The 115,343-nt window shown below is 51.4% G+C and carries 117 protein-coding genes and 2 riboswitches; of the genes, 13 read left to right on the top strand and 104 right to left on the bottom strand.

The features are described 5' to 3' along the window. The first annotated feature begins 42 nt into the window (after window positions 1-42). Window positions 43-1,215 (top strand): DNA polymerase IV, encoded by a 1,173-nt coding sequence (dinB, locus tag PHH49_02235; GenBank protein ID MDD5487765.1) that lies wholly within the window; start codon window positions 43-45, stop codon window positions 1,213-1,215. A 10-nt stretch (window positions 1,216-1,225) separates the two neighbouring features. Here the strand turns inward: dinB and PHH49_02240 are convergent, their stop codons facing one another. The 9 genes from PHH49_02240 to PHH49_02280 form a co-directional block, all read right to left on the bottom strand. Further along, window positions 1,226-1,774 (bottom strand): DJ-1/PfpI family protein, encoded by a 549-nt coding sequence (locus PHH49_02240; GenBank protein MDD5487766.1) that lies wholly within the window; start codon window positions 1,772-1,774, stop codon window positions 1,226-1,228. Between the two features lie 12 nt (window positions 1,775-1,786). After that, complete coding sequence (locus PHH49_02245) at window positions 1,787-2,539, bottom strand: hypothetical protein (protein ID MDD5487767.1); 753 nt, start codon at window positions 2,537-2,539, stop codon at window positions 1,787-1,789. Between the two features lie 35 nt (window positions 2,540-2,574). Then, a complete protein-coding gene (locus tag PHH49_02250) occupies window positions 2,575-3,282 on the bottom strand; it encodes a hypothetical protein (GenBank protein ID MDD5487768.1) in 708 nt (235 codons plus the stop codon). Window positions 3,283-3,400: 118 nt separating this feature from the next. Beyond that, complete coding sequence (locus PHH49_02255; GenBank protein MDD5487769.1) at window positions 3,401-3,787, bottom strand: response regulator; 387 nt, start codon at window positions 3,785-3,787, stop codon at window positions 3,401-3,403. 83 nt (window positions 3,788-3,870) lie between these two features. Then, complete coding sequence (locus PHH49_02260; protein MDD5487770.1) at window positions 3,871-4,716, bottom strand: hypothetical protein; 846 nt, start codon at window positions 4,714-4,716, stop codon at window positions 3,871-3,873. A 15-nt stretch (window positions 4,717-4,731) separates the two neighbouring features. Beyond that, on the bottom strand, window positions 4,732-5,418 hold the full coding sequence (ispD, locus tag PHH49_02265; protein MDD5487771.1) for a 2-C-methyl-D-erythritol 4-phosphate cytidylyltransferase: 687 nt from the start codon (window positions 5,416-5,418) through the stop codon (window positions 4,732-4,734). 15 nt (window positions 5,419-5,433) lie between these two features. Beyond that, complete coding sequence (locus PHH49_02270) at window positions 5,434-6,378, bottom strand: aminopeptidase (GenBank protein ID MDD5487772.1); 945 nt, start codon at window positions 6,376-6,378, stop codon at window positions 5,434-5,436. Between the two features lie 17 nt (window positions 6,379-6,395). After that, the gene (locus PHH49_02275) at window positions 6,396-6,839 is read right to left on the bottom strand and encodes an EamA family transporter (protein MDD5487773.1); all 444 of its coding nucleotides are present in this window, start codon (window positions 6,837-6,839) and stop codon (window positions 6,396-6,398) included. Window positions 6,840-6,858: 19 nt separating this feature from the next. Further along, the gene (locus tag PHH49_02280; protein MDD5487774.1) at window positions 6,859-7,293 is read right to left on the bottom strand and encodes a hypothetical protein; all 435 of its coding nucleotides are present in this window, start codon (window positions 7,291-7,293) and stop codon (window positions 6,859-6,861) included. Between the two features lie 186 nt (window positions 7,294-7,479). Here PHH49_02280 and PHH49_02285 point away from each other — a divergent pair, with 186 nt between their 5' ends. The 4 genes from PHH49_02285 to PHH49_02300 all read left to right on the top strand — a co-directional run bounded on the left by PHH49_02285 (window position 7,480) and on the right by PHH49_02300 (window position 12,198). Continuing rightward, complete coding sequence (locus PHH49_02285) at window positions 7,480-9,105, top strand: transporter substrate-binding domain-containing protein (GenBank protein ID MDD5487775.1); 1,626 nt, start codon at window positions 7,480-7,482, stop codon at window positions 9,103-9,105. Continuing rightward, complete coding sequence (locus tag PHH49_02290) at window positions 9,102-9,476, top strand: response regulator (protein ID MDD5487776.1); 375 nt, start codon at window positions 9,102-9,104, stop codon at window positions 9,474-9,476. Before PHH49_02285 ends, PHH49_02290 begins: the two co-directional genes overlap by 4 nt. A gap of 137 nt (window positions 9,477-9,613) precedes the next feature. Beyond that, the gene (locus PHH49_02295; GenBank protein MDD5487777.1) at window positions 9,614-11,596 is read left to right on the top strand and encodes a sodium-translocating pyrophosphatase; all 1,983 of its coding nucleotides are present in this window, start codon (window positions 9,614-9,616) and stop codon (window positions 11,594-11,596) included. Window positions 11,597-11,676: 80 nt separating this feature from the next. Beyond that, window positions 11,677-12,198: an adenine phosphoribosyltransferase gene (locus PHH49_02300; protein MDD5487778.1), complete on the top strand. Its 522-nt coding sequence runs from the start codon at window positions 11,677-11,679 to the stop codon at window positions 12,196-12,198. Between the two features lie 74 nt (window positions 12,199-12,272). Here PHH49_02300 and thyX read toward each other — a convergent pair whose 3' ends face one another. After that, entirely contained in the window at window positions 12,273-13,001 is a 729-nt protein-coding gene (gene thyX, locus PHH49_02305; GenBank protein ID MDD5487779.1) for an FAD-dependent thymidylate synthase, read from the bottom strand. A gap of 157 nt (window positions 13,002-13,158) precedes the next feature. On the opposite strand from thyX, the gene PHH49_02310 reads away from it, so the two are divergent. Continuing rightward, window positions 13,159-14,355 carry a family 10 glycosylhydrolase gene (locus PHH49_02310; GenBank protein MDD5487780.1) on the top strand — a complete coding sequence of 399 codons (1,197 nt, stop codon included), beginning with the start codon at window positions 13,159-13,161 and terminating at the stop codon, window positions 14,353-14,355. 3 nt (window positions 14,356-14,358) lie between these two features. On the opposite strand, the gene PHH49_02315 is transcribed toward PHH49_02310, so the two are convergent. Genes PHH49_02315 through PHH49_02325 form a run of 3 tightly spaced genes read right to left on the bottom strand, consistent with a single transcriptional unit; the run spans window position 14,359 to window position 18,253 of the window. After that, window positions 14,359-15,411: an L-threonylcarbamoyladenylate synthase gene (locus PHH49_02315; GenBank protein ID MDD5487781.1), complete on the bottom strand. Its 1,053-nt coding sequence runs from the start codon at window positions 15,409-15,411 to the stop codon at window positions 14,359-14,361. A gap of 35 nt (window positions 15,412-15,446) precedes the next feature. Beyond that, window positions 15,447-16,349 (bottom strand): phosphoribosylaminoimidazolesuccinocarboxamide synthase, encoded by a 903-nt coding sequence (locus PHH49_02320; protein ID MDD5487782.1) that lies wholly within the window; start codon window positions 16,347-16,349, stop codon window positions 15,447-15,449. A 20-nt stretch (window positions 16,350-16,369) separates the two neighbouring features. Next, window positions 16,370-18,253, bottom strand: a complete 1,884-nt coding sequence (locus PHH49_02325) for a phosphoenolpyruvate carboxykinase (GTP) (protein ID MDD5487783.1) — start codon at window positions 18,251-18,253, stop codon at window positions 16,370-16,372. A gap of 101 nt (window positions 18,254-18,354) precedes the next feature. On the opposite strand from PHH49_02325, the gene PHH49_02330 reads away from it, so the two are divergent. Both PHH49_02330 and PHH49_02335 read left to right on the top strand, forming a co-directional pair. Continuing rightward, the gene (locus PHH49_02330) at window positions 18,355-19,023 is read left to right on the top strand and encodes an endonuclease V (protein MDD5487784.1); all 669 of its coding nucleotides are present in this window, start codon (window positions 18,355-18,357) and stop codon (window positions 19,021-19,023) included. A gap of 89 nt (window positions 19,024-19,112) precedes the next feature. Beyond that, window positions 19,113-19,535 carry a hypothetical protein gene (locus tag PHH49_02335; GenBank protein ID MDD5487785.1) on the top strand — a complete coding sequence of 141 codons (423 nt, stop codon included), beginning with the start codon at window positions 19,113-19,115 and terminating at the stop codon, window positions 19,533-19,535. Here the strand turns inward: PHH49_02335 and PHH49_02340 are convergent. The 15 genes from PHH49_02340 to PHH49_02410 form a co-directional block, all read right to left on the bottom strand. After that, window positions 19,523-20,248: a lipoate--protein ligase family protein gene (locus PHH49_02340; GenBank protein MDD5487786.1), complete on the bottom strand. Its 726-nt coding sequence runs from the start codon at window positions 20,246-20,248 to the stop codon at window positions 19,523-19,525. The two genes, PHH49_02335 and PHH49_02340, sit on opposite strands and share 13 nt — an antisense overlap. Window position 20,249: 1 nt before the next feature. After that, window positions 20,250-21,725 carry an aminomethyl-transferring glycine dehydrogenase subunit GcvPB gene (gene gcvPB, locus PHH49_02345; protein MDD5487787.1) on the bottom strand — a complete coding sequence of 492 codons (1,476 nt, stop codon included), beginning with the start codon at window positions 21,723-21,725 and terminating at the stop codon, window positions 20,250-20,252. After that, window positions 21,716-23,059 carry an aminomethyl-transferring glycine dehydrogenase subunit GcvPA gene (gcvPA, locus tag PHH49_02350; GenBank protein ID MDD5487788.1) on the bottom strand — a complete coding sequence of 448 codons (1,344 nt, stop codon included), beginning with the start codon at window positions 23,057-23,059 and terminating at the stop codon, window positions 21,716-21,718. The genes gcvPB and gcvPA overlap by 10 nt, the downstream gene beginning before the upstream one ends. Then, the gene (gcvH, locus tag PHH49_02355; protein ID MDD5487789.1) at window positions 23,056-23,448 is read right to left on the bottom strand and encodes a glycine cleavage system protein GcvH; all 393 of its coding nucleotides are present in this window, start codon (window positions 23,446-23,448) and stop codon (window positions 23,056-23,058) included. Before gcvH ends, gcvPA begins: the two co-directional genes overlap by 4 nt. 21 nt (window positions 23,449-23,469) lie before the next feature. Beyond that, window positions 23,470-24,576: a glycine cleavage system aminomethyltransferase GcvT gene (gene gcvT / locus PHH49_02360; protein MDD5487790.1), complete on the bottom strand. Its 1,107-nt coding sequence runs from the start codon at window positions 24,574-24,576 to the stop codon at window positions 23,470-23,472. A gap of 110 nt (window positions 24,577-24,686) precedes the next feature. Then, window positions 24,687-25,574, bottom strand: coding sequence for a lipoyl synthase (locus tag PHH49_02365; GenBank protein ID MDD5487791.1), 888 nt, complete (start codon window positions 25,572-25,574; stop codon window positions 24,687-24,689). Window positions 25,575-25,662: 88 nt separating this feature from the next. Continuing rightward, window positions 25,663-29,244 (bottom strand): pyruvate:ferredoxin (flavodoxin) oxidoreductase, encoded by a 3,582-nt coding sequence (nifJ, locus tag PHH49_02370; GenBank protein ID MDD5487792.1) that lies wholly within the window; start codon window positions 29,242-29,244, stop codon window positions 25,663-25,665. 284 nt (window positions 29,245-29,528) lie between these two features. Further along, entirely contained in the window at window positions 29,529-30,314 is a 786-nt protein-coding gene (locus PHH49_02375; protein MDD5487793.1) for a hypothetical protein, read from the bottom strand. Window positions 30,315-30,485: 171 nt separating this feature from the next. Beyond that, window positions 30,486-31,088: a recombination mediator RecR gene (gene recR / locus PHH49_02380; GenBank protein ID MDD5487794.1), complete on the bottom strand. Its 603-nt coding sequence runs from the start codon at window positions 31,086-31,088 to the stop codon at window positions 30,486-30,488. A gap of 1 nt (window position 31,089) precedes the next feature. Next, window positions 31,090-32,790, bottom strand: a complete 1,701-nt coding sequence (gene dnaX / locus PHH49_02385) for a DNA polymerase III subunit gamma/tau (GenBank protein ID MDD5487795.1) — start codon at window positions 32,788-32,790, stop codon at window positions 31,090-31,092. A gap of 110 nt (window positions 32,791-32,900) precedes the next feature. Further along, window positions 32,901-33,689 (bottom strand): hypothetical protein, encoded by a 789-nt coding sequence (locus PHH49_02390; GenBank protein MDD5487796.1) that lies wholly within the window; start codon window positions 33,687-33,689, stop codon window positions 32,901-32,903. Then, on the bottom strand, window positions 33,676-34,533 hold the full coding sequence (locus PHH49_02395) for a glycosyltransferase (protein MDD5487797.1): 858 nt from the start codon (window positions 34,531-34,533) through the stop codon (window positions 33,676-33,678). The genes PHH49_02390 and PHH49_02395 overlap by 14 nt, the downstream gene beginning before the upstream one ends. Window positions 34,534-34,600: 67 nt before the next feature. Further along, entirely contained in the window at window positions 34,601-35,572 is a 972-nt protein-coding gene (locus PHH49_02400) for an ROK family protein (GenBank protein MDD5487798.1), read from the bottom strand. Between the two features lie 103 nt (window positions 35,573-35,675). After that, a complete protein-coding gene (locus PHH49_02405) occupies window positions 35,676-36,719 on the bottom strand; it encodes an ABC transporter substrate-binding protein (protein ID MDD5487799.1) in 1,044 nt (347 codons plus the stop codon). 19 nt (window positions 36,720-36,738) lie between these two features. Further along, window positions 36,739-38,109 carry a hypothetical protein gene (locus tag PHH49_02410; protein MDD5487800.1) on the bottom strand — a complete coding sequence of 457 codons (1,371 nt, stop codon included), beginning with the start codon at window positions 38,107-38,109 and terminating at the stop codon, window positions 36,739-36,741. A 170-nt stretch (window positions 38,110-38,279) separates the two neighbouring features. On the opposite strand from PHH49_02410, the gene PHH49_02415 reads away from it, so the two are divergent. After that, window positions 38,280-38,627, top strand: coding sequence for a hypothetical protein (locus tag PHH49_02415; protein MDD5487801.1), 348 nt, complete (start codon window positions 38,280-38,282; stop codon window positions 38,625-38,627). On the opposite strand, the gene crcB is transcribed toward PHH49_02415, so the two are convergent. From crcB to otsB, 9 genes are read right to left on the bottom strand one after another with little or no spacing between them, the layout of a single operon-like run. Next, window positions 38,624-38,992 carry a fluoride efflux transporter CrcB gene (gene crcB / locus PHH49_02420; protein ID MDD5487802.1) on the bottom strand — a complete coding sequence of 123 codons (369 nt, stop codon included), beginning with the start codon at window positions 38,990-38,992 and terminating at the stop codon, window positions 38,624-38,626. The two genes, PHH49_02415 and crcB, sit on opposite strands and share 4 nt — an antisense overlap. Window positions 38,993-39,033: 41 nt before the next feature. Continuing rightward, on the bottom strand, window positions 39,034-39,387 hold the full coding sequence (locus PHH49_02425) for a hypothetical protein (protein ID MDD5487803.1): 354 nt from the start codon (window positions 39,385-39,387) through the stop codon (window positions 39,034-39,036). A gap of 9 nt (window positions 39,388-39,396) precedes the next feature. Further along, window positions 39,397-39,756, bottom strand: coding sequence for a hypothetical protein (locus PHH49_02430; protein MDD5487804.1), 360 nt, complete (start codon window positions 39,754-39,756; stop codon window positions 39,397-39,399). A 12-nt stretch (window positions 39,757-39,768) separates the two neighbouring features. Next, window positions 39,769-40,482 carry a TonB family protein gene (locus PHH49_02435; GenBank protein MDD5487805.1) on the bottom strand — a complete coding sequence of 238 codons (714 nt, stop codon included), beginning with the start codon at window positions 40,480-40,482 and terminating at the stop codon, window positions 39,769-39,771. Next, the gene (locus PHH49_02440) at window positions 40,479-40,889 is read right to left on the bottom strand and encodes a biopolymer transporter ExbD (GenBank protein MDD5487806.1); all 411 of its coding nucleotides are present in this window, start codon (window positions 40,887-40,889) and stop codon (window positions 40,479-40,481) included. Before PHH49_02440 ends, PHH49_02435 begins: the two co-directional genes overlap by 4 nt. A 21-nt stretch (window positions 40,890-40,910) precedes the next feature. Next, a complete protein-coding gene (locus PHH49_02445; GenBank protein MDD5487807.1) occupies window positions 40,911-41,495 on the bottom strand; it encodes a MotA/TolQ/ExbB proton channel family protein in 585 nt (194 codons plus the stop codon). A gap of 51 nt (window positions 41,496-41,546) precedes the next feature. Beyond that, complete coding sequence (locus PHH49_02450; protein ID MDD5487808.1) at window positions 41,547-42,311, bottom strand: response regulator; 765 nt, start codon at window positions 42,309-42,311, stop codon at window positions 41,547-41,549. A gap of 28 nt (window positions 42,312-42,339) precedes the next feature. After that, entirely contained in the window at window positions 42,340-44,772 is a 2,433-nt protein-coding gene (locus PHH49_02455; GenBank protein MDD5487809.1) for a glycosyl hydrolase family 65 protein, read from the bottom strand. Next, a complete protein-coding gene (gene otsB, locus PHH49_02460) occupies window positions 44,765-46,387 on the bottom strand; it encodes a trehalose-phosphatase (protein ID MDD5487810.1) in 1,623 nt (540 codons plus the stop codon). The genes PHH49_02455 and otsB overlap by 8 nt, the downstream gene beginning before the upstream one ends. A gap of 197 nt (window positions 46,388-46,584) precedes the next feature. Between otsB and PHH49_02465 the strand changes: the two genes are divergently transcribed. Further along, window positions 46,585-47,421: a GGDEF domain-containing protein gene (locus PHH49_02465; GenBank protein ID MDD5487811.1), complete on the top strand. Its 837-nt coding sequence runs from the start codon at window positions 46,585-46,587 to the stop codon at window positions 47,419-47,421. A gap of 7 nt (window positions 47,422-47,428) precedes the next feature. Here the strand turns inward: PHH49_02465 and thiF are convergent, their stop codons facing one another. The 31 genes from thiF to nikR form a co-directional block, all read right to left on the bottom strand. Beyond that, the gene (thiF, locus tag PHH49_02470; protein ID MDD5487812.1) at window positions 47,429-48,058 is read right to left on the bottom strand and encodes a sulfur carrier protein ThiS adenylyltransferase ThiF; all 630 of its coding nucleotides are present in this window, start codon (window positions 48,056-48,058) and stop codon (window positions 47,429-47,431) included. 1 nt (window position 48,059) lies between these two features. Next, window positions 48,060-49,160 carry a 2-iminoacetate synthase ThiH gene (gene thiH / locus PHH49_02475; GenBank protein ID MDD5487813.1) on the bottom strand — a complete coding sequence of 367 codons (1,101 nt, stop codon included), beginning with the start codon at window positions 49,158-49,160 and terminating at the stop codon, window positions 48,060-48,062. Beyond that, a complete protein-coding gene (locus tag PHH49_02480; protein ID MDD5487814.1) occupies window positions 49,150-49,935 on the bottom strand; it encodes a thiazole synthase in 786 nt (261 codons plus the stop codon). Before PHH49_02480 ends, thiH begins: the two co-directional genes overlap by 11 nt. Beyond that, window positions 49,935-50,135 (bottom strand): sulfur carrier protein ThiS, encoded by a 201-nt coding sequence (gene thiS / locus PHH49_02485; protein MDD5487815.1) that lies wholly within the window; start codon window positions 50,133-50,135, stop codon window positions 49,935-49,937. The genes PHH49_02480 and thiS overlap by 1 nt, the downstream gene beginning before the upstream one ends. Window position 50,136: 1 nt before the next feature. Continuing rightward, complete coding sequence (thiE, locus tag PHH49_02490) at window positions 50,137-50,778, bottom strand: thiamine phosphate synthase (GenBank protein MDD5487816.1); 642 nt, start codon at window positions 50,776-50,778, stop codon at window positions 50,137-50,139. A gap of 59 nt (window positions 50,779-50,837) precedes the next feature. Then, window positions 50,838-50,947: riboswitch (TPP riboswitch) on the bottom strand. Between the two features lie 4 nt (window positions 50,948-50,951). Continuing rightward, on the bottom strand, window positions 50,952-52,355 hold the full coding sequence (locus PHH49_02495) for a citrate/2-methylcitrate synthase (GenBank protein ID MDD5487817.1): 1,404 nt from the start codon (window positions 52,353-52,355) through the stop codon (window positions 50,952-50,954). A gap of 91 nt (window positions 52,356-52,446) precedes the next feature. Beyond that, a complete protein-coding gene (locus PHH49_02500) occupies window positions 52,447-53,394 on the bottom strand; it encodes a mechanosensitive ion channel (protein MDD5487818.1) in 948 nt (315 codons plus the stop codon). A 42-nt stretch (window positions 53,395-53,436) separates the two neighbouring features. Then, on the bottom strand, window positions 53,437-53,625 hold the full coding sequence (locus PHH49_02505) for a DUF2892 domain-containing protein (protein ID MDD5487819.1): 189 nt from the start codon (window positions 53,623-53,625) through the stop codon (window positions 53,437-53,439). A gap of 20 nt (window positions 53,626-53,645) precedes the next feature. After that, entirely contained in the window at window positions 53,646-54,938 is a 1,293-nt protein-coding gene (locus tag PHH49_02510) for a hypothetical protein (protein MDD5487820.1), read from the bottom strand. Between the two features lie 10 nt (window positions 54,939-54,948). Further along, window positions 54,949-55,740: an outer membrane lipoprotein-sorting protein gene (locus PHH49_02515; GenBank protein ID MDD5487821.1), complete on the bottom strand. Its 792-nt coding sequence runs from the start codon at window positions 55,738-55,740 to the stop codon at window positions 54,949-54,951. A gap of 22 nt (window positions 55,741-55,762) precedes the next feature. Then, entirely contained in the window at window positions 55,763-58,279 is a 2,517-nt protein-coding gene (locus PHH49_02520) for an MMPL family transporter (GenBank protein MDD5487822.1), read from the bottom strand. Window positions 58,280-58,336: 57 nt separating this feature from the next. Continuing rightward, on the bottom strand, window positions 58,337-58,606 hold the full coding sequence (locus PHH49_02525; protein MDD5487823.1) for a metalloregulator ArsR/SmtB family transcription factor: 270 nt from the start codon (window positions 58,604-58,606) through the stop codon (window positions 58,337-58,339). Window positions 58,607-58,666: 60 nt separating this feature from the next. Continuing rightward, window positions 58,667-60,181, bottom strand: a complete 1,515-nt coding sequence (locus tag PHH49_02530; GenBank protein ID MDD5487824.1) for a 4Fe-4S binding protein — start codon at window positions 60,179-60,181, stop codon at window positions 58,667-58,669. Further along, a complete protein-coding gene (locus PHH49_02535; GenBank protein MDD5487825.1) occupies window positions 60,178-61,158 on the bottom strand; it encodes a DUF362 domain-containing protein in 981 nt (326 codons plus the stop codon). The genes PHH49_02530 and PHH49_02535 overlap by 4 nt, the downstream gene beginning before the upstream one ends. Window positions 61,159-61,174: 16 nt before the next feature. After that, window positions 61,175-61,588, bottom strand: coding sequence for a phosphoribosyltransferase (locus PHH49_02540; protein MDD5487826.1), 414 nt, complete (start codon window positions 61,586-61,588; stop codon window positions 61,175-61,177). After that, a complete protein-coding gene (locus tag PHH49_02545; protein ID MDD5487827.1) occupies window positions 61,585-62,118 on the bottom strand; it encodes a hypothetical protein in 534 nt (177 codons plus the stop codon). Before PHH49_02545 ends, PHH49_02540 begins: the two co-directional genes overlap by 4 nt. Before the next feature lie 10 nt (window positions 62,119-62,128). Continuing rightward, entirely contained in the window at window positions 62,129-62,965 is an 837-nt protein-coding gene (locus PHH49_02550; protein MDD5487828.1) for a hypothetical protein, read from the bottom strand. Between the two features lie 126 nt (window positions 62,966-63,091). Then, on the bottom strand, window positions 63,092-64,156 hold the full coding sequence (corA, locus tag PHH49_02555; GenBank protein ID MDD5487829.1) for a magnesium/cobalt transporter CorA: 1,065 nt from the start codon (window positions 64,154-64,156) through the stop codon (window positions 63,092-63,094). An 87-nt stretch (window positions 64,157-64,243) separates the two neighbouring features. Beyond that, window positions 64,244-64,633, bottom strand: coding sequence for a response regulator (locus PHH49_02560; protein ID MDD5487830.1), 390 nt, complete (start codon window positions 64,631-64,633; stop codon window positions 64,244-64,246). Window positions 64,634-64,707: 74 nt separating this feature from the next. Then, entirely contained in the window at window positions 64,708-65,514 is an 807-nt protein-coding gene (locus PHH49_02565; GenBank protein MDD5487831.1) for a response regulator, read from the bottom strand. A 37-nt stretch (window positions 65,515-65,551) separates the two neighbouring features. Next, on the bottom strand, window positions 65,552-66,718 hold the full coding sequence (locus tag PHH49_02570; protein MDD5487832.1) for a hybrid sensor histidine kinase/response regulator: 1,167 nt from the start codon (window positions 66,716-66,718) through the stop codon (window positions 65,552-65,554). Continuing rightward, window positions 66,711-67,235 (bottom strand): response regulator, encoded by a 525-nt coding sequence (locus tag PHH49_02575; protein ID MDD5487833.1) that lies wholly within the window; start codon window positions 67,233-67,235, stop codon window positions 66,711-66,713. The genes PHH49_02570 and PHH49_02575 overlap by 8 nt, the downstream gene beginning before the upstream one ends. 11 nt (window positions 67,236-67,246) lie before the next feature. Further along, entirely contained in the window at window positions 67,247-70,930 is a 3,684-nt protein-coding gene (locus tag PHH49_02580; GenBank protein MDD5487834.1) for a PAS domain S-box protein, read from the bottom strand. Between the two features lie 101 nt (window positions 70,931-71,031). Beyond that, window positions 71,032-72,174, bottom strand: a complete 1,143-nt coding sequence (locus PHH49_02585) for an ATP-binding protein (protein ID MDD5487835.1) — start codon at window positions 72,172-72,174, stop codon at window positions 71,032-71,034. A gap of 170 nt (window positions 72,175-72,344) precedes the next feature. After that, the gene (locus PHH49_02590) at window positions 72,345-74,219 is read right to left on the bottom strand and encodes a tetratricopeptide repeat protein (GenBank protein MDD5487836.1); all 1,875 of its coding nucleotides are present in this window, start codon (window positions 74,217-74,219) and stop codon (window positions 72,345-72,347) included. 162 nt (window positions 74,220-74,381) lie between these two features. Beyond that, a complete protein-coding gene (locus tag PHH49_02595) occupies window positions 74,382-75,677 on the bottom strand; it encodes an ArsB/NhaD family transporter (protein MDD5487837.1) in 1,296 nt (431 codons plus the stop codon). Window positions 75,678-75,696: 19 nt separating this feature from the next. Next, a complete protein-coding gene (locus tag PHH49_02600; protein MDD5487838.1) occupies window positions 75,697-76,623 on the bottom strand; it encodes a PTS sugar transporter subunit IIA in 927 nt (308 codons plus the stop codon). Between the two features lie 242 nt (window positions 76,624-76,865). Beyond that, entirely contained in the window at window positions 76,866-77,471 is a 606-nt protein-coding gene (locus tag PHH49_02605) for a hypothetical protein (GenBank protein ID MDD5487839.1), read from the bottom strand. Window positions 77,472-77,502: 31 nt separating this feature from the next. Then, entirely contained in the window at window positions 77,503-78,426 is a 924-nt protein-coding gene (locus tag PHH49_02610; GenBank protein ID MDD5487840.1) for an energy-coupling factor ABC transporter permease, read from the bottom strand. 33 nt (window positions 78,427-78,459) lie between these two features. After that, window positions 78,460-79,833, bottom strand: a complete 1,374-nt coding sequence (locus PHH49_02615) for a carbohydrate porin (protein ID MDD5487841.1) — start codon at window positions 79,831-79,833, stop codon at window positions 78,460-78,462. 28 nt (window positions 79,834-79,861) lie between these two features. Further along, complete coding sequence (nikR, locus tag PHH49_02620; protein MDD5487842.1) at window positions 79,862-80,281, bottom strand: nickel-responsive transcriptional regulator NikR; 420 nt, start codon at window positions 80,279-80,281, stop codon at window positions 79,862-79,864. Window positions 80,282-80,433: 152 nt separating this feature from the next. Here nikR and PHH49_02625 point away from each other — a divergent pair, with 152 nt between their 5' ends. Further along, window positions 80,434-82,368: a DEAD/DEAH box helicase gene (locus PHH49_02625; protein MDD5487843.1), complete on the top strand. Its 1,935-nt coding sequence runs from the start codon at window positions 80,434-80,436 to the stop codon at window positions 82,366-82,368. A gap of 36 nt (window positions 82,369-82,404) precedes the next feature. Here the strand turns inward: PHH49_02625 and PHH49_02630 are convergent, their stop codons facing one another. From PHH49_02630 to PHH49_02745, 24 genes are all read right to left on the bottom strand, one after another. Further along, window positions 82,405-83,007 (bottom strand): YkgJ family cysteine cluster protein, encoded by a 603-nt coding sequence (locus PHH49_02630; protein ID MDD5487844.1) that lies wholly within the window; start codon window positions 83,005-83,007, stop codon window positions 82,405-82,407. 40 nt (window positions 83,008-83,047) lie between these two features. Continuing rightward, window positions 83,048-83,320, bottom strand: coding sequence for a TMEM165/GDT1 family protein (locus PHH49_02635; protein MDD5487845.1), 273 nt, complete (start codon window positions 83,318-83,320; stop codon window positions 83,048-83,050). A gap of 58 nt (window positions 83,321-83,378) precedes the next feature. After that, window positions 83,379-84,671 carry a translocation/assembly module TamB domain-containing protein gene (locus PHH49_02640; protein ID MDD5487846.1) on the bottom strand — a complete coding sequence of 431 codons (1,293 nt, stop codon included), beginning with the start codon at window positions 84,669-84,671 and terminating at the stop codon, window positions 83,379-83,381. Between the two features lie 70 nt (window positions 84,672-84,741). Further along, window positions 84,742-85,518, bottom strand: coding sequence for an ATP-binding cassette domain-containing protein (locus PHH49_02645; GenBank protein MDD5487847.1), 777 nt, complete (start codon window positions 85,516-85,518; stop codon window positions 84,742-84,744). Beyond that, complete coding sequence (locus PHH49_02650) at window positions 85,511-86,785, bottom strand: NAD(P)/FAD-dependent oxidoreductase (protein MDD5487848.1); 1,275 nt, start codon at window positions 86,783-86,785, stop codon at window positions 85,511-85,513. The genes PHH49_02645 and PHH49_02650 overlap by 8 nt, the downstream gene beginning before the upstream one ends. 19 nt (window positions 86,786-86,804) lie before the next feature. Beyond that, window positions 86,805-87,173 carry a response regulator gene (locus PHH49_02655; GenBank protein ID MDD5487849.1) on the bottom strand — a complete coding sequence of 123 codons (369 nt, stop codon included), beginning with the start codon at window positions 87,171-87,173 and terminating at the stop codon, window positions 86,805-86,807. 1 nt (window position 87,174) lies between these two features. Then, window positions 87,175-89,637 (bottom strand): PAS domain S-box protein, encoded by a 2,463-nt coding sequence (locus PHH49_02660; protein MDD5487850.1) that lies wholly within the window; start codon window positions 89,635-89,637, stop codon window positions 87,175-87,177. A 56-nt stretch (window positions 89,638-89,693) separates the two neighbouring features. Then, complete coding sequence (locus PHH49_02665; protein MDD5487851.1) at window positions 89,694-90,449, bottom strand: response regulator; 756 nt, start codon at window positions 90,447-90,449, stop codon at window positions 89,694-89,696. Between the two features lie 19 nt (window positions 90,450-90,468). Further along, a complete protein-coding gene (locus tag PHH49_02670; protein ID MDD5487852.1) occupies window positions 90,469-91,221 on the bottom strand; it encodes a response regulator in 753 nt (250 codons plus the stop codon). Window positions 91,222-91,246: 25 nt separating this feature from the next. Further along, on the bottom strand, window positions 91,247-92,611 hold the full coding sequence (locus PHH49_02675; protein ID MDD5487853.1) for an AsmA family protein: 1,365 nt from the start codon (window positions 92,609-92,611) through the stop codon (window positions 91,247-91,249). After that, window positions 92,608-93,150, bottom strand: coding sequence for a TIGR03546 family protein (locus tag PHH49_02680; protein MDD5487854.1), 543 nt, complete (start codon window positions 93,148-93,150; stop codon window positions 92,608-92,610). The genes PHH49_02675 and PHH49_02680 overlap by 4 nt, the downstream gene beginning before the upstream one ends. 195 nt (window positions 93,151-93,345) lie before the next feature. Continuing rightward, the gene (locus PHH49_02685) at window positions 93,346-94,026 is read right to left on the bottom strand and encodes a peroxiredoxin (protein MDD5487855.1); all 681 of its coding nucleotides are present in this window, start codon (window positions 94,024-94,026) and stop codon (window positions 93,346-93,348) included. Window positions 94,027-94,190: 164 nt separating this feature from the next. After that, entirely contained in the window at window positions 94,191-94,457 is a 267-nt protein-coding gene (locus tag PHH49_02690) for a hypothetical protein (GenBank protein ID MDD5487856.1), read from the bottom strand. A 415-nt stretch (window positions 94,458-94,872) separates the two neighbouring features. Further along, window positions 94,873-95,451 carry a Spy/CpxP family protein refolding chaperone gene (locus PHH49_02695; GenBank protein ID MDD5487857.1) on the bottom strand — a complete coding sequence of 193 codons (579 nt, stop codon included), beginning with the start codon at window positions 95,449-95,451 and terminating at the stop codon, window positions 94,873-94,875. 86 nt (window positions 95,452-95,537) lie between these two features. Continuing rightward, a complete protein-coding gene (locus PHH49_02700) occupies window positions 95,538-96,014 on the bottom strand; it encodes a zf-HC2 domain-containing protein (protein MDD5487858.1) in 477 nt (158 codons plus the stop codon). Beyond that, window positions 96,001-96,564 (bottom strand): RNA polymerase sigma factor, encoded by a 564-nt coding sequence (locus PHH49_02705; GenBank protein ID MDD5487859.1) that lies wholly within the window; start codon window positions 96,562-96,564, stop codon window positions 96,001-96,003. Before PHH49_02705 ends, PHH49_02700 begins: the two co-directional genes overlap by 14 nt. Before the next feature lie 47 nt (window positions 96,565-96,611). After that, window positions 96,612-96,917, bottom strand: coding sequence for an antibiotic biosynthesis monooxygenase (locus tag PHH49_02710; protein ID MDD5487860.1), 306 nt, complete (start codon window positions 96,915-96,917; stop codon window positions 96,612-96,614). A 33-nt stretch (window positions 96,918-96,950) separates the two neighbouring features. Continuing rightward, on the bottom strand, window positions 96,951-97,595 hold the full coding sequence (locus tag PHH49_02715; protein MDD5487861.1) for a TMEM175 family protein: 645 nt from the start codon (window positions 97,593-97,595) through the stop codon (window positions 96,951-96,953). A 30-nt stretch (window positions 97,596-97,625) separates the two neighbouring features. Beyond that, window positions 97,626-97,910, bottom strand: coding sequence for a peptidylprolyl isomerase (locus tag PHH49_02720; GenBank protein MDD5487862.1), 285 nt, complete (start codon window positions 97,908-97,910; stop codon window positions 97,626-97,628). A gap of 89 nt (window positions 97,911-97,999) precedes the next feature. Beyond that, entirely contained in the window at window positions 98,000-98,464 is a 465-nt protein-coding gene (locus tag PHH49_02725; protein ID MDD5487863.1) for a Spy/CpxP family protein refolding chaperone, read from the bottom strand. 76 nt (window positions 98,465-98,540) lie between these two features. Continuing rightward, window positions 98,541-99,248: a hypothetical protein gene (locus PHH49_02730; protein ID MDD5487864.1), complete on the bottom strand. Its 708-nt coding sequence runs from the start codon at window positions 99,246-99,248 to the stop codon at window positions 98,541-98,543. Window positions 99,249-99,270: 22 nt separating this feature from the next. Then, window positions 99,271-99,498, bottom strand: a complete 228-nt coding sequence (locus PHH49_02735; GenBank protein ID MDD5487865.1) for a hypothetical protein — start codon at window positions 99,496-99,498, stop codon at window positions 99,271-99,273. Then, window positions 99,491-100,147 (bottom strand): hypothetical protein, encoded by a 657-nt coding sequence (locus PHH49_02740; protein MDD5487866.1) that lies wholly within the window; start codon window positions 100,145-100,147, stop codon window positions 99,491-99,493. The genes PHH49_02735 and PHH49_02740 overlap by 8 nt, the downstream gene beginning before the upstream one ends. Before the next feature lie 104 nt (window positions 100,148-100,251). Beyond that, the gene (locus PHH49_02745; GenBank protein ID MDD5487867.1) at window positions 100,252-105,384 is read right to left on the bottom strand and encodes a (d)CMP kinase; all 5,133 of its coding nucleotides are present in this window, start codon (window positions 105,382-105,384) and stop codon (window positions 100,252-100,254) included. 47 nt (window positions 105,385-105,431) lie between these two features. Beyond that, window positions 105,432-105,525, bottom strand: a riboswitch (cyclic di-GMP riboswitch). 183 nt (window positions 105,526-105,708) lie between these two features. Between PHH49_02745 and PHH49_02750 the strand changes: the two genes are divergently transcribed. After that, the gene (locus tag PHH49_02750; GenBank protein MDD5487868.1) at window positions 105,709-106,830 is read left to right on the top strand and encodes a GGDEF domain-containing protein; all 1,122 of its coding nucleotides are present in this window, start codon (window positions 105,709-105,711) and stop codon (window positions 106,828-106,830) included. Window positions 106,831-106,897: 67 nt separating this feature from the next. On the opposite strand, the gene PHH49_02755 is transcribed toward PHH49_02750, so the two are convergent. After that, window positions 106,898-107,500 (bottom strand): hypothetical protein, encoded by a 603-nt coding sequence (locus PHH49_02755; protein MDD5487869.1) that lies wholly within the window; start codon window positions 107,498-107,500, stop codon window positions 106,898-106,900. A 173-nt stretch (window positions 107,501-107,673) separates the two neighbouring features. Here PHH49_02755 and PHH49_02760 point away from each other — a divergent pair, with 173 nt between their 5' ends. Then, window positions 107,674-108,606 (top strand): hypothetical protein, encoded by a 933-nt coding sequence (locus tag PHH49_02760; GenBank protein MDD5487870.1) that lies wholly within the window; start codon window positions 107,674-107,676, stop codon window positions 108,604-108,606. A gap of 21 nt (window positions 108,607-108,627) precedes the next feature. Here PHH49_02760 and PHH49_02765 read toward each other — a convergent pair whose 3' ends face one another. From PHH49_02765 to PHH49_02815, 11 genes are all read right to left on the bottom strand, one after another. Next, complete coding sequence (locus PHH49_02765) at window positions 108,628-108,987, bottom strand: tetratricopeptide repeat protein (protein MDD5487871.1); 360 nt, start codon at window positions 108,985-108,987, stop codon at window positions 108,628-108,630. Between the two features lie 7 nt (window positions 108,988-108,994). Further along, on the bottom strand, window positions 108,995-109,351 hold the full coding sequence (locus PHH49_02770; protein ID MDD5487872.1) for a tetratricopeptide repeat protein: 357 nt from the start codon (window positions 109,349-109,351) through the stop codon (window positions 108,995-108,997). Between the two features lie 304 nt (window positions 109,352-109,655). Continuing rightward, window positions 109,656-109,844: a 4Fe-4S dicluster domain-containing protein gene (locus PHH49_02775; protein ID MDD5487873.1), complete on the bottom strand. Its 189-nt coding sequence runs from the start codon at window positions 109,842-109,844 to the stop codon at window positions 109,656-109,658. A 63-nt stretch (window positions 109,845-109,907) separates the two neighbouring features. Then, on the bottom strand, window positions 109,908-110,534 hold the full coding sequence (locus PHH49_02780; protein ID MDD5487874.1) for a class I SAM-dependent methyltransferase: 627 nt from the start codon (window positions 110,532-110,534) through the stop codon (window positions 109,908-109,910). 27 nt (window positions 110,535-110,561) lie between these two features. Beyond that, window positions 110,562-111,425 carry an ATP-binding protein gene (locus PHH49_02785; protein MDD5487875.1) on the bottom strand — a complete coding sequence of 288 codons (864 nt, stop codon included), beginning with the start codon at window positions 111,423-111,425 and terminating at the stop codon, window positions 110,562-110,564. Next, window positions 111,422-112,279 (bottom strand): ATP-binding protein, encoded by an 858-nt coding sequence (locus PHH49_02790; GenBank protein MDD5487876.1) that lies wholly within the window; start codon window positions 112,277-112,279, stop codon window positions 111,422-111,424. Before PHH49_02790 ends, PHH49_02785 begins: the two co-directional genes overlap by 4 nt. Continuing rightward, entirely contained in the window at window positions 112,276-112,656 is a 381-nt protein-coding gene (locus PHH49_02795; protein MDD5487877.1) for a NifB/NifX family molybdenum-iron cluster-binding protein, read from the bottom strand. The genes PHH49_02790 and PHH49_02795 overlap by 4 nt, the downstream gene beginning before the upstream one ends. Window positions 112,657-112,671: 15 nt before the next feature. Next, window positions 112,672-113,070 (bottom strand): NifB/NifX family molybdenum-iron cluster-binding protein, encoded by a 399-nt coding sequence (locus PHH49_02800; GenBank protein ID MDD5487878.1) that lies wholly within the window; start codon window positions 113,068-113,070, stop codon window positions 112,672-112,674. Window positions 113,071-113,081: 11 nt separating this feature from the next. Further along, the gene (locus PHH49_02805; protein ID MDD5487879.1) at window positions 113,082-113,408 is read right to left on the bottom strand and encodes a DUF5320 domain-containing protein; all 327 of its coding nucleotides are present in this window, start codon (window positions 113,406-113,408) and stop codon (window positions 113,082-113,084) included. A gap of 5 nt (window positions 113,409-113,413) precedes the next feature. Further along, window positions 113,414-113,905: a Fur family transcriptional regulator gene (locus tag PHH49_02810; GenBank protein ID MDD5487880.1), complete on the bottom strand. Its 492-nt coding sequence runs from the start codon at window positions 113,903-113,905 to the stop codon at window positions 113,414-113,416. Between the two features lie 207 nt (window positions 113,906-114,112). Next, window positions 114,113-115,249: a radical SAM protein gene (locus PHH49_02815; GenBank protein ID MDD5487881.1), complete on the bottom strand. Its 1,137-nt coding sequence runs from the start codon at window positions 115,247-115,249 to the stop codon at window positions 114,113-114,115. Window positions 115,250-115,343: the final 94 nt, after the last annotated feature.

Genomic DNA, 115,343 nt, shown 5'->3' on the forward strand with positions numbered 1-115,343 from the left:
AGTTCCTTATACTCTTCCACCCGGCTGTGGTAGAATTTAACCATGATGAGAAAGCCCAGATACATAGTACATGTGGACATGGACGCCTTTTTCGCGTCCGTCGAGCAACTTGACCATCCTGAACACATGGGCAAACCCGTGATAGTGGGCGCCGACCCGGCCGGTGGAAAAGGACGCGGCGTGGTGGCGGCTTGCTCATATGAAGCCCGTAAATTCGGCATACACTCCGCGATGCCGATATCCCATGCCTACAACAGGTGTCCGGCCGGGATATTCCTGCGGCCCCGCATGGAAAGATACGCGGAGATCTCCCACATGGTGTTCTGTATCTTTGAAAGGTTCACCCCGGACATCGAGCCGATAAGTGTCGACGAAGCCTTCCTCGACATATCCGGCAGCTTCCACCTTTTCGGTACCCCCGAAGATACCTGTCGCAAGATAAAAGAGACCGTGAAACAAGTGACCGGCCTTACCGCTTCCGTGGGCCTCGCCCCGAACATGATGACCGCCAAAATAGCGTCGGACCTGAAAAAACCGGATGGACTGGTAATAGTAACAAGCGAAGGGCTTACGGATTTCCTGGACCCCCTACCCGTCTCCAGGCTTTGGGGTGTCGGCGAAAGGACCCTGGAACATCTGCACAACATGGGCATAAGGACCATCGGCGCCCTCGCGCGTACAAGCGGTGACCTTCTCGAAGGGACTTTCGGCAAAAGCGGGAGGCATCTATGGCTCCTCGCAAGAGGCATAGACGAACGTCCTGTCGAAAGCGGATATTCCGCGAGGTCCGTCAGCAATGAATACACTTTCAACTCGGATTCACACGATGAGGACAAGATCAAGGATATTATCATGCAGCTCAGCGAAAAGGTCTCACATCGCATGCGCAAGGACGGCCTTAAAGGACGCACGATAACCCTGAAGATACGTTTCACTGGTTTCCATACATTCACCCGCGCGACAACGCTCGAGCGGGATACGAATTACGTGGACGATATATACAAAGGAGCGGCATCGAAACTCGTGGAATTCGACATAAAGGGCAAAGGAGTACGTCTTGTGGGCGTAAAAGTCTCCAATCTCGCGTCTTCCTCCGGGGACATATTGCTTTTCGACATGGATACGGCCACGACAAGGAAAAAAGAGCGCCTCCACGCGGCCATCGACCGTCTTATCGACAAATTCGGCGAAGGCTCCCTGCGTAGACGCGCTTGAACTTACATTCTCACACCAGCATATGCTCGCCTATCATGTCAGCTTTGGCCTTACCGACAAGATTCTCCGCTATCTTAAGCCCGAAGGCTATGGCCGTAGCCGGGCCGCGACTGGTAATAACGTTCCTGTCCTGCACGACATTTTCTTTTGTGAACTTCACAAGCGGTGAAAAGCTTTTTTCCATACCGGGATAACATGTGGCTTTTTTACCTTCCAGAACTCCTGTGGGCTCTAATACAAGCGCCGGAGCGGCGCATATCGCGCATATGAGCTTTCCGGCCTTGTCGAGCTTAACAATAAGGTCTTTGAGCCGTGTTGACCTCGCCAGGTTCTCAGCCCCGGGCATGCCTCCCGGCAGGACTATGGCGTCCGGCATATCATCGGCTTTTTCCAGGAGAGTATCGGCCTTCACCACCACTCCTCTCGCGCCTTTCACGGTTTCCGATCCAAGACCGGCTACAGTAACTTCTATTTCAGCGCGGCGAAGGACATCTATCGCGGTCACGGCTTCGACATCCTCGAACCCTTCCGCGAGCACCACCAGGGCTTTTCTGGGCATTGCATTCCTCCTTTATCTCTTTCCGACGAACCCTACCGACAGCTTAACCGCCTCCTCGATACCCTCGCTGAAACGTTTATGGTCGTTAACATCCTTCTCTTGCCAGAACGGTCTTTCCGGCGGAGCGTCGCTTACCACCAGGAGCCCTATGGCCTTCATCCCCGTGAACGCGGCCGCGGCATATACCGCTGATACTTCCATGTCGATACCGGCGAACCCGGACCCGGCCAAGCCCGTTAAAAGTTCCGGGGTTTCCGCCAATATGGACCCTATCGTATAGACCCGGCCCTTACCTATGTGCATAGCCTTACCGCAATTCTCCTTTATGTAACGTTCGGCAAGAGCCACATATTCCGCCGATCCCCTAACGATCGTGCCTTCGTCCACCGCCAGGGCTCCCGTATGATACCTGGTGAACCCTTCCCCGTCATACGCCTCATCACACAGCAGGATATCCCCAACATGCAGATCGCCAAGAGAACCGCAGAACCCCGCGAACACCAGTTCCCTTACCCCACACTCCCCGAGAAGGCGCACCGCGTCACCCGTCATGGCCGAACCTATACCCGTCCTTATCACAGCTATTGCTTTACCGTTCGTTCCGCGTGAAACAAAACCACTGAAGAACCTGCCGGTGAACTCTGAAGCCACTCCGCAATTGGCGGCAAATCTCCTCAGCGGGATCACCGGGCTTATGACGACCTTCTCCGGAAAAACATCCGTTCCCGTCCCGAAAAAGAACCTGAAAAGTTTTTCCTTATCCAACCGACACTTCCCCTCTTATATACAAGTAAAAACGCTCATCGCGCATGCCTGCATTCTTTACATTCATTACTAAGCCCGGGGTTATATGTCCCGCACCTACGGCATGTCCAGAACCCTTCCGGCGGGAATTTCACCCTATACCACCTGCGGTACAAAGGCATTACCACCTTAGCTATAAGGACATAACATCCGCCAGCTAACGCGATCAGGATATAGGGCATGAATTCCCTCGGGAATACGCGCTCCGGTGAAACAGCGTCTATATCTATGCCTTTATCCAGCATCCTCTCCCTTATATTATCGTACGCTTCGCGGTCATCTTCAATATCAAAAGTCGTTATCGCGTATATTATCTCCCCCGACAGTCCATACCGGCCGTTATGGAAATCCCTGAGCTTTTCCAGGTAACTTTTGTAGTATCTCGCGGCCGTATCATAGGAGCTATTAGCTTCATAAATAAGGGCAATAAGAAAATCCGTGGCAAAGAACTCCGGCCAGAATGAACGCGCGGCCATGAAGAACACAAGCGCCTCGGTATAGTCCCCTGCGGAGAACGCGTAAAGTCCATCCGTGAAATTGGCGGCGAAAGACTTGATACTGCGATTAAGCTGACCGTCGTTCGAGATATCATCGACAAAACGCTGGTTAAGAAAGAATCTCTGGTAAGAGAAATAACGGTCGACGCTGCCGGAAAAAGCCGCCACGGTAAGCGATACCAGGATCACGAACATTATGGCCGCCACCCGGACGCAATGTCCATGACCATATCTTGTTTTATACAGCGGGGGAATTTTTGGCATGTTGAGTTCCCGGGCACTATTGTACAGAAGGGGTGTCGGGGCCTTCCCCGCACCACACGTATTACCCGACCACAGGACCACTGAGCATATTTATGATAGCCCCGATCTCGAACGGCTTATATACTACATCCACGTTCGCTTCATTTATCTCTCTCCGCATTTCGTCATCGACCGAATATCCGGTCATGAGTATGACCCTGGTCTCGGGGGAAAGTGTCTTTATCTCCCTCATAGCCTTGATACCGTTCATGCCCGGCATGAGCACATCCAGTAGCAGATAATCATACCGGTCTTCCTTGACCAGGCTTATCGCCTGCTCCCCGGCATAACAACTGGTGGCGTCGACCTCTTTCGATTTAAGTATGTCACACAGGACATCCGCGAACACCCTGTTGTCATCCACCACCAAAAGCCTGTTGTTCTTTATTGTTGTCATCTTTTTCTCCATAGTTTTGGATATGGTCTACGCGCATAGCACACTTTCAATTAAACTAAATTTTACATCAAACCAGTTCATTTGTCGACCCGATTCTACCTGTCACCGTCACCTGCCGGCACTACTATGCTTTTGGCCTTACCAAGGGTTTCCGCGACACCAGAAAGCAGACCACCAGCCGTGGAGATGAAGTCCTGCGCGTTCTTTCCAACGCTCTTCGCGGTATCCTCAGCCATACTGACCGGGGATGCTAAGGCGTGTTTCCCCACCCGGACAACACTCTTGACCCCTTCCGCCGGCAGGTTGAGCATCCCGGCCATACCGGCCCTATGGAAAGCCCTGTTAGCCAATTTGCCGAACGCATCACCCGGGTCGTCCACGTTATAGAATATCTGGTCTATATTCAACTCGTATTTTTTGATCGACGGCGCATTAGCTCCGGAAAGATCGATATAGCGCAGCGTGTCCGCCTTGACCCTGAACTTCTTTATTATTATGCCACGGTCTTTCCCCTGCGGTTTCCCGACCCGGTCATTTTTATTGCCGTCCCCGACCACCCTGGGCAAGGCGCTAAGGTTCAATTTTCCATCACGGCCCCTTACAATATCAAATTCGGCTATATACAGGAATATCTCGTCAAACCTCATCCGGCCATCCGATATGGGCAGGCCTCCCATATCCACGTATACTTCCGGCACACGTGCAAGGACATCATGCCCGAACCCCAAAGGCTGGTAAAATACGATATCCTTTATCCCCAAGGATAGCTTCGTAAGGGAAAGTTCCGCGGCGCCGGCATGAACCTCCACGTTGAGGGCCCTGGAGCATAACCCCTCAAAAACGGACAAGACCAGCGCGTCCTTCCGCCAGTAAAGCGCGCTTGCCGCTATCACGAGGACCATCGTTGTGATTAATATCTTTTTCGTTCTTCCATGCGGCATACGATCTCGTATCCCTTAATTTTTCGCCAGCAGACACCCGGCTAAAGCCAGGTCCACCGGTCCGGTTATTTTCAGGTTCCGTTCGTCCCCCCGGGCTATCCTGACCTTCGCGCCCATGGCCAGGACCAGACAGGAATCATCCGTAGCATCCTTGATCCCGCCCTTTTCGGCGGACATATGCGCTTCCTGTATGAGGTCCCTCCTGAACCCCTGCGGGGTTTGTACGGACATCATTCGCCCACGGTCCGGCACGTTACCGATATAGTCCCCGGAACTTTCGACCATAGTATCCTTTACGGCCACCGCCGGGATACAAGCCCCGTCCGATATCGCGCCACAGACGATATCATCTATAAGCCCCGGTCCGGCCAACGGCCTTACCGCGTCATGTATAAGTATGATATCAGTATCCTCCGGGCAATTCCTGACACCTATGCGCGATGATGCCTGACGGGTAGCCCCTCCCGGGACAATGTCACGTAACTTCGATACACCATACCGTTCGGCTTCTTCCGCGACACGGGTCACTATACCCGGGTTCGAGACCACTATGATATCCGATATTTTAGCGCTGTGCTCGAAATTAAGGAGCGTATGTATGATGACCGGTTTCCCGGCCAGGTCAAGAAGCTGTTTGGGCGTTCCCGACCCCATCCGCTCGCCCGTACCGCCCGCGAGTATAAGAGCGACTATCCTCCCCATGCCGGTCCCTTCCGTTTATCCGATAAATTTACCGTTGACCATAAGGCGGACACCATCGACCGTTATATCCGGTGTCCTTATCACCCCGTCAAGGTGCAGGGGAACATCATTGCTGCCACCGAACGACATATCGTTCCCCAGAGCGATATGCACCGTTCCTATGACTTTTTCATCCTCAAGCACCTGCCCGATCAAGGTCGCCTTTGGATTAAGCCCTATTCCCAGCTCTGCCACTTTATACGCCTTCTTCCCGACACGATCCAGCCGGTCACGTACCTCGTCGGCATATTTCCCGGAAATATCAGTAACATATCCGTCGGAAACAACGAACTTAATAGGTTCATCCAATATCCCTATTTCCGGCCACGTGGCGTCCACGATAAAAACACCATCACACTCTTCCGGGGCGAAAGCGACCTCTCCTTCCGGCAGGTTACCATAAGCTCCCGGCACGTCAAAGGACCCGCCACCGGCCCCGAAAAAACCGCTCCTACCGACCGTGAAACGCATGTCGGTGCCACGCTGTGTCGTAACCCTTATTTCCCCTGACGCCTTTAATATCCCGTATATCCTGCCGGATTCTTTCTTCAGCTCTTCATAATCTATATCAAGGCACCTGTTGGCGATATCCTCGGTTATCCCCGGCATGGTAGCGATACGGGCCCCACGCCTCGTAGCCTCTCTCCTGGCGCGCGTATGTGTAAGTGATTTTTCGGTCACCAATATCTCGACGTCGAATTCAAGCATTTCATCGGCAACGTCCCGGGGAGGTTCCGTGGCATGTTCCAGGGTAGGCTCGATCACCATCATACTGCTCCTGGCGGCCCTCTTCTTGGCGTACTCATGAAAAGCTTTCCCGATCGGCTCTTTTATCGTATCAGTTACGATAAGGCAGGATTCGTTATTCTTCAGTTTAAGCGAACCTTCAAATACCGCTTTTACAGCTTCATCCCTGATCATCAAATATCACCCTTTCCCTATTTCAAAAGCCATATACCGGATATCACAAGAAGAACCCCCACCGCTTTTGGTCCCGTAAGCGCCTCCCCCAGGAACAGTATCCCCAATATGAAGGACACCATAGGATAGCTGCCCGCGATAATAACTATCCGGGACACGTCCCCCTGCTTGAGAGCGTGGTAAAAAACTATCTGCGCGGCGAAACTCGCGAGAAAACCGCTCACCATAAGTATGAATATGGTCTTCGGCTCCACGGCCCTGAGTTGTGCAGGCCTTATCATCGTAGCGCCCAGGAATAGAAGCCCGACCATCACGCCGAGACAACGGAAGAAAAGCGCCGTGAACGGCTCCGCTTTGGTAAGCCCTATTTTCTCGAGTACCGGCACCACTCCCCATATGCAAGCGGCCAACACGGCGAACTGATACGCGTTCACTTTTCCTCCTTCCCCCCCAGAGATCATCCCCTCACGACCTCATCTGTCATATCATACCGGCACGTTCCGCCGAGAACCCGAGATACGCCCTGTAAAAAAGCGACAACGCCAGAGGGGTCCTGCGGTGACTGTACAAAAGATCTATCAGCATATGGCCGGTCATTCCCGCGGCCACCGGTATCATCAGATGGAAATGCGCCCCAAACACCCACAGGGCGATAAGCAGTTCATACGAGTGGAACACCAGGTAACACTTGCCCGATCCCAGGTACGCGTGGGAAAAGAACTTGCCCGGGCTGAACGTACCGCCGTAATACACGAAATAATCCAACAGATGGTCCAGGTCTATCAGCACACCGCCGGCAAAGCACAGAACTATCCACGACACGCGACCAGTGACCTTGTAAAGGTAAAAGGACACAAGTGCCGTGACCAGGACATGCGTAAGGATATCTATGGTGACAAAAATATATTTCTTCATATGCCAAATGTGCCGCGTCATGTATTTCCGCATATTTTACCATTTAAAACATATGGGTACAACCTCGTAATAGAAATAAGAATATTATGGTTTTCTGACGCGACCTTGCATATGTACCGTACGCAATATATAATTGTGTTATCAATACTGGCAGTTCATGATCTTAACTTGTTCCCGGACTTTATTATGTATTTCAAGAGAAAGACATCCGTGTTGCTCTGCCTGGGGGTATTCCTCGTTTGCCTCTATTCCTTTGGCGAGTCCCCTCCCGGCGTTTCGGAGGAAAATCCCGTCAAGCGTCGCCTGATATTCGGGGGCGACAGCTCCCTTGCGCCCTACTCTTTCCTGCAGAACGACAAACCCTCGGGGTACAACGTCGATCTTATGCGCATGATAGGCGCTAAGACGGGGCGCCACGTACAGATAAGGCTCATGGCATGGGACAAATGCCTGGAAAGCCTGAGGACCGGGACCATAGACGGGCTGATCGGCGCGCCTATTTCCGAGAACAACCTTGAGCATATGGATTTTACGGAACCTGTATCCGAATTCGATTACGTGATATTCGTTGACGCTGACAACCGTTATGTGCATTCCATAGATTCGTTGGAGGGAACGGTGGTCGCGGTCCCGGGAGGATCACAGGCCTGCAGGATACTCGAACGCAACCGCAACATCAAGCTCATCAAAACGTCTAACGCCCTTGAGGCCGTGATAAAGCTCAAGAACAATGAGGTCACGGCCGTGGTCGCCAACAAGAACGTCACGCTGTACTATATACAACAGGAAAACCTTCGCGGGATAAAGATAGTCGGCCAACGGGTCGGGAACCTTTACGGTTACGCCATAGCCGTAAAAAAAGGCAACACTCCCCTCCTTGAGGTCATCAACAAGGGACTTGATGAACTGTACAACGAAGGGGCGGTCGGGGAAATATGGAGGAAATGGTTCGGGTTGACGCTTACCGCGCCGTTCCCGCTTAAAATAGTATCCATGGTGATCGGTGGAGTGACCGGCGTGATACTTATCGTCCTGGCCGCGGCATGGATGATATCCATGGACGCCACCATAAAGGCCAAGACCCGCCAGATCCAGATGATGAGCGAAAAAATGGTGGAAAAAGACAAGTTGGCGGTACTTGGGAAACTGGCCGGCCAGATAGCACATGAGCTTAGAACGCCCCTGAGCATTATCCACAATTCCATATACCTTCTCCGGAAGCAGGACAAGAACGACGAAGAGCTTTTCGAGAAACGGTTCCGGGTCCTTGAGGAAAAGATCAAACTATGCAGCAACATCCTGGAAAGCATATTGAGCTACTCACGGGTCAAAGCCGATATCGCCAGCGTCATATCCATGGACGACTGCATGAAAGAGGTCCTGAGCGATATAGAACAACCCGAGGGCATTGATCTTTCGGTATCCAGGGAAGGCTCCACCGGCCAACTGGACGTGTTCATGGATTTTCACCAGCTCTACAGCGTACTCAAGAATCTTCTGCTTAACTCGATACAAGCTATGGGCCAGACCGGGAAACTCGAGATCAGGATGTTCCCTTCCGATGACGGTACAATGGTCAACGTCTCCATCAAGGATACCGGTGGCGGCATCGCCGAAAGCGCCCGGAATAAGATATTCAACCTTTTTTATAGTTCGAAGATAACGGGTACAGGACTTGGTCTGCCTATATCCAAATCAATAGTGGAAGCGCACGGTGGGAAACTCCTCCTTTCCGAGACCAATGATCTCGGCTCGACCTTTCTCGTACAGCTGCCGTCCGCGGAAATAAAACCGAAAAAGGAACCCTCATGAAAGAACAGGCACAGGTAAAGATACTTCTTGTAGATGACGACCAGGACATGTGTTCTTCCCTTTCCGACGTCCTTTCGTTCGAGACCGGATATAAGGTCCTTTACTCGACCGTCCCTATGGAAGCGCTGGAAATACTTAAAAAGGAAGAGTTCTCCCTTGTCATAATTGACTATAAAATGCCTGAAATGAACGGTTTAGAGCTGTTAAATAAAATAAAGTCAATTCGGCCGGGACAAAAAGTGTTCATGCTTACGGCTTTTATTTCCACGGAACTGATCGAACAGGCTAAAAAAGCGGGCGCGGACGAGGTGCTGTCAAAATTCATATGGCCCGATGAGATACTTAAACTCGTCTCAAAGACCATTTCCTGAAGTCCCCCTTCCTCTTTTTATCATTGAAAAAGACCGGTAATTATGTTATTTTGTTGTGATATTTACCCGCCCTTTTCCATGGGCTTATACCTGTATATATCGGATATTCACCAAAAAAACCAAAAAAGGAGCGATCTATGTACGAATTGATAATACCCATCACAGGATTGGTCGGGCTGGCTTTCGCCCTGGTCACATTCCTGGCCCAGCTGAAAAAGCCGGAAGGCAGCGAGAAAATGCGCGAAATAGCCCATGATGTGCACCACGGGGCTATGGTGTTCCTGAAGCGCGAATACCAGATCATACTGATATTCATGGTCATCATGTTCGTGGTCATCAGCCTGTTCCTCTCCCTGCCGACCGGTATAGCTTACGTGACCGGAGCGTTCTGTTCCATGCTGGCCGGGTTCATCGGCATGCAGGCTGCTACCAGATCGAGCGCCAGGACTTGTGAGGCGGCGCGCGCGCACGGAGCCCCAGAGGCCCTGGAAACCGCGTTCAGGGGTGGATCGGTAATGGGTATAACCGTGGCCGCGCTGGGTGTGGTCGGCGTAGGCGCTTGGTACATGGTCACAAAGGACACATCCATAATAACCGGCTTTGCCCTGGGGGCCAGTTCAATAGCCCTTTTCGCGCGCGTAGGTGGCGGTATATTCACTAAAGCGGCGGACATGGGTTCCGACCTTGTCGGCAAGATAGAAGCCGGTATACCTGAGGATGACCCGAGGAACCCCGGGGTCATAGCGGACAATGTCGGGGATAATGTCGGGGACACCGCGGGTATGGGCGCGGACCTTTTCGAATCCTACGTGGGTTCCGTGATAGCCACCATGGCGATAGGCGTCTCCATGGCGTCACCGCTCAAGGCTATGTCATTCCCGCTCATATTGATAACAATAGGCCTTGTAGCATCGATGGCAGGCGTACTTTCAATGGCATTCCTCAAGAAGATGAACCCCCAGACGGCCCTCAGGAACTCGACGCTTATATCGGCCGTACTTTTCCTGATCGGGGCGTTCTTTACCACGTCGAACATGTTCGGCACAATAGATTATTTCTGGGCCATCCTGGCGGGTATATTCGCCGGGAGCCTTATCGGGATCGAAAGCGAGTACTTCACTTCAGGTAAGCCCATAAAAGAGATCGCGCAGAGCTGCCAGTCAGGACCGGCTACGGCTATAGTATCCGGCCTGGCCGTAGGGTTCGAGAGCACTATACTTCCTATACTAACGATATGCGCTGCCACTCTTATTTCTTACCACTTCGGGCAGCTTTACGGTATAGGGCTCGCTGCCGTAGGCATGCTATGTACGATCGGTATCGTAATGTCGACTGATTCTTACGGCCCTATAGCCGATAACGCCGGCGGCATAGCCGAAATGTCAGGTCTCGACAAAAGCGTGCGCAAGATAACGGACAAACTGGATTCCCTCGGGAACACGACCGCGGCCATAGGGAAAGGGTTCGCGATAGGTTCCGCCGCTCTTACAGCGCTCGCGCTGTTCGCGGCTTTCCAGAAAGTCACCGGGGTAGAAGCCATAGACCTGATAAAGCCACTTTCCGTAGTTGGTCTTTTCATAGGCGCCCTTCTTCCCTTCGCGATAGCTTCTATGACACTGAAATCTGTAGGCAACGCGGCCGACAAACTGGTGCAGGAGATACGTCGCCAGTTCCGGGAAATTAAAGGCCTTATGGAGGGCACGGCTAAACCCGACACCCAGGTATGTATAGACATAGCCACCAAGGGCGCTCTCCACGAAATGGTACTGCCCGGACTTACGGCCGTTATCACTCCTCTCTTGGTCGGCGTTCTTCTTGGCGTTGAAGCACTCGGTGGTTTCCTTGCCGGCGCGACCACGAGCGGCGTACTTCTCGGCATAATGATGTCCAACGGAGGCGGTGCCTGGGATAACGCTAAAAAGTGGATAGAAGAAGGCAACCTCGGCGGCAAAGGCACGGAAGCCCATGCCGCGGCCGTTGTCGGTGATACCGTCGGTGACCCGTTCAAGGACACGACGGGCCCGGCCATGAACATCCTTATAAAGCTCATGAGCATAGTCTCTCTTGTGTTCGGCAGCCTTTTCGCGCCGCTCCACAAGTGGTTTATGGGGTTATTCTGATATTTGTGCTATAATATAAGGAGTATGGCGGACGAAAGACGGTGTCCGCTATACTCCTTTTTTATTGAAAGAGGTTGGCCATGGACCTGGACAAAGCGATAAGAAAGATACCTGACTTCCCTAAACCGGGCGTACTCTTCTATGACGTGACCAGCATATTCACCGAACCCGAAGCCTTCAAGTTCGTAATGAACAAAATGGACGAACTTTACGCGAATGATAAAATAGACGGCATTATAGCCATTGAGAGCCGCGGGTTCATCGTAGGCGCCCCTTTCGCCCTCAAGCATTCTCTGCCCCTCATACTCGCGAGAAAAAAGGGTAAATTACCGGGTAGAACGATAGCGCAGAGCTACTCCCTTGAATATGGCGAGGCTACGCTTGAGGCCCATGAGACGGACCTTGTCCCCGGCAAGAGATGGCTCATAGTGGATGACCTCATCGCCACCGGCGGCACGCTCGAAGCCGTGGCGAAAATAGTCGAAAGAAGCGGTTCCCAGGTGGCTGGCATATTTTCCATCATAGGCCTGCCCTTCCTGAACTACACCAGTAAGATACAAAAATACAGCCCCAAGACATTGATAAATTACAACAAGGAATAATGGCTTTCATACAAAGAAAAAGGTCGCTCCGTGTTATCGGAGCGGCCTTTTTCTTTAAAATGACCCGTTTTAATTCAACGCTTTTTAACGGGATATTTCCCACATGAGAACTTCTCCCCTTCCGGGCACAATTTGTTCTCTTCACATTTAGCACCCAAGCCATCGAATACTTCCGGTAGCTCCCGTCTGCATATATCCAGCATACCGGCGGCAAGCGCCCTTATCTCCCATTGCGCGCGGGCACAACACCTGTGTGAGAAAAAATGCTTGAGTTCCCGGCAGTTCATCGTTACCACTATTTTTGTCTCAGCGGCCTGCGGTAACACGAACCGGGCGTCCTGGTTGGCCTTTTCGCCTTCCGACCCTTTTTCCTTGAGCATAGCCAGGATATCGTCGTATCCGTCCTGTATATACTCCATCATGGAAACGAACCTTGAAAGGATCCTTTCGTCCTTCTTGAACACCGGAGGTATTATATAATCGAAATCCTTTTCCCTGACATACCTCTGGCTTTGCTGCGAATATGAAGCCACCCTGTGCCTCACAAGCTGGTGTGTAAGCGCCCTGGAAACCCCTTCTATGGCGAAAGTGAACTTGACGTGTTCCATGGGACTTTCGTGCCCGCTGGCTATCACGTTCTTAACAAATTCACGTATCTTAACAGGGTCTTCCTCCCTCGCTGCCTTATCAAAGATATCACCCGCGAAAGAATGCGAATAGCACTGCCTGCACGCGGCGTATATAAGGCCAAGAGCGTCCTGGGTCCTTTCAAGCAATTGAACTTTCAGTCTGGTCTCTGCCATATCTGCCTTTCTTTGTTCTTATTCCCCTGTCCTGGTGTGTTTATTATTATACATGTTGCCCGGGTTAAATCAACGTTTTAACCCGGATTTTGCCGACTGGGGATATAGCTCAAAAACTCGATTGCTTTTGAAGGGGTGAATACGTATACTAATAAACATGAAACGTTTTTTGCCCTTTATCCTCTCCGTAGCCGCGATCGTATGCTGCGTAACGGCCGGTGACACGCAAAACGCGGGAACGGACACACGCTTGGGCGTATGGGTCACGATATTCTCTCCGCAAAAGGTCCATTATTCCAGGGAAGGCGCGGACCGCCTCATTGATGACTGCGTTAAATGCGGTATCAACGATATCTATCTTCAGGTCTACAGGGCAGATAAGGCATACTACGACTCTTCCCTGACCGACAGGTCCGAATATGAAAAGATGCTCTCCTCCTCAGGCACTGACATGATACGTTACATCATAGAAAAAGCGTCCGAAAAAAGGATAAGCGTACACGCCTGGATAAACCTCCTGAGCCTGGCCCAGAACCAGAACGCCAATATAATCAGGAAATTCGGCGAGGATGTCCTGACGAGGGATCAGCATGGAAGGCTCTCAATGCCTTTGGGCAAAAAAGACGATCTGGACAAGTATTACACCCGTGAAGACCAGCTTTTCCTGGAACCCGGGGACTACCGTGTCAGGCAATACCTGTCGGATATCGCGTGCGAGATAGTCGACAAATACCCCGGCCTTAGCGGACTGCACCTTGATTATATACGATATCCTTTTACGGTGCCGTTCATTCCCGGAAGCAGGTTCTCTTCCCATGGCATAAGTTACGGTTACGCCCGCATGGACCTTGAGAGTTTCACCAAAAGTACCGGGCTGGACGCCATGAAAATGGAAAGATCACGTGATAATTTCACTCTCTGGGACGATTGGCGACGCGAACGAGTGACCACGCTCGTGAAGTACATTTCAGGGGCCGCGAGAAAAATATCTCCCTCCCTCATAATATCCTGCACTATAGTCCCATCACTAGAAAGGACCTATTACGCCACTTTCCAGGATTGGACCGAATGGCTCGATAAAGGATACGTCGACCGGGTAGTTACCATGAACTATACCGATGATGCTAAACTGGCCCGTCTCCGTTCCAGGTCGATCGCGGGATCATACGACAGGAAGAAACTGATGATAGGGCTTGGGGCTTATATGCTCAGGGAAAAACCCGGGATACTGGAGCGTGAGATACTTGACTCTAAAGACCTGGCTACAGGTGGCATCGTGTTCTTTTCTTATGATGAGATAGCCCAGGACACTTCACTCAGGGATTTTATCGCGGCGACCTTTGGTCAAAAATGACCTTTATATGGCCATGTCGGACATGTCTTCTTCGGCTTTCTCCTCGGACCCGGCCGCCTTCCTGATACGGTTCATCACAGCCCGTCCAAGCCCTTTTTCGGGTATACCTTCGGCGATTATATAATTCACTTTTTCTGAATCGAATTCGCGTAATATACTGAACAGGCGTGACGCGCATATGCGCCCGTCATTCGCGGGCCCAAGTACCTTGACGTTCCCCTGGTAAAGGTCCTCATGTTCCTTGCTGGCCATTATACCGACACTCGCACCCCTGGAGGCCAGTGTTTCCGCTGCCTGTGTGGCCTTTTCGAACTGGTCATATCCGTATTCCACGACCAGGACCTTCGCGTTCGGGGAATAATGCCTGGGGTACTTGCCCGGGGTCCTCTCCATGACAGCCCCTTCACTCAAGACCTCTACTGGTCCCACCAGCGATGTCAGTTCTTCCACGCTCACGCCGCCAGGCCTCAAGACCTTGACCGGACCGGAGCTTACGTCTATTACCGTCGATTCCACCCCGATATAAGTCGCGCCGCCGTCGAGTATCATGTCCACGTTCCCCTCCAGGTCCTGGAGTACATGCATAGCGGTAGTAGGTGACGGTTTACTGAAAAGATTGGCAGAAGGCGCGGCAAGCGGACAGGCGCACATATCTATGAACCTTGAAGCTATCGGATGGGACGGCATCCTTATCGCCACGGTATCAAGCCCGGTAGTCACTATATCAGGTACCCTATCCGATTTTTTGAGCACCATCGTAAGGGGGCCCGGCCAGAACCTGTCGGCCAGTTTGTACACGATATCCGGCACATCCGAAGCCAGGTCCTCCAGCTCTTTCATTGTTGATATATGTACGATAAGGGGATCATCCAACGGCCGTTTCTTGGCCTGGAAGATACCCGACACTGCCTTGCTGTCAAGCGCGTCGGCGCCCAGACCGTACACCGTTTCGGTGGGAAAAGCCACCAGGCCCCGGTTGTTTATGACCTCGGCGGCCTGCCTTAAAAGCGCCATGTCTATGTTCTGCGGGTCTATCTCTATCACACGTGTTTCCATGAAATTCCTTGTAAGAACAGGTGCCCGGACCGGCCCTATATTTCCTTACCGGTAAGCACCTTGTAGGCCTGCCTGTATTTCTCCGATGTCCTGTCCACTATCTCATCCGGCAGAACCGGCCCCGGAGGGGTCTTATCCCAATCCAGCGTTTCCAGATAATCACGCAGGAACTGTTTATCGAAACTCTTCTGCTGACGTCCGGGCTCGTAATCATCCTTGGGCCAGAACCTGGATGAATCCGGTGTTAAAGCCTCGTCCATAAGCACCACCCTGCCGTCCACGATACCGAACTCAAATTTGGTATCAGCCAGCACGATGCCCTTCTTTTCCGCGTAGTCCCGGGCTTTTTCATACACCTTCACGCTCTTATCCCTGATAAGTTCGAAAATATCATCCCCGACCAGTTCCCTGGTATCTTTCTGGGAGATGTTCATATCATGCCCTGTGTCCGCCTTTGTTGATGGGGTGAATATAGGCTCCTCCAGTTTATCGGAAAGCCTGAGACCTTTCGGGAGCTTTATTCCCGAGACCATGCCGGTAGACTGGTAATCCTTCCACCCTGACCCCGATATATATCCTCTTACTATACATTCGACCATTATAGGCTCCGCTTTTCTGACAAGCATTGAACGCCCATCAAGTATATCACGGTAAGGAGCGAGCTTTTTATCGGCCGCGATGATACCGTCTATATCCACGGTGAGCATATGGTTCTCCACGATATCGCGTGTGTACTCGAACCAGAAAGAGGATATCATGTTGAGGACTTTGCCTTTATAAGGTATGCCATTAGGCATTATTACGTCAAAAGCGGAGATCCTGTCCGTGACCACGAACAGCAGTTTGTCGCCAAGATCATAGACCTTGCGTACTTTTCCCTCTTTCAGCAAAGGCATGCCTTTAAGGTCGAGATCAGTAACGGGTCGTTCTTTTACCATATTATCGTCTCCTCTTGTCCTTATTTCTCGAACACCGAAGGCTGGACATAATCGCCATGCTCTTCGCTGCACTCTTTAAGACGCGCCTCCTGGTCCTCCAGGGCCTGCATGAGCATATGCGGGGTATCGAACACTTTTGTATGGTATATATTACGTATCCTCTCTATCTTGGCGATATTCTCCGGTATGCGTAACGTGAACTGTTCATCGTATGACTGCCTGGTATACTCCTTACCAAGCACTTCCTTGAAAAGTTTCTTAAGGTCGTCATATTTCGGGATATATCCTACCGGCGTCGTAAGCGCCTCGGCTTCGCCGTTCACGCGAAGTTCCATCCACTTTATCCAGACATGTTTGTCCTTTAGCCCGTTAAGGAACTTCCTGTCCTTGCCGCGCAGGAAGTAATTAACATGGAATACGAGCGGCGGCCGGCTGCAATGCCTGACTATCTCTATGTTGTTCTGTATATAACGGCCTATGGGTATGGAGAGAAAATCAAGATTGGCCATCAAATTGAATTTACGCACGCCTTCCTGTCCCAGCGTAGCCGCGGTGGTCTCCGACTCGATGGTCGCCGCCTGCGTCAGTATGCCGTGTTCCCAGTTAAATGACTGGGCCACGGGAAGGCTGGTATCGGAATCCCTACCGCCGTATATCACGCCACCTATTTCCACACCATCAGGGTTATCCAGGTTCTCATCAGAGTTATCCAGTTCTTTTATCCTTATGGTATACCGCGCGTTCTTATGCGCGTAAGGGACTTCCTTGTCATCCGGCCCCTTCTTGCCCGAGAACCATCCTCCAACGAAATTAGTACCTTCTTCGGGGGCCTGGCGCCCGTCACCCAGCCACCTGGGATTGTTGTCGTTGTCCACCAGGATATTGGAGAATATCACTTCACCAGGAGAGGTCAGCGCCTTGAAAATGGCCGGGTCATTGTCCTGGGAAACATCCTGTATGATCCCGAATATCCCGCGTTCCACGTTAACAGCTTTTATCTTTCCGTCGATATTCCTGAGATACGCTATGTCGTCGCCTATTATCTTCTCCCCCTCAAGCATGGCGGTCGCGGTCTTGCCGCACGCCGACGGGAAAGACCCGGTGAAATATGTGAGCCTTTTCCCTCCCTTGCCGTGTACCCCCATCACGAACATATGTTCGGTAAGCCATCCTTCTTCGGACGCGCGTCTTATGGCGAGCCGCATGGCCAGTTTTTTCAGCCCTACAGTGTTCCCGGCATACTGCGTGTTAGCGGACAGCACCATTTCCTCCGCGAGGTCGATATACACGCGGCGGCCGTACACATCCTTTGATACGCCTCCTTCAAGCTCGCCCGCGGTATGCGCGAAACGGAAGAACCTCCCTGAATCCCCCAGCTTCCTGAACTCCTCATAACCGCTACGGTAAAGTATATCCTCCGAATGGCATACATAAGTGGAATCCGTTATCTGTACGGCTGGTATCGAAAAGACCGACCCGGTCGGCCCCAGGCAGAAGAACCCTATGATCATCTCTTTCCCGACCATGGAATTCTTAAAGAGGCCGTGTACTTCCTTCAGCCCTTTTTCTCTGTCTATGGATTCGATATCCGACCCAAGGACCTCATCCGGACGCAACAAGTAGCGTGTGCTGAACTTGTCCCGGCCCTGGTCATAGTATCCGTCAAAATGCACCGTATGACCATTGATCGTAAGGGCTTTCTCCTCCCCGGTCTTTATGGCCCTTTTTCTTATGTACTCGGCGTCTTCCGCGGAATCCGTACGGATAAATATAGTATCCGGATCGCAAAGCTGCACGTATTTAGCCACGAATTCTATCAGCTTAGGATTATCAAGGCCTTCTATCTTCTTAAAGTTAGCGCTGTCGCATTTTTGCTTTATTATTTCCATGTACTTCTTTTTCATATTTCCCCGTTTCCGTCTTGATTTCCCTTAACATAGCTCAACTTAAAAGGATTTTTTAGACTCAATATGTTATAATAATCTAACTTTACTGTCAACCGTTTATGGATATCAGGTCCGAACATCTTCATGATTGGGATATTACGACCCGAGAGGCCGTTGCCCTGCAGAAAGAATTGAGGGAAAAGGTCCTCCTCCGGCCGTTCAAGGCATCCTCCATACGTACCATAGCCGGCGTGGATGTTTCCGTAAAAGACGGGTTTTCCAGGGCTGCCGTTTCCGTACTTTCTTTTCCGGATATGCAACTTATTGAAAACGTTACATTTAAGACAAAAACGCTTTTCCCTTATGTGCCCGGGCTTTTATCTTTCAGGGAAGGACCCGTGATCCTAGAATGCATGAAAGTTCTCGCCACCGAGGTCGACTTGTTCGTCTTCGATGGTCAGGGCCTGGCGCACCCACGCGGACTGGGCCTTGCCTCACATCTAGGCGTTATCCTGGGTAAACCGTCCATCGGAGCCGCGAAAACGCGTTTGTACGGCACATACGACAACCCCGGGGGTAAAAAAGGGGCTTTTTCCCCCCTTAAGGATGATACGGGCCGGGAAATAGGCGCCGCGCTGACCACGCGGGACAATACCCGGCCTATGTTCATATCCCCGGGACATATGTGTGACGTAAAGTCCGCTATAAACATCATCCTGGCGTGTTGCCCGAAATACAGGATACCGGAGCCCATACGGCACGCTCACGCGACGGCTTATATCAAATAAGCCGTCGCGTACATCGCGACGTGGTTTTGGATTTGTTAAAATATGTTTTCATGATATAATCGAATTGCATATCATTTGGAGGGATATTGATGAACAAAAACTATCTGCAATCTTTCATTGTCGCGGCGCTTGTATCCGTGTGCGTTCTTTCACCGGGATGTTCCAGCACAAAATATAATTTCAAGTCCGTACTGGGCATTAATGTGGCTGACCTTGAAGAGGCCAAGCGGACCGGGATGGAGAAAACAGTTCCCCTTTCCCGCGCGGACGCCTTTAATAAGGTCCGGGACATCCTTGTCTCTAATGACCTGGTAATATACCAGGCGGACGCCAGAAATGGTTATATAGTGGCAATGGGTTTCCCCGGACAGATAAACACTACGAGGGTCGGCATCTTTTTTGACAACGTATCCGGTTCAGAGACAAAGATCACCCTGAGTTCCCTGAGCTCTATGGCGCTGGCCACGGCCGGATCCATCATCTTCCCCGCTGTCACAGGTCAGGAACAATAGGTCCATTCATCCGAAGCGAACTTGTCCCGGGCAAGTTTTTCCACTTTGTCCATTACGTTCTTTCCCGGCAATATCGGTATTTTCTTCGCGTCGAAAGCATCCATTATAAGATCAACGATATCTTCGGCTGGAAGAGGCAGGTTTGACATGAAATTGTCGTGAGCGCGGCCTTTCCGGTATCCGGGTTCACGCGGGGGATGTTTCAGGTATTTTCCGACGAGGCCGATATCCATCCCGAAAAGGACGGTACCGTGATGCAGAAAATATCTCTTTTTTCTCGCCTGCGCGTTCCCCGATACCTTCTTCCCGTTATATGAAATATCCGATATCGGCGATATCTCCGCCCCTATACCCTTACCGGAAAAGGCTTCGCATAGATCACCAAGTATGGCCTCATATGAGCTCCTGATCCCCGCGTATCTTTTATCTCTTCCATATGAGAGCACAAGCGAGTAGTTCAGGCATCCCGTTCCCTGTAGCACGCTTCCGCCACCGGACACACGGCGCACCAACGCCACGCCATCGTTCGCGCAATTCTCAACATGGCAGTCTATCGGCACAGAACAGGAGCGCCCCAGGACCACGAAAGTCCGGTCCGGCTTCCAGAACCTGAGCGTTTCGCTCATATCTCCGGACTCTGCCAGCGAAAGCAACACCTCGTCGGCCGCCATCATTTCTTCAGGAGTTGTAAAAGGGATATCGATAAGGTCCATGTTATGCCTTGGCGCAGGAACATTGCTCGAGTGGAAGACACGCTATATCCATATCTCTGGCCGCCTTTACTTCATCAAGCCTGCCCACCGGAGTAGTGACCGGCATGGCATGGAAACGCTCGGGTTCCTTTTCCGCCAGGAGCGCCAGTTCCATCATCACGCCGATGAATTGGTCCAGTGTATCCCTGGACTCGGTCTCCGTGGGCTCGACCATCATGGCCTCTTTCACGATAAGCGGGAAATATACCGTCGGTGGATGGATACCTTTATCGATAAGGGCTTTAGCGATATCTATCGCCCTAACGCCGCGGGCCGCCTGGCGGGAAGCCGATATGACGAACTCATGCAGGCAGTTATCCGCGTACGGCACATCATATTTCTCCGACAGATGCCTCATCAGGTAGTTGGCGTTAAGCACGGCGTTCTCGCTCACATTTATAAGTCCCTGGCGTCCAAGAAGAAGTATATACGCGTACGCTTTGAGCATCACACCAAAATTACCATAAAAAGGAGAGATATACCCGATGGAAAGAGGCTTATCGTAATCAAGCGAATACGTGCCGTCCTTGTCCTTTACCACACGTGATATCGGCAGGAACGGCTCAAGCTCCTTCTTCACCCCGACAGGCCCGGACCCCGGACCTCCGCCCCCATGCGGTGTGGCGAACGATTTGTGCAGGTTAAGATGCACGACATCAAAACCAAGATCGCCCGGGCGCGCCTTCCCCATTATGGCGTTAAGATTAGCTCCATCATAATACATAAGCGCGCCGGCTTTATGTGTGAGATCAGCGATCTTTTTTATGTCCCGGTTGAAAACACCCAACGTATTCGGGCAGGTAAGCATGACCGCCGCCACCTCATCGTTAAGCTCGGCGGCAAACCTGGCCATATCCATGCTTCCCCTATTATCCGAAGGTATGCTCTTAACGGTATACCCCGCTATGGCCGCGGACGCGGGATTGGTCCCATGCCCCGAATCGGGTATCAGGACATATTTTTTTCTGCTGCCCTTATGCCTGTGATAAGCGGCAATAAGCATGACCCCCGTAAGTTCACCGTGCGCCCCGGCCATGGGATGCGTGGTAAAAGCGTCCATACCCGTTATCTCTGAAAGAAGACCTTCCAGCCGGCTTATCACTTCCAGCGCGCCCTGGGTGAGCCCAGCTCCTGTTACGAGCTGTGGCGCCAAAGGATGCAGTGAGGTGAACTTCTCGTATGACGCTATTTTTTCCGTGAACTTGGGGTTATATTTCATGGTACATGACCCAAGCGGGTAGAAATGCGAGTCCACACCGAAATTCATCTTTGAAAGCCCGGTAAAATGTCTTACGACCTCGGGTTCGGAAACAGACGGCAGCTCCGCGCCTTTTTCCCTTAAATACCGGGAAGGCAATCCGCTCTCAAGGCCCGTATCATTCGCCGGGAGGGTCACGCCTTTTCTTCCCGACCTTGATTTCTCGAAGATCAGCTCCATAAGGCCTCCTCAAGCGCGTCCGCGAACATATCTATCTCACGCGCGGTCCTTTTCTCTGTTACCGCTACCAGAAGATAATCTTTCATGTCACTATAATACCTGCCCAGCGGGAATCCGGCCGCTATCTTTTTCGCTATAAGCTTTTCAATTATGGCGTTGGGGTCGACAGGGAGTTTTATTATGAATTCATTGAACGTGGGGGCGCTTCTCTTTACTTCCACGCCCTTTATCTTTTCCAGCCGTTCTTTCGCGTATTCCGCTTTGGCGAAACAAAGTTCGGCGACCTTCTTTATGCCGACAGATCCCATGAGGCACATGTAAATAAGCGCCCTTAACGCGCATAAGGCCTCATTGGAACATATGTTGGATGTGGCTTTTTCCCGCCGGATATGCTGTTCCCTGGCCTGCAAAGTCAGGACAAATCCCCTTCGGCCCTGCGCGTCGACCGTTTGTCCAACTATGCGTCCCGGCATCTTCCGGACAAGTTCTTTCCTCACGCCCATGAACCCCAGATACGGTCCGCCGAAGGAAAGCGGTATGCCCAGGCTTTGGCCTTCGCCTACCGTTATGTCCGCGCCCATTTCCCGCGGCGTCTTCAATATGCCAAGCGATAGCGGATATACGCACTCCACCATGAGTATGCCTTTTTCGTGGCACATGTCCGATATATCCGAGTGGTCGTCAATGGCCCCGAAAAAATTCGGGTTCTGCAGTATTACCGCCGCGGTACGCTCATCAATATGTTTTTTTATCTCCGCACGGTCGCTGTTGCCGTGTACCACTTTGGTCTCAACGAACTCTATCGACAGGTTCGACGTATACGAGTACATCATTTTCCTGTATATGGGGCTGACCCCACCATCCATGATGATCTTATTCCGGCCGGTAACCCTTATGGCCATCATCGCCGCCTCATAAAGCGCGGTCCCGCCGTCGTACAATGACGCGTTAGAAGCGTCCATACCCGTAAGGCGGCATATACAGCTCTGGTATTCGTATATGGCCTGCAGGGTCCCTTGGGAGCATTCCGGCTGGTACGGCGTATAGGCGGTATAGAACTCCGATCTTGAGGCCATAGCGTCGACCGCCGCGGGGATAAAATGGTCATAGAACCCGCCGCCTAAAAAGGTGATCAGGTCCGTGGCATTCTTCCCGGCGAGTTTTTTCAGGTGCTCGTCCACTTCGAATTCCGATAGCCCTTGCGGGATATCGAACGATCTTGCCCTCAGCTCAGGGGGTATGCCCCTGAACAGGTCGTCCATATCCCCGGAGGTAATACCTATGCTTTCCAGCATATCCCTCTGGTCCTGTCGTGAGTGGGGTATGTAACTCAATGCGCGCTCTCCTTAAGGTATTCGGTGTAAGCCGCGGCGTCCATGAGTCCATCCAGCTCTGAACTATTGGACATCTTTATACGACACAGCCACCCTTCTTCGTAAGGGGAACTATTTATGATCTCGGGCGAATCCGCGAGCAACCCGTTCACCTTTACGATCTTTCCACTTACGGGCGCATAAACATCACTCGCCGCTTTTACCGATTCGACGGTCGCTATGCTTTCCGGAGCTTTTACTTCCACACCGACTTCCGGGAGCTCGACAAAGGTTATGTCCCCGAGTGCGGATTGGGCGTGGTCCGTTATCCCCATTATCGCCTCATCGCCCTCAGCCCTGACCCATTCGTGCTCTTTAGAATATCTGAGATCTTCCGGCACCATCTCCATCCCCCTTATTTTCCAGCGTTATCAAGATATCTTAGGGCGATATATCGGCAGGCCCGTTATCTTCCCCGGGATCTCCGTATTCCCGCCCTTAAATACCACAGAACGCCCGTTCTCCGCGAAACGTTCATCTACATAACACATGCCTATACCCTTTTTCATGCACGGGGAGAAGGCCCCGCTCGTGACCTCACCCAATTCTTCCCGTCCCTCGCTATCCCGCAACAAGAACCCTTTCCTCGCGCTTCTTCGTCCCTCGCAAATGAATCCCCTGAGGACTCGTACCGGCCCGTTACCGGACCCCCGTTCCAATAAGGCTTCTTTACCGATGAAATCCTTATCCTTTGATACGAACCTCATAAGACCGGCCTCATACGGGGAAACCCCTTCGTCAATATCATTACCATAAAGAGAGTAGCCCATTTCCAGGCGAAGCGTATCCCTGGCGCCCAGGCCTATCGGCCTGACCTCTTCCAGGGAAAGAAGTTTTTCCCATATATACCCCGCGTCCGCAGGTGATATGAATATCTCGTACCCGGGTTCCCCCGTATATCCCGTCATGCTCACAAGAGCGTCCCGAGATAGAACATTCATGCGCGCGGATCGGAAACGTTTAAGCCCCCCTGACGCTCCGTTCGTGAATTCGCTCATTATTCTCACGGAATCCGGTCCCTGGAGGTCCAGTTTTACGGTTTCGCCGGATATATCCTCGAATTCCGTACCGGCGGACAATCTGTCAGTGATCCAGTCCCGGTCCTTACCGGTCGTACCGGCGTTAACTACCAGCATGTATTCCTTTTCCGATATCCTGAAGACAATAAGATCATCGATGATACCGGCATCCTGCCGCAGGAGGAAGCCGTACCTGCACATACCATCGGAAAGACCGCCCACTCCACACGTAATAAGGCGTTCCAAGTCTCCCGCGGCGGTATCCCCACTTAGCATGAACTCTCCCATATGCGAAACATCGAAAAGGCCGGCATGCGTCCTTACCCACATATGTTCTTCTATTATCCCTGTATACTGCAAGGGCATGCTCCACCCGGCGAACGGCACCATTCTTGCGCCGGCCTTAAGATGGTCGTCGCCAAGCGCCGTTATCTTCAATCTTATTCCCTGTTCCAACATAAGAAGACCTCATTACGGTAAGTGAACTTTACGTGCAGCCGATGAACGAGCCGGCCAATGTCCTCATTATAGAATAAATGGCACTAATGTCAAGCGCGTGGAAAACCGTCTTATTGGATCACACTAAGCGCGAGATACGCGTCTTCCGCGCGAAAAGAACTCCTGACCATAGGCCCCGATGCGACATATCCAAAGCCCATATCCCGGGCCGTGTTCCCCAGTTCCTCGAACTCCTCCGGGCTATAGAACCTTGCTACCGGGCGATGATCCCTTGAGGGAGACAGGTACTGCCCGATGAACAATATATCCACTCCCGCGTTCCTGAGATCGCGGAAAGTCCTCACTATATCCGACTCTTCCTCTCCTAATCCGACCACTATCGATGATTTTACCAGTATATCCGCGCCCGCGTCCCTTTCATCCGCCAGGCAGGACAATGCCGTTATCGAACGGACATAACTTGAGCCCGGCCTTATCTCGGGGTATAGCACTTCGGGCATCTCTATATTGTGCCCTATCACGGCCGCCCCGGAACGGGCGATGTCCGCGATAAGGTCTTTCCTGGCGCGCATATCCGGGACCAGAAGCTCTACAATAGAGTCGGGGACCGTTCCTTTCACAGAGCGCACCGTGTTAATAAAATGTCCGGCTCCCATATCATCGAGATCGTCGCGCGTCACGGAAGTAATGACAACATATCTGGCGTCAGTATCTTTTACGAATCTCGCGACTTCCCGTGGCTCATCCGGATCAACGGCTTCCGGCTTGCCTTTTTCCACGTTGCAAAAATCACAGTTACGTGTACAGACACGCCCGAGTATCAGGAACGTAACATGACCGCGCGCCCAGCACTCCCCCCTGTTTGGGCATGCGGCTTCCACGCATACACTGTTAATAGACCTTTCCCTGGCGAGTTTTGCCATCAAGCACGAGGTTGCGTCCATCGTCAGTTTTCCCCTTATCCATGGGGGCCTGTTCACGTGATCATGTTGCGTCATATATCATCCTCTTGGCAAAAAGGGGATAAGCCGCGACAACGCCGCGACATACCCCCTTTGAACGTCCTAGGTCCGGGTCATACCGGTATTATTTCTCACATTTATCGGGCTGGCATTCACAGATGGTCCTCTCAGAGAGGTATTTATACAGCTCGTAATGGTCTTTTGCCTGTTTCTCGGCCTTATCAAGAAGCGTTTTTGCCCTTTCCGGGTCCACCTTCTTCAGTATGTTATACCGGTTCTCGTTATAAACATACTCTTCAAGTTTGATGCTCGGAGCTTTGCTGTCCACCGTAAGCGGGTTCTTGCCTTCCTTGCAAAGGTCCGGGTTGTACCTGAAAAGCGGCCAATGTCCCGAAGCTACCGCCCGTTTCTGCTCGTCATACCCCTTGGTCATGTTTATCCCATGCGCTATACAATGCGAATACGCGATTATAAGGGACGGGCCGTCATATGACTCCGCTTCGATAAATGCCTTCATGACCTGCATCGGGTCGGCACCCATCGACACCTTGGCGACGTACACATACCCATAGCTTATGGCCATAAGACCGAGGTCTTTTTTCCCAATGGGTTTTCCGCTGGCCGCGAATTTGGCTACCGCCCCCATTGGGGTCGATTTAGAAGCCTGGCCACCCGTATTCGAGTAAACTTCGGTATCAAGCACAAGCACGTTAACGTTCCTGCCCGAGGCGAGCACATGGTCAAGTCCGCCGTAGCCTATGTCATACGCCCATCCATCCCCGCCTACCGCCCATACGGACCTTTTGATGAAATAATCCGCGACGCTCAGGAGCTCTTTGCAATCAGGGCGATCGCATTTTGAAAGAAGCTCTTTTATCGAGTCGATCCTTTTTCTCTGTTGTTCTATCTTTTCCTGGGTGGACTGGTCGGCGTTCCTGGCATCCTTAAGCGCCTCTACCAGTTTCGCGTCACATGCCCCGGCTGATATTATCCTGTCGGCGAGCTCTCCGGCATAAGAAGCGTGCTTGTCAGCCGTAAGGCGCATGCCATAAGCGAGTTCCGCGTTATCCTCGAACAGGGAATTATTCCACGCGGGTCCCCTGCCGTCCTGACGTGAAGTATATGGAGTGGTCGGCAGGTTCCCTCCGTATATAGAGGAACAGCCCGTAGCGTTAGCGATAACGGCCCTGTCCCCGAACAGCTGCGTGAGCAGTTTCACGTATGATGTCTCTCCACACCCCGCGCACGCGCCGGAATATTCAAAGAGAGGCTTCACGAACTGCACGCCATTCATTACGTTCCTGTTATACATACCCGGGTCGGTCTCCGGAAGGTCCAGGAAGAACTTGTTGTTGGCCCGTTCATTTTCCCTCAAAGGCAGCTGAAGCTCCATCTTTATGGCTTCCTTCGCTTTCATCGGGCAATTCTCCACACACGCGCCGCAACCCGTACAATCTTCCGGCGCCACCTGGAGCGTATATACGTACCCTTCTTTGGGTTTAGGTTTTACCTGGGCATGCTTGAACGTTGCCGGCGCCCCTTTCAATAGCTCTTCTTTGTACATCTTGGCGCGTATAACAGCGTGGGGGCACACCATGGTACATTTACCGCACTGGATACATGTTTCCGGGTTCCACACCGGCACGTGTATAGCGATATTCCTCTTTTCGTACTGTGTGGTACCGGTCGGCCATGTACCGTCATCCGGCATTTCGGACACCTTGACCGTCTCTCCTTCCCCCCTCATTATCTTGGCTGTCGTGTTCTTCACGAAATCCGGGGCCTCATCCGACACAAGCGAGCAACAACCCGTGTCTTTCGTGACCTTCGCGGGCACTTTGACCTCCTGTATACTGGTGAGGGCCTGGTCTACCGCCCTTACGTTCATATCTACGATCTTTTCGCCTTTCTTGCCGTATGTCTTCTTTATAGCGCCCTTTATGGCCTTGACCGCGGCGTCACAATCTATAACATTGGATATCTTGAAGAAAGCCGTCTGCATTATCACGTTTATGCGTCCTCCAAGACCTATTTTCTCGGCTATATCAACGGCGTCTATGATGTAGAACTTCACTTTCTTGTCTATTATCTGTTTCTGCACCTTGCCGGGAAGGTTGTCCCATATCTCTTCCTTATTGAAGGACGACGTCAGGAGGAATATCCCGCCGTCGACCAGGTTCTTGAGCATATCGTACTTCTCGAGAAAAGAGAAATTATGACACGCTATGAAGTTAGCCTTGCTTATCAGGTAAGGGCTGCGGATCGTTCTTGTCCCGAACCTGAGGTGGGATATGGTTATCGCGCCCGCCTTCTTTGAGTCATAAACAAAGTATCCCTGCGCGTTGTTGTCGGTATTCTCGGCTATGATCTTTATTGAGTTCTTGTTGGCCCCTACGGTACCGTCCGATCCCAGGCCATAGAACATAGCGCGGTAGGTCTGGTCACTTTCCGTGCTGAACGCCGCGTCGAAGTCCAGGCTCGTTCCGGTCACGTCGTCCGTTATACCTACCGTAAAATGGTTCTTAGGCTTATTGGCGGAAAGGTTGTCAAATACCCCTTTTATCATCGCCGGAGTGAATTCCGCGGACCCTAGACCATATCTTCCTCCTACTATTACCGGGTATCCCTTGAATGGAGCGGACCCGTCCGACATGGCCTCTCCCACAGCCGTACGTACATCCTCATATAACGGCTCACCAAGCGCTCCGGGTTCTTTTGTCCGATCAAGGACAGCTATTTTCTTTACCGTTTTCGGCAGGGCATCGATGAAATCTTTTACGCTGAAAGGCCTGTACAGCCTTACTTTCAGTACTCCGAGCTTTTCCCCCTTGGCGTTGAGGTGCTCCACCGTCTCATGCACGGCTTCCCCTCCGCAGCCTATTATGATCACGACCTTTTCCGCGTCCGGAGCCCCCACATATTCGAACAGGCGATATTGCCTGCCTGTCAGGCCGGCGAACTTATCCATGGCTTTTTGCACTATGGCCGGGCACGCTTCGTAATATTTATTGACCGTCTCCCTGCCCTGGAAATACACATCCGGGTTCTGTGATGTCCCCCTCAAGACCGGGCGTTCCGGGTTCAGGCCCCTCATGCGATGGGGATGCACGAGTTCCGGCGGCAACATGGCCTTCATGTCATCGAATGTAAGTTCCTCTATCTTCTGTATCTCATGTGACACACGGAACCCTTCAAAAAAGTGGAGTATCGGTATCCTGGACTCCAGGGTCGCCGCCTGCGCAATAAGCGCGAAATCCATGGCTTCCTGGACACTCCCCGACGCCAGGAACGCCCACCCTGTGGCCCTGGCGGCCATCACATCGGAATGGTCCCCGAAAATAGAAAGCGCCTGGCAAGCTAGTGACCTCGCGGACACATGGAAGACCGTAGACGTCAGTTCTCCCGCGATCTTGTACATATTAGGTATCATGAGCAGCAGCCCCTGGGAAGCTGTGAACGTGGTGGTAAGAGCCCCCGTGGTCAACGCGCCATGGACGGCCCCGGAAGCGCCGCCTTCCGACTGGAGCTCCACGACCGTAGGTACTGATCCCCATATATTCTTTTCCCCCGCCGCCGACTTTGCGTCCGCGATCTCGCCCATCCCTGAAGACGGGGTTATCGGATAAATGGCAATAACTTCGTTGGTAGCATGGGCTACATGCGCTACTGCGCTCGTCCCATCATGCGGCATCATATCACGTTTCATTCTATTGTCCTCCTGGTCTTAAGTTTTGTCCAAAACACACGTACGCGGTCATATCTATCTTTTACATTAATATATTTAAATATAGGTGAAGGGATGAAACCCGCTCTACAACACTGAATATTAAGAGAAGAACTGTTATGGCGAATCTCAAGGCGCCTATTTTATCACAAGAAACGTTTTATGTTAAGGGGTTTTTTTACTTTCCACGATATCCCCGAAAAAAAAGAACGGGGCAGGGTGTATTCCCCCTGCCCCGTTCTCGTAAGACCATGTGTTATAAGCTATTAGTACTGTGACTGCTGCTGCGATAGACCTTTCACGTTCAGTGCCATATAGAAGCTCATGAACGATATCATCATGATTATCGGCATATATGACTGCACGGCCGCGTTGACCAGGGTTATAAGGATAGCGCCTACACCTTCCGGCATCGGAATGGTCACCAGTCCTATGACAAACCCTATCAAAAGCGATATCACCATGCTTATGATCAGCATAACGATGAAAAGGCCCAGCGTGTTCCAGAAATGGTCTTTCGCCACACCTATACCTTTTTTAAGTGCCGCGACCGCGCCTATATCGTCCACCACCACGGAATAAATGGGGTAGATAAGCATTGTTATTGCCACTATGGCTACGACCGTTATTATAGCCGCCAATATGGACCTTGTTATCCCGTTATCCCCAAGAAGCAGTACCCCGGCACTAACAAGACTGAGCAACAGGACAACGCATATCGCGAGCACTATGTATATAAGGAGAAGCGCGAGTATGCTCTTATAATACTTTTTGCCATATTCGACGAATTTGCCGATGTTGGTGAGTCCTGTCTTTATCTCATCCTTTACCAGGCCCAGGGCCCCACCCTGCAGGAAGATGAAGATAAGGAAAAATATCACGCTTGTGATTATGGATATCACCGCTATTCCCGGGTCATCCGCCTTATCCGGATTAGCAAGCGGCAAGCTGATAAGGCCTATGATAGCGTTAAACACAAAAAAGACCAATACCACGTTGAGCAGCTTCTGCGATAGAACGAACCCCTTCTTTACAGCCTCGAATATTCCCATACATACCCTCCTTACACAGGACATTTTAAATAAAGACAATTTTTGCCGATCGCCGGAACCGTCACCGGATATTGCACGCAAAATCACTCTTTAGTAGAGTATACTTATATTACAAGCCGTGTCAAGAACAAAGGTTTTAACCATATGATCGCTTTTGGTTGAACTAATTTTTTATTTTTCGTCCCGGCGCTCCTCAAAAGCGCGTTGAAGCGTGGTCACATCGGCATATTCAAGCATGGCGCCCGCTGGGACCCCCCTGGCAAGACGGGTGGTCTTGACCTTCAAAGGTTTCAATATCCCCGCGATATACATAGCGGTGGTCTCGCCTTCAGTAGTAAAATCCGTAGCTATTATGACCTCCTTAACAGCTTCTTTTTTTACCCTGTCCACAAGCTCCTGTATCTTAAGGTCCTCGGGGCCTACCCCGTCTATGGGAGAGAGCTCCCCAAGAAGGACATGGTAAAGCCCTTTATAATGACCGGTCCTCTCTATGGCCCAAATACCGCCGGGGCCTTCGACCACGCATATCCTGGATGGGTCCCGCGACACATCGGAACACAAAGAACACATATCCCCCTCGCTCAGGTTATTGCATTTACTGCAGAACCTTACGTTATCCCTGACATCCTTGATATCCTTGATAAGCGTTTCGACCTCGGGCTTAGGGGCCCTCAATATGTGGAACGTAAGCCTTCTTGCCGACCTTGACCCTATCCCGGGCATCTTGACCAGGTCTTCGATAAGTCTCATCATGGATGGAGGGAACCCGGGCATGTTATACATCCTCCATAAAATCCCTCACGATGTGTCCCCCGAAAATATCCATGGCTTTCTCGATAACAGGCTTTATCTCCTCCCGTGCTTTTTCCATACGTTCTTTTTTGGAATCTTTCCTGTCCGCTTCCGCGCCCAGGAATTCCAGGATGGTGAACTCCAGGGCCGGGGCCGTACCGGTCACCTTGTTCACGGCTTCCTGGACCAGCATTTTATTGCTCTCGGATTCCAGTACTTCCTTGTTGAAAGAATGTTCTTTGTCAAAACCTATCACGACCTTCCTGTCGGAGAACTCGATCGGTTTGCCGGGATTAAGGAACGTGTACAGGGATATTTTCTTCCCCTTAACATAATTCAATACCGTTTTCCAATGCCCCTTCGACCCGGCATCCGTAAGCTCTTCCACGACAGGCTCACCGTCGGGGACCCTTTCTTCCACCTTTTCGGCGACATCCATGGACGCGCCACGCGGGACCGACGGGGAAGCTTCCTCCGCTTTATCCGGTACCACGCTATTATCCCGCGTTATATGGGTGCTCCCGGCCGATGACATCACCCCCATACCGCTCTTGAGTTCCTCTATCTTCTCCACGATCGACGGAAGGGACATGACCGATGATCTGTTCGCTAACTTGATCAGAGCCACTTCAAGAGGTCCTCGCACGAAATCCGCGCTCTTCATAAGGGAAATGGCATGCGACAGGACCTGTATCATGTACAGGATCTCCTCAAGAGAGAGTTTACCCGCCTCGTCCCGTATCCTGGCAAGTTCGTCCTCGGCAAAGGCCATGTCGGAAGTAGGGGCCTTGACCACCTTGATGATCATCATGTCCCTGAAATGCGCAAGAAGTGTATTCGCTATATACACGGGATCCTTTCCCCCGCTTATCATATCGTCGGCAAGTTCCGCCGACTTTTTAGCGTCCCCTTCTATTAGGGCGTCAGCCATGCCGTACAGGCTATCGCGGTGCATCATCCCCATAAGCTCGGCGACATCTTCCGTCCTTATCGTGCCGCCGGAGAACGATACCATCTGGTCCAGCACGACAAGCGCGTCCCGGAGGCTCCCGTCCGCTACGCGCGCGATAAGTAAGGCCGCTTTTTCATCGAGCGTTATTTTTTCGGCACGCGCTATATCCCGGACCCTCCCGGCTATGACGGGGGAAGATATGCGCTTAAAATCGAACCTCTGGCATCGAGATATTATCGTGGGCAACACCTTGTGCGGCTCGGTGGTCGCGAAGATGAACTTGACGTGGGCAGGCGGCTCTTCAAGCGTTTTCAGGAGCGCGTTGAACGCCCCGGTCGAAAGCATATGGACCTCGTCTATTATGTAGATCTTATATTTGCCGCGTGAGGGGGAGAACTTGACGTTCTCTCTCAGGGCACGTATCTCGTCAACACCGTTGTTCGACGCGCCGTCTATCTCCAGCACGTCCATATCGTTCCCCTGGCTTATCTGATGGCATGACGCGCATTTGTTACAGGGCTTTTCGCCTTTATCCGCAAGGCAGTTCAGCGTCTTGGAAAGCAGACGCGCTACCGAGGTCTTGCCCACGCCGCGCGGGCCACAGAAAATGTAAGCGTTGGCGGAACGGCCTTTTTCCACAGCGTTCTTCAACGTCCGCGTAACCGTTTCCTGCCCCGCCACGTCCTCGAAACTCTGGGGCCTGTATTTTTGAGCTAGTACCTGATATGACATTGGGTCCTTTCAGAAAAACATGGATCATGCGGGGTTTCCCGGGATCCTGGTTATTTTATAACATATCGGTGTCAAAGTTCAAGGAATAGTCTGGACGCGTAAAGATATAACTATTTGTCTTCGTCAGATCGGTCGATCATATACCCGTACAAAACCTCAGCCTCCATAACCCCTCCGGATATTTTTCCTCCCGAGCCCCTGGCCCCCTGGACGGGACCCGGACCCGGACCCATCGGGGCCGGCGACGGAGCTATACCACCTGAAGCGGTTATGCCTACCAGATAAGAAGCTTTCTTCCATTTTTCGAAACCTATCGACACCGCTCTCGCCACGCCCTTGAGGACCTTCAGGGTCCCATCATCGGTCCTGGGCGTACGGTAGAGCATATAAGTATATAACGCGTCTTCCGTCATTTTTCTGTCACCTGACGAGCTCCCGCTGTTCACCGATACCGGCACATTATCGCACGGGGTAAGAGTGAACACGCATGAAGCGCCCTGCGGAAAGGGTATATCCATATGCGAGTACCCTCTCTGCCATGACGCTACGCCCTCTTCTATGGCTTTTGCCGCCAAACGCAGGTCATCCGAATACGATGCCCGGGACACACCTTCTTCCGGAACGTACTGAACCTCCATTATGTCCAGGCGTGGACCTCGCAATTTTCCGGAGCACAAAAATCCCTTCGCCCCCTCAACCTCGACATCGTCTACCACCAGCGATCCCTGCCAATCCTTCCACGCCATCTCTATCCTGCTGGAGATCTCCCTGGCGAACGCTTTTTTACCGTCGATATCCTGGAAAGCGCCTTCTCCATGGCACACACTCCCCCACAGCACGCCGCATACCATTGCCGTGAGCAATACCAGCGCGGGGACAAAGGGTCTAAGCGCCTTCATTGATCGCGTTCCCTTCCGTGAACAGGCCGCGCATTTTGTTCCTTACACGAACGGCCTTTTCCCGCATGTCGTTCTTCAGTATAGCGGGATACTCAAAAGCGGATATGTGTTCCCTGAATTCGGGATACCTTAACGACAAGGGATAATTCGCGTGCCACGGCTTTACAGCCGCAAGGTAATGTATGATGACCGGGTCCGTTCTCCCCTCGTCATATAAAGGGGAGAAATTATAACATTTCGGGAACTCGACGAGGTGTCCACTGAACAGGATATTCAAAAGCTGCTGGTCTTTGCTCTTCGAAAAAACGTCCGGCCCGAACCTGTCAACAAGTCCTGCCGCCATTTCCTTGAGCTCTTTCCATTCGCGCGGGTACAATGTGAAAAGACCTGCGTTGAACCCCGGTTTTTCCCAACCTATATCTATCCCATGCGAGAGCCTCTCCCTATCCCGCGGACGGAACATATCCCTTACACGGTTGACCTCGGGGACCACACCCACACGCCCGGGCGGAATATCGAACAACTGTTCTATCGGCCCCAGGACCACCATATCCGAATCCAGATAAAGGACTTTTTCGAACTCCATCTCCACCACCTCGAACTTAAGCATGGTGGCCCGCCCTATATAGCTGAACTTCCCTCTTCCTGCTATCTCCATAAAAGGCGCGCGTTCGACCACATCCGCGTACCTGGATATACATTTTTTCTGGCGTCGGGTCAACCCGAAGCCGAACACTACCACAGGTATCCCGGGATTGGTACGGGAAAGGCTCCTTACCAGCGAAATAGCGGCCGGGAAATATTTCCCGTCGCATCCGGTAGCTACACATCTTTCTCGGATCATGATACGACTCTCCTCCCGTCTACCACGGACACGCACACGGGATACGACATATTGGTATTAGTGTGGCTCATTTGCGGATCATTACCGCGGCGGCACCCAGAAGCCCGACGTCCTTTTTGAGCCATGCTTTCACTATAGGGGTTTTGGCGCACAACCTGTTTATGGTATGGCCGGGTATGGTCTTTTTTATTCCATCAAAAAGCATTTTACCGATATGGGAGACCCCGCCGCCTATCACGATTATCTCGGGATCCAACAGGCTTATCATACTGCCAAGCCATATGCCGAGAAAACGGGCCTGTTCCTCCACGGCCGCCATGGCGAACTTATCCCCCTTTTTCGCGGCCCTCGCGACGTCTTTCATCGTAAGTTCCGCGGATCTTTCACCGGTCAGCTTCAATAGCATGGAGGCGTATGTCCCGTTCTTCTTCAGTCTCGACACCAGGCGCCGGACCGTGTTCGGGCCTGACGCCAGGGCTTCTATGGACCCGGGGACCGACATCCCGTAGGACCCGCCTTTGTACTTGTAGTCTATCACCGCGTGGCCACCCTCGCCGGCGGTCCCGTTCTTGCCGGTATAGAGTTTGCCATCTATGATTATCGCCGTTCCTATGCCGGTAGACACCGTGACATAGAATATATGCTTGTATCCACGCGCCGCCCCCCATAGCATTTCCGCCACACCGGCGGCGTTCGCGTCATTTTCCAGAAGAACAGGTTTCCTGAATCTTTTCCGTACCAGCTCGACAAGGGGCACGTTATTCCAGCCCTTGAGGTTCGGGGGGTTATATACAATACCTTTTTTCTGGTTGAGTGGGCCTGGAGCGCAGAGACCTATGCCCTTTATGTCTGCCGCCGGGACTTCTCCCGACCCCACAAGTTCGTCTATTGAAAGATATACTTGCTCAAGAGAACGCTCTACACCCTTAGAGGCCATGGTCGGCAGTTCTATCTTCTTCCTGATCTTTCCGGATACATCGACTATACCCGACGCTATCTTAGTACCGCCTATATCGACACCTATAACGTATTTTTTCATACTCCCCCATCGATCGTTAATAATATCACTGCAGGATATTATCACATAAAATCCATGCCTGGACAAGCACAAGGTTCCATATGCGAAGAGAGGGACCGGGAACTTACCGTTCCCGGTGGTCATGTGGCGGATATTTGCCGAGCACGCTTACCGCGTACTCGCAAAAAGAGTCATCCACGATATCCGCGGGATCCGGTCTTTGGGTTATATATCCTCTTTCATGATACCAATCTATATCCTCGCCGATACTTGTCTTATCGAGGAACCCATCAGGGTTGACCCCACCGAACTGTATCTTCTGGAACGCCTCGTAGCTACCAAGGGCCGTGTATTTATCTATGATATCGAATACCCCGTGGTCATCCTTGATCGCTCCATCGAGAAAATCATTGAAGTATCTTACTCCCCTTAGGTATGCCACCATGAAGCGGCTGGCCACATCCGGACGTTCTTCCATCAGGTCCCTTGAGTACAAAAGCACCCCACCCTGGAAATTCGGGCGGAGTTCCGCGGCACGGATGACCTCGACCGCGTACCCTTCTTCCACGGCCTTCGAGGCATAGGGCTCAAGCTGCATCGCGCCAAAAATGCTGCCGCCCGCGAGCGCCGCGTTCATATTGGGATAGGACAGGTTCACAAGCTCAACATCCTCAAGCCCCAACCCGTACTGCTGGAGGAACCTCTCGGTTATTATTTCCTGTATCACGCCTCTTGTGGGAAGAGCGAACACTTTCCCCTCAAGGACATCCCGGTCCATCTTGTCCGGATACAACTGTTTGCTGATAAGCATCGCGAGGTGTGACCTGCCGGGGAAATGCCGTCCAAGGCACGCTACCATCTTTATCCCTGTATCTTCAGTGAACGCGTTCAAAAGCCCCGAAGAATAGCCGCAGGCCGCCACATCTATCTTGTTGGTAGCCAGGAGAGGAAGTATCTGGACCGTGGATTGTTTGAATATCTCGATAGTGACATCCAGGCCCTCTTCCTCGAAAAAACCCTTTTCTTTGGCCAGGAAAAGACCGGCTGCCGCCAGCGAAGGTGACGACCCTACGACCACTTTATCCGGTCCATCCGCGCTCGCCGATCCGGCGGGCAGTACCAGCGATACGAACACAGTAAGTATACACGCTATCATACGCAACAGCATTAAGCCCTCCCTTTCCCCGTCAGAAACTGTGATCTAAACATATCCTGAAATCCTTCTTTTCCAGGTCTTTCCTGGTGTCGACGTTCGTGCCTCTGCATCCATATACGAACGTCAGCTTGAGCGCGGTGTTCTTTGTGAGCGGAAGGCATATATCGGTCTCCAGCTGCTGGTCACGGGTACCTTTGTCGGTCGCTCCGTTCACCGCGTTCTTCGAGTGCTCTGTGTAATAATACGCCGTTATGACCTTCGCCTTACATACATTGAACCATGTACGTAATATGAATGTCCTGCTACCCGCGCTCATCTGGCGGGTATAATCGCCGCCCTTCTCGGAATCCGCCGAGAAAAGTGTATCAAACGGATGCAGGATATCGTTCACCTCTCCAGCCTTATTCGGGCTGATCCATAAAAAACCCGGTTCTATGCTGAACTTACCCTTTTTCAGTTCACCCGTCACCTCGATCGCGTAGGAAGACACCTTCCCCAGCCCGTCCTTTTTCATCCTGCCCATATCCCGCTCGGTAAGCACATGTGCCCCGGGAATAAAATGTATATCCTGGTAAAGCGGGACATCATATGACGCTCTCACTCCAAGCACGTTCATGAGATCGTACATTATCCAGTCATAAAAAGTGAGCGAAGCGTGTTCGATCCCGGAATACCTGGCGTTCATGAACGTCGCCCCCGCCGTCTCATACCTGACCCCCATCTGCCTGCCTATATTTATGAATTTCGTAGGATACGGCACGGCATTCAGCGAGGACCAGCTGGAGAAACCCGTCATATGCCCGACATCTAGAGCGAGCCCGTCAATATACCCCGTAGAAAGAACAACGGCCTCCATGGATTGCTCTTTCTGCCTGAGAGCGAATTTCTTGAAGAAGTCATAATGCCTTATCTGCCTCCCCACCCTTATGCTGCTCGAGTCGATCCCGACGTTCGAAAGATCATAATCAAGATACAGTTCGTTGATCATACGGTATTGACCGTTCTGGGTGAACTCCGGATCCGACTTGGACCCGGGATGTTCCCCATCGTATACCTGCCTTACGTCCACATACTGTAGCTTGCCGTACAAACCCGCGTATTCCGGCGTCTTGTAATCCAGAAAAAAACCTATCGTACTCGCGCTTTTCTTCTGCTTTTTGATCGATCCATCGGCATTATACGTATCCACGTCCTGCCATATCGTGAAGGAACGTACTTTCCCGCTCAACGTGCCCAGTATACCCAGCTCATTGAACGGCCCGGCCACCTCGTCCGACATCCTGTCCATATATTCCCCGAACGGGAGCATCACCCCACACGCTTCCGGCCCGGCCGAAGCGGCGTCCGCGAACACGACAAGCGCGAGCGCCAGCGCCAGACCATATAAACATCTTCTGCCCATTTTCCCCCTCAACGTCATATTTTATACATAATCAGGTGTGTAGTTACATACACATATATATTAAGATAATACATATTCTCTAGCTAAAGTCAAGTCTGACAACTTTATTGTAAAGGTGTACCGGTTTATGCTAACATAATGGTAGTTAACTGGCACATAAAAGGATGGTCATGCTGACAAGACAACAGATATTACTACCGGACTGGTTAGTGGAACACTATAAAACGGTCGCGGCCAAATATAACATGAGCTTCTCCGAGATGGTACGGCTTGCCATGTGTATGCACCTCGGCAATATCTTCCCGGAACTCCATCCCGGCTACAACTGCGACATAGACTCTAAAAAACTCGCTTCCGCCTTCAAGGAACTGGCCGCGAGCGAGGAAGGACGGGAACAATTCGATGCCATGGTATCCCACATATACCTTGAAGCCAAAAAAGCCGTGAACTTCCGTAAAGAAACCTTAAAGACCGGGTCGGGGAAAAAAGGTCCCGGCTCACGTAAAAAGAAGATCTAGACACATCTGGATATAAGTACACCCAGGAAAACAGCGGCTACACCAGCCACGTTGCTCAAGGCGAAATTCACGGCAGCGTATCCCATCTGCCCCGACCTGAAAAGATTATATGTCTCCAGGCTGTATGTGGAAAAAGTAGTGAAAGCGCTTATGAACCCCACGAAAACAAAAGAACGCGCTTCGGCCGACATATTATATCTCCCGGCCAACGCCCCCAGGAACCCTATAAGGAAACATCCGGTGATATTGACGAAAATAGTTCCCAGCGGCAATTTATCCCCGATATGATGTATTATGAACCCCGACATGAAATGCCTGGCGATAGCCCCTATGGCCCCTCCAAGCGCTATGTAAATAATGGTCATACCCTATCCCCTTTTCCACCAGTGCCGCGTTCGTTGAGGTCCTAAAGTTTGTCCAGAAGTTCCTTGCATTTCGCTATAGCGTACAGGCAGTTCTGTAAAGCCATGGCGCAGCCCTGCAGGTCCTCCTGGGTAACATATTCCTCACCCAGGGCCTTGAATACGTTCAGGGCCTCCTCGAACCCTTTCCCTGCCTGTATGTAAAGGTCCATCGCCGTGGTGATCCTTTCCCTGTTAGGATTGAATGAAAGTATCTTCTGCGCCTGTTCCATAAGCGAAGCGGAAACTTTTATCTTGGAGAAAGCGTCCGCTTTGGCTTCTTCCGGGGAGTTGTACGCTACGGCGATATTCGAGAACAGGAACATGATAGCGGTAATACAAGCACATATTTTCCTCATCGTATCTCCTTATTTTACGTATAACATCATCGCGCCCATAAGTATCATTAAAGCCGCCCATAACCTGAACAGGGCTATGGGTCTCGATCCAAGCCATTTAAAGAACATATCCGACGTCCTTGATGTTACCAGCGCTATGGCTTTTATCATAAGCACAAGGCCGGCCACCATGATCATTTTCGCGTATATCCCGTGGGCCTTGAAAGCACTGGCGACCATCATCAGTCCGAACGCTATCATGCCCCCCGTGACCGTCCTCCTTATCCCGCGGCTCACCTTGCGTTCAAGCCTGCTCTTCAATGACCGTGGTTTCAACAGCCATACGCTTCCCGTTATTATCCACAATGATCCCACTATCCTTGCCAGCATACGTTTTCCTCTTCACCTGCTCTTTATGCCGTTTTTCAGCGAAAAGACTATCGGCACTTCCATCGTCACTTTTTCCAGTTCAAGCTCCGCGGGTACGGGTGGCAAGGGAGAGGCTTTTTTCACTGTGGCGAGGGCTTCCCCGTCAAGGGTCCTGTACCCTGAAGAGCCGGTGATCCCCGCGTACGTTATCCTTCCGTCGGCAAGCACGGTGAACATCACCCGCACCACCCCTTCCATCTTTCTCTTGCGCGCCTTGTCCGGGTATCTGCGGTACTTCTCTATCCTCTGCCGTACACGGTCCTGGTATCTAAGCATCGTGCTATTGTCGTATTCTTCCTTCTTGAGCTGTTCCGCGCTGTTCTCCTCTTCCTTTTCGGTAGGGGCAACACTCCGTTCCTTTTTGGCTTCTTCCTCGCGAAAAGTGTCTTTTACCACACCTACGCTCACGTTTTCAGCGTCATCGCCGGATCTTTCCCCGGGATAGACGGAAGCCGGTTCCGGTCTGCTGATCTTCAAGCTCAGGGACGTGACATCCACTTCCGGAAGACGCACCGGTTCTTCCACCAGAAGTTCCAGCAGGACCTCATCATCATATTTGGGCGGTGCGCTGCTGTAGAAAGAAAAGCCCGGCGTCCCTATCACGGCGACATGCAGGCACACAGAGACCATCATGAAATACGCGAACTGATTCCTCTCCGGCACCTCACGCGTCATATGGGCCCTCATTTGCCCTTCTTTCCCGGATCGGTAGATATAACAAGCGCGCCGGCGCCGGCTTTCCTGGCTATGTCCATCACGCGTACGGCCAGACCAAGGTCGACCTTCTCGTCGGCCTTGAGGGCAACGTTCAGCCCGGGTTCATTGGCAAGCTTGAGAGACAACTCCTCGGCGAGTCCGGCCATTTCTACTTCTGTCCCGTTGAGGTATATCACGCTATCGGAGGATATGTATATGGTCATACTATCCTGTTTTTCCGGCCTGGCGCTTTCCGCGGCCGGCAGTTTCACCTTGATCCCGGGCTGCATTATGAAGTTTGCCGTGAGCATGAAGAATATTATGAGAAGGAACACAATATCAATGAGCGGAGCTATATCCAGGTGTGTCGATATTTTTTTCCTTTCCTCGAATTCCATATTACCGGCTTCGCCTCCCGCCTACTTACCCGCCTCATCGGCGTCGGTCCATTCAAAGACCTGTTGTATGGCTTCTTTCATCTCGGACGTGAATCTTTCTATCTCGCCCTCGAAATAATGATACGCCAGCATGGCCGGAATGGCTATGGCCAGACCTGTCGCGGTAGTTATAAGGGCTTCCCATATACCGCCGGCCAGCACGGAAGCGTCCACCTGCCCCCCGAGACCCTGTATCTCCCTGAACGCGCGTATCATGCCGGTGACCGTTCCCAGCAGGCCAAGAAGCGGGGAAACATGCGCTATGATGCCCAGGAGCCGCACTCGTCTTCCTATCCCGCGTATCTCCCTGGAACCGGCCAGCGACACTATTTTTTCCTTTTCGGCGACCTGCCTGCCCCGCACATGCAAAGTTACCGCTATTACGTTAGCCACCGGACCGCGCGTCTTTCTGCACATTCTTTCCGCTTTTTCGAAACTTTCCTCCGCGATCATCTTCTTTACACGCGTCAGCAGGTTACTCGTATTGACCTTAGCTCCCTGGAAAACAAAGAACCTTTCCATCGCTATCGCGACGGTCACAAGAGAACAAAAAAGAAGTGGCCACATCAAAGGGCCGCCTTTTAAAAAGAATTCAAGCATATGTGCTTACCCCCCGGATCACGCTTCTATCCCCAGATACCTGTTAACGTTCGAACTAAACTCCTTAAGAGCGAATTTCCCGCCCATCACCTCACACTGCCCCAGCATCATACACCTATCCGTAAGTGATTGCAGTTTGCGCCGGCCTTCCGGCCCCTTTCCCGAAAGCTTCCCGGACGCGTAAACTATTATGGGGGCTTCCCGGTTCTTGAAGCTGCGCCTGATCACCGTGAGCATCCTATCGGTCATGTTCGGTCTCGTATCGTATTCAACGATCACGATCTTATACCTGTAAGTTATGACATTGTAGTAAAATCCGCTTACCCGCGTCACTATATCCGTCTTGACGTCCAGACGTGCCAGGTCCTTCTCGATAGCGCTGCGGACCCTGCTCTTCTCTCCCAGGATCAACACCTTATCCGTAAGGATATCCTTTATCTCGTCCAGCATCACGTCTACGGCATAAGGCTTCATGAAAAATGACGTTACGCCCATAAGCTCGAAAGTCTTCCTGAAATGCACCTTGTCCGACTGAGCTATTATCGGCACATTCGCCAAGGCCTTCTTGCGCCTTATCTCCCTTAACAGGGATATCCCATTATCCCTGCCCTTGAGCTTACTGTCCAGAATTATCAGATCGAACCATTTTATCCTGAGAAGGTAAAGCGCGTCCTCGGCCGTACGGGCCTCCTCGGCAAGACACCCCATGGCCTCGATCCTTGTCTTGAGCAGCGTTGAGGCCCTCAAGTCGTTATCTATTATAAGTACCCGTTCATTTGTCATGTTATCCCTCCGGCGCCATGCACACGTCCTATGACCGTATCCTGCAGACCGCGCCTTTCGATATGATATGTTCTTTACCGTTCACAAAAACGGTAAGCTCCGTTCGCTTACCACCCAGTATGGACAGTTCAACATAGCGGGGCCGTATAGTTATCCCGATACGACTATCCCTGTACCTGAGGTTCATCCGAACTCGTGACCATTTTCTGGGAAGTTTCGGGTCTATCATTATCCTGTCCCGCATAAAATGTACACCGGCAAAACCTTTGACCGTGATATACACGGATCCACCCATTACCCCGGCGTGTATACCCTCCGGGGTCGTCCCGCCCTGGGTATCGTAAATGTCGGATTCCAGTACGGACTGGTACCACTCCCAGGCCTCTTTTTTCCTTCCCAGGATATGCGAGATATAGCAGTGGACCACTTTGCTGAGCGTAGACCCATGCGATGTGCGTTTCACATAATGATCATAATTATCCTTGAGCATGGTCCTGTCGAACCGGTATCCAAGTCTCGCGAATATGTTCTTTATCTCCGCCGGTTCAAAAATATAGAATAACATAAGCACATCGGCCTGTTTCGCCAGCTTGTACTTGTCGGGCGACTTCCCTTCCGCCTTGAGTATGCGGTCCATGCGCTTGATATTGTCGTATTTAGCGCGGTAGGCCTCAAGGTCAAGTTCTTTAAGGGAGAAGTATCCGTCGAACTGCGCGATTATACCCCGCTCATCAATAACAACGTTCATCTTCCTCGTTATATCGTCCCACCTGGCCGCATCCTTGCGGGTTATCCTCAATTTCCTCATTATCTCTTCACGCTTCGCATCTGATATCATACCCATTACTTCCAGTCCGCGCATAAGCGTCCACACGATAAGCACATTGGTGTACGCGTTATCCCTGAATCCCGTCTTCCTGGCCCCGGGCATCTTCTCGTGGAACTCGTCCGGACCCATTAATCCCGAAGTATGATACCTGCCATCGTCCTTACTGAACTTGGCCAGGCTCGCGCCGAACTGGGCGATCGCAATGATGGTCTCGGCGCCGTATCCTTCCAGGAAATCCATATCCCTGGTCCTTTCCCAGTGTTTCCAGAAATTATATGCTACGGCGAAAGAAACATGCCTCTGGCAATGACTGTGATCAGGCCCCCATTTTCCTGACAGCGGGTTAAGATGCAGCGTTTGCGTTTCCTCCCCACCGGTAGACCCGCTCTGCCATGGGAGCATCGCCCCGCGATATCCCTCGCGCCTGGCGGCGCGCCGGGCTTCTTCAAGCCGCCGGTACCGATAGGTTAAAAGCGCTTTTGAGATGTCCGGCAGCCTCAGGTCATACAAATGAAGCACGTACATCTCGTCCCAGAAAACATGCCCCCTGTACGCCTCCCCGTGCAACCCCCTCGCGGGCAATCCCGCGTCTATGTCCAATCTGTAATTGTTATCGGATGCCGTTTGCATAAGATGGAACACATGGAGCCTGAGCGCCTTCTGGGAGAAAATATCCCCATCTATCTCAATGTCGAACTCTTTCCACAACCTTTGCATCTTTTCCGCGTGCTCTTCCAGGAGGGACCCGAATCTTCCGGTCTTTTTTATATCATGCATGGCCGCCTTAAGAGGATCGCTAACCCCTCTATCCCTTGAAGTATATATAGCTACTGTCTTTTCCGCTATACAGGGCTGCCCCCTTTTTACGTTCACGGAGAATTCCCGGCCTATATATTTCTTCTGTCTTAAAAGCGTCTTGCCATTAACATGCTCCTCCCTGCCCGCCAGGAAGATACGCGTACGGGACGCTTCGGCTATGACCACCCTCGACTGGCTGGTCCTTACCAAAAGATATATACCGTTGACGCCGTAAGTCCCCGCGGAAAGCGCCTCAAGATGAGTGTTCCTGAGCTGGCCATACCTTTCCACGCCACTATTCCTCACGTCCCCATCAAGCGCTGTTCTCAACGTGACCGGACCTTCATAATTCTCGGATACCAAGGTGTATCTTATGGCCCCTATATGCGGCGAGGACATGCTCACTATGCGTTCCTCGCTTATGGCGGCAATACGGCCGTTTTTGTCCTTCAGGCGCATATGCCGGGACAATACGCCTTTCTTCATATCAAGTCCCTGTTCATATGAAAGTATCTTGCATCCCACAGGAGTGAGCCAGGGGCCATCCCCGAACTTGAAGGAAAGACACAGCCAGTTCGGACAGTTCACCATGTCCTCGTTCAATACTTTCCGTCCGGCTATCTTAGTGGCTAGCTTGTTATAAACACCGGCGATATATGTGGCGGGATAGTTAATACGGGAAGCGGGCGTTTCGCTGGCCGCGCCCCTTGTCCCGAAATAACCGTTGGCAAGCGTGCACAAAGCCTCCCTCAGCCCTTCTTTCGCGGGCTTATAGTTGCCGTAGGTCAATCCCCACGCTGACCTTTTGTCCTCTTTGTCACTTTTCCTAAACATCCTCAAGCACTTTCCTGAAAAGTACCTTCACGTCTTCCGGCGTACCTACCTTGAAATCCGAGCAAGAGGGACGTGACTCTGTAGAGACCAGTATCCCGGTCCCCCTTGTCCTTATGCTCCTGAACGCGTATTCATCCGTGACATCATCGCCTATATAGATAACAGATACACCGTTCCATGGTATATCCAGGGCGTTCATGATCCATCTTATCGCTTTACCTTTATCCCAATCTATATCGGGCAACACCTCAAAGACCTTCTTCCCATCCATCACTTTCATTGTCGGATACTTAGCGGCCTCCGCGTATACCACTTCCCTTATACGCGCCAGGTGTGCCCCTTCGTCCACCAGCCGGTAATGTACGGCTACGCTGAATTTCTTTTCCTCGACTATCAGTCCCTCAATCCCGCCCAGCCTGTCCTTGAACACGCGTATCAATTCATCCACTGCCGGGACCGCTTCCCTGGCCCTTTTTTCTACCATGCTGAACCCCGGCCCGGATATATCGAGTCCGTGACTCCCCGCGTAAAATATACCTTTTACACCCAAGAGACCTTCTACATCCTCCCTGAAGCGCCCGCTCACCACGGCCACTTTATACCTTTTAGCCAGCGCTTCAACGGTTGCTTTCATATCCCCGGACACTACGGCCATATCAGGCCTGTCCACTATCGGAGTAAGCGTACCGTCATAATCCAGAAAAAAAACAGGCTCTTTCCCGGAAAAAAATGCTTTGTCGGCGGTACGGGTGTAAACGGGATTAAGTACGCCACCGATACCACAGGTATCCCTACAAGTGCGTCCGTCATATGGCGCGCCAGCCGCGTCGCTCCAACACGCGAAAAGCGGTCTGGGTTCCCGCATGAACCATTTACGTATGCAATCAACGCCTATTTCCTCCAGGTCCTTTACCGCGACATCCGCGCCGTTCGAGAGAAGATCATCGGTGTTGTTCTCGCGGGCTACGCCTATCACCATACCGAACCCGCCATTACGCCCGGCCTGTACTCCCGACACCGCGTCCTCTACCACAACGGACCGTGCCGGTTCCGCGCCCAATTCGCGGGCTGCCCTGACGAAGATATCGCCTTCCGGCTTACCTTTGAGGGAAAGCCTGGCGGAGATCACCCCGTCCACCCTGGAGCCGAACAGTCCTTGCACACCGGCCTTCTTGAGTATGAGCTCACAATTCTTGGAAGAGGATGCTACCCCGGTCTTTATCCCGGCGGCATTGAGCTCTTTGATGAGTTCAATGGTACTCTCATATACCCCTACGCCGTCCCTTTCGAGTATCTCCACGAAGATCTCGTTCTTGCGATTGCCAAGACCACATGCCGTTTCTTTATCCGGTCCGTCGGAAGGTTCACCGTATGGTATCTTTATGCCACGCGACCCCAGAAAACTTTTCACGCCCTCATATCTGGGTTTTCCATCGACATAAGGAAGATAGTCATTTTCGTGGGTGAACTCACGGAAAGGCTCGTTATCCCTTTTTTCCCGGAGGCGCAGGTATTCGTCGAAACACGCTTTCCAGGCCTTACCGTGGACCAGCGCGGTCCTGGTTATCACACCGTCCATGTCGAAGACGACCACATCGAACATGTTATTTTCCATATCAAGCCTTCCTGTTCTGGTGGGGATTTTATGGTTCGCTTTTGTCAGGCGTTAGAAATTTTTATATTATTAAAATATCATAAATCATATACTTTGTCCAACCATACAGCCGGCTGTTATACGCTGGCATCTTAAAGGATTTTTGTTTTTGTGTGTCAGATGGTATAATTAACGTATCAAAAGAAAGGAGAACTGTAGTGGCGATACACGCGGAAAAAGACCTCCTGACCGGGCTTTCCCTTAGGAAACCGTTCCTCCAATATCTTGACGAAACGCTTCTGGACTCACGTCTTAAAAAGAAATACTTTTCGATAGCTTTTTTCGACCTGGATAAGTTCAAAAGATACAACGATACATACAGCCATGACTGCGGGGACCAGCTGTTAAGATACGTGGCAAGTAACCTGCGCCTGTCTTTCCAGAAGAACATACGGGGCCTCTGCCGTTACGGCGGGGACGAGTTCGTCATACTACTTCCCGAAACAGGGGCGAAGGAAGCCGTAAAACAGATAGCTCAATTCAAACGCAACATGGCTAGCCGGCCTTTCCTCTACAAGAACAAGCTCTTCAAGGTCCGGACAAGCTGTGGCATATCGATATTCCCGAAAGACTCTACGACAAGGGACGGGCTTATAAAAAAGGCCGATTCCGCCATGTATTTCTCCAAAAAACACGGCCGGAACCTGATCGTGCTGGCGGGCAAGATACATTTCCTGCACCTGAAATACTTTTTTACAAGGCTACTGCTGTTAGCCGCCTTCATAGGCTCCATGACAATGTTGTCCCAGTTCGAACCCGCTAAAAAGATGGTCATGGAAAAGTTATCGGGTACGGATATCATATCCAAAATACCATTCTTCAAGAAGATCCAGTACCAGGACACGATCACGTTGAAGAACGGGAACGTCATGGAAGGTACCATAACAGAAGAGACCGACACCGACCTGGTGCTGAGCATGAAACTGGCTGAAGGACGCGGCTCGATATACCTCAAGAAATCGGAAATAAGCGACATCCAACGCGGCAGGAAGTGATATTACGTTATGACCTGCCCGGGGTGCCGTATCTGTCTGAAAGCACGTATTCCAGGACCACATCCGCTTGTTTCGCGGCCGCGATGTTAACACGCGGGGAGAACGGATGCTCTTCCCTGACATCGGACAACATATCGCCTATCATCACCAGGTTCGTACCGATCCTGCGCAATTTTATCTCATCGCTCCTGCCATATCCGGCTATCCCGGAAACGGAGACCACGAACTTATCCGAAGAAGCGAATTCCGACACCAGCATGCTCTTTTCCTCCGCTTTATCCAGGGCCTCCACGACCACTTCCCTGTCTGCGAATATGTCCGTTATATTATCGGCGGAAAGTCTTGTTTTTTCACATTTAATATCAAGATCGGGATCGATAAGGAGCAAATTCTCCTTGAGGGCGTCAACTTTATTTTTCCCCACCTGGTCACGAAAATAGAACTGCCTGGTCAGGTTGGACACTTCCACTACATCATGGTCCACAATAAGTATATCGTTGAAACCGGACCTCACCAGGTTCATGGCGCAATTTGAGCCCAGCCCGCCGGCCCCCGCTATCCCTATCCTGGCGGAAGAGACCCTTTCGAACCCTTCCCTGCCCAGTAGCGATATGACCTCTTCTCGAAAACTTTTCATCTCAGGCCGTAACCCAATCCTTGAGTACCGGCTGGTACCCTTTCCCTCTTAACATCTCCATCATTTCCCCTACTCCCCTCACGTCATATATCTCGAACTGCCGTGAGCTGGCTTTCCCCGGACCATATATGCGTTCCCCCACACCGGTCGTAGACCCCGCGGACATCCTTGTCACGCCCAAAGGAAGGACGTTGTCCCTGAACCCGGACCTTTCCCTCGTAGAAAGAGTTATCCCGACCCGGGGAAGAAAAAGCCTGAGCGCCGTCATTATCTGCACCATATCCCGGTCCGAGACCACCTGTGCCGCCTCAAAACCGGATACTTGCGGCCTTATCCTGGGAAGCGATACACTGATCTCCGCCTCACCGTATCTATCCTGGAGATACGCGGCGTGTAGAGCCAAAGTAAGGACCTCTTTACGCCAGTCGTTCAGGCCGAGCAGTACCCCGATGTTAACCGTTCTCACGCGTTCACGTAACGCTCTTTCCGGGGCTTCTAGCCTGAAATCATAATCCCTTTTCGGTCCGGACCTATGCAATGCCGCGTATATGTTCCTGTCATATACCTCCTGGTATATCGTAAGACCGTCCACGCCCTCGGCGATAAGATCAGCGTACTCTTCCTCCTCCAGCGCGTAAACCTCTATGGAAATAGAGGCGAAAGAGCCTTTCAGGCCACGTACACATTCCCTTATGTAGGGAACCGGGCTGTGCTCCCTGGACTCGCCGGTAAGAAGCAGTATATGCTTGAGGCCGGTAGAAGCTATAAGACCGGCCTCCTTTACTACCTCGTCCGGTTCAAGCTTTTTCCGCTCTATACCGGACCTCAGGTTGAAACCGCAATACACACAATCGTTCGAACAATAATTGGAAAGATATAACGGGGTATAAAGCTGTATGGTCCTGCCGAAATTGTGCACGGTGGACACATGGGCGCGCTGGGCCATTTCCTCCAGGTACGGCACCGCGGAAGTGGATAAAAGCGCCGCGAGATCACGTTCCGACCTTTCATCACTATCCAAAGCGCGGATCACGTCGTCAACGCCGGGCTCCTTACCTTCGAGAACGTCCTTTTTCCCTTTCAGGAAAGTATCAAACGTCATCCTGCCCCCTCAAAAAACCGGTAAGAGGCGATGAGGCTTCCGCCTGTTCCCGGAGTTCTCCCGGCCCGGATAGAAAACACGCCCTTCCCGCGGCTACGGCCATAGCGAAGGCCCCGGCCATCTTAACATGGTCTTCCGCCGCGGCAATGGCCGTATTGACGAGCACGGCCGCGCACCCTATCTCCATACATTTTGCCGCGTCGGATGGCCTGCCCAGGCCGGCATCCACTATGACCGGCACTTTTATCTCACGTACCATTATGCGTACAAGTTCCTCTGTCCTGAACCCCCTGTTCGTCCCTATGGGGGCGCCTAACGGCATTACCGCCACGGCACCGGCTTCCGCCATTCTCCGGCCCATCGCGAGGTCCGGGCTCATGTAAGGCAGTACCTTGAACCCTTCTTTCGCAAGCGCATCCACAGCCTTTAACGTTTCCAGGTTATCGGGGAGAAGATGCTTATTGTCCGGGATCACCTCGATCTTCACCCATTCCCCACATCCGGCCGCCCTGGATATACGCGCTATACGTATCGCTTCTCCGGCGTTACGCGCCCCGGAAGTGTTAGGCACCAATATACATCCCCCGGGAATATGCTCTAGTATGTTCTCTTCTTTTGAGCCTGGATCTATGCGCCGGACCGCTACCGTCACCATAGCCGCGTTCGAGGCCTCTACGGCCTCCCTCACAAAGGATTTATCCCTGAATTTACCTGTCCCTATGAGAAGACGGCTCCTCAAGGCATAACCGCCCATCTCGAATTGATCCGGATCCATCAGCCACCTCCTACAAAGGCGAATATCTCCACGTTATCTCCCTCGTTAACTTTGGTAAACCGCCATTTTTCACGCGGCACTATCTCGAGATTGTGTTCGACCAGCACCTTGTCGGGCTCCAGCCCTTTTCCCGTAATGATACCGTAAAGATCCGTACCATCGGGCATGACCTCCTGTTCACCGTTTATGTTCACTACCATATTACCGTCCTCTATAAAATTCCATCCTGTTCTTGAGCTCCCGCACCTTGGCTCGTATATCCCTGGAAGAGGTTATTTCGCTTATAACGGCTATGTTCTGTCCGCCACGTTCCAGCACCTCACTCATGTTCGCGGAGTTTATCCCCCCGATAAAGACCACCGGTTTTCGTGCCATATCCATTACGCGCGTGATATCCGCCGTACCGATCGTATAATCCTTGGTCTGCGTGGCGAAAATAGGGCCAAAAGCTATATAGTCTATGTCACTTTCAACCGCTACGCGGAATTCTTCTATTGAATGAGTGGACACGCCTATTATACAGCCGGGACCGATGACCTCCCTCACGGCGGGAAGCGTATATCTGGCCATATCCTCCTGCCCCAGATGTACACCGTCGGCGCCCAGTTCTTTCGCGAGATACGGATCATCGTTGACCACGAAGATCACACCGTTCTCCGCGCATATTTTTCCCACTTCCCTTCCCATGCGCCGGAGCTCCCCTGGCCCGAGGCCTTTCTCCCGGAGCTGCACGATATCCACCCCGGAACTCACGGCGAGCTTTACCACGTCCGGAGTGCCCCTGCCGGCGGAATACTCCTGGCTTGTCACAAGGTATAGACTGTATGGTTTTATGCGGGGCATCTTTTCCTTTTCTCTTATAAAACGAACGGCCCTGCGCTTCAGCCAGGGCCGTTGTTACGGATCATTCTATGCGTTTCCCTACGCTGGCATTATCCAGATCAGGTAAAAAGGGTAATCCGCTCACAAGCGGAACTCTCAGGGCGTAACACGCCCTCCCCGGTATGTACATGATTTCAGCGCCGATTCCGTATCGGCACGTATTTCTCGTCAAAAGTACCGGAATATATGGCACGCGGGCGGAATATCCTGTTATTCTGCATATACTCCATGACCCTTGCCGCCCATCCTGACACCCGGCTTACAGCGAATATGGGTGTGAACATATGGGGCGATATCCCGAGCGCCTGGTAAAGTATGCCCGAGTAAAAATCCACGTTGGGGAATATCTTCTTTTCTTTCCCGAGGCTGGACACCGTTATCTTTTCCAGGGACCCGGCTATTTTGAAAAGCTTTGCCGCTTCCTTATTGCTCGCGGCAAGATATTCCGCCATCGGCCTCAGCACCCTGGCTCTCGGGTCATAGGCTTTATATACTCTGTGCCCGAAGCCCATTATCTTCCGCTTCTCCAGCTGGGCCCGTTGGAACCATGGTTTCACGTTATCAACGCTCCCTATCTCCTGGAGCATACGGATGACCTGCTCGTTGGCCCCGCCATGAAGCGGCCCGTTAAGCGCGGCTATACCGGCGCCTACGGAAAAATACAGGTCTGAAAGTGTCGACGCTACCACCATGGCCGCGAACGTGCTCGCGTTCATGCCGTGATCAGCGTGAAGTATAAGCGATATGTCCATGATGCGTTCCTCCGCCGGTGTCGGCATCCTGCCTGTCATCATATAGAGGAGATGGCCGGCATGGCTAAGGTCCTCACGCGGCTCTATCGGAAGCCTCCCTTCCCTCAGGCGGTTCACCGCGCCCGCTATGCAGGCTATGCCCGATATGAGGCTGTAACACGACTTATATCCCGCGGCTGAATGGAGATGCCTGGAACTGGTCTTTCGACGTTTTTTCCTCTTGAACTCGTATATCGCGTGCTTTTCCCCGCGAGGCACCGTTTCCATCGGGATAGAGTCCTCATCGGAGCCTATCACGCTTTTAAGGTCAATTTCATGATCGTCCTGATCTATGTAGGAGAACTCGTGCCTCAGGAAATTCGTTCCCATCCTGAGCGCGGACATGGCTTTCATCTTTTCCACCGGGAACCCCATAAGCATGCGCAGGGTCTCGGTTATCTTACGTGCCTCGATCAGCTCCTTTTTAAACCCATTAAGTTGAGCGCTCGTGGGGAGCTTACCGAAAATAAGCAGATACGATACTTCCTCGAACGTGGAATACGCGCAAAGGTCGAATATGTCGTAGCCCCTGTATATCAAGGCCCCCTTAACGCCGTTAACATACCCTATCTTGCTTTCGCACGCTATGGCGCCTTCGAGCCCGGGGCCGACTATGCAATTGACCGGCCAGGCAATAGACGTCCTGGAGGCGTACCCGCCCTCTCCACTGGTCTCTTTCCTGGCTTTTTTGGCCGCGTCGAGCACCAGGGCCGTTATATCTTTCGTGTTCATGTGTAATTCGTCCATAAGAGCCTTATAGTATAATATATTATCTTCTTTGTCAAAAAATATCTTTATCCGGCAAAAACCCGCCTGGACAGCGAAAAAAGGGCCCTTTTCAAGCTATTTTTTCCCCTGTTCCGCCTATAATATGCACATCCCTTTGCGGGAAAGGTATAGTGATACCGTTATTCGCGAACGCGTCAAACACCTTTCTGTTCACGTCGAACATGACATCCCAGTAGACCCCCGGTTTGCACCATAGACGGCAATATATATTGACGCTTGAATCCGCGAATTCGGAGATACCGACTTTAGGCTCAGGCTGGGCCGCTATGCGATCGTCTCCCCTTACCACTTCCTTGATGATATTGATAGCCTTGCCCATATCGGTATCATAGCTTACGCCGATGGTAAGGTCCAGTTTCTTGAATTCCGTAAAGTTATGTATCACCTCGCCGATTATGTTCTTGTTGGGTATATAGATGGTGGTGCCGTCAATGGTCCTTAGTTCGGTCCTGGCAAGCGTCATGTCCATCACCGTACCCGCCACCGAGCTTACTTCCACTATGTCTCCCACCTTGAACGGTTTGGTGAATATGAGCGTAATACCTGCCGCGTAGTTGGAAAGCGGGCCCTGTACGGCGAAACTCGCGCCGAAACCTATGACACTGAGGCCCGCTATGAACGGGGCTATCGTTATGCCGAAACTCCCCAGGGCTATCAGGAAAGCGAACGCGATAACGAGCATCTTCACTATGCTGACGAGGAATTTGGATATGGTCACGTCCACATTGTGACTTTTCAGGAACTCACCGAAAAGCCTGCTGATTATCCTGGCGGCCAGGAACCCCAACAATATGACTATGATGCCGCCCAGCACCTGGAAACTGTATTTGACGCAGAATTCTATCAGCGTATCCATCAGTTTCTTCGCGGTATCTATCTTGTCCTGTAACGCGGTCCCGGCACTGGCTACGGCGTCCTGGGCGTTCGCCATTACGGACGGCATTAAGAGACACGCCATCGCCGCTATAATTTTTGAGATACTTGACCGGCTCCTCATGATAACCTCCCTTTTCCTTTATTCCGCGAGAATATTATTCACTCAATCCTTGATGCCCGCCTTCTTAAGTATCGCCATCATGGGGCACCAGCCAGTGAAAGCTGACTGCAAGAGGTTCAGTCCCACAAAGGCGGTGAACCACAGCCATCTGGCATCGACATAATACGCCAGCACCAGGCTTAGTAATATAAAGAACCCGGCTATCCCCCTTAACATGCTTCCCATCGTCATAAATACCTCCTCCCGGCGTCTCAAAAACTGTATCTTAGCCGTACATATACGTTCTTGTTCTTTTGATCGCTCCCAAAATCCGTCCAGGGATCCTTACCCCACGGCAGGTTAGCGCCTATGGTAAGAGTCCACGAATCCGTGGCGTTCCACGTGATCGACGGCCTGGTATAAACGTCCAGGTCCGACGGTGAAAAGAACGTGAAAAGCGAAAGCTTCACGGTCTGGTTAGCCAGTAATTTCGTTATTCGCCCGGTAATGGTATGCCTGAACTCATCCCACCTGTAATCGTTCGGTAGAAGCGCTTTTCTGTATTCGTCATAATCCAGCGTTTCCTCCAGATAATACTGTGCCGATATCCTGAGGTCACCCCCCATATCTTTCTCATACCCCACGAGGTATTTCACCATGGAGTTCTGCACGGTCCGGATCTTACCCGCGTTATCCTGCGGGGAATAATAATATGATACTTCAGCGTTACCTATCCCGCCCATGACAGGCCCCCTCACACTGGCGCCATACGCGTCAAGACGCTCGTAAAAAAGCTCCATGGCCGCCTCATCCTTATAGCTCCTGGGGCTGGGGTCGAACCCCCGGTAATAGTAAAGCGCGGCCTCGTAGCTCGAGAAATTCCTGTATATACGGCCGGCGTATATGAAATTCCTGAACTGCCTGGCCGGTTCGTCCAGCGTCCTGTGGGAATTACGTCCCGCGATACCCCCCTGAAAGCTGTCGAAGAAACTTACCCTCTGGCCGTCAGGCAGTATATTCGGCCGGAAAAAAGGTATGATCGCGACATCCACATTGAACCATTCCGGATAGAGCATTACACGAAGCGCGTCTGACGGCGCCTTGAGATACTCGTCGTCCCTGCCGATGAAAAAAGACTCGTAATCCTTCGGGAAAAGATCGTTCAGGAAAAGATAATCCCCGGTACCCCAGGTAAGCACCTGGCGCCCTATTTTCAGGTCCATGATATCCATAGGCGTCATCACCGCGTTAAGTTCACGAAGATCGGTGACCACCTTACCTCCATAATACATATCCAGGACAAGATCCGCCTTCGCGGTGAGCACCGTCTGCCAGTCGGCAAGGATATTGTCCCCTTTTACATAATATTTCGTCTTGAGCTGGAGCCTGCCTTCGGCCATATTGAACTGCCGATGGGCTGTATTATCCTCCCCGAACCTGGGCGCGAAAGCCTCCTCAAGGAACCCGTGCAGTTCCGGGATATCCACGGCGTTCGCCACGCCCACAGAGAGCGCGGATAGCAATATGGCCAGGGCCATATTCTTCATTCCGGCGTTATTCCCCAATTCCCCTCCTTTACTGCTTATCTATGTATTGTCTGGGCGGTCTTCTCAGGAACCTTTCCGAAAATATATTCTCATCTGTTCCCAGGTCATACTTCACGTCCGAGAATTCCGACACGGTATTTGACCCCGCGTTAAAGTCGGTCGCCTTCATCTTGACCACGGTGGGGAACCCTCCCACATCCTTTACCTCAAGGGCCTCGATCGTCTTGTAAAGTGTCCCGTTCTTGTCATAATACTCCGCCTTACGCGGAATGAAGTCGTTCATGTCCACCCAGGTGATAAAGTATGAGAACTCGACAGAGCCCGGGTCCTTAGGCACGCTTTTTATCTTGTACATCCCGTTCTCCTCGCCGAGAAGCGTATGCCCGTCCTCCTCCGTACCTCTTCCCGATATATCCTCGTAAGCGAAATTCGTGCCTACAAAGCTCGACCTTTTGTCGCTCGCGGCCACCCTTCTCACCAGGTCAAGCGCCGGGAGATACAGCCACCTGTCGTCATCGGTCCCCACGTTCTTCCAGACAAGGTATGTCATCCCACGCACGTCATCAGGCTGGTGAAAATAAACATAATACTTCTGTTTCCCGTCCACGCCCGTATCCTTGCGAAGTATGGTCATGCCCCTTTCCCTTGTCCGTCCCAGGGAATCCGTAACCGTCATCTTTACGTCCGCACGGCCGTCGCCCGCCTGGTAATACATCGCCTCATTAGCCTTAGCGACTATGTCGTCCACTTCCGCGGCCCTTACATGCCCTGCCGACAGGACAAGCGCCACTACCACGCATATCGACATGATGTTCTTCATTTTACACCTCCGGATAATAGTATTATCGCGCAGGATCTTTTATACATATCCTGCCACGCGAGACAATATTACAGATGCCGGATATCACGGCAACAACCACCACCGAAACGGCCGTTACGGCACTCCACGTTATCCCCAGATATCCAGCCAACACATACGCGACCGCGCCCGCCACGAACGCGCCCGTAAGTACGCAATATGAGCATTTACATGTGAACGGTCCCGCGACCTCTTCGAATATCACTTTCGGCATAGCCGTTATTATGGCCGGCAGTATAAGCAGGGTCCCCACGCTTGATGTAACCATAATAAGGAACATGAACATTCCGACCGTCTTATATGGTACGAGCGGAGCCGCCAATAGCGGCAGGAACCCTATTGAGATGATAAGCGCGTTCCTCAATATGGCCCGTCCCGGTTCAGCGAACATTTCTTTCGCGGTATCCGGCCAGTTCCCTGCACGCGCGTATATCTCCCTCGCCCTTTGCAGGAAATGTATAGCGAAATCCACGGACAGTCCGAGCGTAAGCGCCGACAGCACCGCGACGGGCATATCGTAATTCTTACCCGTATACCCCAGCAAGCTGTAGATGAACACAATGGTCACCGTAAGCGGTATCATGGAGATAAGGCCTCTTATGGGCGACCTGAAAAGGAATATCATCATGAAAAGAACTATTATGAAGCTTCCCAGGAAATTCATGAGCATACCGCCTACCATCCGGTCCTGCCATACAACGTTAATGTAGGTAAGCCCCGCCCAGTTCACTTTTACCGGTTCCGGCGGACGGTTCTCCCGCATAAATTCCTTTACCTCATTGACCACCCGGGTCATATCCCGGTTATCGCCGGACGTCAGTTGTACCCATATGTTCACCCTGGAATAATCCGGGGTGACGAAATGCCATAGATCATCGGGCTTGTGCGAATTCTGGAAAGAGATGAGCGTCTGGGCGACAGCCTGACGCGTGGACGGGATAACATTGTTCGCCTTATCCCCGCCCAAGAGTTCATAATATATCTTTTTGGTAAGATCAGCGAGCGAAGTGGATTTTCCCACGTTCCCTTTCCGCAAAAGATATGCCTGCAATCTTTCGACGTATCTAAGCATCTCCGGGTCCTTGAAGAGCTCCTTTTCAGGCCCATCCGACGTCATGACAAGATATGCCGTATAAGTCCCCCCGAAATGCTCGTTAAGCACCTTGTCGGCTATCCGTATCTCGTGTTTAGGGGAGAACCATTTCACCGGATTGTCATTTATTACTATGCGCGTTATCCCGTACAGGGAAACGATGACTATTGCCAGCGTGCCTATAAGTACGGCTTTCCACCGGTTGACGGAGAACCTGCCGATGGCGCTAAGTAACGCGTTCATTATTCCTGACTCGGCGTGTTCTTCGCTTACGCCGAAATTCTTGAAACTTTCGGGCCGCATGAGCGATATGGCCGCCGGTATGAACGTCATTGTCAGTATCCACGCCAGCATTACTCCTATGGCCACGAAAACACCGAAGACCTGTACCGGGGGGATAGGCGCGAAAGCCAGCGACAGAAAGCCGGCCGTGGTAGTGAGCGAAGTAAAGAGCATCGGCATAAAAAGATCATCCATGGTCCATAGTATCGCCTCTTTCCTGTCGCTACTTTTCTTATATTTTTCATAGAACTCGCTCAGTATGTGCACTGAGTCAAGCACCGCTATCGGCATAAGGAATATGGGTATCATCGAGCTCATGATATGTACCGTGAACCCCATACCGATAAGGAGCCCCATGGTGACTATGACGGTTATACCGGCCAGGATGATCGGGGCCAGGACCAGGTTTATCTTCCTGAAGAACAGCATCATCAGTATGAAGATTATGAGCATGGCCGCGGGCGCGGATACCGCCATCTGCACGAACATCTCGAACCCGAACGTATCATTGGCCACCGGGAGCCCGGTTATATAATACTTCTCCTCGCCCTTATATCCGTCCGTTATGGACCTTATCTCGCGGGATATGCGATAGCTCATATTCTTGGCTTTTATCGGGATGTAAAGGCACAACGCCTTTCCGTTCTCGGATATTATCGTCCCGTAAAAAAGCGGGTTCTCCATCGCCCTTTCCCGTATTTCATCGGATCTCTCCACGGTATACGGCGGTGGCCCCATCAGCCATTGGAACCTCACGGTCCCTACGCCGTCCTGCATTATGTCGTCTTTCGTCGTAGGGCTTATCAGTTCATACGCTATTACCCCGTTCATTTTTTGCACGGCGCCGGCTATGTTATAGACCTTTTCCAGCGTACCGGGGTTGAACACCCCGGCCGGGTCCTTGTCGTTCACTATCCCCAGGACTATAAAATCGTATAATCCGAACTCTTTTTTTACGTTGTTATGGAACACCCTGACAGCTTCATTATCCGGCAACATGTTCTCCGGATCGGTATCCACCTTTATCTTCGGATACTGCGCGAGGCTGGCGACTATCATGACCGCTACTATACCCATGATAAGACGCGGTCTTTTTACCGAGAACTCTATAAGTTTTTTGAACATATTCCCCCACTTTTCACGCGCGCGTTAAATCCATGCCGTCCCCTATCACACCCTGTCCTACCTGGAGTCAAGGACCTTGACCAGCGCGGCTACCCTTTTATCAATGACCCTGTAGCATGTCCTGACGCCATCCTTTTTTGCGGCGATTATACCGCGGCTTTTCAGTATGGCTAGGTGCTGTGATACCGTGGATTGTGGCAGGCCCAGTTCACCCACTATACTGTTGACGTTGCATTCATGGGCCAAGAGCCCCCTTATCATCCTCAGCCTTACAGGATGGGCCATGGCCTTCAGTATGTCACTATCCTTCTCGTTGTCTATACCCATTACGCGCTCCTTCTATCGCTTTATCGTAATATTATGATAAAGCGATAGATTTGTCAAGCTTTATTTTTGCGGGTCCACGACTATGGCCCTTTGGGGACGTACGGGACATTTGTTCTGGCATATACCGCAACCGATACAAAGGTCTTCATCCACTACCGGTCTGCCAAGAACAACACCGTTCACTATCACATTGTCGATCTTTATGGCCTTATGCGATACGGGGCAATGTTCTTCGCATACAAGACACTCCATACCGGCGGACCAGGCGATACATTTTGCCCTGTCCACACGGGCAAGCCCCAGTTTAGCGCGCTTCTTCTCTTCCAACCCCAGGCGCGGGATAGCCCCGGTTGGACATACCCTGCCGCACAGATCACAATTATACTCGCAATACCCTATCTCGTTTACAAGATGAGGCGTCCATAGCCCTCCGGGCCCCGATTCCAGGAATGCCGGTTGGAGAACTTTTGTCGGACATATTTTCATACAATTCGCGCACCTCACGCATTTATCCACAAAAGCCTTTTCATCCTGTGAACCCGGCGGACGTATGAGTTTCCGGGGGACTTTGAACGCCCATTTGAGCCCGGAGGCCAATATGGAGCCTATCATCAAAAGAATGAAGTCCGCCCGGGAAATAGCTCCTTTACCCCCCTGCCGTACTAAGGTTTTATGTCCGCCTTGCCCGCGTGCCGGCAGAAACCTGAAACGGATCCGTCCGGGAGCGCAGGTATACACACAATCCATGCAAAGTATACATTCCCCCTTAACATAGTCGAGGTCATCTTTTATCGCGCCCATACGGCAGTCCCGGGAACACATACCGCATTGGGTACATCTCTCGACCGTCCTGGCCAGCAACGCGTATCTGGCCAAAAGGGCATAGATAGCGCCAAGGGGGCATATGGCCCTGCACCATGAACGCGGCACCCAGGCCGCGAATGCCATAATAAGCGCGAACATGGCCAGTATGGGCGCGGAATTCGCGAAAACATACGTCTCTACCCCGAGGAAAGACCCCTTGAGGGCCCGGTAGAAAGAATACAGCCACTCCGGCCTGAACCCAAGGTCACGCATGGTGAAGATGAACGTCTTTTCCACAACGCCGGTAACAGCAGGGATAAGGTTGATCGATATGAACCTTCCCATCATGGCTATGGGATCGAGCACCCACGCGTACTGGTGTCCCAACACCGCCGCGGCTATGCTCACCGCGAGGAGCACGTACTTTATGTTCCTTATACGGGCGTTCACCCCGTCCGAAAGCGCTTTCTTTTTCCGCCTTAAGCTACCGGCCGCGTCTATTACGGTACCGAACGGACATACCCAGCCGCAGAAAAAACGTCCGAATATCAAGGTCAGTACAGGTATTATAAAAGCCAGCACCAGTCCCGCCACGATGGTCCTTTCGCTCAAAGCCACCGCCAGCATGATATTCGGATCGGTCTTGAAGAACATATCCGCGTTAAAGGCGCCTTTTAGAGGATAAGTTGTGGTCCACAGTATATATAGGAAAAGCAGCAGGAAGAACACCTGTGAGGATCTTCGGAATATTACGCTTTTTTTTACTTTCATGTGCTGAGTTCTACGACTTTTGCCTTTGCCAGGTCTTTCTTTTCGGGCGACCTCGCCAAAGCCTCACTTATGTATGATATCTCCATCGGGGGTTTGCCAAAAAGCTTTGACGCGTACATATCGGCCAAAAGCGGGTCCGTGGCGACTATTACACTATCCATCTTTTCCACATCATTCACGTCCCCTCCGGACGGGCCATGCGCCCGGAGCACCCTGGTCGCGTCTATGACCGTCAGGTCGGGTTTCAGGAAATCCGTGAGATCGGCCAGTTTACGCCCTATGTTGAAATGTATCATGCCCCTCGTGCCGCTGCATACCCCCATAAGGTTCTTCATGGACAGCGTAAGACCGGTAAGACCATGATGTTTAAGCACCGGGACGTTTATGAATACATCGCAATCTACCGCGTCCCGCAGCACGGGCCATCCTTCCATAGGGCTCTCATATGGGAAATGCGCTTTCACGACGTTCCAATGGTCGGGAAAATAGACATTAGCCCCCTTTTCCTTTACGGCCGCCGCTATTCCGCTATGCTCATAACAGAGCTTCTCGTTATTGCATGTCACATCCAGGACGTTCACCTTTTTCGCGCCGGAAGCGTAACACATCTCGACAAGCGCCGCCACTACGGCCGGATCGGTATTAGCCGCCTGTTCTGGGGTCCGGTCCCATGCCATGTTGGGCTTGACCAGCACGGTATCGCCTTTCCTCACGAACTTTCCCATCCCGCCGATACCCTTGACCGCCTCTACAGTGTTCCTGTACGGATCGACGCCCTTGGCTACGATAATATCCGCATTACCTGTAATCCCCCGGGAAATGCGCCCATTAGAACCCTCACTTTTGGCGAAGGCATACTTGAGAAAAGCGTTCCCGGCCACGAAGGAGGTCAGGCCTCCCAAAAGTATTTTAAGAAATGTCTTCCGGGACACCTGCCCCTTTAAAAAGCACTCCAGCCTGTAAAAGAACCTATCCACCGTACTCCTCTCATCATTAAGTCGCGGATACGGATGTCCATGGCCAGACCACGCATTCCCTAATCTCAGGGAACACGACCATATCGGCTTCCCCCTTGAGCACCATGGTAATTATCTCTTTACCCGGCAGCAGGTCCTTAGCCGCCTTGAGCGTTTTCCCCGTCACGGACACATCGTCCACAAGAAGTATTTTCTTCATCCGTTCCGGGATATCCTCGAAGGGGCCGATAAGCGTCGGGGCTTCATAGACCGGAGTGTTCGTCGCGTCCCTGAAACTTATCCTGACATACCCGACCCGGCATCCCATCTTTTTCGCGATAAGGTCCGCCATCGTCCGGCCGCCTTCCAGTATACCGATGACCATATCCGGCCTTTCCACAGCCACCTTCGATATCCGCTCCGATATAACGTTCAAAGGGATACTTTTCATGGGATCAGGCCTTTTTTCCTTTGTATGAGGACAACGCTATGCAGGACAAATAACATGAAAATACCGGGAAGGGATAACCTAAGGGACGTTATAAAAATATCCAGGTTGCCCGATATGCCCGTAAAGTTATCCTGAGGCAAGAATATATAACTCGATATGAACTTGGCCAGTATATACAATAGCGGCGTCAATAGCGGCGAAGCCTTTTGTTTTATCACGGACAGGCTTACCAGCGAAGTGAATAGGAGCATGTCCAGGGATAAGGTCACGGTCATTGGCACGTCGGGCCGTCCCGTAACAAGATGGTTCAGGACAGGCGATAACGCCCCGGCGATAATACCGTCACGCGGCCTGAGGAGTAATATCCCTAAAAGCGGCGCGTAAAATATCGGAAGGAACCTCGCCCCAACGGGTACGGACCCCGTGTAAGGCAGGATATGGAACATCACAGGCAGCATGGCGGAAACTATTATGAGCCCCGCCACCCCGCCTGCTTCAAAGACCAACACCCGTCCATGGCCTGGCGCCATATGCTTCCCCTTATTCCTTTTTCGAGCCGAACGGGAGCTTTATCACGTTAGTAAGTTCTTTAGTGGTCTCGGTGATCGTTCCCGTGGCGCCCTTGACCATTCCCTGGGCCTGTTCGGTCGTCTTGCTTAGTGTTTCAGTAGCGACCGCTACGGTCTGTCCGGTAAGTTTCTGCGCCGTAGCCAGCGTATCCGAGATGATGCCCTTTAAAGGACCTATATCGAAATTAGTAAGCCTGGCTATAGTGGTATTCATGATGGCCTTGACCACTATCAGCGATACCAGTTTGTTCGGATCGTTTATGTTGGAATATTTTTCATCGAGGTTGAGCGGGAATTCCTGCACTTTGGGTTTACCGCCGCCGGAGTAGTCCTTGTATAGCACCCTGCCTATCTTCAGGTGCAATGAATCTATCTGCATAGCGGGGAGTTTGCCCTTTGCCCCGGCCGGTTCCCTGGCCCCGCCTTTCTGCTGCACAACTTTCAACGAATCAAGGTTAAGCTCACCTTTTTCGTTCTTGACCACCGTGAACTCTTTCAGGTAGATACGCATATCGTAGAGATGTATAGTCCCCTTCGTGATAGCCGGCAGATCGTAATCCACGTATATATCCGGCATATCCAGCATGACCTTGTCGGCAAAACCTTTCGGGTTAAAAAGGCGAAGCCCGTCTATGTCGACTTTCGTGTTAAGAATGCCAACGCGAAAGCTATCCACCCTGAGCCTTAAGCCGGTGACCAGCTCAACCCCTCTTTCCACGGCTACTTTGACAAGTACGTCCTTGGCTATGGCAAAGACCATAACTACAGCAAGAATGGATATCACCGTTACTATTATAATCTTCTTCATGATATCTCCTTTTCCCGTCGCGTTGTGTCACCCAGAACCCCATCCACACGTTATTGTTGACCGTTCCGGTATCTTTAACATTTTACCTGACCAGGCGGATATTTCCATAAAAAAACAGGCCTGCGGTCAAAGCCATTTTTTCCGCTTAAAATAGACCAGCATCGTGACGCCGACCAGGCCCATTATGCCCAGAACAGCGAAATATCCCCATTGCCATTCCAATTCCGGCATATATTTGAAATTCATCCCGTATACACCGGCTATGAACGTAAGGGGTATGAACACGGTGGCGAACATGGTCAGGACCTTCATCACCTCGTTCATCTTATTGCTCAGGCTGGATAAATATACCTCCAGTATGCCCGACACCATATCCCTCATGGCTTCCAGAGTGTCCACTACCTGTATAGTATGGTCATATACGTCGCGGAAATATATTTTTGTATGTTTTTTTATACCGGGGAAATCCCCACGCTGGATAGAGCTCAAAACCTCGCGCAAGGGCCATATAGACCTTCTGAGGAGGATCGTGCTTCTTTTGAGCCCGTGTATGTCAGAGACCTGCACTTTGTCCGGGTCTAGCGCGAGCTCACCTTCTATCTTTTCAGTATCTTCCGAGAACTTTTCCAGTATGGCAAAGTAATTGTCTACCACTGAATCCACAAGCGCGTACGCGAGATAATCCGCACCCATACCACGCACTTTCCCTTTACCCTGGCGTATCCTGTTGCGTACGGGATCGAACACATCCCCGACCCTCTCCTGGAACGAAATAACATACCTGTCCGCCACTACAAGGCTGACCTGTTCGGTTACCACATCTTTCATAGCCGTGTCCAGGTAGCACATCTTTAGCACCAGGAAGATATATCCGTCGTAATCCTCGACCTTGGGCCTCTGTCCGGTGTTCACGATATCCTCAAGAAGAAGCGGATGTAACCCGAAATCGGACCCAAGTTTCTCTATGATCGACAGGTCATGTACCCCGTCCACATTTATCCATGTCACCGTGGACGTATTCTTGAAATCGGAACATTCCTCGACTGAGTTCACGGTTTTTTCCGTGAACTTCTTCTCGTCATAATCCATGACGGTTATTTTAACGCCGGAAGAGATCTTTTCCCCTATATGGACCAGGGTCCCCGGGGCCAGGCCCGCCATTTTCGATATTTTTTTAGTAAGTCTGGGCATTTTCATCCTCTCTCAGGATAGACACGTCGCACGATCGGCCGTTGACTTCCACGCCTGTATACCGAAATACGACAAGGGATACCCTTTTTACTTCCCTTCCTTCTCCCTGAGTATGTTATCGACCACACGCGATAGTTCGTTCCCGAGGACAAAAGGCTTACGCAGGACCTCGTCCCTGCCCCCTGCCTTGTAGAAGTCCATCTGGTATTTGAATATCTCGCTGGGATGTCCCGAGATAAGCACTACTTCGGTATCAGGGTGTTCCTTCTTTATCCCCTTGCAGACCTCTACGCCGTTCAAGCCCGGCATTACCAGGTCGACAAAGGCTATATCGAACCTGGCCTCACTGACGAGTTCAAGCGCCTGCTTGCCGTTGGAAACCGTAACCACCTCATGCCCGCAAGCCTCTAGTTCGCCTTTTATCCCCATCAGGATGATCTCCTCATCGTCCACTACAAGAATCCTGCCTTTCAGCATATCTACCCCTTCCTGGCGCTATAGTACTAAGGTGTTCATGTTATCCCTGTGCGCTAAGCGTTCTCAGTATAATATCATTTATTCCCGGCCACTTCATCGTCCCCGACCAACTTACGCACCTCCCTGGCAAGTAACGCCGGGCTGTCATATTCTATCACGTTATTTATACCTATCTTCTCGCATATCTTAGTGGTTATATTGTAATCCAGTTCCTGGTTCATGCGCGCGTACAATATCACAGGAGTATCCATTGTACGCGGCATCTGCCGTAATTTCGAGACCACGAACACCCCGGATATATCTTTAAGTCCCATATTGATCAGGAGTATCCCCGGAGTCTCGTCCATTATCTTCTCCATCGCGGCAAGACCGCCCCCGGCATGGTCCACGGTGAACCCTTCATGCAGGAATTCCAACGCTATTTTATCGAATTCTTCTTTATTGTCCTCGACTATAAGTACTTTCTTAATCACACCCTTTTTTCCTTTTGCGCGCACCGGCCCATACCTCTTTTCCAGTATGAACTCGATCTCCCCCATCAATTTATGAAGGTCGAAAGGTTTAGGCATGAACCCGTCCACGTTTATATCCCTGAAGATCTGTTCAAGATTTGCCCTGGCGGTAAGCACAAGTACCGCGTGATCCGGCCTGGGACCTCCATGGCATATCCTGTTATAGAACTCAATACCGCCCATATTAGGCATGTTGATATCCAGCACGATAAGATGTGGAGTGAACGTCTCCAGGACCAGAAGGGCCTGGGCCCCGTCATACGCGGTCATGACCTCATATCCTTTCACGCTTTCCAACTGGAACTTCAGCGCCAGGACAAGGTCTTCCGCGTCATCTACCAGAAGTATTCTCCACTTTTCGTTGTCCATGCACACCCTTCCCTAGATCTCCTCGATCTACGTGTTATCATCCCTTTATCGGGATGGTAAAACTGAATACACTTCCACGCCCGGGGTCCGATTCTACCCAGATGCGCCCACCATGGCGCTGTACTATCTCACGGCATATCGCGAGCCCCAGCCCCGTACCCCCGGTCTTCCTTGTAGCCGGGTCCCCCAGCTGCCGGAACTTGTCGAACAATTTTTCCTTATCGGTCCCCGCTATCCCCATCCCCGTATCGACCACGCTTACAAGAACAGCGGCCCCGTCTTCCGACAGGTCGCTCTTTACGGTAATAGATCCCCTATCCGTGAACTTTATCGCGTTATCCACCAGGTTGAATATCACCTGGTTCATCTTATCCCGGTTCATATTGACCGCCGGAATACCCGGTGACAGCTCGGCTTCCACTTTCAGTCCTTTTTGCCCCGCCATCAGCCCCAGCACGTCGACAACATCGTGTATAAGGCTGTTCATGTCATCCGGTTGCCTTACCAGCTCATCCCTGCCGGACTCCATTTTGGAAAGGTCCAGGATATCCTCAATAAGCCGCCTCAGCCTCTCTCCGTGTTTTCTTGTCTTTTCCAGGAGGTCCTTTTGCCTAGGCGTAAGCTCGCCCGGCGTCCCGCTTATCAGTACATCCAGCATAAGATTTATCGTAGCCAGGGGACTTTTAAGCTCATGTGATACCGTGGAACTGAAATCCTTTTGTTTTTCGTACATATTCCGCAACTTCTCGTTAGCGTCCACAAGACCGGTATTCGCCCTGGCAAGTTCTTCGGCAAGGATCCTGTTCCTCATTACCATATCATATTTTTCCAGGGCATCGTTGATTATGTTCCTGAGGCCCCGGTCATCCCAGGGTTTGTTTATGAACCGGTAGACCTCTCCCCTGTTTATGGCCTCTTCCGCTATGGTCATGTCGGTATACCCGGTGAACATGATCCTGACCACATCGGGATATTTTTCCTTTACCCGCGACAGGAGCTCAATACCGGATACGCCCGGCATATGCTGGTCCGAAATGATCACCTTAATCTTTTCCCCCGCAATGATAGAAAGCGCTTCCTCGGGATCAGATGTGGTAAGGACTCCGTAATGCTCGCCCCTCAAAAGACGTTTTATCGTGTTAAGTATGCTTGCCTCGTCGTCTACCACAAGGAGGCTGTTCTCTCTCTGGCCGTTCTCAGTCATGTTTCTCCTCTTCTACCTCTATTACGATATTCCCGTTCCCGTCCCTTTTCAGGCTCATTAGCCCGGGATACTCTTTTTCTATCTGATCCAGCATGGCGTCCCTCTTACGTATCTCGTTCAGAAGCTCTCTGTTCCGGGTTATAAGCCCCTTGTGCTGCAAGGCCCTCTTTACCGTAACACGCATATCCTCATTATCCCAGGGCTTGATGATGAACTTATAGATACTTCCCTTGTTTATCGCTTCTATGGCCATATTCAGGTCCGGGTGGGCCGTAATAAGTATCGTAATGGTCTCGGGATGGGAGCTAGACACCTTTTGCAGGAGTTCCATCCCATTGGCCCCGCCTAGCTTGTAGTCACATATTATCAGATCGACCTTTTCGACAGTTATTATCTCTGTCGCGCGGACCGCGTCCAGGGCCTCGGAGATCCGGTATTCATCATCCCTCAACACCCTTTTGAGCGAGTTTATGATCTCAACCTGGTCGTCGACTATAAGAATGTGCCACTTTTTCATGCGCCTCCCGGTCATTGTACTTTTTCATATACCGCCGGCAGGGTTATCCTGAAGCATGTACCCTTGCCCGGTTCACTTTCCACGTCGATCGTTCCATTGTGTTTTTTAATTATACCATGCGTTATGCTTAAACCAAGTCCCGTACCTTCTCCTTTTTCTTTTGTCGAGAAAAAAGGCTCGAAAACCTTTTCTATCACTTCCGGGTCTATACCACGTCCGCTATCCACGACCTCTGCCACCACGCTACTCCCCCTGGCATACGTTCTTACGACTATAGCCCCCCTGGCCTCTATGGCATGGCCGGCATTCACAAGCAGGTTTATGAACACCTGTCCCATCTGCTGGACATCACATTTTACCGACGGTAGCTGACCATACTCCTTTATCAGCTCGGCCTTGTACTTTATCTCGTTCCATACGATATTTATAACACCGTCTATTACTTCGTTAAGGCTCACCAGTTCCAGGTTCTCCCTTGACGGGCGGGAGAACGTCTTAAGGTCATAGACTATTTTCTTGATACGCTCGATCCCCGTGTTACTCTCCATTATAAGGTCCGTTACGTCCTTGGCTATATAGTCCAAGTCGATATTTTCTCTTTTTTCATCCACGCTCTTTATAGCAGCCTCTATCTTCTCCTCGGACCTTTCCTTAACAGCGTTTTCCAGCTCTATCATCTCCCTTACCATCCCGGTAATGTCGTGTACATATGTACTGAGAACGGTAAGGTTACTACCGATGAAACTTATCGGGTTATTTATCTCATGGGCCACCCCCGCGGCTATCTGCCCGATAGAAGCCAACTTCTCCGTCTGTATGGTCTTCCTTTCCACCTCCTTCCTCTCACCTATATCCCTTATTACCACAAGTATACCGGCTGTCCTCCTCCAGGTTATACGGGTATAGATGAGCTCACATTCCAGCTTGTCCCCGTCGGACCTTTCTATCGACGTTTCCACGCTCTTGTCGGGGAGTTCCTTGGGAAGGTGTATATACTTATCCATTTTATACGCGGCGGCCTTGAAAAGTCTTTCCGCGGCCGGGTTGGCGTAAACGCATTCCCCATCCTTTTTGAGTATCACTATCCCGTCCACGCTTCTCTCGATCATGGCCCTGAACTGTTCCTCACTGGTCTTGAGGTATTCTTCCGCCTTTTTCTTCTCGGTTATGTCCTCGACCATATCTATGACCGCCACCACATCCCCGTTATCGTCCTTTACCGGCGAGGTCACTATACGGTAATGTATAGTGGAGTCCCCTCTCGGGGTATTCGATATAGCCTCGTGCCTCTCGCCATCCCGGAAAGTCAGACAAGTGGGACAATACGTGCATATATTGTCACGCGGCGGACGGTTGAACGCCTGATAACATATGGGCTTCGTTTCCGGGTCCACGTCAGGGAACCATTCCTTCATTTTCCTGTTCAGCGTGAGGACCTCCATGCCAGGACCGATCAGCGCGACACCTACCCCGATATTATCCACCACTCCCTGGAACTTCTCCTTGGACTCCCGTAGTTCCGTCTCATATCTTTTGCGCTCGGTTATATCCTCGAATATCTCTATTCCGCCCACGACCTCGCCGTTGGTATCCCTCAATACATCCGCGTTCTTGGATATATATACCGTATGCCCGTCCTTATGGCGTATGGTAGCTTCTTTCATGATCACGGGTTTCTCCACATCATCAGAGAAAAGACCACAGACCTTCACACAAGGCGCTTTAGAGAAGAACAGGCATTCTTTCCCGATCACCTCCTGCATGGTATATCCCGTTATCTGCTCGGCCCGCTTGTTCCACGTTATCACGCGTTTATTCACATCGACCGTAAATATGGCCGACGGGCTTGTCCTCAGCATCTTGTCCCCGAAGTTCTTAGCCTCGATAAGGGCCTCTTCTATCTTTTTCGCTTCCGTGATATCCAGCATAACGCCTACCATGCCCTGTTTACGGTCATAGGTCTCATATCTGGCCTTATAGAACATTACCGCCCGCTCTGTCCCGTCCGCATGGACCACTTTCGCCTCGTAGACCTGGTTCCCACCATCCCGGACAAGCTCCTGATCCGCTTCATGGTATTTATCAGCGAATTCCCTGGGCGACACCTCATATACGGTCTTTCCTATTATCTCTTCCTTCCTTTTACCCACGAACTCCATGAACGCCTTATTGCACCCCATATACATCCCTATGGAATTCTTATAGAACACCGGGTTCGGGATAGCGTCTATGATGGTCTGGAGAAGCTCAAGATCCTGTTCCGCCCGATAAAAATCCTTCATCATATCCGTAATATCGCTGGCAAAAGCTATGACCCCCCTGATCTTGCCTCCATCATCCCGGTATGGGATCTTGTTCACATATAGCCACTTGTTCCCACCCGCGAGGGGCAACCTTTCCACGATACCTTTTTTGGGCTGGCCGGTCCTTATGACCTCCTGGTCGTCTTTCCCGTATCTTTCCGCTTCCGTGGGCCAGAGATCAGCACAGTTCTTACCCTCGAGCTCTTCTTTCCTCATTTCCGTTATCTTACAAAAAGCGTTGTTCACGCTTATGAGAGTGTTGTCATTGTCCTTATAGAACACTCCGGCAGGCACAGCATCGAATATGGCCTGTTTTTCCTTCAGGGTCGAACGCAGGGCGATCCTTGTCTTTGTATATTCAGAAATATCCCTTACGATACCGATGATACGGACCGGTTTGCCCGACTGGTCCCTCATGACATTCCCCGCTTCCAGCACCCACTTTTCCCCACCATCGGACGTTACCACACGATGTTCGACCGCGTATTCCTCGCCGTTCCTCGCGCTCCGCCTCAAGGCGGCGGCTACTTTCTTCCGGTCATCGCGGTGTATGCTTCTCACGTATTTCCGGAACTTGTTCTCGCCCGGAGCGGTGTCAGGCATTCCCAGGATTATCGGGGAAACCTCTTCCGACCATTTCAGTTCACCTGTGACCATGTCCAGGTCCCACACTCCGACCTTTGCTACAGCCCGTGCCAACCGGAACCTTTCGTTGGATTCTTCCAGCCTGGCTTCTATCTCCTGCCGGACCCGCAGGTCCCTCGCTATCGAAATGATTATCTTTCTGCCGCCGATAGTAACGACGCGGCTGTTTATCTCGACCGGGACCTCCGCCCCGCTCTTTGTCCTGTGCCTTATCCTGAACATGCATTTTTCCGAGGCCCTGAGCTCCCTTATGGCCCTTTCCCGCTCCTCATTCCATGTGTCCGCGTCCAGGTCCCTCGGGGTCATGGACATGAACTCTTCCCGGGTATATCCCATTACCCTGCACGCCGTATCGTTAACCTCGATGAAATTCCCCAGGCTGCCGTCGTCATTCACGATGTAAACATAGACGGCGTCGTTTATCACATTGAACATGGCGTTGTAGTTCTCAAGCGTGCGGACTGTTTCTTTTTCAGAAAGGATGGACCTGTTCAGGTAGAGCTGGATGAATATTCCCGAGAACACGAATAACAGAAATACGATGACCCGGTGGAAAAGTTCGGCAGCGTCATTGGGGACCAGCCACTGATACTCCCTGCCCCCGAAGAACCTCTGTTCGATGAACCCGTCAATGACCCAGTTAACGGCGCCGATCACGATGAAAATGATAAGAATGGAATATTTCCCGGACGGGCTTACCAGCGGACCGCGCCCGCGATGTGTTCTTTTTGTCTCTATATCCCGCATAGACAATGACCTTTTCGGAGGCGTTTCAGGTTGTATCGTCTCCTGATCTTAAGAACGGTAATACATTAAGATCCTCACACACTGACCGCGAATATCCTCGATCATTCGGTACGTTTGGGTATAGAAACAAAGAACGTGGTACCCCTGTCCTTCGAGGACTCGTACCAGATCTTTCCGTCAAGATAGCGTTCGGCAAAAAGCCGCGCGCTGTAGGTACCTATGCCGCGTCCAGGACCTTTCGTGCTGAAGGAACGTTGAAAAAGCTGGTGCCGTATCTCTGGCGGCATGACGGTAGCGTTATGTATATGAAAAACTATGTCTTTCCCGGACCCGATGGAACACCCTATGGTCACCGTCTCGTTCACCCCGGCTGATTCCAGGGCGTTCTTCAAAAGATTAAGGAGAACCCTTCTTAAAAGGGTCTTATCCGTATTTATCCTGGCCTCACCGTCGCATTCCACATTAATGAGCTTTTTCGAGCCCAGGCTGCCTTTACCGCAGAAGAGCACTATCTCATTGAGTATCTCCTGCACCCTGACCTCTTTTTTCTTCATGATATACGCGTCCTTTTCCGCGTAGACCAGGTCTCTCTGCCCCTCTATAACGTCAATCATACGCATGGTGAACATATGCATCTTGTCGGTTATATCCTCATTTTTATCTATCCTGCCCTTACGGGCCATTTCGATATAACCCTTGAGGAGTGACGCCTCGTTCAGCACATCGTGGAAGAACACGCGTTCAAGCGCGTGGCGTCTTTTCTCGTCGCTTACGTCCTCTATGATGAATACCGTGAATTTCTTGCCGTCCAGGCGTATGGGCGTAGCCCATACCCTCAGGTCAAGCGCCGTCTCTCCCTTGGCGGCGCGCATGGTCATCCGGCATTCCTGCACGTTCTCGACCCCGTTCTGGGCGGACAATATGGCGTTGACCGCGCCGCATTCCATGCAGAATTCCGAAGTGCCACATCCGGACTCCTCTATGTCACTATGCAGGCAATTAAAGACCTCCCCTGGCCGCTTGCCCAGGATATCGGATATATCGTCCTGCCCAAGAAAGCGCAGGCACATGGAATTACAGAAAACTATCTGCCGGCAATCGTTAATGAAAAGTACTATCTCGGGGAACGCGTTTATAGTTTGCTCGAACAGTTCTTTATTTGAGAATTTCTCTGTCTCGGCCAGCACTTCCTCTCGGGAAAGCCTTTCGGGAGAAGCGAACTTTGTGTTCTTTTGCCCGTCCATTTGAACCCTTCTGAGCTATTGGGTGGTAAATATTGATCATGGATCGTATACTTGTTAGTAATATTATAGCAATTCAACAGCTTCGCTACAATGCATAAATCGAGGCTTTTAGAGAGAAAATGATCTGTAAGGCCGGAAAAAGTCAGTTCGCGGATCGTCCCCGGAAAGGATCACTTGTATCCGGACATTTTCATGTAGGGCTTAAGTCTTTCGTCGTATAGCGGCGGTATCTCCTGTCCATATTTCGCGGCAAGATCCCGGTACTCCACCGCCACATAATACTGCCCTTTCAGGTAATACAATATGGATAGGTTAAGATACGCTTTGGCGTATCCGGTATCATACATAACGGCTTTCCTGAACTCGGCTATGGCGTCATCAAGCCTGCCGCGGTCCTTATATATGGTCCCGAGATTATTGTACGCCTTGGCGTATCCCGGCTCCAGCTTAATGGCTTTCTTATACAGGAACTCCGCTTCTCCCGAGCGCCCCGTATTCAGGTAAAGTGTGCCCAGGTTATTATATGTCTCTATGAACTCCGGATCCATTTTCATGGCATGCTTCAGCACTTTCTCCGCCTGGATCCTTTCATTGAGATAAGCGAGCTCTATGGCCAGGTTATTATACGCCATCATAAAACCCGGGTCTATCCCGATGACCTTCTTGTACAACTCCACCGATTCTTTTTTCTTTCCTTTCTCCGCGTATATTATGGCCAGGTTGTAATACGCGTCGCGGCCTTCCGGGTCAAGCTCTATGGCCCGCGAGTAGGCTTCCTCAGCCCTGTCCAACTCACCGATATTCCTGTATGCCAGCCCAAGGTTATAATGCATGCGCGCGCTATCCGGCGTGTATTCCAGGGTCCTTTGGTAAAACGCTATCGGGTCTTTCCAATACCCGTTCTGTTTGAACGATAAAGCCGTCCAGAAGAACACCACCATGGTAAGGGCGATGCATGCCGCCCTTCTATCCCCTCGCGCGGAGAACAGCCATCCGGGTATCATGATAAAAATGCCGATGAACGGCATATACATATAGTGCTCGGCCATGTAAAAAGCCACCGGATACAGGTTCGCTACCGGGAGCAAAAGAACAAAGAACCAGCATATGGAAAAAGACGTGATCGGACTTTGTCCCCTCCTCTTTATCGCCAGGACCATGAGCGCCACCGCGATAAGAACGCCCGCCAGGACAACTGGCTCGTTCATCGAGAACAAGCGGGCCCCATAATCCGCGTGGAGCCCGGCCGGGACGATAAATATCCTGAAATACCCGGCTATCGCGGCAAAAGCCCCGGGCACCCTTTCCAGCATGGAACTCGCCGTTAATTTCTCATGCCCCAGGATGTTCCCCATGACCGAAAAACGCAGCGCGATATACGCCGTGTCCACCAACAGGATAGATAGTATCCTGGCAACGTCCGCTTTCTTCCGATACGCCCAGTGATACCCCGCTATCATCGCCGGAAGCACTATGCTGTTCTCCTTGAAAAAAAGGGCCATGACAAAACAAAGAAGTGAAACCCCGAAAAAAAAGCTCCCCTTCTCGCTGCAGGCGCACTTTATGTAAGCCCCCATGGCCATTATAATAAAAAGACCGGCCAGCATATCCGCCCTTCCCGAAACATACGCCACGGCATCCACCTGGGCGGGATGGACCAGGAACATGATAGCGGCGAAAAAAGCCACGGGCCGGGCCCCTGAAAGCATCATTACCATTAGGAACAAAGCGTAAGATACGGCTACGTGCATGAGAACGTTCAGCGCGTGGTACCAGAAAGCGTCCGGGCCGAACACCATGTGATTGAACATATACGTCATGATGGTGAGCGGACGGTAGAACCCATACTGCAGGCCGGCTCCCCCGCCCCAATCCCGGCTGAAAATATCGGGGACATGTGATATGTCCTTTATGAAACTGTTATCCACTATGAGGGGACCGTCGTCCCACACGAACCCGCCCTGCATGGAGGGAAAGTATATGATCGCGCCCAGGACCAGCATAAGCGCAAGTACCGCGTATTTGTTAGTTAATATCCGCCCCACGCCCACTCTTAACCCCTATCGTTATGTCCGAAATACTAACGCGAGTCGCGACCATCATCCCCATAGTATGAATATACCAGCTCTCGGCCGGTAAGTCATTTATAAGAACGTTATTTTTAACAGATCCGCCACATCGTCACCCAAAGCGGTCGCGGGAGGATATTAATGGAAATACCGGAGCCAAAGATAGAACGTGCATATGACCATGGACTGTAGCATGAACATTGATCCGTACTTGAAGAAAGTCCCGAAAGTGACAGGGCACTTATTCCTCTCACCTATCTTAGCCATTACGATATTGGCGGAAGCCCCGATAAGCGTGCCGTTGCCACCGAGACAGGCGCCCAGCACAAGCGCCCACCATATGGGCTGGAAAGAGGCCTCGCTCATACCACTGCCAGCGGCGGTGGTGAAGTACCCTGAAAAATGTTTTATCAAGGGTATCATGGTTATCACGAACGGTATATTATCGAGTATGGCCGAGAAAATGGCCGATCCCCACAGTATTATCATGCATAGCATGAAGAAATTATGCCCGGCCGCTTTCAGTATAGCGGAACCTATGAACGCGATGACCCCATTGACCTCTAGAGCCGATATCATCATGAACATACCGATAAAGAAAAAGATAACACCCCATTCTATTTTCACGAATGTTTCTTCCGGCTTGAACCGGGTCACTATAAGCATGAGCATACTTCCGCCGAGCGCTATTATGCCCGGTTCCGTGTTTATCGCGTTATGGAGGAAAAACCCGACAAATATCAGCCCCATTACGGCCAGGGCCTTGATCATATTAGGCTTGTCAACTATGGCCAGGGAGGGCACTGCCCTGGCCAAGCGTTCTTTGATCTCATCGGCTACTGCCAGGTCTTTTCTGAACAGGAAAAAAGCCGTCGCGACGAAAGCAATGAATATTACGACGACCACCGGGCCCAGATTCAGGAGGAAACTGTTGAAGGACAGCCCTGCCTTGGACCCGACTATGATATTCGGAGGGTCCCCTATAAGGGTAGCGGTCCCCCCGATATTGGATACCATGGCCTCAAGCATTATCACCGGGGCCGGAGATATCTCCATGAGCTGCATAATAAGTATGGTTACGGGCGCGAGAAGTATTATGGTGGTCACATTGTCCAATAATGCTGAAAGCACGGCCGTAGCGGACAGGAGAAGGAACGTTATCACCCAGGGATCACCTTTCGATACCTTGGCGATGCTTATGGCTATCCACTCGAAGAACCCGGTCTTGGACAATATATAGACGCTCGTCATCATGCCGACCAGGAGGAATATCACGTTGAAATCGACGGACGCGATAGCCTCCTCGAACGAAACAAGGTGCAACATAACGACAAGCGCGGCGCCTGTAATGGCGACCACCATCTTGTTCAGTTTTTCCATGGCGAACAGGCAATACGCCATGACAAATATCACTACGGATAATAACGCGTTCATTTTCCACCAGCCATTCGGTTCAAAAGAAAAGTATTTTATCTATGATACAGAACCTGTCTATTACCCCCTCCAGGGTCCCGTCCTCCTGGAGCACGAAAAGTTTAGATTTGTTCTTCACCGTCATTTCGAATATTACCTCCAAAAGCGTAGCGTCTTTCCCGATAGACTCGGTATCCCGGACATACATATCCTTTACCCTGAGGTCCTTCTTTATCTTAAAATACTTCTCGAAAGGGTCTATATGTTTCACGAAAGATATGGTGTTAAGTTGCTTGAAGAAATCCGGCATGCCGTACTCAAAGATATCAAGACATGATATTTCACCACGGAACGTTCCCTTATCGTCCAGGACGGGCAATATATCCAGTTTGTTCAAATGCATTTTCCGGGCGGCTTCCTCTATCTGGTCCTCCAGCCCTATAGTACATATCGCGGGCCTCGACAGGTCCCTTGCCAGGATCTCTTTGGGGGAATTCACCCGTGAGTCCCTGAAAATATCAAGGACTTCGTTCATATCCAGCGATCCAGGGCGAACGTGCCCGGCTTCCTCGGCGTTCTTCACGGCCCTTATTATAGCCGCCATGACCTGGAGCACTATATACGGTTCTGCGGAGGAGGATAACAGAAGAAAAACAAAACGCACAGGTTGGCCGTCCAGGCTGGCGAAATCCATGCCGTTGTTAAAAACAGCCATGGCCATGGAGGGCTCCCCCCATCCTGCCACGCGGGCATGGGGGAACGCCAACCCGTTGCCTATCCCCGTGGTCTGCATCCTTTCCCTCTCGACAATAGCCCTATACGCGTCCTCTTTCCCCACTTTACGCGCGCTGCCGGGGGACACCTCATATATCCTGTCGAGAAGTTTCCTTATTACCACGTCTTTGGGGAGCGCGGCGCTTTCCTCTATTATCAGTTCTTTCTTCAGTATTTTTTTGAGATCGACCATCTTTCACCTTCTTGTCTACGCTATACGTGATCATCCTGTTCACGCACCGGGATACACTGATCCGGACAGTTTGTTCTTTTTTACAAGTGTTTTTAAAAAAGGAAGGTTGTTATAGAAAGACTTACTTGATATCTGGTATTTTAACTCAAAATCGTCAAATATTCAAATATCACTTTGAAACAACGAACAGGCCGACTTCCAGGCTGGATGCCATGATATCCCGGGACAAGACGCGACGGGCTTCACTCCCGCTCTTTAACAAAAAGCAGGGGAAAAACGATATCGCTCACACAACACGGCAGCCATACCGACAGGAACAGGAAAAAGAAAATTCCCAGGTACACATATGAACTGTATTCCCCGCCCATAGCCATCAATATATGGAAAAGCGACGCCCATGTGCTGAGAAGCACGTGGGCGGCATGCGGGAATTTCGTGTGAGGATAAATGTATGCCAGAGCTATACCAACAAAAGCGGCCGGGTTGACCAGCCACCATTCCTCGATGAACCCTATGTGGGGCGCCCTGTATTGCAGGCCCAGCATGGTCTCTCCCAGATAAGGTATAAGTGAATCGCTTAAGGTAGCAATGCCTACCGACCCGACATATCCTATGAGTATGAATTTCAGGACATTCAGCTTTTTGCCGTTCTGCAGGATGTAAAGTTTGTACATTGAAGCGGTGACAAGCGCGCTTAGCACCACGTGAAGGGGGTGAAAAACATAGAAAAGTCGGTGAGCCAGGTCATGGGACATACCCATCGTAAGTTCCATGCATATAATACCCGTAAGCGCCCCGAAGAACGTGAACGGCATATGTTGTTTCAGCTCATGTGCTATCCTATTCATGGCTCACCTCTTCCCCGGCCCGAAAAATCTGTCAACGAACCTGCTTTATGAGGGCCGTTTTACCGGCACGTACGATCCCGATCACGACCATGGCCGTTACGAACGTTATTACCACTCCGGCCAACCCTGAAAGACCTGTCGACAGCGCCTCCCCGCTTATCGCCGGTATGGAATAATCCGGCATCGGGCTTACAAAAGAAGGAGCCGCGTCATGCAGGAACCTGTACTTCTCCGCCACCCATTCTAGCCCATCAGGATATCCGCTCGCGAAAGGGCTTAAAATAGCGGCTGTTATTCCCGCCACCGCGAGTGGGGCCACAGCGGAACGTCTGTCCGTTACTACGGCTACTTTCCCGCTGAAAGCCGCGTAAGCCGCGATGGTTATCAATCCCTCTCCTACCCCTATGACAGCATGCACTCCCAGCATGGAAGGTAATACCTTCCCGATCTCTACGGTCCCGGATATGGCCAGCTCGAGACTGCAAGCCAACGCCGCCGACATTATGGAGACCCATGCTATGAACCCGAGCCCGATAAGGTATCCCGACGACCCGTCAGAGGTCTTACGGGCAAGAAGGTTATGCAGTATCCCCCCGATACCGGCGCCTATAACGGCCATATTCAGAATATTAGCCCCCAGCACGGAAAAACCCCCGTCGGAGAATACGATACACTGTATGCTCACTACAAGGGCCATCGAAAGCAGCCCGAACGGCAGGCCAAGCAAGGCCACGGCCAGCGCCGCCCCGAGAAAATGTCCGGAGGTCCCGTTCTGCACAGGGAAATTCATCATTTGCGCGGCGAAAATAAAGGCCGTTATGGCCCCGAACCTGGCCGCGGATATCTTTACTTTGGATATGGCGGCGGCTACACCCGCCATTATGACGCTAGCGGTACTTATCGCGGCGGTAACGGGACATATGGCCCCATTCAGCATGGAATTTGGAATATGCATTTCAACCCTCCTCCTTGGACCTGTCTTATAGCACTAAAAGTCTACCTGCCCTCTTACTCCGTAAACAAATATGACATCGTCATCGCCTTCGGCGGCACTATCCACTCCGCCGGGGTTCCATATAAGCTGTATATCCGGCGACAGCGTTATGTGGTCGTTTATCTTATACGCGTAATACGCCTCCAGGTGCGTCTCGCTGGCGTCAGGATTCCCGGCGTCACCATATTCTTCCCCGGGTATCACCTGCCCGACGGCAACAGCAACGATATCATCCACTCTATTCCAGTACTTACCGGCCATGTTAGCGCCAAGCGACCAGTCGAACTCAAGAACGCTTACTTTGGGGTCAGCCCATCCGAACCTTCCGAAAACACCGTATATTTCCGCTATCCTCTGGTCGAAATTGAGCCCGAACCCTGCGTTCCCACGCCTAAACTCCGACGGGTCCTTTATTCTAGCATGTGATTTTGCGTTATACCAGAAAAATGCTCTTATATTGCCCTTCCATTCGTTCGGATCATGGCCCAGCAATTTATCCGTACTTACCGATAGCTGCGTACCTATGAACCCTTCATCAAAGATATTCTCCCAGTCGCCATCGGCGTCCGCGTAAACTATGCCCAGCTCCATCCACTCCAGGCATGACGGCGCCGCGTTGACCCTCACGCCAAAAGAGTTATCATCAGGAAATTCTATCGTCGGTGAGTTGCGGAATATACCGCCAAGGTACTGTGTGGTCTCGTCGTTCGCGAACTCGTTCGTGTCCATATACGCGGTAGCGTCCAGTTTGCCTCCGGTCAGGATATATTGCCCATCGAAGAAATAGTGTTCATACCAGGCTTCCGTCAGATCAAAATGGGCCGAGGTATCCCCGGCATCCCTGTTAACGTTGCTGAAAACGTCCAGTTCCCCTTCTATGGTATCTCCCTGGCCCGCCTCCATATGGACAAAGGCCAGTCCGTCATCGAATTGCTTGGCTATCTCAATATCCGCGGAATATGAACCGTCGAACCTGGAAGACCTGCCATTTGTCGTGTCGGCATTGTTGGCGTTCGGCGTCCCCTGGCCTACCACCGTTATACCTCCTCCTATATCAAGGCCGCTTTCCCCTAACCCGGTAAGCCTGTCCATCTGGCCTTTAAGCCTGCCGGAAATATCACGTTCCATGTTCTTTATGTTCTCGAACTCCTTATCGTACTCGTCCAGCCTGGCGCACGAGCCTTTATAACATTTTTCAAGCTCCCCGATACGCCGGGACTGGTCCTCAATGGTCTTTTGCTGCGAAAGCACCAGTTCCTTCAGTTCCGCTACCTGCGTAGCCAGATCGACATCTGCCGCCAAAGATTCTCCGGCGCACACCAGAGAGAATACCAGCATGACCGCAACAGAGTTAAATAGTTTCCCCATCCCTGTATATCCTTTCTTCGGGCCGCGTTTATGAAATATTCTTCCCCGTGGTCGCCAGGGAAAGATGCCCGAACTTTACCCCCTTGGCGGACTTAAGGCAACTGGCCAATTCGTCTATCTCACTGTAACGACCTTTTACGATTATTATCTCCAGGCAGTTGTTATGGTCGAGATGCACATGCTGGGCGGAGATTATTATGCCATGGTGATCATGCTGCAGGTCAGTAAGCGTGTTCAACAGTTCTCTTTTGTGGTGGTCATACACAAGCGTTATGGTCCCGGCCACGTCACCTCGCACATCTCCCCATTCTTTTTTTACAAGCTTGTCCCTCACAAGGTCCCTTATAGCCTCGGACCTCGTGGGGTATTTCTCTTTTTTCAGGACCGCGTCGAATTTCGAAAGGAGTTCTTTTTCGAGGGACACACCGAACCTTACGACTTTTCCCATAACACCTCCGTTGGCACTTTTTTTAAAAAAGTAACACGAATCCCACGGCCTGTCAAGATTTGATCCTTTCGGGCGTGTTACGCATGACATGTTCCCGCATATCAATATGAAAGCGTTTTGCCTATTGACCGGTTTTATGGGATAATTGACCTATGAAATATGACCCGTTCCAGATAGAAGCGATAAACCACATAAATAACGGCCACTCTGTGCTGGTCTCCGCCCCGACAGGGGCCGGAAAGACCGTAATAGCCGAGCATGTGATAAATGACAGCCTCGAGAGAGGCGGTAAGGTCATCTATACGGCCCCGATAAAAGCGCTGTCCAACCAGAAATTCCGCGACTTCCAGGCCCATCACGCGGACAAGACCGGTATATTGACCGGGGATGTCAGTTTGAACCCTTACGCCCCCGTGCTCATCATGACAACGGAGATCTTCAGGAACAAGATACTTACCAATGCGGACGAATTAAAGGATTACTCCTGGGTCATATTTGATGAGATCCACTATCTGGATAATTTTGAGCGCGGAACGGTGTGGGAGGAATGCCTGATATTCCTTCCCTCCCACATGAACATGCTCGGGCTTTCGGCCACCATACCTAATATCGACGAATTCGCGCGATGGATAAGTTCGATACACGGCAAGGACCTCAAGGTGGTCAAGGAGGAAAAAAGGCCCGTGCCTCTCCACTTTTTCTATCAATGCGACGGGAAAGTGTTCGACGACATGAACAAATTACGCCATTTGTCCCCCCCTCACGTAAGGCGTCATGGGTATCGACGCCATGGCATGCCAAAACACTCGCTAAAGGACTTCAGGCCCAACCGGTTGGATACCCTCGTCCGCCATCTTGAGGAAACCCGGAAATTACCATGCATATATTTCGTCTTTGGCCGCAAAAGGTCCGAGTTCCTGGCCGGGGAACTTGCCGGTTTCGACTTCCTCTCCGCCGAAGAAAAAGAAAAGATATCGCGCCTTTACCGGGACCTCTGTGAAAAATTCTCGCTTACGGGAGAGAACAGCGCGGAAGAGATGTTGCCCCTTGTGGAACGCGGCATAGCGTTCCATCACGCCGGGATGCTCCCCACGTTGAAAGAGGTGATCGAACGGCTTTTCACCAGCCGCCTGATAAAAGTGATCTTTACCACGGAAACGTTCGCGCTTGGCATAAATATGCCCGCCAGGACCGTCGTTTTCGATGAACTCAGGAAATTCTACGGAAGGTTCCACGCGAACCTTAAAACACGGGATTTCTACCAGATGGCCGGACGCGCGGGAAGACGGGGCATAGATACCGAAGGCTTTGTATACAGCCGCGTGAACCTCAACCGCCTCAAACCGGACGAGCTGAAACGCATCATCCTCGGTGAACCGGAAAGGGTCCGCAGCCGTTTCAACGCTTCATATGCCACCATCCTTAACCTCTACACGAACTACGGCGATTCACTGTACGATATATATGAGCGCTCTTTCCACTCTTTCCAGGAAAAGATCAAATATCGTGAGAGGGCGGTAAGTACCATGCGCGCCAGGGTAGACCTCCTGGAACATATGGGCTATATCGCCAGGGGGGGGCTTACCGATAAAGGCGCGTTCGCTTCCAGATTATACGGGTACGAGCTCGGACTTACGGAACTTTACCATTCCGGCATGATGAACGACATGGGGGTCAAGGATATCGGTATAATATGTTCCGCCCTCGTGTATGAACCCCGCAAGAACTCCACATTGCCGAAACTTAACAAACACACACGCTCCCTGCAGGGCATGACCGACAACATAATGAAGAACATCCACAGGAACGAAAAAAAATTCGGCCTGCAGGAACCCAGCAAGGACTACAATTACCACACGGCGAACTGTGTGGAGGCCTGGATGTCGGGATGTGAGTTCAACGACCTCCTGCGTCTTACAGACGCGGATGAAGGCGAGATCATACGCTACTTCCGCATGGCCGTACAGGTATTACGGGAACTTCTCGACACCCCCGCGTCCCCGGCGACAAAGCAAAAATTCCGGAGCGTTATAGGCCTGATAAACAGGGATATCGTCGACGCGGAGAACCAGTTGAAAGAATTGTGACCCGATGGGACCGGATCATGCCGGCGCATACTTTTATCACAGATAGGACCTGCTGCACTTTACCCGTTCTATGGCCTCTTTTATCGCGGCGTTCACGGGCAGAAGACGCGTGCTCAGAAGGTTATCTATCGCCAGGAACCTCATGGAGAAATGCGACGCTACAGGGGCGTCATGCCCGGATGCCACCATTTCCCTGGCTTTTTCCATAAGTTCCGGCATGGATCTTTTCAACACGGCGCAGGCCACTATCTCCGGGCTGGCAGCCTTGGTAGGCCTGACAAAGAGACCGAAAAGCCGGCATATATATCCTCGATACTCATATATCCCGCATTTCCCGTTCCCCGGCATGAGCGTATCCGGGACATAGAACGCGCATGGTCCTCCCGACGCCCTGGACAGGACATCCAGCCACATGTCGTCCTCTTTTTTGTCGCAGATACGAATCGCGAGGGGCAGGAACTCGAGCACTGTCGCCTCAAGACGGGGGTTCTCACAACATTTACCACACCCGGATGGGCACTCGATCCCAGTGGCCCGCCTGAATTCCGCTATTTTAGAGTCCATTTCCGCGTAAAGCGCCATAAGTTCATCGGAAAAGATCTCTTCCCGCAACGTATATCTTAGGTTCTCCCCACCCATCCCCCACCACCGCCTGTAAGACCTTGTGCTACACGCCGCTTTATATCTTTCCTGCCACCATGAGAACGCCCATGATAATGAATATAGCGCCCGCCGCGTATTTGACGATCTCCGGCCTCATATATTTCGATAGTATGGCCCCTAAGACCACCGACACCGCCGTGATGATAATATACGCCGCGACCGACCCCATCCATACCGTCAGCGGCCTGCCGCTCTTTGACGCCATAACTATACCCACTAATTGCGTCTTGTCCGCGAGCTCGGCAAAGAACACCGCGGAGAACGCCGTAAAGAACAGTTTCATGTCCATGTTTTCCTTTCCGTCGAATATTACTATGACCCACGAGTGTCCTCTCTCGACACATCCCCTAGAACTTAGTTCTATATTTTACCATCACCTCATCTTCATCCGGGGCCTTCCCGGCGCCCTGGCCGGGGTCTGCCGGATCTATCTTTTTTACCCCTTCAATGCTGAGGTTTTCCTGCAATTTATATTCGGCGCCTACGGCATACCTGTCCCCTGCCGGGATCCCCGCCTTTTCCCGCTTCTCATACCCGGTTATCAACGCCGTCTTGTCTGTCATTTTTTTCTTCACGCTAAGGCCACTGGTATTCTCGTCAAATTTTATATCCACCCTGGTGATCCCCATCTCCTCCAGGAAACCATCTCCGGAAGGGTCCACGAACAGGTATTCGACAAGGTCCTTCGCGACATCCGGACCCATCTTTTTATTCGCGACAGAGCCTTCCAGGCTATCCCATCTTCTGCCGGTCGCCAGCATCAATAGTATCCGCTCCTCTTCCATTCGCGGAGTAGATGCCAGCTTGACCTCAGGCGCGCTGACGCTACCGGCGATACCTATATCTATCTTAACATCTTCCACCTCGGCCGACGCGCTTATGTCGAGCCCCGTCAGTTCAGGCGCACCATAAAAACGTAAAATGCTCCTACGCAGCTTAAGAATGGTCCTGGGACTGACCACTTCGCCGTTCTCGAACAAGGCGCTGCCTTTAAGTTTTACGGGGTCCGTCCCGGCCTCTATGGCCATATCGATCGTTATATCACAACCCCTGACAATGATCCCGTTACGCAACAGGTTCTTCAGCTTGAGCTTACCTTTTATTTCCGGGGTCTCCGGAGCTCCTTTCACCTTAATGTCTATATCCCTCATGTCGGCATTTATCTTCGATAGCCATTTCAGGTCCTTTACCCCGCTCGTCGTGGTTATGTTCAGGGCGTTACAATACACGTCAATGTCCAGCTCGCCCGTGGTGATCTTGCCAAAGAACGTTACCGGATCGGACCTCGGTATGGACACCTTGCCTTTATTCACCATGCAGCTTAACCATTCTTCCTTCCCGGGACTAAAGGATATCAGCGCGGAACCGATATTGACCTCAGAGCCTTCGGGCAGTAATTTTATGTTCCCGACATGTATATCCTTTACCGTAATACCTTCGGCCAGGCTACCCGTAACTTCACCATACGATACCCCCATCATCATATCATCGTATGTGGCAACTGTGTATCCGAGCACTTTCTCGGCGCCTTTTTGCGTGAATATGACATGATACAGAACGGCGGCACCGGCAACGCAGCCCGCTATCACCAGTCCGCAAAGGACCGCCCAGAACCTTGTACTCCCAGTAAAAGTATGCATGATATCCGATATTATACGTTTTTCACGGAAAAAATATAGAAAATAAACTCGGGATGGTTGACCGCCTCTTTTAGCGACACGGTCCTTCCGCTGCGGGGTAAAGACTGCTTTTTACACCAAAGACCGAAAAAAGCGCTTTCTCGGTCAGCACATCGCCACGCTTTCCCTGGACGGCTATATCCCCGTCCTTAAGGAAAAGTCCGTGAGAAAAAACGGGAAGTATATCCTCCAGATGATGTGTAATAAGCAATATGCCCATATCTCTCCCGGCTCCCAGAAGCGTCGTTATGTGGTCGTACATCTCCGCCCTGGCGCCTATGTCGAGAAGGGAGAACGGCTCGTCCAGGATAAGAAGCGCGGGACGGTTCACCAGCGCCCTTGCCAGCATGACCTTCAATTGTTCCCCTGAGGATAATTCGCTGAACTTTTTATCGCCATATCCCCGCATGCCGAAGAACGACAGGAGGTCTTCTATGTCGGATAAAAGACCTTTATTTATTTTGCCGAAGAAACCAACGGAAGCGTTTGTCCCGGACGCGATAACGTCGTTGACACGCACCCTTCGGTCCATCCGGACCGATACCCATGGAGAAACATATCCTATTCTCTTCCTTATATCCGGTATATATGTCCGTCCGAACCGTTCGCCGAAAACACTAATAGTGCCTTTTCCCGGCCACAGATATCCCATGATAAGCTCGATGAAAGAGGTTTTACCGCTGCCGTTATTCCCCATCATGAACCAGTTCTCTCCTTTTTTCATGGTCCAGTTCACGCCGCTGAATATCCTCCTCCCTCCGCGGTCCAGACAGACATCTTTGAACCTCACGATCACGTTATCACACATCCCGTTCTCCCCTAGATCTTTTAGACGCGCTTTCCCCAGCCAGGTACCCGGTCGAGAACGCCGCCTGTAGATTGAACCCTCCCGTATCCCCATCTATATCCATGACTTCGCCAGCGAAATACAGGCCTTTTACCCTTCTCGATCCCATCGTCCTCGGATCTATGTCCTTGAGGGATACACCACCTCTAGTGACCATCGCCTCCTTGACCGGGGCCGTCCCCGTTATCCGTACACGCATACTCTTTATGTTCCTGATAAGTCCCGCTCTCTCTTCCTTCGTCATTTGCGCCGACCGTCTGTCGGCATCAATGCGCGCTTTATCCATGATATACAAGACAAGCCTTTCAGGATACCACGTCCTTAAAAGGTTCTTGACGCTTCGGGCCCCTGACCCTTTTATCCCCATCATGATCCTGTCTTCTATCTGTTTACCGTTCAGCGCGGGTTCCAGATCCATCTCGAGAATAAGTTCACCCTTTTTCTCGACGGTTTCCGATATCTGTCCACTCAATGCCAGGATAAGAGGGCCCGAGAGCCCGCTACGCGTGAACATCACATCCCCCGTCCCCGGAAGTTTATACTTTGAGAACGATATGGGGCCTTTCACGCGTATGCCGTATAGACTGATCCCCTCAAGCCCGGCGATGCCGGTCTCTCCCGATATGACCGGGACAAGCCCCGGTCGTGGAGTAACGATCCCATGTCCACTTTTCCCGGCGATCCGTAGCCCGTCCCCGGTAGAACCTGTTCCTGGATACGATACGCCGCCTGTCGCGACCACCACCGCGCCACACCCGAGGATCCTGTCCCCGGCAAAAGTAACGGCGTTAACGGCGCCGTCCCTCAGCTTTATCCCGTCAACCCGGGAAGAGAACCTGCATTCGACCCCCGCGCCCTCTACCGCCCGCGTAAGCGCCGACAACACATCCCCGGCCTTCTTCCCGAGCGGGAATATCCTGCCGTTCTCCTCCTCGACTGACCCTATCCCATTCTCCTCGAGGAACCCGACAAGCTCTTCCCTGAAGAACACCTTGAAGGCATCCCTGAGGAAATCCCCATTGGGGCCGTATCTCCCCAGAAAATCCTCTTTTTTGGCGGAATTGGTGTAGTTACACCTGCCGTTACCGGTAAGGATAAGTTTTCTTCCGGGAAGGGCGTTCTTTTCCACCAGCAAAGTACGCAGGCCGCTCTTACCGGAACGAATAGCCGCCATCATGCCCGCGGGCCCCGCGCCTATAACGACCACATCATATTTTTCAATATTCATACAGCGCCTCGTCCCCACATCAGGTGCCACCAAGGATGGACTCGATCCTGGAACAAAGCTCCATGGTATCTATTGGTTTACCCAAATATCCTACCGCACCGCACTCTTTGGATTTTTCCTCCATATCTTCCACGCTTGCGGTTATCAATATCACGGGAACACCAGCCATGCCTTGCATGGACCTTATAGTATCGGCTACCTCGGATGCCTTCATATCCGGAAGGCGAAAATCCAGTATTATCATATCGGGTTTCTCCGCGGACGCTTTTTCAATACCTTCCGCGCCCGTCTCCGCCGCGAAAACATGATATCCCTTGGCCTTGAGCCGGTAAAGTAAGGTGATCGACACATCTTTTTCATCGTCTATTATCAATACTTTTTTCGGCATATCATCCTCTCTCCTTCTCGATAGGCAGCAGGAAATGGAATACGGATCCCTTCCCAGGTTCCGATTCCGCCCATATCTTACCCCCGTGTCTTTTTATTATTTCCCGGCATATCACCAGGCCAAGACCCGTACCTCCCGGCTTACGTTCGTTCGGACCTTTCAATTGATGGAAACTCTGGAACAGTTTAGGTATGTCTTCAGGCCTTATTCCCAGGCCCGTGTCTTCCACCCGCACATGCACGGCGTTGTCCATGATCCCGGACCTGACCTTCACCCCGCCTTCTTCCGTGAATTTTATGGCGTTGTTTATGAGATTCGTTAGTACCTGCGTGATCTTATCCTTGTCGAACTTGATCTCAGGCAAACCCCCATCGAGTTCCACCCCGAGCTTAAGGCCTTTTTCATTCGACAGAAGGCTCATGCTTTCCACCGTTTCGGATATACAATCATTGATGTTATTGGGCCTAAGGTCCATCTCAACCTTATCCAATCCCAGCTTCTGGAAATCCAACACATCGTTTATAAGCCTCGTAAGCCGATCGGCGTTCCTCGTTATCATCTCAAGAAGCTCCTTTTGCTGCTCATTCACATCCCCGACAAGCCCTTCCAGCAGGATCGACGCGCCTTCACGTATCGGCCCAAGAGGCGTCCTGAGTTCATGCGACACCACGGAGATGAAGTCCGATCTGACCTTGAGGGCTTTTATCTTTTCTTCTTCCGCTTTTTTCCGGTCTGTTATATCAGTATGCGTCCCTATGATCCTGGCTACGCGGCCCTTATCGTCCTTCTCTATGTCTTCCGCACGCGACCTCATCCATCTCCATTCCCCGTTCTTGGCCCGCATTCTTATTTCCACCGAGAAACTCTCGCTCCTGCCTTCAATAAAATCTTTAAGGGCTTTTTCCTTTTCCGGAACGTCCTCTGGATGCACAAGCTTCATCCATGTCCCGTAGTCCCGGGGAAGTTCATCGGGCTGGTACCCCAACATCCTGAACCAGGTGGGGCTCAGGTACATCTCTCCTGACACCAGCGAATAATCCCAGATCCCTTCGTTTATCGAATCGAACACGAACCTCAGGCGGCTCTCGCTCTTTTTAAGGTCCTCTTCCATCTTTTTGCCCTGCGTAATATCCTCAAAACTCTCGATCCCGCCGATCACGGTGCCATCATGCGTTTTAAGCAGTTCCACGTTCTTGGAAACGGTCCTTTCTTCTCCCTCCTTCGTGATTATGGTACATATCTCACCCGATATGGGCTTCTGTATATTGTCCAGGAAAAGTCCGCACATTTCACGGCACGGGGACTTGGTGAAAAAAGTGCATTTCTTCCCCAACACGTATTCGGCGGGATATCCGGTGATCTCTTCCGCTTTCTTGTTCCAGCTCGTCACGACCCTGTCGTTATCCACGGTGAACACTCCGCTGGGCACAAGCCTGAACAGGAGTTCCGCTCTTTCCTTTTGGGAGAAGGCCCTGCCCTGCTCGATCCGCAACAGCTCAGCGGATGACATCATCATGTATATCACCGAGGAGAAACCGACGATCACCGAGCAAAGAAGTAACGTGACAGCTATCGCTACCCATCTATATACATATACACGTTCAGCTGAGGCGAAGAAATATACATACCACTCGTCCGGTATGAGTTCCTGTACCAGGAGAAGCCTTGTCTTGCCGGCGAACCTGACAATTGTGTTCCCTTCGGGCTTCTCCTCAAGAATGGGCTCGAAAGGGCCCGGGCCGAATTGTTGTGACGAAAGGAGTTCCTGCCGGGCAGGTTCACTGGGCCGCCATAGCGCATGGAACCTCAGCAACGGATCGCTGGATATGAAAATAACACCGCTTTTGTGGACAAAAAAACAATCCTCGTACCTGCGGATGTGCGCTTGCACATCCACCAGCTCTTTCTTGATCACAGCGACCCCGGCTATACCGGAGCTCCCCCGGACAGGGAACGACGCGTAAAACCCCCTTTTACCGGAAGTAACACCTTTACCGAAATAATAACCCGGTTCTCCACTTATTGCCGTTTTAAAATAAGGCCGGAAAGCGTAATTCTCGCCAACGAAACTGTCGTTATCATGCCTGTTGGAAGACGCTATTACGGTACCATTTGCGTCCATGATATAAGCTACCGTATTACTGCCTTCCGGCGCGTATCTATCCAGGGTAAGATCAGCCTTATCTATGTTCTCCGCGTTCTTCTCGATAAGCGCGGCGCTAATAAAAGGTGATCCTGACAGTATCTTGCCTATGATCCCGGAATTCCCTATACTGTGTTCCATGAAATGTGAAAGGGAAAGCACGCTCAAATAACTTTCCTCTATGATCATATCCCTGGCGTACCTGCCTGCCTGCACGGCGAAGAAGGTGCCGGCTGACAGGAAAAGAAGGACTATTACGACCGTCACCCACACAAGCCGGCCCCTGGTCAATACCTTCTCCACTACTGGCCTGATACTCATTCTCCTCCTCCCGGGACCCGCTGACCTATATGACATGGGGTTCTCCACCCCGCATGTCATATTCCCCAACTCTCCAGGCTTTCAACGAAAGAGTTCCCGGCGACACGTGGGTCATAAAAATTGTTCACGCCGCTTTTCTTCCACAATATCCTTAACGCGTCTATCTTCAGCGTATCATTGTCTTCCGTCCCCCGGGCCGAAGGATCGGAATAAAGCACCACGAACGGTGTATTGTTCTTGAAACCATCTATCTTTACAAGCGTTTCCGCCGGGACGCCATTTACGCACGCCAGATGCAACGCCAGGCAGGAAAAACGTTCTTTCCTGCCCTTCTCGAAAAATTCACGCTCATCCTGGGCCCGGCATACACGGTATCCGGCCTTCAAGAACCCCGTTGATACCCTTTCGAGCACAGCGTCGTCATCGGTAAGGATAAGAACCCTGTCAGCGGTAACGGTATCAACATTTTCCAGCAGCTCTCTGGTATCCAGGGGTTTTACCATGAACCCGTCCGCTTCAAGGGCGTCAAAAGTGCTCTTCATGCCGCTCCTGGCCGTAACGAGTATTATAGGTATGTTCCTGACGACCGGATCGACCCGGGCCTCTTTGAAGAACTCATATCCGTCCATAACAGGCATAACGATATCCAGCAAAACAAGGTCAGGCTTTTCCTTTTTCAGTTTTTCCAGCCCCTCATTCCCGTCGACCGCCTTTATCACCTCATGTCCGGCGCCCTCCAGCCCCGCCTGTATCCCGAGGAGGCTCACGGCCTCGTCCTCTACCACAAGTATCTTCTTTTTCTTCTTTTTCATAAAACGTCCTTCTTCTCCCTCATCTCAACCAGGACCTGGCCGCCTGCGCGAACTCCTGGCCCGCAAGTCTTCTGTCATAGAAATTCGGTAATCCGTTCTTCTTCCATTTTATACGTAAAGTGTCTATCTTCACCATATCGTTATCCTCAACACCTTTCACGGATTGGTCGGAATAAACAACAACGAACGGCTTGGCGCACTTTAAGGTCTTTATCCTTTCCGCGAATTCAGACGGTGAGATCGAGATATCCGCGAGATGTACAGCCAGCACCTTGAACTTTTCCTTTTTCGCCCGTTCAAAAAGATCTTCCTCGCTCTTGGCCGTCTCACATGTATATCCCGATGACAAGAACGCTTTTCTGACACTCTCCTCTACGGTATCGTCACTGGAAAGGATAACGGCCCTGTCCTGAAGTTCATGTTTTATCTTGTCTGACAGCCGGTTGAAATCTACCGGTTTTGAGAAAAACCCTTCCGCGTTAAGGGCCTCAAAACAACTTTTCATGCCGCTCCTGGCGGTGAGCATGATTATGGGGATGTCGCTCACCCTCGGATCGGTCCGGGCCTTCTTGAAGAACTCATACCCGTCCATCCCAGGCATCATTATGTCAAGGATCACAAGGTCTGGACGCTCCGACCTCATCATATTAAGGCCTGCCTGCCCGTCAGAACTCATGACCACTTCATATCCGGCTGACTGCAATCTTACGCGCATGATCTCCTGCAGGTCCGGCTCATCGTCCACCACCAATATCTTTTTCCTGAAACCCATTTTCCCGTCCCCCTTCCGGACATCCTTATTGCTTGTCGCTTCCACCGAAAAGCGCCTTCAACGAGTTCACCGCCTGCGTGACATCCTCCCTCTCCCCCGGGGCCCCTCCCGCCTGGGCTCCTTCCTCCGGGGTGTCTTTCCTTATAAGTCCGGTAAGGGCTTTCATTCCCTGTTCTTTAAGGTTGTTCGCGATATCGGCGATATATGGCTCGGCTACTTTTTTAAGCGTATCCTCAAGGCCGCTGAATTTAGGGTCTGTTACCGTCCCCCCTATGTTGATCTTTATCTCAAGCGGGTCCACACGATCAAGCGCTTCGCATAATACGGGCATAGGAGCGAACCCCACCGAAACACTGCTTCCCGATTTCGGCTCGAGATCCTGGCCCCTGAGCACAAGCCTGTTCACCGAATCTATCGCGTCATTGGTTATAATGGTCCGTGAATCCATGTCCAGTTGACCCTTGCGAACTTCAACAGGCAAAGAATCGCTGTAAATAAAACCCAGAGAAGGCATGTTTATGTTCTTAGCTACGATATCGGCCCTGCTCACAAGATCATTTCCCCTGAAACCCTGTTCATAACTGACCGTGAAGCGGCCGGCGTCTTTTCCTGCGTCCATAACGCGTCCACCCATGCTTACGCTGTCCACTTTAGCTCCCCTATCCGGATCGACCGCTATGCCGTTCATCCTGACATGCGCGTCCACTATATCAACGGTCCGTCCGGGCGCCGCTTCCGCTTTCACTATAAGCCCGTTTATGGACATCTTCCGTATCTCAAAAAGGTACCCGCTTCTTATCGTTTTAAAATACACTATCCTTCCCCTCGGAAGCTCTTTCACTTCTCGGGTTATTTTCCCCGCTTTCTTTTTTTCTTCCCTGGCCTTTTCCACACCCTCCCTGGAGCTCCGGGAGCTTATTATCTGGTATATGCTGGAGAACCAGTCCTTTTTCGCGCCAAGTCCACCGGGCAAGGATATGCCTTTTCCTTTGCCTGCCGCCTCTTTAGGGGCTATTTTTTCTACATTAAAACTCCCGTCCGATTGTTTTTTAAGGTCGAGCTCCGCTCCGTTCACATTGACGCTTGAGATCACGATCCGCTTGGAAAGAAGCCCGACAAAGCTTATCCTGGCCGAGGCTTTTTGTATAGCTACCATCCTTTCTTTCCCTTCCGGGTCAAAAACCTTGAGGCCTTTCAACGACATAGAGAGCGTAACGGGCCAGACATTCACCTTCTCCACGGTTATTTTCGACCCGCTGGCACTGTTGAGCTTATCCACGATAACGGAACTTAACATAGGCGTAAGCACGAGGCCGGATACAAGCTGCACACCAAGTAATATGCCCACGAACACCACAATACCTTTAAGGTTGATGAATTTTATGTTCATGCCGCACCGCCCTTCATTTTCGCGATAAGGGAAGATATTTTCCCGATCAGAGGTATCTTTTTCATAAAAGCGGCTATCTTCGACCCCTTTATCTTGTCCGCGTATTTCTCACGTATGACCACTACCCCTTTTACGGAAGCGAAATATAACGGCACAGCCAGTATGGCGGATACTACAAGTCCGCCCGTTATCAGGGTATTGTTGAGCCCCAAGTACGCTATGACCGGCAGGCCCGTGACCACTTTCCAGAAAAAAGTAAGCGGCTGTATATCTATGAGCAGCAGCCCTCCCACCATATCGGCCAGGCCGCTCAAACCCAGTACATAGAGCAATTTGAAAAAAGGCAGGGATAACATGGCGGAAAGCCTGTTCACCTTGAAAACAAGAAAACATATGAAAAGAAGTATCGCCATGGGTCCATTAAGTGGCGTAAAGCCCATGAATAAACCCAGGCAGATGCCCGCGGCCACTTCCGACGGGGCCACATTGGCTTCCAGAAGTTTTATGATCCTGGAAGGGAGTGAAATTATCGGGATCATTTGACCCTCCTCTCATTGATAACGCGTAATTCATCATCCCCGGACACGGATATTATTTTTATTATAATACACACAGCTGGGGGAAACAACGTCCAAGTTTGTCAGGCAAAAAAAGGGATAATATGTGCTATTTAAGAACGAACAAGCCCCACCCTATCGCGTGGTGGGGCTTGTTCGGAATTCAGGGACCTACTCTTATTTCTTCGGCATGGGCTTAAAACACATGAACCAGTCCAGGCACTTAATTCCTTCCTTATCGGCGTTATCGACCCTGTCCTTGGCGGTTCCGCAGCTTCCCGGAGGGGGAACTATGACATCATCCCCGGGAGTCCAATCCGCCGGAGTCGCGACCTTGAACTCATCCGTGGTCTGGAGCGCGATAAGCAACCGCTTGATCTCCTGGAAATTCCTGCCGTTCGATAGGGGATAATACAACAAAGCCCTTATCTTTGAATCCGGATCGATGAAAAAGACCGCCCTCACCGCCTGGGTATCGCTGGCCGTAGGCTGCACCATACCGTACTTTTTGGCAACGTTCATTTTTATGTCCTCTATGAGAGGGAACATGACAGCGACATTTTTCATTCCTTTGTATTCTATCCTGTCCTGTATGGTCCTGAGCCAGGCTATATGGCTGTATATGCTGTCTATGGAAAGTCCTATGAGCTTGCAGTTAAGAGCATTGAACTCTTTTTCCATGGAAGCGAAGGTCATGAATTCCGTAGTGCAGACCGGGGTAAAATCAGCCGGATGGCTGAAAAGGATGACCCAGCTGCCCTTATAATCCTCCGGGAAATTTATGACCCCCTGCGTGGTCTTCGCGGTAAAAGCCGGGGCCATTTCTCCTATCAAGGGTATACGCACCTCTTCTTCCACGCATTCTTCACCCGCGTTAACACCTGTTACAGCCAGACCGGCTATCAGAACAAGAACTGCCGTGCCCATAAAAAAACGTCTCATAACCCACCTCCCGTTAATCTACACACAGGTCTATCCGTCTTTCACTACTATGGGATATTATACACCCGGACATCCTCCGCTCATATACAATAATCCGGGATATAGGTGTCCTTCTCCCTGCGATCATCACATATCGGATATCTTTCAGTGGACCATGGCACGTGCACAGTCCCGCCATTCCGAATATCCCACTTGCAAGGATCCGGTTTGTGCGCCCTGCCCTTTCCACAACGCCCGCACAAGACCCCCGAACACAGGCACGAGACCTTACGGCCATTATGTTTGCCGCGTTCTTCCCCGCATTCGCGGCATGCTACTGATCCCTTCCCTCTTCTTCCCTCTACCATTTTCTCTCCTTTTCCGCCGAGAAAGGACCCCTGGCATATCAGCTCGTAATACCATGAAATCCCCCGGCTTTTTAGCACCTTGTTACGGCGGCTGCAATACACCCCAAATCATCCCGCCAGAGCACATGTACACACAAATAAAAAAACCCGCGCTGAAAGCGCGGGTCTCTTGATACCACATCTCGGCGCTTTAGCACATTTATATAGCGGAGCAAGTAACCTTCTTAAATCACCGCTAATGTTATTATACGATACTCCGCCCCATATCGCAATACCTCTTCCTGTTCCCACAGGTCATAATGCGACCTGCGCGGCGCTGGATCGATCCCCTTGATACTCTCATTTCACGAGAGACAAAAAAAGACCGCGACATGTTCCGTCGCGGTCCATTTTCGATATTGTCGCGTCTTGAATATTACTCGCCATTTTCAGGGGGATCCTCAAATGCCGGACCCATGCCTTCTTCCATCCCAGGTCCCATGCCATGTCCGGGACCCATACCGTGTCCGGGCCCATGTCCTTTCATTCTTTCTTTCCACATTCGTTTGCGTTCGGCCATGTCCTTTTCCATCTTCTCCCTGAGCTTCTGGTCCTGTTCGGGCGTAAGTATCTTTTTCATGCTCAGTATGCCGTTGACCTTCATTTCGGCCTGGGCCTTAAAAACAGACGACATCTCGTCAATGATCGCCTTGAGCCTGCCTTCATCCGGAGCTGGTTTATCCAGTTCCTCCTTGAGCGCCTCCCTTTTCGCCTTCATACTTTCCCTGAGATCCTCGTTCCTTTCCCTATCCGCTTCACGCAGTTTTTTTATTTCTTCGTGTTGTTCCGGCGTTATCCCCAGCTCATCCATGACCTGTTGTATCCGAGCTTCCGCCTGTTCCCGATATTCGGGGGGCGCCCCACCATCTGCCGCGGACGGACCCGCCGCCAAAGTGAACGCGGCCAGAAGAACTACTATACTTGTTGCCATGGCATATATCCTTGTTCTATTCATGATAGCCTCCTATTCTTTCCTACTTATAACTTCTCTTCGGCGCCTTCATATAAAATAACGGCAGTTATCCCCGCAAAGTTCCATATTTACAGGAAAAACTCTTCGATACTGGTCCCCAGTCCGGACATGCTCGCCTCACCGTTCTCGGCCGACAAAAGGTACCGTATCTGTTCCTTTACGTAATTCTCGTTAAGACTGCGTTCATAAGCCCGGTAATACCCCATACTCGTAATGGCCAGGATAAGCAGGGCCGCGCCCGCGATAGCCGGTAGGGGTTTGAGCGCCCGGAAAGACCTGGCCAGGACATCCATTAATGCCACTATGCCTATCCTGTCATCACTTGCGCTGACCTGGACCTGTATTTTGTCCCATACTCGGTCCGGAGGACTTATCGATCTTTTCGCGCCGGAAAGGACCGCGAACACCTGTTCGACGCTCAAGTGGAACTGGCGACACTCGGGACATTCCCTTAGGTGAGAATGTACGCGTTCCTTTTCTTGTTCCCCTAACCCGTTATCCTTGTATCCCTCGGAAAGTATCCGGCGCACATCATCGCACTTCATGATACGCCTCCTTTTTTACACGTAAGGCCATGGCTTCCCTGGCCCTTTTAAGCCTTGTTCGGACGGTATTGAGTTTCACGTCCAGCGCCTGTGCCACTTCCTCATAAGATAACCCCTCGATGTCCCTCAAGACCACGCATGCCCGCTGGTCCGGACTAAGCACAGCAAGCAGTCTTTCCACTTTCCCAGAGGTCTCGGCGTCATCATGTATCTTCTCCAGTTCCGGGGCATACCCCAGGCGCTCTTCGGCCTGTTCCATATTCACGAACATCCCTCTCGACCTCTTTCTTTTCCTATAACAGCTTATAGCCGCGTTAACCGTTATCCTGTATACCCAGGCCCCGAACTTGGTGCCTTCCCTGAAATTGCCCAGGTTCTTATACATGCTCACGAACACGTCCTGCGTGACTTCCTCGGCATCCATACGGCTAAATGTTATCCTGTAACTTATGGCGTATACCGAACCTGACAGCCTCCTGTATATCTCCTCAAAAGACCGCATATCCCCGCGCAGGGTATCCCTGATAAGTTCATAAGGTATGTCTTTCATGTGCACCTGTTATATATAACGTCCCGGGCCCGGTAAAAGTTCCGTTTTTACACGACGAGGTCCCATACGGTGGTCTCAGGCATTCCCTCGATCTCTTTCCCGTGGGTCCTGGTAAAATGCGTTATATGGGACGGTTCCTTATCATCCACCATCTCCTTCATGCTTTCCCAGACTTCATATGTCATCAGGAGATCCATATCCGTGGAATGTCTATGTATAGAATAGTTTATGCACCCTTCTTTGGACCGCAGTGGGGACATCATCTTGATAAGTTCTTTTTCAAGCCATTCCCTCATTCCTCTTTTTGCCCTGATCCTCGTAACTACAGCGACCTTGTTTTCCAGAAACGCCATGATATCCTCCATGTCCGCCTAAAGGCTCGGTGATCATACGATAGATCGGCGGTAATATTTCTCAGTCTTTCTTACGTATACGTAAAGGACTACCGGTACCGTAAAATACACCGTGGTACCAAGCCCCGGGTCAAATAATGATATCACTATGGCCAGTATCGACCAGACCGGGATTATCAAGCTTCTTTTCCTGTACCATTTGATCATCCGGTCGTCAAGCGCCTGTTGAACTAATCTCTTCCCCGAAGTGGCGTATATCCAGTTCAACGCGAAGAACATGCCCGCCAGCAGCAGATTGACCTCAAAAAGTAATGCCGCTATGAGCGTATTGTGATGATCCCCTACTATAGCCGTTGTGAAAGGGATAAGGGTAATGAACATAAGCCACACGATATTGATCAATATGAGCGAGGCATTGCTTTTTTTTATGAACTTGAACTGGTTATGGTGTTGTATCCAGAAGATACCCAATATCATGAAGCTCATGACGTAGTATATAAGGTCGGGCAATAGCCCCGACAACATCGCGACAAGGGCTTCGTTACTGTAAGAACGTTCCGGGTCGAAGATCACCTCGAAACTAAGGACTAATATCGTCATGGCTATAGCGAATATCCCGTCGCTTAACGCCTCTATCCTCTGTGGCCCTTTGTCCTCGATAATACCGTCATTTACCATATATCTTCCCGTGGACACCGTCATCGACGGTCATTGATCGTTCCTCATGGTTATCATTATCAAGTGGTACCCGAAAGCTGTTTTCACCGGGCCATGCACCTTGTTGAGCTCCCCACTGAACACGACCTTATCGAACTCGGGCACCATATCCCCCTGGGAGAACTCACCCAGGTCCCCGCCCTGTTTCCCCGACGGGCAAAGAGAACACTCACAGGCAATATCGGAGAAATCCTCACCCGCCTCAATGCGTGCGATGATCTCCGCGCACTTTTCCTTGGAATCAACGAGAATATGTTTTGCTTTGGCTCTTTTCATGTCCACCTTTCCTCTCTGTGATATGCCTAAAAAGGGCCGTTATCTCCGCAGGATAACGGCCCCGGACACGTTCCACCCAACAGATAACTCTATTTTCTATCACATGGGCCCTTACCTTTGTCCCGCCACATCTTCTCGAGCGAACCCATCTGTTCATCCGTAAGCATGTCCTTCAGAGCCGCGTATTCCCCCACCAGGTACTTCGCTTTCTCTTTTTTCAGCTCGTATTTCTTGTCAAGGAGGTCCCTGGCCGCTTTAACGTCGACCTTGTTCTCCTGGAGCATGGTCTTTATGTCCACGGCGACAAGGTCTATTTCAGCGTTCTTTTTTATCATTTCCTTCTTCACCGCGGTCTTGATCGCGTTTATCTGCCGCACCTGTTCGTCGGTAAGCCCCAGCTCATCCCGATTATCCACCATATAACTGGCTTTATGGTATATCTTGCTGTCCATCCCCTTCTTCCCATACGCCATGGCAGATCCAGGCCCGACCAGCGTGAACATCAAGGTCCCACATATTACCAGAGCCAGAACATTAATGCCTTTTTTTCTCATGGCCCTCTCCTTTCCTTTATATCGCGTGTTTTTCCGTCCACATAGAGCCCGTTCCCAGCGACCCATAGCCTATCCTCTATTTTTTTGAGAATCTCTCGAGTATACGGCCCGCCCAAACCGTTCCTCCCAGCCCGAAAGCGAGAACGAACGAGATACATAGTGTCAGGTATGTGACACTGAAGAACACCATGAAGATATCACGCGGCAGGCCGATACGGGACAGGCATACCGTGGCCGTGAAGACCAGTACGGACCACTTGGCTATGCCTCCGAAAAGTTCGGGCCGTCCTATCTGTGCCGCCTCGGCCGCGCCTTTTACCACGCGCGACAATATCATGCTCAGGAATATACCCGCCACGGCTATGACCGATACCATGAATACCGCCACTACGTACGACAGTATCTGGTCGACCTGCGCCGACACCATCCTCATCCTGAAGCGGTCGAGCGCCACCGTGAACACAACGACCATCGTCCACCAGAAAGCGGCCAACCCGAACCATTTGTGCGGCGCGAGTTTCCCTTCCGCTCCTCCGGTAAGTTCTGTAAGACCGATCTTTCCGGCTATAGCATCGAATCCCATGGACCTAAGGCACACCTGGACCACTAACCGTACCATCTGGGCCAAGAGCCACCCGACCAGGATCGTCAACAATCCCGCCACAAGGTCAGGCAAGAACCTCACCGTCTCGACGAACATGCCCTTAAGCGGCAGCACGACCAACTGGTTCCAGTCAAGTGTCGCGGCCCCGCTGTAGGAATTATACGTGGTATTGTACATCATCCCCTCCCGTTCTTATACGGCGTTATTCCACCTCGTCGTATCTTTCTTTCAGTGTTCTATTGATATCCTCTATCCTGGCCTTCGTCCTATGATATACCTTGACCTGCTCTGAGCCGGACAGATACTCCACCGTTCCGGGCTCGCTGTCATCCTTTTCGGCACATCCGGACGCGCACATCCCGCATATGAGTATGATCCACACATACCATGACCTGCGTCTTTTTCCATCCCCGCTGGTCCCGTTAATCATATTCGGCTCTCTCTGTTTCCCCCACTTTCGTGATCTCCATACCGCTCTCTATCGTACTTTCGGAAAGTTCCTCTATTTTCTCATATATAAGACGTACTTTTCCTTTCTCAACCTTATACTGGTCCTCCCCCAGCCATTCCCTATAATCCTCTTTCTGCAGGAACATATATGACATCTTATAATACGCGGTTATCGTGTCCCCATCCTCTTCCAGTGTAATATAGTGGTATATCACGCGTCCCGTAGCCGTATAAGGCGTCATATAACAATGTTTAAGCCTTTTATTTATCCTCTCGTCATCGACGAACCACTTCTTTATGTATTTGACGTGTTCTTCCCCGCCCTGTGAATCGAGCCCGAGCAGGGTTATAAGCTCGCACTCAAGATTCCCGAAGCGTATAGCGTCGCCTCCTGAAACTATATCCCTGTCAATAAATGTCTTGCATCCGGTACAAGCTTTCGTGGCAAGATACGCCATTACGGCCTTTTCCTGGTCCGAGGCGTTATCAAGGAAATCTTTATTGAACTCCAGGCTGGACCCGTCCCACCACAGCACGTCCACGAGGGTTATCCCCGCGCTTTCCAGGGCGAGCATGACCCCGAACAGCAGGAATACCGCGACTATTGTAATGGCTGCTCTCTTTTTCATAGGAATGACAGTTAGTCCCTTGTTGGTACCCACAGAACAGTATATATAGCATACCAATCGCCGCCTTTTTTTGCAACACGATAGTGAATACGGCGATATATGGGTTAAGCGGCCTTGAGCAGGTCTTGCATAGCGGAATGGAGTTCCAGTAGTTTTTCCACAGGCATACGCGCCATAGGAGGTATAGCCAGGGATATGGCCAGGTTGATCCTGGTTGACGAGTCATCATAGACCATGTTCTTCAGTGTCTTTTCGGTTATACCTATACTGCCGTCGGATAGAACAGCGTACAGGTCCCTCAAACGCGAAAGCATGCGGGTATCCTCTATTACCTTGTTCATTTCTTCTTCTTCAAGCGCGCTTACACCCCGGCCTCTTCTTTTCGCTATCACAAGAGCGGCCTTGGACAGGCCGATCATAAGCGCGGCTTCAAAATTCCTGAAAACGACCTGCTTGTTATTAATTCCGGTCAGTCCGTCCATAGCTACCGGGAACTCTCCAGGCCCAAGCTCCATACCACTATCCCTCATCCACTCAAGCCAGGCCTTCGACAAAATAGGTATTTCTATGGCATTCTCCGCCTGGTCGGCGTTAAGCTTCCCGTTCATTATGGCGTCCGCGTCTATATCCTGGCCGAAAAGTACCGAAAGCTCACGTATCCTGCCCTTCAAGAGGAATCTCACTTCTTCCTCGGACGCGCCGTTCCTTATCTCCGTAAGCAGACTTTCGGGCATGGTCTTCATGTCCACGGGATAAGGTTGCCTGAAACTGAACCGGACATTCTCCAGGTCCCGGCATAAGAGCATCAAATGCGCCCACGTTGTTATGTTCGCCTCCATATCCCGCCGGTCCAGCCCTGATATAAGGGAAAGGTCCACTACAATATGCACCGGAGCCATCTTTCCCGGCATGGAAGGATCATCAAAAACAGCCTCGAGATGTCTCTTAAGCCCGGTAAACGCCATGATCGCCGCGACATGGGACCGTTGTACATTGTCCCGCGCTTCACTGACCCTCCGAGCAAGCTCACCGGCGGCCGCTTCTCCGGCCTCACCGATAACCCTGATCATACCAAGCGCGTGCTGGTAGACCGCGTCCTTAAGCCTGTCCGGGTCGTCCACGCTCATTTCGATCATGTTCACGTTCATTTCCCCGCCGAAATATGCCGCCGCAAAATATTTTAACGCTTCGTTCTGGACAGCCTTGTTCTCCTCCCCAGCAAGATCTAAGACCTTTATCAGGTTATCTATCCTGGCATCGACCCCGTGTCTCAGAAAGCGTTCGTTCTCGCCCGCTATCTCCCAAAAATCCCCCAAGTCAGTGATATTGCCGAGCATATCCGTGTTTATCATTGATCCATGGGTACTCTCCATAATGTTATTGTTCACCAGTCTGCGCATGTTGCGTCCGTAATTACGGCACATCTCCCTGAAATATTCCTCCAGGGAACCGAATCCTAATTCATCCAACGCGTCATTAAACTCTTTCTTCTTAGGCGCTCCATCCGTATCAAAGAAGGACGAAAGGCGTCTGTAATCCCCCACAGGCACACGCAGGGTAATTACATACGGCGCTTCCAGCGTCATATTCGCGAGCGTCCACCTGGTCAGGCTGCCACCGTCATTAAGCACCGATATCTCGCGCGGGATGGTCGTACCGTACTCATCTCCAAGCCCCACGGGGTTCCTTGTAGCCAGCTGGTGCCACCAATCCAGGAATATCCCGGGTTTACCCACGTATTCATCTATCACGGTCGCCGGAAAGCTTGAGTTTATATTATGTTTTTCATATGACGGCGTTCCCGCGTTCTTGAACTCCAGCCCGAACACGTGCCGGCTTTCCTCCCCTCCGGACCTGAGGTCGTCCGTGGTCCTTATGATCCTTTCTCCACTACTCGTCCTGGAGGTCACTACCGTATACGGTATGGGAAGAAGCATGGACCTTCCCGCTATCCCCAGCGCGGGCATCTCGAAGGGCTTATCGTCCTTACCATATACCCTGCGTAACCCATATCTTTCATATACTTCCTGGTCGGTAAGCGGCCTGACATACGCGATGGTCGGAGCGCCTTCGACTTTGGCGTAAAAAGGACCTGTCGTCAGGACAAGCGCCCCGTTATCCCCGTTGATGATCGAACTCAAATGTCCAGGGAATTCCACGCCGACCGGAATATCCCACTTGGCCCCTTCTTTTACGTAAACTTGCGCCATTATCGGCGTGAATTTCTTGCCTACCGTAAGGTACCTTGTTTTACCGGTATCTTTATCGACACTTATGCTGCTTGCCGACACTGCGGCTGATACTTCCTTTCCAGCTTCTTCCTTGAGGGCATAGAACGCGTCCGTCGCGGCAAGAGGAGTGAACTCCATCCTCCCGGATGGCGCCGCCGGCCCGACAGCGGCCTTTTCCGATCTTTTCGCCTCCATCATCTTCAAGAGAACGTAATTAGCTACCGTTCCCGGGGTTATCTCTCGTACGGTCTCTATTTTTTCCGCGCTATGCTCATCGGAAAAATCCTTATGGGCTTTCTCCAGCACTTCCGGGTCCACTTGCTCAACAAGGGACAGGTACCTGTCCATGTTACGCTGGCTCCATACCCGCCATATGCGCGGGTCCAGGCTCTTTATCTTTGCGGCCTGCCGCGGGTCCAGTATGGCAGCGGAAATACCGCCGACAAGCTCTATCGACGCGCGCATATCGCCATCGCTATCCCGGTAGGTGGTCGCCCCTATCGTATCGTAATATCCAATGAGCCCCGCGCCGCCCAAAGCGGCTATCAGCACATCCTCGCGCCTTATATATCGCTTGGCCCACAGGATAAGATAATGCGTCTTTATTATGAAGTTCCCCAGTCCGCGACCGCGGTTGTCCTGGTAGTTCCTGACGCCGTAGCTTCCCCTTTCCGCCCGGGCTACCTCCCTTAATTCATTCCCATCCGGCCCTATCTCAACCATGGCAATGTCACTGTTCTCCTCTATCCTGAACTCATATTCGACCCGATCCGGCCCAGTCCCGCTGACCCATTTTGTGCTTCTTTTCTCGCCCAGAAGGTCCCACATATCGAATTCATACACCTCGGACAGATAGAACATATCAGCGATATGTTCGGGTTTCATATATTCTTCCATCCTGTCAGGACCTCGCCCCCACATATCCGACCCCTTACCCTCGAACTGTCCGGCAAGCTTGCGGTATTTGTAATAGAATGTGTTGAGCCGGGAAAACCCTTCTTCGTCCAATTTGATATTCCTCTCCACAAGTCCCCGGATACGCGCTATCTCTATATTGTCCACCACCTCCCGAATGGTGGTCTCAAGTGTCTTTCCGCTCGAATCCAGCACAACGGCGTTCTTCGGCCGGCGTGACGGCATATGTTCTCGATGTTCGTCAAGCTCATCCCTACGCGCGATGCTCCCGGCTACTGCCTCGACCATTCTCCCGAAACGTTCTTCCTCGGAGACGCTCTCCGCTATACGCGCGTACTCACCAGGCGTAGTTCCTATAACATTGCAATAAGAGGCTTCAAGGCCTTCCTTTTTCACCATCTGGCGTGTCCTGCGTTCCGCGCGCTCCTCGGGACTGGCGGTCATGTATATTTTTATATCAGCATCCGGGGCGATCTCTATTCCCGTGGTCCTCCCCTCAAGCACCACAGAGACCCCACGCGCCCGAAGCGTGTCTATCATTTCCCTTATCTTCCTGACGGCGAACCATCGTATCTCGGGTATGGCCGAGACAAAAGGCACGTTGCCGGAAATATCCTCGGAATAGAATATCTCCGTGATCTCTTGTTCTCCATAAAAAGAACGCGTAGTCCCTTCCGTTTCTTCCATGCGGAACTTCGCCATGTCGATATTCTCCGCTATCTTGCGAAGTTCCTCCTTAGTGGACCGGTCCATATCTTTTTTTATATCCAACCCTTCCTTAAGGGCAAGCCATGTTATAAGCCGGTATATCTTTCCGGCCGAAAAGAACACCGCCCCCAGCATTTTTGCCGCTTCGGACGCGGATGAGGATTTCCCCGTCCCCGATGGGCCATCTATCGTCGCTACAAAACTATCGTTAAGTATGGGTTGTTTAGCGTAGATCGGGCCAGTCCTGACATCCGGATATTTCCTCAGATCCAGGTGGGCTCTCCTGATATACTCCCCGGTGTCGAGCCTTACTTCTCCCTTTATCGTGCCCGGACCGAACATCCCGCTCCATATATTCTCGCCATTGTAGGTCAGGAACGTCGTAGTTAATCTCCATCGATTTTCCTTATCAATATCGCGCGAAAGCTCCGTCACGAGTTCCCGCAGGAGATTACGCCCGACACCACGCCCTCTTTCCTGCCTCATGACATAATGAAAGTAGATCTTATACCCGGTACGACCGACCTTCCCGTACGAGACGAACCCCAGTATCGGCCCACCCAGCTCACGTATGATTATCATATCGTCACGTGACCGGTCTATCCCGTCGTCATAATCCACCACGACATCCGGCACATCATCCCTGTAAGCCTTTATAGCCCCGTCTATCATCTCCCTGCGTTTACCTTCATCCTTTATCCTGGCGGTATATATGATCTCCGCCTTAGGCGCCTTGCGGGCCCTGGCTATCTCCATGGGCATTATCTTTAAATATTCATCTTGGACAGGTTCCGCGGCGGCAACGTCTTCCGCATCCGCCGGTTCTATATTGATGCGGGTCTCATCCTTCTGGATATCCTGTATACTGCGGCAAGTGGAAGATATCTTCAGTTTTTTACCCTTGTACGGCCCCCTGACCACGGTAACAGCCACTACAGTACGGCCATCTTCTTTCCATACCCCTCCCGGCAGCACTTCCATAAGACGCGCTTTACCGTCTATCCGGCTGTACCATTTATCAAGTTCGGCGTTGATCTCGTGGAAAGGCATCTCTCCATCCCTTAGGGCCATGGCCAGTATAAGAGCCGTCTCGATACGCAGCGCTTCGGCGTTCTCGCGTCCTACATGATCTGTAACAGGTTTGAATATGGATTGTACCTGGAGGGTCTCCGACGGATCCATGTTATCATAACGCGGCAATGCGGCAAATACGGTATCGTTGGACAGGAACAGGCATATGACCAAAGATGAAATTATCCGTTTCATCTTTGGGGTAAATGCCGCTCTTTTGTCCCATGGTCCGCGTGTCATAACGGTCTTCTTCTGGTCCCTTTCCCGTCCCGGCCGGGGCATATCCACCCAATTTGGGGAAGGATGGAACATGCCCTTTTCCCGGGATACAACAACATAAAAAAAGCCGGATCGCCTATCTAGGCAATTCGGCTTTCTGGAATAAACATATCACGTTTATCTAGACCCCAAATTTTGCGCCCCCATGTCACCACGAGTTTGCCTTTATCTAGATGGTGTTATTATAATACATAGCGTGTGTTAGCTCAATATAAAGTGAGGTGGGTTTTTCATCCCTAACATGCGAACTTGTTTAAAAGTTATAGTTTTTGACTATTATGCCTTCTGCATGACGAATATGTTAGGTATACTATAGGTACCATGTTTCAATAACGTTATCCGACAGGATGTTATCTTATGCTTTTTCCTGGGTTCCCTAAAGATTATGAGACCTCGTTCCTGGATTTCTACCGGAACCAGACCTTCCTGCAATACAGGTTCTCCCTGGCCGCGGCTATATTCCTGTATTGCATAGTCGGCATCCTGGACTACTGGGTGGTCCCTGAGATAGTCATGAAGACCTTGACCATGCGTTTTCTCATCGTAGCGCCCTTTTGTTCTATTGTGCTCATAACCAGCTTTTATGTTAAGAAGGATAAATTCCTGCAACTGGCCGGCGCGGCGATAGTAACACTGGCCGGCGTTCTTGTAGTCTGGATGATAGCGCTGGCCCGGGGGACAGAGAACCACCCATATTACGCGGGGCTTCTTACCGTCATTTTCTACGGTTATGGTGTCGTGAGGCTGCGTTTCATATATTCCTGTATCCCCGGATGGATCATAATGTTGTCATATATCATAGCTTTTTGGACCGGGGCCATAATCCTGTCCCCGCAGGTGTTCTATACTAACGCCTCGTTCCTGTTGATAGGCAACGTTATCGGGATGCTTATCAGTTATTTTCTCGAGCGCGGTATGAGGACCGAGTACCGCCAACTGATGGACCTGGAAAAAATGAACAAGGAACTGGAAGAGGTCTCCCTTACCGACAGCTTAACGAACGTGGCCAACAGAAGATGTTTCGACAAGAGGTTCTCCGAAGAATGGCACCGGGCGTTCAGGGAAAAGAAAGAACTCTCCCTCATCCTTCTGGACGTGGACCATTTTAAGGAATACAACGACAACGAGGGTCATAAGGCCGGTGACAAATGTCTATCGACGATAGCCTTTTACATAAAAAGGAACATTAACCGGCCCGGGGATTTTGTCGCGCGGTACGGCGGGGAGGAATTCATCATAGTATTACCCGGCACACCGGAGTGGGGCGCGCACTTTATAGCCGAGAAGATAAGGAAAGATATCGAGTCTCTCGGTCTCTCGTATATGTCAGACGGCAAGATACGCAAGGTCACCATAAGCCTGGGTGTTTTTTCCCGGGTGCCAAGCGAAGAGCATACCTCTCGCCTTTTCTTCGTTTCCGTGGACAAAGCTCTTTATTCCGCGAAGAACAGCGGCAGGAACAATACTGTGGTAGGCTAGACCTACACCGGCATGCTATCCCGGTCATACTTTCAAAGTGGCAGTATCGAGGAGCGCGTACGGGGCTTTACGGAAATATAGTACCTTTTAGATATTTACGGGCATGCAAAAGTTTCTTCAATTCCTTGCGAACAGCGTTATAATACGTTTTCCACAACATAAGGCTTGGCGTCCTGAACTCCTTGTAGTCCGCGTCCACATATTCCTCGTCCTCAAGCACCATCTTGCCATTGACATTTTCGTAAAAAAGTATACCCGGGGTCTTGTCCAGGCTGAATTCCCGCGATAGTCTTTTCGATGTATCCTTGTCGGGTTTTCCCTCATTTGTGGTCTGCACCCTTATAAAGATCAGTTCGTCCGCGTATTCCGGCGCGACATATTTGAGAAGCGACGCCACTCTTTGGGATTCAGGATCGACATTGGAGTAAAAGAACGCCACAAGAGGCATGTCTGTTTTTCTCTTTTCGTTCACTACCTTCCAATAGGACCCTTCAGGGACCATAGATACGGGGGTCCCGTCGAGCATTTCGTCCACCGGCAGGCTAACGATCTGGCGGACATCCTTCATGTCCACTTTGTTATCCTGGGCGTAAGTCCCCATGGCCAGGACACACATAAAGATCGTGATAATAAACAAGAATTCTACATGCCGGCTATGCTTCCGACCCATGGATCCTCCCCCCGTGACAATGGACACGACCTACCACGAACCACCTGATAGATACAGTTTACCCTCTTTCCCTGGATTTTCAACATTATCGTTCATTATGCACTTCGTATTTTATTTTTGCGATATGCACCGTTAAGTGTATACTTTTTAAAAAGACCTGAATGGACCAACTGATGGCAAAAACAATTACATACGACTTCGCGATAAACTGGAACTCCCCTTATGATAGTTTTTTCGCGCGCGCGCTTAAGGAAAAATGTCTGTCTTCGGGGATCTCTTTCCTGTGGATCCATTATTTCAACCGGGAAAAGATACTTCACCGGCTCAACAACGACCGTTTACGGCTGAAATGTCTAATGGATACCGAGGCTACGTACGAGGACCCGGATGATATCTACTCAAAGATATGTTATGCCGCCAAGGATTCCGGAGGATTCGTTTTCAACGACCCCGACTCCACGCAACTCGCGATAGACAAGGCCTACATGTACCATCGCCTGGTACGCGAGAACATCCCCGTGCCATATACCGTCATAATACGAAAATGGGACCCGAAAAAATACACTTTAACACAGAAAGATAAAGAAAAGCTTGGGGTCCCGTTCATTATCAAGCCCGCGCGTGGATACGCCCAGAAAGGGCTGGTACGGAACGCTACCGGCTCGGCCTATCAAATAAGAAAAGCCCGTTCTTTCGATCCCGATGATTCTTTCCTGCTCCAGGAAAAGGTCATCCCGGCCAGCCTGGACGGCAAACGCGCGTGGTTCCGCGTACTTAAGGTCTTCGACAAGATAATATTATTCTGGTGGGATGACACTACATGCGTCTACCGAAAGGCGGTCCCAGGCGAAATAAAAAAATACGGCCTATCGGCCCTGGTCGAAATGACGGCCCTGTTGGGAGACATCACAGGCATGACATGGTTCTCTACGGAATTCGCCGGCGTCAGAGAACGGGACAAGCTGGAATTCGTATCGATCGACCCCATAAACGACCAGTGCGATCTCACGCCTCGATCCGAAAAACCTAACGGTGTCCCCGACAATGTGGTCCTGTCAGTCGCAGATCACATACTCAAGAACATAAAAAAGATCACCCACGCGTGATCCACGTGAAAGCCCAAGCCTTCACATCCCCGTTCCCGGGATCTTTTGTTTGTTGGCTTCTTTCCTTTGTCTGCGGGCAAGTTCGCCGACAACGCTATCAGGGGACAGATCTTCCGCCTTGCTATAATGCTTCACGGCCTTATGGATACATTTAGCTCTTTTAGTCCCCTCTTTCCCCCGGCAACTCACCGCTTTCTTGAACCAAGCGTCTCCCAGAAAGAACTGGGCCTTGGGCTTATCTGGCGTCATCCTCAACGCTTTCTGGTAAGCTTTTATCGCCTTGTCGAATTTGCCCTTTATGAGATAGCTTTGCCCTAACAGCATATATTGCGTGGGGTATTTCAGGTCATCGTTATTTTTAAGAATGTCATCCCCCATCATGATCCCCTCAGTCCATGGCTTTTATGTCATTATTTGCCCATACCGCCCATTTGCCAGACCCATATTTTTCTATAAGCCCTTTCAAGACAGTTTTAGCTTCAGTTTTTTGGCCGGCCTTCTCATAGCTCTTCCCGAGGTAATACATGGCCACTTCCGTCATAGCGCTTTCCGGGCATTCCTCTACCGCTTTTTTGAAACTTTCAATAGCCTCATCATATTTTTCCCTTTTATATTCCCTCTTGCCTTCATCATAAAGCTTCATCGAGTCCTTTATCGTCAACGCCAGACACGTTCCCTGCGCGAAAAAGACCGCAACAACAAGAACGGCCGTCACTATACCCGTAATATATCGTTTTTTTCTCATTTTCCCTCCTTTTGGTGTTCTCCCCGTTAACCTGGCACCCGAAACACATCTGAAAATAAAAAAGCCGAAGTCATCGTCTCAGCGAACTTCGGCTCCTGTAAGAACCAAAATCCACTTCAGCTTCTATATTTTGTATATTGGCTTAAGTGTCTTTGGTTATTTCCACCACAAATTTGATATATTGCCTATATATCCTTCTCTTCCTTTTATGACCTGATCTAGACCCGTATCGTTAAGTATACCCATATTTTTATATTAACAGATATAGCCACCATGTCAAGCACGGACAACGCCCAACCTCTTGTCAGGCTATCTTAAGGGCTCCTACGGGGCATACCCTCTCGCATCCTCGAAGCCTGTCACATTGGAGTTCATCCCTAACCCCGCATTTCCCGCTGGTACGGTCTATATAAAGTATCTTCGTCGGGCACAGGTCCACACACGCCCCACAACCGATACATTTATCTTCGTCGATCATTACTATTTTACGCACGGCCATACCTCCGTGACCAGAACACGCGGTCCACTCCGGACATTTCCCGCGCGAACAGCATTATCATGTTTTTCGCGCGGCTATCATCCAAATACACGCGTTATCATACCTCTTGACCCGATAGCCTCTTTTTTCCAGCCACTCACTTGCGTCTTCCGGCCCCAATAGAGAACTCTCGTGTTTTCGTCCTTCGGCCGCGTGCACATCTTCAATGATCCTGAGGCCCTTATCATTAAGATCCGAGATCATGAACAGACCTTCGGGAGACAACACTCTATCTATCTCGTTAAAAACACCGTCCAGGGCCGATATATGATGTAGCGCTTCGGCCATAAAAATGTTAACAAAGGAATGGTCCGGGAATTCCAGGGACCCGGCATCCATTTTATGAAGTTCTACTTTGCCATTAAGCCCCTCATGCGCCAGATTGAGGACGGTGGTCCTGAGCATAACCTCGTTATTATCTATCGAGGTTATATCATATCCTTTCCTCGCCAGGCAAAGCGCCATCATTCCTCTGCCTGAGCCTATATCCAGTATCTTGCCGCTCAACGGCCCGGCTTTCTCCAGTACTAATTCCTTGTTCCAAAGAAAATCCAGGCCTTTCCCCCGGTAAAGCGCATATCTCGCTTCAAAAACCTTTCGCGCTGCTTCTATCTCCGCGTCGGTCAACCGCGCCATGTACCTCATAACTATCATCCTTCCCGGACCATGCTTCTATCCCGCCCCTATCGACGTAACGGCCTCCCAAGCCTCCCTGATAGCCCGGGTAGTCACGTTCTCGGCATATTCGATTATGGTCTTCCCCTCTACCATGGCCTTCACAACGTCCTCATCGAACCCGATCCTGGCTATCACATCTATTTTCTCACCACAGCAATAAGCTCGTATATCGTCGGCCATGCGTTCGTTCAGGTCATATTTATTTATTATGAACATGACGGGCACGTTGAAATGTCTTGCCATGGCGACCACACGCTTCGCGTCATGTAACCCCGACAGAGTAGGCTCCGTGACCACAATAGCCGCGTTCGCTCCGGAAAGGGACGCGATCACCGGGCACCCGATGCCGGGAGAACCATCCACTATGACCCATTCATGCCCATCTTTTTCAGCGATCTCTTTTGCTTTGCCCTTGACCAGGCTTACAAGCTTACCCGAGTTCTCTTCGGCTATGCCCAACCTGGCATGGACCATAGGACCAAACCTCGTATCCGAGACGAACCACTCGCCCGTTACGTTCTCTTTCATCTCAATGGCTTTTTCCGGGCAGATAAAAGAACAGAAAGCGCATCCTTCGCACGAAATGGGGTCGACCTTAAAATCGGCAGTTACTGCCCTAAACCTGCATATGCCCCGGCACAAACCGCATTTCACGCATTTCTCCGGGTTTATCTCCGCGGTTTTCCCGCTCTTGAACATGCCATTCTGCCTTGTTGCCGGATCAAGCAATAGATGAAGGTCGGCCGCGTCAACATCACAATCCACCATGACCTTGCTCCGCGCGATAGCGGCAAAAGACGCGGTTATGACGGTCTTCCCAGTACCCCCTTTTCCACTTATGACAACTACCTGCTTCATCTCGACATCTCTTCCTCAAGTTTTTTCACCAAACCGGCGAATTCGTCCCTATACTCAGGGAACGCTTCCACAATGGATATCCCCCTGGAATATTCAGCCGCTATCTCTTTACTGAACGGGATCTTCATGAGCACAGGTATCCCCTCTTGCGCGCAATATTCCTCCGTTCTTTCGTCACCCAAACCATGGCGGTTTATGACCACACCGAACGGTATGTCCATTTTCTTTATGACTTCCACGGTCAGCCTGAGGTCGTGTAGACCGAAAGGCGTGGGTTCTGTGACCAATACACAGGCATCAGACCCGTGTATGGCCGTTATAACAGGGCAAGTGGTCCCCGGCGGAGCATCGACAATGACCGTCCTCCCCTTATTAAGCTTGTGCTTCACGGCCCGTATCACGGGAGGCGACATGGCTTCACCTATATTCATCCTGCCATGCACGAATTCGAGCTCTCCACGATACCCGACCTCGACAACGCCAACCTTTCTTTTCTCTTCTTTGATGGCGTTCTCGGGGCAAAAATACCTGCATGACCCGCAACCGTGGCAGAGTTCCCGGAACACAAGTGCCCTGCCCGCGGTTCTACCTGAACCAGGAAGAACTGCTATGGCATTATACGCGCATACTTCAGCGCATCTGCCGCATAACGTACATATATCCTCATCGATCCTGGGCACATAAATGAACACATCTTCCGTTCTTTTTATATCAGGTTTGATAAAAATATGGGCGTTGGGTTCCTCCGCGTCGCAATCCAAAAGCTGCACCGGTCCCGGGAGGGATAGGGCCAAGGCCGTACTTACCGTGGTCTTCCCTGTTCCGCCCTTACCGCTGGCGACGGATATTATCATTGTCCTTCCTCTTTTTGCGTACCGAAATGCGGCTCCACACTGGGACCGGCGGATGTCTTCGTTCTTCCGGCCTTATAAGCGCCTATAGCGTCCTCTACGGTCCCGGAAACCCCCGTTATCACCTCTATGCCCGAAGCGGACAATGTTTGAAAAGCGTTGGGACCCACATTACCGGTAAGCACAGCCTTTACTTTCTGTTGGGCCATATACTGTCCGGCCCTTATACCCACGCCTCCAGTTCCGTCCCTGTCGCTGTTCTCGACAAATTCTTTTTCACCCGACTCGGTATCAAATATCAAAAAATACCCGCATCTTCCGAACCTGGGGTCTACACGCGAATCCAGGCTGTCTTTTTCCGCCGTGATACATATCCTCATTTTCCTCTCCTCGCTTCAATGCCCGTCACCATGATCACATACCGTTTTATCCAATCCGTATCCCTTTCCCGCTCCGGGCTTACAGGAACTGTCCCCTCCATGGAGCTTACCCTTTGCCATTTCTAGCATAACTTCATCGATCGCCCCGTTCACTCCTACAATTACCTGTATACCTCTCTCGGAAAAAAGTTGTATGGCCCTCTGCCCCATACCTCCGGCAATTATGCATTCAACGCCTTTTCCGCCCAGGAATTCCGGGAGAAACCCCGGATGATGCCCCGGGTTCGATATCACTTCTTTAACGCCAACCTTGCCTTCTTGTATATCAACTATCGTGAACGAAGGACATCGGCCGAAATGCTCGGATACGACCTCTCCGTCCGTGGAAATAGCGATCTTCATGTCTTCCCCCATTCTTCTGTCTATTACTGTTCGTCGCTCTTTTCCAGTTCGGCTATACGCGCGCGGATATCCCCGAGCTGCGCTTCAAGCGCCTCCGCTTCCGCCTTGAGCATGCCCTTTTCCTCCCGGGCCGTCACATGTCCGGCTGGATACCCATAATATCCGGCCCTCTGCCATCCCGTAAGTCCTGTCGCGTAGTATCGATTCCTCCGCCCGCGACCACCGCGGCCTCTTATTCCCATTCCTCCGCCCGCGACCACCGGACGATCTGAAGGCATTACGCAATAGCCCCTGCCCCCGCCTGTCATCGGCCCCACACCAGCGGGACCCGTTCCGTCAAAACCTGGCATAGTACTCACCTCCTCTTTCCATCTTTATCCTTACACTTATCGCAAAGACCGTAAAACTGTATAAGATGGCCTTTTATCTCAAACCTGTATTTTTTCGAAAGACCTTTTTCCGCCCGTTCCAGGAACTCTATCTCATCATCGACGAATTCCGAATAATCTATCACCCTCCTGCACCCTGTACACACAAGATGATGATGATGTTTTGTTCCCGCCCCATTAACGGATTCATAACGCGCCCGTCCGTCCCCAAAATCGAACTTTGACAATAACCCCATGTCTGTAAGGACCTCCAGCGTCCTGTAAACAGTGGTAAGCCCTATCTGAGGACACATCTCGTGGACTTTCATATATATGTCTTCCGCGCTCAAATGCCCGGGCGTACACTGCAATACATCTATTATCGCTTTACGCGGAGCGGTGAACCTGTACCCGCACCCCCTGAACCTATGGCCCCAATTCTCCCCGCATCTTCCCGCTCTTCCCGCTCTTCCCTGCATATATTGCCTTCCTTGTTTATTGAAAATGGTTTTCATTATCAATTATACCTGACAAAACTGTTTTAGTCAATAAAAAACCGACCGATCTATATCAATACCGGTAAACAACAGATCTTGGAAAAAGTACTGAAGGAATATGCTATACAGCCGCGCGAGCGCGTTCCCGACAGTACTCTAGCGGACCGACTCGGTAACGCCCCTCTTTTATCAGAAGACTACATATGACATCGCCTTTTTAAGGATCCTTGTCTGCCTGCCCAGGTCCTCGATCGAGCGTATCTTAAGCCCACACTTACGCGCCTCCCGTATCTTCTCGACCGTTACCTCCCCAAATCCCGGCACGCGAAGAAGCCTGGACACCTCGTCCCGGTTAACATCCACGGGGAAGAACTCGGGATGCGCTTTAGCCCAGGCCTCCTTGGGATCGCACTCGAGAGAGAGCTTCCCCCCGGATCCGAACGGTATTTCGTCGGCGGTAAAACCGTATTTGCGCATAAGCCAGTCAACCTGGTAAAGCCTGTGCTCCCGCGTCAACAGATCGGCGTTGCTTCCGCCCGACACCTCTCCCGGAAGGTCCGACGCGCCCGCTCCGCGCTGGTACGCGCTAAAATACACTCGACAAAGACCCAGGTTCCTGTAAAGCCCCCATGACGCCTTGACTATTTCCTCGTCCGTATCGGAAGCCGCGCCGACAACGAATTGTGTCGTCTGTTTTACCCGCGAGAACTCTCCTCCTCTGGCTGTAAGACGGCTAATAAGCTTCAAGGGACGCACTATATCATTCTTAAAATCCTTTGTCGTACTGAGTTCCCGGAACCTGGCCGCCGTAGCGGTCTCAACATTTATCGACACCGCCGTAGCGAGGGACAGGCTCCGGCGCACAGCCGCGTCTGACGCCCCGGGTATGATCTTCAGGTGTATATATCCCCTGAATCCACTACGTCGCAGGGCCCCGGCGGTCCTGTTGATGCCATCCATCACAGCGTCGGGCTTTCCTCCTACACCGCTTGACAGGAAAAGTCCGCTCACCTTGCGCGCCCTGTAATATGAAAGGAACGTCCGGGCCAGTTCTTCCGGAACGAGGCCGCACCTGGGGACATCTCTACCCGCCCTTAGAGGACAGTACTTGCAATTATTAACGCATTCGTTGGAAAGGAGCGTTTTGAACAAAAATGTCCGTCGCCCGTCGGGGAACGTGACCGGATATATCCACTTATCGGTCTCTGAACGTTTACGATGTTCGTCCTGTCGCGTAGCGCACGCGCAAGCCAGGTCATATCGCGAATCCCTTGAAAGGACCCTGAGCTTCTCATTCGTATCCATCGTTTTCTTTATCATCACCATACAGGCCCTCTTACGCCCCCCGCAGGTCTCTCACCATTTCGTCTTCAGTCACCCCTGATCGCCTATTACTCGAACATTTTCACGGCCCAGGTAT

It is taken from the genome of Candidatus Omnitrophota bacterium, from assembly GCA_028715965.1.
In the GTDB taxonomy this organism is placed as follows: Bacteria; Omnitrophota; Gorgyraeia; order Tantalellales; family Tantalellaceae; genus JAQUQS01.

Coding starts and splice junctions, on each gene's coding strand:
- dinB (MDD5487765.1), top strand. CDS start 43: ATGATGAGAAAGCCCAGATACATAGTACATGTGGACATGGACGCCTTT.
- PHH49_02240 (MDD5487766.1), bottom strand. CDS start 1,774: ATGCCCAGAAAAGCCCTGGTGGTGCTCGCGGAAGGGTTCGAGGATGTC.
- PHH49_02255 (MDD5487769.1), bottom strand. CDS start 3,787: ATGGAGAAAAAGATGACAACAATAAAGAACAACAGGCTTTTGGTGGTG.
- PHH49_02260 (MDD5487770.1), bottom strand. CDS start 4,716: ATGCCGCATGGAAGAACGAAAAAGATATTAATCACAACGATGGTCCTC.
- ispD (MDD5487771.1), bottom strand. CDS start 5,418: ATGGGGAGGATAGTCGCTCTTATACTCGCGGGCGGTACGGGCGAGCGG.
- PHH49_02270 (MDD5487772.1), bottom strand. CDS start 6,378: ATGATCAGGGATGAAGCTGTAAAAGCGGTATTTGAAGGTTCGCTTAAA.
- PHH49_02275 (MDD5487773.1), bottom strand. CDS start 6,839: ATGATCTCTGGGGGGGAAGGAGGAAAAGTGAACGCGTATCAGTTCGCC.
- PHH49_02280 (MDD5487774.1), bottom strand. CDS start 7,293: ATGAAGAAATATATTTTTGTCACCATAGATATCCTTACGCATGTCCTG.
- PHH49_02285 (MDD5487775.1), top strand. CDS start 7,480: ATGTATTTCAAGAGAAAGACATCCGTGTTGCTCTGCCTGGGGGTATTC.
- PHH49_02290 (MDD5487776.1), top strand. CDS start 9,102: ATGAAAGAACAGGCACAGGTAAAGATACTTCTTGTAGATGACGACCAG.
- PHH49_02295 (MDD5487777.1), top strand. CDS start 9,614: ATGTACGAATTGATAATACCCATCACAGGATTGGTCGGGCTGGCTTTC.
- PHH49_02300 (MDD5487778.1), top strand. CDS start 11,677: ATGGACCTGGACAAAGCGATAAGAAAGATACCTGACTTCCCTAAACCG.
- thyX (MDD5487779.1), bottom strand. CDS start 13,001: ATGGCAGAGACCAGACTGAAAGTTCAATTGCTTGAAAGGACCCAGGAC.
- PHH49_02310 (MDD5487780.1), top strand. CDS start 13,159: ATGAAACGTTTTTTGCCCTTTATCCTCTCCGTAGCCGCGATCGTATGC.
- PHH49_02315 (MDD5487781.1), bottom strand. CDS start 15,411: ATGGAAACACGTGTGATAGAGATAGACCCGCAGAACATAGACATGGCG.
- PHH49_02320 (MDD5487782.1), bottom strand. CDS start 16,349: ATGGTAAAAGAACGACCCGTTACTGATCTCGACCTTAAAGGCATGCCT.
- PHH49_02325 (MDD5487783.1), bottom strand. CDS start 18,253: ATGAAAAAGAAGTACATGGAAATAATAAAGCAAAAATGCGACAGCGCT.
- PHH49_02330 (MDD5487784.1), top strand. CDS start 18,355: ATGGATATCAGGTCCGAACATCTTCATGATTGGGATATTACGACCCGA.
- PHH49_02335 (MDD5487785.1), top strand. CDS start 19,113: ATGAACAAAAACTATCTGCAATCTTTCATTGTCGCGGCGCTTGTATCC.
- PHH49_02340 (MDD5487786.1), bottom strand. CDS start 20,248: ATGGACCTTATCGATATCCCTTTTACAACTCCTGAAGAAATGATGGCG.
- gcvPB (MDD5487787.1), bottom strand. CDS start 21,725: ATGGAGCTGATCTTCGAGAAATCAAGGTCGGGAAGAAAAGGCGTGACC.
- gcvH (MDD5487789.1), bottom strand. CDS start 23,448: ATGGAGATGGTGCCGGAAGATCTCAGATATTCTAAAGAGCACGAATGG.
- gcvT (MDD5487790.1), bottom strand. CDS start 24,576: ATGTTGGAACAGGGAATAAGATTGAAGATAACGGCGCTTGGCGACGAC.
- PHH49_02365 (MDD5487791.1), bottom strand. CDS start 25,574: ATGACGCAACATGATCACGTGAACAGGCCCCCATGGATAAGGGGAAAA.
- nifJ (MDD5487792.1), bottom strand. CDS start 29,244: ATGAAACGTGATATGATGCCGCATGATGGGACGAGCGCAGTAGCGCAT.
- PHH49_02375 (MDD5487793.1), bottom strand. CDS start 30,314: ATGGGAATATTCGAGGCTGTAAAGAAGGGGTTCGTTCTATCGCAGAAG.
- recR (MDD5487794.1), bottom strand. CDS start 31,088: ATGCCCGGGTTCCCTCCATCCATGATGAGACTTATCGAAGACCTGGTC.
- dnaX (MDD5487795.1), bottom strand. CDS start 32,790: ATGTCATATCAGGTACTAGCTCAAAAATACAGGCCCCAGAGTTTCGAG.
- PHH49_02390 (MDD5487796.1), bottom strand. CDS start 33,689: ATGAAGGCGCTTAGACCCTTTGTCCCCGCGCTGGTATTGCTCACGGCA.
- PHH49_02395 (MDD5487797.1), bottom strand. CDS start 34,533: ATGATCCGAGAAAGATGTGTAGCTACCGGATGCGACGGGAAATATTTC.
- PHH49_02400 (MDD5487798.1), bottom strand. CDS start 35,572: ATGAAAAAATACGTTATAGGTGTCGATATAGGCGGTACTAAGATAGCG.
- PHH49_02405 (MDD5487799.1), bottom strand. CDS start 36,719: ATGCTGTTGCGTATGATAGCGTGTATACTTACTGTGTTCGTATCGCTG.
- PHH49_02410 (MDD5487800.1), bottom strand. CDS start 38,109: ATGGGCAGAAGATGTTTATATGGTCTGGCGCTGGCGCTCGCGCTTGTC.
- PHH49_02415 (MDD5487801.1), top strand. CDS start 38,280: ATGCTGACAAGACAACAGATATTACTACCGGACTGGTTAGTGGAACAC.
- crcB (MDD5487802.1), bottom strand. CDS start 38,992: ATGACCATTATTTACATAGCGCTTGGAGGGGCCATAGGGGCTATCGCC.
- PHH49_02425 (MDD5487803.1), bottom strand. CDS start 39,387: ATGAGGAAAATATGTGCTTGTATTACCGCTATCATGTTCCTGTTCTCG.
- PHH49_02430 (MDD5487804.1), bottom strand. CDS start 39,756: ATGCTGGCAAGGATAGTGGGATCATTGTGGATAATAACGGGAAGCGTA.
- PHH49_02435 (MDD5487805.1), bottom strand. CDS start 40,482: ATGAGGGCCCATATGACGCGTGAGGTGCCGGAGAGGAATCAGTTCGCG.
- PHH49_02440 (MDD5487806.1), bottom strand. CDS start 40,889: ATGGAATTCGAGGAAAGGAAAAAAATATCGACACACCTGGATATAGCT.
- PHH49_02445 (MDD5487807.1), bottom strand. CDS start 41,495: ATGTGGCCACTTCTTTTTTGTTCTCTTGTGACCGTCGCGATAGCGATG.
- PHH49_02450 (MDD5487808.1), bottom strand. CDS start 42,311: ATGACAAATGAACGGGTACTTATAATAGATAACGACTTGAGGGCCTCA.
- PHH49_02455 (MDD5487809.1), bottom strand. CDS start 44,772: ATGTTTAGGAAAAGTGACAAAGAGGACAAAAGGTCAGCGTGGGGATTG.
- otsB (MDD5487810.1), bottom strand. CDS start 46,387: ATGGAAAATAACATGTTCGATGTGGTCGTCTTCGACATGGACGGTGTG.
- thiF (MDD5487812.1), bottom strand. CDS start 48,058: ATGAAAAGTTTTCGAGAAGAGGTCATATCGCTACTGGGCAGGGAAGGG.
- thiH (MDD5487813.1), bottom strand. CDS start 49,160: ATGACGTTTGATACTTTCCTGAAAGGGAAAAAGGACGTTCTCGAAGGT.
- PHH49_02480 (MDD5487814.1), bottom strand. CDS start 49,935: ATGGATCCGGATCAATTCGAGATGGGCGGTTATGCCTTGAGGAGCCGT.
- thiS (MDD5487815.1), bottom strand. CDS start 50,135: ATGGTAGTGAACATAAACGGTGAACAGGAGGTCATGCCCGATGGTACG.
- thiE (MDD5487816.1), bottom strand. CDS start 50,778: ATGCCCCGCATAAAACCATACAGTCTATACCTTGTGACAAGCCAGGAG.
- PHH49_02495 (MDD5487817.1), bottom strand. CDS start 52,355: ATGGACGAATTACACATGAACACGAAAGATATAACGGCCCTGGTGCTC.
- PHH49_02500 (MDD5487818.1), bottom strand. CDS start 53,394: ATGAGGAGCCGGTCAAGTATCTCAAAAATTATAGCGGCGATGGCGTGT.
- PHH49_02505 (MDD5487819.1), bottom strand. CDS start 53,625: ATGACGATGGGAAGCATGTTAAGGGGGATAGCCGGGTTCTTTATATTA.
- PHH49_02515 (MDD5487821.1), bottom strand. CDS start 55,740: ATGAAGAACATCATGTCGATATGCGTGGTAGTGGCGCTTGTCCTGTCG.
- PHH49_02520 (MDD5487822.1), bottom strand. CDS start 58,279: ATGTTCAAAAAACTTATAGAGTTCTCGGTAAAAAGACCGCGTCTTATC.
- PHH49_02525 (MDD5487823.1), bottom strand. CDS start 58,606: ATGGGTATAGACAACGAGAAGGATAGTGACATACTGAAGGCCATGGCC.
- PHH49_02530 (MDD5487824.1), bottom strand. CDS start 60,181: ATGAAAGTAAAAAAAAGCGTAATATTCCGAAGATCCTCACAGGTGTTC.
- PHH49_02540 (MDD5487826.1), bottom strand. CDS start 61,588: ATGAAAAGTATCCCTTTGAACGTTATATCGGAGCGGATATCGAAGGTG.
- PHH49_02545 (MDD5487827.1), bottom strand. CDS start 62,118: ATGGCGCCAGGCCATGGACGGGTGTTGGTCTTTGAAGCAGGCGGGGTG.
- PHH49_02550 (MDD5487828.1), bottom strand. CDS start 62,965: ATGAAGAAGATTATAATAGTAACGGTGATATCCATTCTTGCTGTAGTT.
- corA (MDD5487829.1), bottom strand. CDS start 64,156: ATGCCCAGACTTACTAAAAAAATATCGAAAATGGCGGGCCTGGCCCCG.
- PHH49_02560 (MDD5487830.1), bottom strand. CDS start 64,633: ATGCTGAAAGGCAGGATTCTTGTAGTGGACGATGAGGAGATCATCCTG.
- PHH49_02565 (MDD5487831.1), bottom strand. CDS start 65,514: ATGGACAACGAAAAGTGGAGAATACTTCTGGTAGATGACGCGGAAGAC.
- PHH49_02570 (MDD5487832.1), bottom strand. CDS start 66,718: ATGACTGAGAACGGCCAGAGAGAGAACAGCCTCCTTGTGGTAGACGAC.
- PHH49_02575 (MDD5487833.1), bottom strand. CDS start 67,235: ATGAAAAAGTGGCACATTCTTATAGTCGACGACCAGGTTGAGATCATA.
- PHH49_02580 (MDD5487834.1), bottom strand. CDS start 70,930: ATGCGGGATATAGAGACAAAAAGAACACATCGCGGGCGCGGTCCGCTG.
- PHH49_02585 (MDD5487835.1), bottom strand. CDS start 72,174: ATGGACGGGCAAAAGAACACAAAGTTCGCTTCTCCCGAAAGGCTTTCC.
- PHH49_02595 (MDD5487837.1), bottom strand. CDS start 75,677: ATGAACGCGTTATTATCCGTAGTGATATTTGTCATGGCGTATTGCCTG.
- PHH49_02600 (MDD5487838.1), bottom strand. CDS start 76,623: ATGGTCGATCTCAAAAAAATACTGAAGAAAGAACTGATAATAGAGGAA.
- PHH49_02605 (MDD5487839.1), bottom strand. CDS start 77,471: ATGAATAGGATAGCACATGAGCTGAAACAACATATGCCGTTCACGTTC.
- PHH49_02610 (MDD5487840.1), bottom strand. CDS start 78,426: ATGCATATTCCAAATTCCATGCTGAATGGGGCCATATGTCCCGTTACC.
- PHH49_02615 (MDD5487841.1), bottom strand. CDS start 79,833: ATGGGGAAACTATTTAACTCTGTTGCGGTCATGCTGGTATTCTCTCTG.
- nikR (MDD5487842.1), bottom strand. CDS start 80,281: ATGGGAAAAGTCGTAAGGTTCGGTGTGTCCCTCGAAAAAGAACTCCTT.
- PHH49_02625 (MDD5487843.1), top strand. CDS start 80,434: ATGAAATATGACCCGTTCCAGATAGAAGCGATAAACCACATAAATAAC.
- PHH49_02630 (MDD5487844.1), bottom strand. CDS start 83,007: ATGGGTGGGGAGAACCTAAGATATACGTTGCGGGAAGAGATCTTTTCC.
- PHH49_02635 (MDD5487845.1), bottom strand. CDS start 83,320: ATGGACATGAAACTGTTCTTTACGGCGTTCTCCGCGGTGTTCTTTGCC.
- PHH49_02640 (MDD5487846.1), bottom strand. CDS start 84,671: ATGCATACTTTTACTGGGAGTACAAGGTTCTGGGCGGTCCTTTGCGGA.
- PHH49_02645 (MDD5487847.1), bottom strand. CDS start 85,518: ATGTGTGATAACGTGATCGTGAGGTTCAAAGATGTCTGTCTGGACCGC.
- PHH49_02650 (MDD5487848.1), bottom strand. CDS start 86,785: ATGAATATTGAAAAATATGATGTGGTCGTTATAGGCGCGGGGCCCGCG.
- PHH49_02655 (MDD5487849.1), bottom strand. CDS start 87,173: ATGCCGAAAAAAGTATTGATAATAGACGATGAAAAAGATGTGTCGATC.
- PHH49_02660 (MDD5487850.1), bottom strand. CDS start 89,637: ATGAGTATCAGGCCAGTAGTGGAGAAGGTATTGACCAGGGGCCGGCTT.
- PHH49_02665 (MDD5487851.1), bottom strand. CDS start 90,449: ATGAAAAAGAAGAAAAAGAAGATACTTGTGGTAGAGGACGAGGCCGTG.
- PHH49_02670 (MDD5487852.1), bottom strand. CDS start 91,221: ATGGGTTTCAGGAAAAAGATATTGGTGGTGGACGATGAGCCGGACCTG.
- PHH49_02675 (MDD5487853.1), bottom strand. CDS start 92,611: ATGAACATAAAATTCATCAACCTTAAAGGTATTGTGGTGTTCGTGGGC.
- PHH49_02680 (MDD5487854.1), bottom strand. CDS start 93,150: ATGATCCCGATAATTTCACTCCCTTCCAGGATCATAAAACTTCTGGAA.
- PHH49_02690 (MDD5487856.1), bottom strand. CDS start 94,457: ATGGTAGAGGGAAGAAGAGGGAAGGGATCAGTAGCATGCCGCGAATGC.
- PHH49_02695 (MDD5487857.1), bottom strand. CDS start 95,451: ATGAATAGAACAAGGATATATGCCATGGCAACAAGTATAGTAGTTCTT.
- PHH49_02700 (MDD5487858.1), bottom strand. CDS start 96,014: ATGAAGTGCGATGATGTGCGCCGGATACTTTCCGAGGGATACAAGGAT.
- PHH49_02705 (MDD5487859.1), bottom strand. CDS start 96,564: ATGAAAGACATACCTTATGAACTTATCAGGGATACCCTGCGCGGGGAT.
- PHH49_02710 (MDD5487860.1), bottom strand. CDS start 96,917: ATGGCGTTTCTGGAAAACAAGGTCGCTGTAGTTACGAGGATCAGGGCA.
- PHH49_02715 (MDD5487861.1), bottom strand. CDS start 97,595: ATGGTAAATGACGGTATTATCGAGGACAAAGGGCCACAGAGGATAGAG.
- PHH49_02720 (MDD5487862.1), bottom strand. CDS start 97,910: ATGAAAAGAGCCAAAGCAAAACATATTCTCGTTGATTCCAAGGAAAAG.
- PHH49_02725 (MDD5487863.1), bottom strand. CDS start 98,464: ATGAGAAAAAAAGGCATTAATGTTCTGGCTCTGGTAATATGTGGGACC.
- PHH49_02730 (MDD5487864.1), bottom strand. CDS start 99,248: ATGATGTACAATACCACGTATAATTCCTACAGCGGGGCCGCGACACTT.
- PHH49_02735 (MDD5487865.1), bottom strand. CDS start 99,498: ATGATTAACGGGACCAGCGGGGATGGAAAAAGACGCAGGTCATGGTAT.
- PHH49_02740 (MDD5487866.1), bottom strand. CDS start 100,147: ATGAAAAAGAGAGCAGCCATTACAATAGTCGCGGTATTCCTGCTGTTC.
- PHH49_02745 (MDD5487867.1), bottom strand. CDS start 105,384: ATGTTCCATCCTTCCCCAAATTGGGTGGATATGCCCCGGCCGGGACGG.
- PHH49_02750 (MDD5487868.1), top strand. CDS start 105,709: ATGCTTTTTCCTGGGTTCCCTAAAGATTATGAGACCTCGTTCCTGGAT.
- PHH49_02755 (MDD5487869.1), bottom strand. CDS start 107,500: ATGGGTCGGAAGCATAGCCGGCATGTAGAATTCTTGTTTATTATCACG.
- PHH49_02760 (MDD5487870.1), top strand. CDS start 107,674: ATGGCAAAAACAATTACATACGACTTCGCGATAAACTGGAACTCCCCT.
- PHH49_02765 (MDD5487871.1), bottom strand. CDS start 108,987: ATGATGGGGGATGACATTCTTAAAAATAACGATGACCTGAAATACCCC.
- PHH49_02770 (MDD5487872.1), bottom strand. CDS start 109,351: ATGAGAAAAAAACGATATATTACGGGTATAGTGACGGCCGTTCTTGTT.
- PHH49_02780 (MDD5487874.1), bottom strand. CDS start 110,534: ATGAGGTACATGGCGCGGTTGACCGACGCGGAGATAGAAGCAGCGCGA.
- PHH49_02785 (MDD5487875.1), bottom strand. CDS start 111,425: ATGAAGCAGGTAGTTGTCATAAGTGGAAAAGGGGGTACTGGGAAGACC.
- PHH49_02790 (MDD5487876.1), bottom strand. CDS start 112,279: ATGATAATATCCGTCGCCAGCGGTAAGGGCGGAACAGGGAAGACCACG.
- PHH49_02795 (MDD5487877.1), bottom strand. CDS start 112,656: ATGAGGATATGTATCACGGCGGAAAAAGACAGCCTGGATTCGCGTGTA.
- PHH49_02800 (MDD5487878.1), bottom strand. CDS start 113,070: ATGGGGGAAGACATGAAGATCGCTATTTCCACGGACGGAGAGGTCGTA.
- PHH49_02805 (MDD5487879.1), bottom strand. CDS start 113,408: ATGCCAGGTTTTGACGGAACGGGTCCCGCTGGTGTGGGGCCGATGACA.
- PHH49_02810 (MDD5487880.1), bottom strand. CDS start 113,905: ATGCAGGGAAGAGCGGGAAGAGCGGGAAGATGCGGGGAGAATTGGGGC.
- PHH49_02815 (MDD5487881.1), bottom strand. CDS start 115,249: ATGGTGATGATAAAGAAAACGATGGATACGAATGAGAAGCTCAGGGTC.